This is a genomic window from Streptomyces aidingensis, assembly GCF_900112355.1.
Taxonomy (GTDB): domain Bacteria; phylum Actinomycetota; class Actinomycetes; order Streptomycetales; family Streptomycetaceae; genus Streptomyces; species Streptomyces aidingensis.
Genome location: NZ_FOLM01000001.1, coordinates 45,276 through 158,731 on the forward strand (window position 1 = coordinate 45,276; position 113,456 = coordinate 158,731).

The 113,456-nt window shown below is 72.2% G+C and carries 106 protein-coding genes, 4 tRNA genes and 1 pseudogene (1 of these 111 only partly in view); 70 read left to right on the forward strand and 41 right to left on the reverse strand.

The genetic code is table 11. The features are described 5' to 3' along the window. Nucleotides 1-141: 141 nt before the first annotated feature. Together BM242_RS00160 and BM242_RS00165 are read left to right on the forward strand one after the other, a co-directional pair. Nucleotides 142-690: a GNAT family N-acetyltransferase gene (locus tag BM242_RS00160; RefSeq protein WP_245833708.1), complete on the forward strand. Its 549-nt coding sequence runs from the start codon at nt 142-144 to the stop codon at nt 688-690. A 101-nt stretch (nt 691-791) separates the two neighbouring features. Beyond that, a complete protein-coding gene (locus BM242_RS00165; RefSeq protein WP_093836527.1) occupies nt 792-1,568 on the forward strand; it encodes a tetratricopeptide repeat protein in 777 nt (258 codons plus the stop codon). A gap of 19 nt (nt 1,569-1,587) precedes the next feature. Here the strand turns inward: BM242_RS00165 and BM242_RS00170 are convergent, their stop codons facing one another. The 5 genes from BM242_RS00170 to BM242_RS00190 all read right to left on the reverse strand — a co-directional run bounded on the left by BM242_RS00170 (nt 1,588) and on the right by BM242_RS00190 (nt 8,812). Next, a complete protein-coding gene (locus tag BM242_RS00170) occupies nt 1,588-3,045 on the reverse strand; it encodes a hypothetical protein (RefSeq protein WP_093836528.1) in 1,458 nt (485 codons plus the stop codon). Nucleotides 3,046-3,100: 55 nt separating this feature from the next. Further along, nucleotides 3,101-4,603 carry an ATP-binding protein gene (locus BM242_RS00175; protein ID WP_093837237.1) on the reverse strand — a complete coding sequence of 501 codons (1,503 nt, stop codon included), beginning with the start codon at nt 4,601-4,603 and terminating at the stop codon, nt 3,101-3,103. Between the two features lie 10 nt (nt 4,604-4,613). Continuing rightward, nucleotides 4,614-6,167, reverse strand: coding sequence for an SCO6880 family protein (locus tag BM242_RS00180; RefSeq protein WP_245833709.1), 1,554 nt, complete (start codon nt 6,165-6,167; stop codon nt 4,614-4,616). Between the two features lie 424 nt (nt 6,168-6,591). After that, nucleotides 6,592-7,989: an energy-coupling factor transporter transmembrane component T family protein gene (locus tag BM242_RS00185; RefSeq protein ID WP_245833710.1), complete on the reverse strand. Its 1,398-nt coding sequence runs from the start codon at nt 7,987-7,989 to the stop codon at nt 6,592-6,594. Beyond that, a complete protein-coding gene (locus BM242_RS00190) occupies nt 7,979-8,812 on the reverse strand; it encodes a hypothetical protein (RefSeq protein ID WP_093836530.1) in 834 nt (277 codons plus the stop codon). Before BM242_RS00190 ends, BM242_RS00185 begins: the two co-directional genes overlap by 11 nt. A gap of 235 nt (nt 8,813-9,047) precedes the next feature. Here BM242_RS00190 and BM242_RS00195 point away from each other — a divergent pair, with 235 nt between their 5' ends. Both BM242_RS00195 and BM242_RS28755 read left to right on the forward strand, forming a co-directional pair. Beyond that, nucleotides 9,048-9,929 (forward strand): M15 family metallopeptidase, encoded by an 882-nt coding sequence (locus tag BM242_RS00195; RefSeq protein WP_093836531.1) that lies wholly within the window; start codon nt 9,048-9,050, stop codon nt 9,927-9,929. A 115-nt stretch (nt 9,930-10,044) separates the two neighbouring features. After that, entirely contained in the window at nt 10,045-10,320 is a 276-nt protein-coding gene (locus BM242_RS28755) for a hypothetical protein (protein ID WP_139238228.1), read from the forward strand. A 339-nt stretch (nt 10,321-10,659) separates the two neighbouring features. Here the strand turns inward: BM242_RS28755 and BM242_RS00200 are convergent, their stop codons facing one another. After that, a complete protein-coding gene (locus tag BM242_RS00200; RefSeq protein ID WP_093836532.1) occupies nt 10,660-11,100 on the reverse strand; it encodes an ATP-binding protein in 441 nt (146 codons plus the stop codon). 233 nt (nt 11,101-11,333) lie between these two features. Between BM242_RS00200 and BM242_RS00205 the strand changes: the two genes are divergently transcribed. The 3 genes from BM242_RS00205 (at nt 11,334) to BM242_RS00215 (ending at nt 13,495) form a co-directional block, all read left to right on the forward strand. After that, entirely contained in the window at nt 11,334-12,230 is an 897-nt protein-coding gene (locus BM242_RS00205) for a helix-turn-helix domain-containing protein (protein WP_093836533.1), read from the forward strand. Further along, nucleotides 12,223-12,408, forward strand: a complete 186-nt coding sequence (locus tag BM242_RS00210) for a DUF397 domain-containing protein (protein ID WP_093836534.1) — start codon at nt 12,223-12,225, stop codon at nt 12,406-12,408. The genes BM242_RS00205 and BM242_RS00210 overlap by 8 nt, the downstream gene beginning before the upstream one ends. 91 nt (nt 12,409-12,499) lie before the next feature. Beyond that, complete coding sequence (locus tag BM242_RS00215) at nt 12,500-13,495, forward strand: alpha/beta fold hydrolase (RefSeq protein ID WP_175541190.1); 996 nt, start codon at nt 12,500-12,502, stop codon at nt 13,493-13,495. A gap of 64 nt (nt 13,496-13,559) precedes the next feature. Here BM242_RS00215 and BM242_RS00220 read toward each other — a convergent pair whose 3' ends face one another. From BM242_RS00220 to BM242_RS00230, 3 genes are all read right to left on the reverse strand, one after another. After that, entirely contained in the window at nt 13,560-14,576 is a 1,017-nt protein-coding gene (locus BM242_RS00220; RefSeq protein ID WP_093836535.1) for an NADPH:quinone oxidoreductase family protein, read from the reverse strand. Between the two features lie 66 nt (nt 14,577-14,642). Continuing rightward, nucleotides 14,643-15,008, reverse strand: coding sequence for a MerR family transcriptional regulator (locus BM242_RS00225; RefSeq protein ID WP_093836536.1), 366 nt, complete (start codon nt 15,006-15,008; stop codon nt 14,643-14,645). A 106-nt stretch (nt 15,009-15,114) separates the two neighbouring features. Further along, nucleotides 15,115-15,810 (reverse strand): DUF4397 domain-containing protein, encoded by a 696-nt coding sequence (locus BM242_RS00230; protein ID WP_093836537.1) that lies wholly within the window; start codon nt 15,808-15,810, stop codon nt 15,115-15,117. 253 nt (nt 15,811-16,063) lie between these two features. On the opposite strand from BM242_RS00230, the gene BM242_RS00235 reads away from it, so the two are divergent. After that, a complete protein-coding gene (locus BM242_RS00235) occupies nt 16,064-16,240 on the forward strand; it encodes a DUF397 domain-containing protein (RefSeq protein WP_245833712.1) in 177 nt (58 codons plus the stop codon). On the opposite strand, the gene BM242_RS00240 is transcribed toward BM242_RS00235, so the two are convergent. Further along, nucleotides 16,191-16,955 carry a DUF72 domain-containing protein gene (locus BM242_RS00240; protein ID WP_093836539.1) on the reverse strand — a complete coding sequence of 255 codons (765 nt, stop codon included), beginning with the start codon at nt 16,953-16,955 and terminating at the stop codon, nt 16,191-16,193. The genes BM242_RS00235 and BM242_RS00240 overlap by 50 nt on opposite strands. Nucleotides 16,956-17,069: 114 nt before the next feature. Further along, nucleotides 17,070-17,792 carry a pyridoxine/pyridoxamine 5'-phosphate oxidase gene (locus BM242_RS00245; RefSeq protein ID WP_175541191.1) on the reverse strand — a complete coding sequence of 241 codons (723 nt, stop codon included), beginning with the start codon at nt 17,790-17,792 and terminating at the stop codon, nt 17,070-17,072. Between the two features lie 200 nt (nt 17,793-17,992). Here BM242_RS00245 and leuE point away from each other — a divergent pair, with 200 nt between their 5' ends. Both leuE and BM242_RS00255 read left to right on the forward strand, forming a co-directional pair. Next, nucleotides 17,993-18,709: a leucine efflux protein LeuE gene (leuE, locus tag BM242_RS00250; RefSeq protein ID WP_093836540.1), complete on the forward strand. Its 717-nt coding sequence runs from the start codon at nt 17,993-17,995 to the stop codon at nt 18,707-18,709. Nucleotides 18,710-18,741: 32 nt separating this feature from the next. Continuing rightward, a complete protein-coding gene (locus BM242_RS00255) occupies nt 18,742-19,257 on the forward strand; it encodes a hypothetical protein (protein ID WP_342746931.1) in 516 nt (171 codons plus the stop codon). 14 nt (nt 19,258-19,271) lie between these two features. Here BM242_RS00255 and BM242_RS00260 read toward each other — a convergent pair whose 3' ends face one another. From BM242_RS00260 to BM242_RS00270, 3 genes are all read right to left on the reverse strand, one after another. Beyond that, nucleotides 19,272-19,925, reverse strand: a complete 654-nt coding sequence (locus tag BM242_RS00260; RefSeq protein ID WP_093836541.1) for an O-methyltransferase — start codon at nt 19,923-19,925, stop codon at nt 19,272-19,274. Nucleotides 19,926-19,966: 41 nt separating this feature from the next. Beyond that, nucleotides 19,967-20,563 (reverse strand): rhomboid family intramembrane serine protease, encoded by a 597-nt coding sequence (locus BM242_RS00265; protein WP_093836542.1) that lies wholly within the window; start codon nt 20,561-20,563, stop codon nt 19,967-19,969. Nucleotides 20,564-20,760: 197 nt separating this feature from the next. Continuing rightward, nucleotides 20,761-21,894 carry a hypothetical protein gene (locus BM242_RS00270; RefSeq protein WP_093836543.1) on the reverse strand — a complete coding sequence of 378 codons (1,134 nt, stop codon included), beginning with the start codon at nt 21,892-21,894 and terminating at the stop codon, nt 20,761-20,763. Nucleotides 21,895-22,348: 454 nt separating this feature from the next. On the opposite strand from BM242_RS00270, the gene BM242_RS00275 reads away from it, so the two are divergent. From BM242_RS00275 to BM242_RS00295, 5 genes are all read left to right on the forward strand, one after another. Further along, nucleotides 22,349-23,086 (forward strand): UbiX family flavin prenyltransferase, encoded by a 738-nt coding sequence (locus tag BM242_RS00275; protein WP_093836544.1) that lies wholly within the window; start codon nt 22,349-22,351, stop codon nt 23,084-23,086. Nucleotides 23,087-23,231: 145 nt separating this feature from the next. Then, on the forward strand, nt 23,232-23,693 hold the full coding sequence (locus BM242_RS00280) for an Lrp/AsnC family transcriptional regulator (protein WP_093836545.1): 462 nt from the start codon (nt 23,232-23,234) through the stop codon (nt 23,691-23,693). A 57-nt stretch (nt 23,694-23,750) separates the two neighbouring features. After that, nucleotides 23,751-24,914, forward strand: coding sequence for an aminofutalosine synthase MqnE (mqnE, locus tag BM242_RS00285; protein WP_093837241.1), 1,164 nt, complete (start codon nt 23,751-23,753; stop codon nt 24,912-24,914). 86 nt (nt 24,915-25,000) lie between these two features. After that, on the forward strand, nt 25,001-25,525 hold the full coding sequence (locus BM242_RS00290) for a GNAT family N-acetyltransferase (protein WP_093837242.1): 525 nt from the start codon (nt 25,001-25,003) through the stop codon (nt 25,523-25,525). A 91-nt stretch (nt 25,526-25,616) separates the two neighbouring features. Next, on the forward strand, nt 25,617-25,931 hold the full coding sequence (locus BM242_RS00295) for a DUF4229 domain-containing protein (protein WP_425443783.1): 315 nt from the start codon (nt 25,617-25,619) through the stop codon (nt 25,929-25,931). 84 nt (nt 25,932-26,015) lie between these two features. Here the strand turns inward: BM242_RS00295 and BM242_RS00300 are convergent, their stop codons facing one another. After that, nucleotides 26,016-28,553, reverse strand: coding sequence for an endonuclease/exonuclease/phosphatase family protein (locus BM242_RS00300; protein ID WP_425443784.1), 2,538 nt, complete (start codon nt 28,551-28,553; stop codon nt 26,016-26,018). 395 nt (nt 28,554-28,948) lie between these two features. After that, complete coding sequence (locus tag BM242_RS00305; RefSeq protein WP_093836547.1) at nt 28,949-29,152, reverse strand: cold-shock protein; 204 nt, start codon at nt 29,150-29,152, stop codon at nt 28,949-28,951. Between the two features lie 241 nt (nt 29,153-29,393). On the opposite strand from BM242_RS00305, the gene BM242_RS00310 reads away from it, so the two are divergent. From BM242_RS00310 to mqnC, 3 genes are all read left to right on the forward strand, one after another. Further along, nucleotides 29,394-30,245, forward strand: coding sequence for a menaquinone biosynthetic enzyme MqnA/MqnD family protein (locus tag BM242_RS00310; RefSeq protein ID WP_245833713.1), 852 nt, complete (start codon nt 29,394-29,396; stop codon nt 30,243-30,245). 171 nt (nt 30,246-30,416) lie between these two features. Further along, nucleotides 30,417-32,231 (forward strand): serine/threonine-protein kinase, encoded by a 1,815-nt coding sequence (locus BM242_RS00315; RefSeq protein WP_093836549.1) that lies wholly within the window; start codon nt 30,417-30,419, stop codon nt 32,229-32,231. 99 nt (nt 32,232-32,330) lie between these two features. After that, nucleotides 32,331-33,527 (forward strand): cyclic dehypoxanthinyl futalosine synthase, encoded by a 1,197-nt coding sequence (mqnC, locus tag BM242_RS00320; protein WP_093836550.1) that lies wholly within the window; start codon nt 32,331-32,333, stop codon nt 33,525-33,527. A gap of 24 nt (nt 33,528-33,551) precedes the next feature. Here the strand turns inward: mqnC and BM242_RS00325 are convergent, their stop codons facing one another. The 3 genes from BM242_RS00325 to BM242_RS00335 form a co-directional block, all read right to left on the reverse strand. Further along, a complete protein-coding gene (locus tag BM242_RS00325; protein WP_175541250.1) occupies nt 33,552-34,451 on the reverse strand; it encodes an RNA polymerase sigma-70 factor in 900 nt (299 codons plus the stop codon). Nucleotides 34,452-34,647: 196 nt separating this feature from the next. Next, complete coding sequence (locus BM242_RS00330) at nt 34,648-35,634, reverse strand: aldo/keto reductase (RefSeq protein ID WP_093836552.1); 987 nt, start codon at nt 35,632-35,634, stop codon at nt 34,648-34,650. Between the two features lie 82 nt (nt 35,635-35,716). Further along, entirely contained in the window at nt 35,717-36,532 is an 816-nt protein-coding gene (locus BM242_RS00335) for a DUF3152 domain-containing protein (protein WP_093836553.1), read from the reverse strand. A gap of 129 nt (nt 36,533-36,661) precedes the next feature. Between BM242_RS00335 and BM242_RS00340 the strand changes: the two genes are divergently transcribed. Beyond that, nucleotides 36,662-37,363 carry a demethylmenaquinone methyltransferase gene (locus BM242_RS00340; protein WP_093836554.1) on the forward strand — a complete coding sequence of 234 codons (702 nt, stop codon included), beginning with the start codon at nt 36,662-36,664 and terminating at the stop codon, nt 37,361-37,363. A 152-nt stretch (nt 37,364-37,515) separates the two neighbouring features. Further along, a pseudogene (locus BM242_RS00345) lies at nt 37,516-38,883 on the forward strand (geranylgeranyl reductase family protein); the annotation flags it as partial. A 70-nt stretch (nt 38,884-38,953) separates the two neighbouring features. Here BM242_RS00345 and BM242_RS00350 read toward each other — a convergent pair. The 4 genes from BM242_RS00350 to BM242_RS00365 form a co-directional block, all read right to left on the reverse strand. Further along, complete coding sequence (locus tag BM242_RS00350; RefSeq protein ID WP_093836556.1) at nt 38,954-39,799, reverse strand: C40 family peptidase; 846 nt, start codon at nt 39,797-39,799, stop codon at nt 38,954-38,956. A 267-nt stretch (nt 39,800-40,066) separates the two neighbouring features. Beyond that, the gene (gene htpX / locus BM242_RS00355) at nt 40,067-40,972 is read right to left on the reverse strand and encodes a zinc metalloprotease HtpX (protein WP_093836557.1); all 906 of its coding nucleotides are present in this window, start codon (nt 40,970-40,972) and stop codon (nt 40,067-40,069) included. Nucleotides 40,973-41,041: 69 nt separating this feature from the next. Further along, a complete protein-coding gene (pspAB, locus tag BM242_RS00360) occupies nt 41,042-41,608 on the reverse strand; it encodes a PspA-associated protein PspAB (protein ID WP_093836558.1) in 567 nt (188 codons plus the stop codon). Between the two features lie 25 nt (nt 41,609-41,633). Next, complete coding sequence (locus BM242_RS00365; protein WP_093836559.1) at nt 41,634-42,413, reverse strand: sulfite exporter TauE/SafE family protein; 780 nt, start codon at nt 42,411-42,413, stop codon at nt 41,634-41,636. Nucleotides 42,414-42,782: 369 nt separating this feature from the next. Here BM242_RS00365 and BM242_RS00370 point away from each other — a divergent pair, with 369 nt between their 5' ends. The 14 genes from BM242_RS00370 (at nt 42,783) to nuoN (ending at nt 59,197) form a co-directional block, all read left to right on the forward strand. Next, nucleotides 42,783-43,142, forward strand: coding sequence for an NADH-quinone oxidoreductase subunit A (locus tag BM242_RS00370; RefSeq protein ID WP_093836560.1), 360 nt, complete (start codon nt 42,783-42,785; stop codon nt 43,140-43,142). Nucleotides 43,143-43,213: 71 nt separating this feature from the next. Next, a complete protein-coding gene (locus tag BM242_RS00375; RefSeq protein ID WP_093836561.1) occupies nt 43,214-43,768 on the forward strand; it encodes a NuoB/complex I 20 kDa subunit family protein in 555 nt (184 codons plus the stop codon). 8 nt (nt 43,769-43,776) lie between these two features. Beyond that, nucleotides 43,777-44,517, forward strand: a complete 741-nt coding sequence (locus BM242_RS00380) for an NADH-quinone oxidoreductase subunit C (protein ID WP_093837244.1) — start codon at nt 43,777-43,779, stop codon at nt 44,515-44,517. Then, complete coding sequence (locus tag BM242_RS00385; RefSeq protein WP_093836562.1) at nt 44,517-45,863, forward strand: NADH-quinone oxidoreductase subunit D; 1,347 nt, start codon at nt 44,517-44,519, stop codon at nt 45,861-45,863. Before BM242_RS00380 ends, BM242_RS00385 begins: the two co-directional genes overlap by 1 nt. A gap of 86 nt (nt 45,864-45,949) precedes the next feature. Further along, the gene (gene nuoE, locus BM242_RS00390; protein ID WP_093837245.1) at nt 45,950-46,780 is read left to right on the forward strand and encodes an NADH-quinone oxidoreductase subunit NuoE; all 831 of its coding nucleotides are present in this window, start codon (nt 45,950-45,952) and stop codon (nt 46,778-46,780) included. Nucleotides 46,781-46,782: 2 nt separating this feature from the next. Then, complete coding sequence (gene nuoF / locus BM242_RS00395; protein WP_093836563.1) at nt 46,783-48,168, forward strand: NADH-quinone oxidoreductase subunit NuoF; 1,386 nt, start codon at nt 46,783-46,785, stop codon at nt 48,166-48,168. Continuing rightward, nucleotides 48,165-50,759: an NADH-quinone oxidoreductase subunit G gene (locus tag BM242_RS00400; protein WP_093836564.1), complete on the forward strand. Its 2,595-nt coding sequence runs from the start codon at nt 48,165-48,167 to the stop codon at nt 50,757-50,759. The genes nuoF and BM242_RS00400 overlap by 4 nt, the downstream gene beginning before the upstream one ends. Then, nucleotides 50,756-52,165: an NADH-quinone oxidoreductase subunit NuoH gene (nuoH, locus tag BM242_RS00405; RefSeq protein ID WP_093836565.1), complete on the forward strand. Its 1,410-nt coding sequence runs from the start codon at nt 50,756-50,758 to the stop codon at nt 52,163-52,165. Before BM242_RS00400 ends, nuoH begins: the two co-directional genes overlap by 4 nt. Continuing rightward, nucleotides 52,158-52,802, forward strand: coding sequence for an NADH-quinone oxidoreductase subunit NuoI (gene nuoI / locus BM242_RS00410; RefSeq protein ID WP_093836566.1), 645 nt, complete (start codon nt 52,158-52,160; stop codon nt 52,800-52,802). Before nuoH ends, nuoI begins: the two co-directional genes overlap by 8 nt. A gap of 14 nt (nt 52,803-52,816) precedes the next feature. Beyond that, nucleotides 52,817-53,713 carry an NADH-quinone oxidoreductase subunit J gene (locus BM242_RS00415; protein ID WP_093837246.1) on the forward strand — a complete coding sequence of 299 codons (897 nt, stop codon included), beginning with the start codon at nt 52,817-52,819 and terminating at the stop codon, nt 53,711-53,713. After that, nucleotides 53,710-54,009 (forward strand): NADH-quinone oxidoreductase subunit NuoK, encoded by a 300-nt coding sequence (nuoK, locus tag BM242_RS00420; protein WP_093836567.1) that lies wholly within the window; start codon nt 53,710-53,712, stop codon nt 54,007-54,009. The genes BM242_RS00415 and nuoK (BM242_RS00420) overlap by 4 nt, the downstream gene beginning before the upstream one ends. A 13-nt stretch (nt 54,010-54,022) precedes the next feature. Continuing rightward, nucleotides 54,023-55,924: an NADH-quinone oxidoreductase subunit L gene (nuoL, locus tag BM242_RS00425; protein ID WP_093836568.1), complete on the forward strand. Its 1,902-nt coding sequence runs from the start codon at nt 54,023-54,025 to the stop codon at nt 55,922-55,924. A 16-nt stretch (nt 55,925-55,940) separates the two neighbouring features. Next, a complete protein-coding gene (locus BM242_RS00430; RefSeq protein ID WP_093836569.1) occupies nt 55,941-57,542 on the forward strand; it encodes an NADH-quinone oxidoreductase subunit M in 1,602 nt (533 codons plus the stop codon). A gap of 8 nt (nt 57,543-57,550) precedes the next feature. Then, nucleotides 57,551-59,197: an NADH-quinone oxidoreductase subunit NuoN gene (gene nuoN, locus BM242_RS00435; RefSeq protein ID WP_245833714.1), complete on the forward strand. Its 1,647-nt coding sequence runs from the start codon at nt 57,551-57,553 to the stop codon at nt 59,195-59,197. Nucleotides 59,198-59,303: 106 nt separating this feature from the next. Here nuoN and BM242_RS00440 read toward each other — a convergent pair whose 3' ends face one another. The 3 genes from BM242_RS00440 to fahA all read right to left on the reverse strand — a co-directional run bounded on the left by BM242_RS00440 (nt 59,304) and on the right by fahA (nt 61,835). Further along, nucleotides 59,304-59,846, reverse strand: coding sequence for a hypothetical protein (locus BM242_RS00440; RefSeq protein WP_139238229.1), 543 nt, complete (start codon nt 59,844-59,846; stop codon nt 59,304-59,306). Between the two features lie 82 nt (nt 59,847-59,928). After that, nucleotides 59,929-60,516 (reverse strand): hypothetical protein, encoded by a 588-nt coding sequence (locus tag BM242_RS00445; protein ID WP_093836572.1) that lies wholly within the window; start codon nt 60,514-60,516, stop codon nt 59,929-59,931. A 47-nt stretch (nt 60,517-60,563) separates the two neighbouring features. Then, entirely contained in the window at nt 60,564-61,835 is a 1,272-nt protein-coding gene (gene fahA / locus BM242_RS00450; RefSeq protein WP_093836573.1) for a fumarylacetoacetase, read from the reverse strand. A gap of 122 nt (nt 61,836-61,957) precedes the next feature. On the opposite strand from fahA, the gene BM242_RS00455 reads away from it, so the two are divergent. Both BM242_RS00455 and BM242_RS00460 read left to right on the forward strand, forming a co-directional pair. Continuing rightward, nucleotides 61,958-62,974, forward strand: a complete 1,017-nt coding sequence (locus BM242_RS00455; protein ID WP_093836574.1) for a polyprenyl synthetase family protein — start codon at nt 61,958-61,960, stop codon at nt 62,972-62,974. 280 nt (nt 62,975-63,254) lie between these two features. Then, nucleotides 63,255-64,124 carry a LolA family protein gene (locus BM242_RS00460; protein WP_139238230.1) on the forward strand — a complete coding sequence of 290 codons (870 nt, stop codon included), beginning with the start codon at nt 63,255-63,257 and terminating at the stop codon, nt 64,122-64,124. A 114-nt stretch (nt 64,125-64,238) separates the two neighbouring features. Here BM242_RS00460 and rarD read toward each other — a convergent pair whose 3' ends face one another. The 5 genes from rarD to BM242_RS00485 all read right to left on the reverse strand — a co-directional run bounded on the left by rarD (nt 64,239) and on the right by BM242_RS00485 (nt 71,046). After that, entirely contained in the window at nt 64,239-65,174 is a 936-nt protein-coding gene (gene rarD / locus BM242_RS00465) for an EamA family transporter RarD (protein WP_245833795.1), read from the reverse strand. Nucleotides 65,175-65,569: 395 nt separating this feature from the next. Further along, entirely contained in the window at nt 65,570-66,655 is a 1,086-nt protein-coding gene (locus BM242_RS00470; protein WP_093836577.1) for a 2-oxoacid:ferredoxin oxidoreductase subunit beta, read from the reverse strand. Continuing rightward, the gene (locus BM242_RS00475) at nt 66,645-68,603 is read right to left on the reverse strand and encodes a 2-oxoacid:acceptor oxidoreductase subunit alpha (protein ID WP_093836578.1); all 1,959 of its coding nucleotides are present in this window, start codon (nt 68,601-68,603) and stop codon (nt 66,645-66,647) included. The genes BM242_RS00470 and BM242_RS00475 overlap by 11 nt, the downstream gene beginning before the upstream one ends. Nucleotides 68,604-68,883: 280 nt before the next feature. Next, entirely contained in the window at nt 68,884-69,546 is a 663-nt protein-coding gene (locus BM242_RS00480; RefSeq protein ID WP_093836579.1) for a response regulator transcription factor, read from the reverse strand. A 114-nt stretch (nt 69,547-69,660) separates the two neighbouring features. Continuing rightward, a complete protein-coding gene (locus tag BM242_RS00485; protein ID WP_093836580.1) occupies nt 69,661-71,046 on the reverse strand; it encodes a sensor histidine kinase in 1,386 nt (461 codons plus the stop codon). A gap of 412 nt (nt 71,047-71,458) precedes the next feature. Here BM242_RS00485 and BM242_RS00490 point away from each other — a divergent pair, with 412 nt between their 5' ends. The 13 genes from BM242_RS00490 to BM242_RS00550 all read left to right on the forward strand — a co-directional run bounded on the left by BM242_RS00490 (nt 71,459) and on the right by BM242_RS00550 (nt 83,668). Next, entirely contained in the window at nt 71,459-72,328 is an 870-nt protein-coding gene (locus BM242_RS00490; protein ID WP_245833715.1) for a methyltransferase domain-containing protein, read from the forward strand. A 221-nt stretch (nt 72,329-72,549) separates the two neighbouring features. Next, entirely contained in the window at nt 72,550-72,921 is a 372-nt protein-coding gene (locus BM242_RS00495) for an NADH-quinone oxidoreductase subunit A (protein WP_093836581.1), read from the forward strand. Beyond that, complete coding sequence (locus BM242_RS00500) at nt 72,912-73,499, forward strand: NADH-quinone oxidoreductase subunit B (RefSeq protein ID WP_093836582.1); 588 nt, start codon at nt 72,912-72,914, stop codon at nt 73,497-73,499. The genes BM242_RS00495 and BM242_RS00500 overlap by 10 nt, the downstream gene beginning before the upstream one ends. Next, the gene (locus BM242_RS00505; protein WP_093836583.1) at nt 73,496-74,338 is read left to right on the forward strand and encodes an NADH-quinone oxidoreductase subunit C; all 843 of its coding nucleotides are present in this window, start codon (nt 73,496-73,498) and stop codon (nt 74,336-74,338) included. The genes BM242_RS00500 and BM242_RS00505 overlap by 4 nt, the downstream gene beginning before the upstream one ends. Next, complete coding sequence (locus BM242_RS00510; RefSeq protein WP_093836584.1) at nt 74,339-75,298, forward strand: complex I subunit 1/NuoH family protein; 960 nt, start codon at nt 74,339-74,341, stop codon at nt 75,296-75,298. Nucleotides 75,299-75,345: 47 nt separating this feature from the next. Further along, the gene (locus BM242_RS00515; protein WP_093837248.1) at nt 75,346-75,891 is read left to right on the forward strand and encodes a 4Fe-4S binding protein; all 546 of its coding nucleotides are present in this window, start codon (nt 75,346-75,348) and stop codon (nt 75,889-75,891) included. Nucleotides 75,892-75,896: 5 nt separating this feature from the next. Next, complete coding sequence (locus tag BM242_RS00520; protein WP_093837249.1) at nt 75,897-76,478, forward strand: NADH-quinone oxidoreductase subunit J family protein; 582 nt, start codon at nt 75,897-75,899, stop codon at nt 76,476-76,478. Next, on the forward strand, nt 76,479-76,922 hold the full coding sequence (gene nuoK, locus BM242_RS00525; protein ID WP_093836585.1) for an NADH-quinone oxidoreductase subunit NuoK: 444 nt from the start codon (nt 76,479-76,481) through the stop codon (nt 76,920-76,922). Next, entirely contained in the window at nt 76,923-78,839 is a 1,917-nt protein-coding gene (locus BM242_RS00530; RefSeq protein WP_093836586.1) for an NADH-quinone oxidoreductase subunit 5 family protein, read from the forward strand. Nucleotides 78,840-78,869: 30 nt separating this feature from the next. Further along, complete coding sequence (locus BM242_RS00535; RefSeq protein WP_093837250.1) at nt 78,870-80,570, forward strand: complex I subunit 4 family protein; 1,701 nt, start codon at nt 78,870-78,872, stop codon at nt 80,568-80,570. Next, nucleotides 80,567-82,159: an NADH-quinone oxidoreductase subunit N gene (locus BM242_RS00540; RefSeq protein WP_093836587.1), complete on the forward strand. Its 1,593-nt coding sequence runs from the start codon at nt 80,567-80,569 to the stop codon at nt 82,157-82,159. The genes BM242_RS00535 and BM242_RS00540 overlap by 4 nt, the downstream gene beginning before the upstream one ends. A 192-nt stretch (nt 82,160-82,351) precedes the next feature. Continuing rightward, complete coding sequence (htpX, locus tag BM242_RS00545) at nt 82,352-83,200, forward strand: zinc metalloprotease HtpX (RefSeq protein ID WP_093836588.1); 849 nt, start codon at nt 82,352-82,354, stop codon at nt 83,198-83,200. Nucleotides 83,201-83,269: 69 nt separating this feature from the next. After that, nucleotides 83,270-83,668, forward strand: coding sequence for a YccF domain-containing protein (locus BM242_RS00550; RefSeq protein WP_093836589.1), 399 nt, complete (start codon nt 83,270-83,272; stop codon nt 83,666-83,668). A 31-nt stretch (nt 83,669-83,699) separates the two neighbouring features. On the opposite strand, the gene BM242_RS00555 is transcribed toward BM242_RS00550, so the two are convergent. Both BM242_RS00555 and BM242_RS00560 read right to left on the reverse strand, forming a co-directional pair. Next, nucleotides 83,700-84,179: a hypothetical protein gene (locus tag BM242_RS00555; protein WP_093836590.1), complete on the reverse strand. Its 480-nt coding sequence runs from the start codon at nt 84,177-84,179 to the stop codon at nt 83,700-83,702. A 367-nt stretch (nt 84,180-84,546) separates the two neighbouring features. After that, a complete protein-coding gene (locus BM242_RS00560; protein WP_093836591.1) occupies nt 84,547-85,035 on the reverse strand; it encodes a YajQ family cyclic di-GMP-binding protein in 489 nt (162 codons plus the stop codon). Nucleotides 85,036-85,220: 185 nt separating this feature from the next. Here BM242_RS00560 and BM242_RS00565 point away from each other — a divergent pair. Both BM242_RS00565 and BM242_RS00570 read left to right on the forward strand, forming a co-directional pair. Further along, nucleotides 85,221-85,302: transfer RNA gene (locus tag BM242_RS00565), tRNA-Tyr, on the forward strand. 284 nt (nt 85,303-85,586) lie between these two features. Beyond that, a complete protein-coding gene (locus BM242_RS00570) occupies nt 85,587-86,507 on the forward strand; it encodes a S1 family peptidase (RefSeq protein ID WP_093836592.1) in 921 nt (306 codons plus the stop codon). A 21-nt stretch (nt 86,508-86,528) separates the two neighbouring features. On the opposite strand, the gene BM242_RS00575 is transcribed toward BM242_RS00570, so the two are convergent. Both BM242_RS00575 and BM242_RS00580 read right to left on the reverse strand, forming a co-directional pair. Continuing rightward, nucleotides 86,529-87,203 (reverse strand): NAD(P)H-binding protein, encoded by a 675-nt coding sequence (locus BM242_RS00575; RefSeq protein ID WP_093836593.1) that lies wholly within the window; start codon nt 87,201-87,203, stop codon nt 86,529-86,531. A gap of 28 nt (nt 87,204-87,231) precedes the next feature. Then, nucleotides 87,232-88,455 (reverse strand): amidohydrolase family protein, encoded by a 1,224-nt coding sequence (locus BM242_RS00580; protein WP_245833716.1) that lies wholly within the window; start codon nt 88,453-88,455, stop codon nt 87,232-87,234. Between the two features lie 294 nt (nt 88,456-88,749). On the opposite strand from BM242_RS00580, the gene BM242_RS00585 reads away from it, so the two are divergent. From BM242_RS00585 to BM242_RS00625, 9 genes are all read left to right on the forward strand, one after another. Further along, nucleotides 88,750-88,822 (forward strand) — tRNA-Thr (locus tag BM242_RS00585). A 43-nt stretch (nt 88,823-88,865) separates the two neighbouring features. Further along, a tRNA-Met gene (locus tag BM242_RS00590) sits at nt 88,866-88,938 on the forward strand. 89 nt (nt 88,939-89,027) lie between these two features. After that, nucleotides 89,028-89,192 carry a 50S ribosomal protein L33 gene (gene rpmG, locus BM242_RS00595; protein WP_165984453.1) on the forward strand — a complete coding sequence of 55 codons (165 nt, stop codon included), beginning with the start codon at nt 89,028-89,030 and terminating at the stop codon, nt 89,190-89,192. A gap of 190 nt (nt 89,193-89,382) precedes the next feature. Then, the gene (locus tag BM242_RS00600) at nt 89,383-89,835 is read left to right on the forward strand and encodes a MaoC family dehydratase N-terminal domain-containing protein (RefSeq protein ID WP_093836595.1); all 453 of its coding nucleotides are present in this window, start codon (nt 89,383-89,385) and stop codon (nt 89,833-89,835) included. 8 nt (nt 89,836-89,843) lie between these two features. Continuing rightward, nucleotides 89,844-90,278, forward strand: a complete 435-nt coding sequence (locus BM242_RS00605; RefSeq protein ID WP_093837251.1) for a MaoC family dehydratase — start codon at nt 89,844-89,846, stop codon at nt 90,276-90,278. Between the two features lie 140 nt (nt 90,279-90,418). Beyond that, nucleotides 90,419-90,994 carry a TetR/AcrR family transcriptional regulator gene (locus tag BM242_RS00610; protein WP_245833717.1) on the forward strand — a complete coding sequence of 192 codons (576 nt, stop codon included), beginning with the start codon at nt 90,419-90,421 and terminating at the stop codon, nt 90,992-90,994. A 97-nt stretch (nt 90,995-91,091) separates the two neighbouring features. Then, nucleotides 91,092-92,552 carry an MFS transporter gene (locus BM242_RS00615; protein WP_093836596.1) on the forward strand — a complete coding sequence of 487 codons (1,461 nt, stop codon included), beginning with the start codon at nt 91,092-91,094 and terminating at the stop codon, nt 92,550-92,552. Between the two features lie 119 nt (nt 92,553-92,671). Continuing rightward, entirely contained in the window at nt 92,672-93,727 is a 1,056-nt protein-coding gene (locus BM242_RS00620; protein ID WP_093836597.1) for a UDP-N-acetylmuramate dehydrogenase, read from the forward strand. A 130-nt stretch (nt 93,728-93,857) separates the two neighbouring features. Next, nucleotides 93,858-94,268, forward strand: coding sequence for a four-helix bundle copper-binding protein (locus BM242_RS00625; protein ID WP_093836598.1), 411 nt, complete (start codon nt 93,858-93,860; stop codon nt 94,266-94,268). A 64-nt stretch (nt 94,269-94,332) separates the two neighbouring features. Here BM242_RS00625 and BM242_RS00630 read toward each other — a convergent pair whose 3' ends face one another. After that, a complete protein-coding gene (locus tag BM242_RS00630) occupies nt 94,333-95,376 on the reverse strand; it encodes an adenosine deaminase (RefSeq protein WP_093836599.1) in 1,044 nt (347 codons plus the stop codon). Between the two features lie 138 nt (nt 95,377-95,514). Continuing rightward, nucleotides 95,515-96,762: a pyridoxal phosphate-dependent aminotransferase gene (locus tag BM242_RS00635; protein WP_093836600.1), complete on the reverse strand. Its 1,248-nt coding sequence runs from the start codon at nt 96,760-96,762 to the stop codon at nt 95,515-95,517. A 263-nt stretch (nt 96,763-97,025) separates the two neighbouring features. Here BM242_RS00635 and BM242_RS00640 point away from each other — a divergent pair. The 10 genes from BM242_RS00640 to BM242_RS00685 all read left to right on the forward strand — a co-directional run bounded on the left by BM242_RS00640 (nt 97,026) and on the right by BM242_RS00685 (nt 110,409). Then, nucleotides 97,026-97,098: transfer RNA gene (locus BM242_RS00640), tRNA-Trp, on the forward strand. 77 nt (nt 97,099-97,175) lie between these two features. Next, on the forward strand, nt 97,176-97,436 hold the full coding sequence (gene secE / locus BM242_RS00645; protein ID WP_245833796.1) for a preprotein translocase subunit SecE: 261 nt from the start codon (nt 97,176-97,178) through the stop codon (nt 97,434-97,436). 101 nt (nt 97,437-97,537) lie between these two features. Further along, entirely contained in the window at nt 97,538-98,347 is an 810-nt protein-coding gene (nusG, locus tag BM242_RS00650) for a transcription termination/antitermination protein NusG (RefSeq protein WP_093836602.1), read from the forward strand. Between the two features lie 206 nt (nt 98,348-98,553). Continuing rightward, nucleotides 98,554-98,988 carry a 50S ribosomal protein L11 gene (rplK, locus tag BM242_RS00655; RefSeq protein ID WP_093836603.1) on the forward strand — a complete coding sequence of 145 codons (435 nt, stop codon included), beginning with the start codon at nt 98,554-98,556 and terminating at the stop codon, nt 98,986-98,988. An 89-nt stretch (nt 98,989-99,077) separates the two neighbouring features. Beyond that, on the forward strand, nt 99,078-99,794 hold the full coding sequence (rplA, locus tag BM242_RS00660; RefSeq protein ID WP_093836604.1) for a 50S ribosomal protein L1: 717 nt from the start codon (nt 99,078-99,080) through the stop codon (nt 99,792-99,794). Nucleotides 99,795-99,937: 143 nt separating this feature from the next. Further along, nucleotides 99,938-100,951: an SCO4651 family lipoprotein gene (locus tag BM242_RS00665; RefSeq protein WP_093836605.1), complete on the forward strand. Its 1,014-nt coding sequence runs from the start codon at nt 99,938-99,940 to the stop codon at nt 100,949-100,951. A 293-nt stretch (nt 100,952-101,244) separates the two neighbouring features. Next, nucleotides 101,245-101,793 (forward strand): 50S ribosomal protein L10, encoded by a 549-nt coding sequence (gene rplJ / locus BM242_RS00670; protein ID WP_093836606.1) that lies wholly within the window; start codon nt 101,245-101,247, stop codon nt 101,791-101,793. Between the two features lie 105 nt (nt 101,794-101,898). Beyond that, a complete protein-coding gene (gene rplL / locus BM242_RS00675) occupies nt 101,899-102,285 on the forward strand; it encodes a 50S ribosomal protein L7/L12 (RefSeq protein WP_093836607.1) in 387 nt (128 codons plus the stop codon). Between the two features lie 621 nt (nt 102,286-102,906). After that, the gene (rpoB, locus tag BM242_RS00680) at nt 102,907-106,392 is read left to right on the forward strand and encodes a DNA-directed RNA polymerase subunit beta (RefSeq protein ID WP_093836608.1); all 3,486 of its coding nucleotides are present in this window, start codon (nt 102,907-102,909) and stop codon (nt 106,390-106,392) included. Nucleotides 106,393-106,506: 114 nt separating this feature from the next. Next, nucleotides 106,507-110,409 (forward strand): DNA-directed RNA polymerase subunit beta', encoded by a 3,903-nt coding sequence (locus tag BM242_RS00685; protein WP_093836609.1) that lies wholly within the window; start codon nt 106,507-106,509, stop codon nt 110,407-110,409. A gap of 81 nt (nt 110,410-110,490) precedes the next feature. Here BM242_RS00685 and BM242_RS29090 read toward each other — a convergent pair whose 3' ends face one another. The 4 genes from BM242_RS29090 to BM242_RS00705 all read right to left on the reverse strand — a co-directional run. Next, on the reverse strand, nt 110,491-111,051 hold the full coding sequence (locus BM242_RS29090; RefSeq protein WP_175541192.1) for a hypothetical protein: 561 nt from the start codon (nt 111,049-111,051) through the stop codon (nt 110,491-110,493). 63 nt (nt 111,052-111,114) lie between these two features. Then, entirely contained in the window at nt 111,115-112,278 is a 1,164-nt protein-coding gene (locus tag BM242_RS00695) for an ABC transporter substrate-binding protein (protein WP_245833719.1), read from the reverse strand. Between the two features lie 178 nt (nt 112,279-112,456). After that, complete coding sequence (locus tag BM242_RS00700; protein WP_245833720.1) at nt 112,457-112,840, reverse strand: hypothetical protein; 384 nt, start codon at nt 112,838-112,840, stop codon at nt 112,457-112,459. Between the two features lie 228 nt (nt 112,841-113,068). After that, nucleotides 113,069-113,456, reverse strand: partial view of an LCP family protein gene (locus BM242_RS00705; RefSeq protein WP_093836612.1) — the end only. The gene runs 818 nt beyond the window's last position; only the last 388 of its 1,206 coding nucleotides appear in the window; its start codon lies beyond the right edge, outside the window; the stop codon is at nt 113,069-113,071.

A 113,456-nucleotide genomic window follows, 5' to 3' on the forward strand; every position in this document is an offset into this window, starting at 1 on the left:
GGGGGACCGTGTGGGAGAGTAGGACGCCGCCGAACAATTCTTGATGAGAGGTCCTGTCCTGGGGTGATCCCGGGACAGGACCTCTTTCTTTTTGTCCCTTTCCGCTTGTGGTGCTCCATGTGCCGGTGACAGCATCTGCCCATGGTGACGTACACGGTGCGAGAGACTCGTGCCGAGGACTGGCGGGCCTATCGCGACCTGCGGCTGGACGCTCTGCGTGATCCGGTGGCCCCCATTGCGTTCTTCGAACCGCTGGCCGAGGCCATGGAACTGCCACGGGCGGACTGGGAGAACCGGTCCGGCTCGCACGGGCAGAAGGCGACCTTCATCGGTGAGCTGCCGGACGGCAGTTGGGCGGGGATGGTGGTGGTCTTCACGACCGAGGAGGGCTTCGCCCAGATCGTGGGGGTCTACCTGGCCCCCGGGCACCGGGGCACCGGGCTGGCGGAGCAACTGATGCGGGCCGCCGTCGAGTGGGCGGCCGGCCGGGAGGTGCGTCTGCACGTCCATGAGAACAACAAGCGGGCCGCCCGCTTCTATGAGCGGCTGGGGTTCCGGCCCACCGGGGCCAGCAGGCCCGATCCGCGGGAACCCACCCTGCGCGCCTTTGAACTGGCTCTGCGCGGGCCCGGGCCCGGGCCCGCGCAGCCGGGGCCGGGCGGCTCGGGGCGGCACCGGCCTGCACCTTGAGACCGGCGGCCCTTGATCCGCGCCGATCCGCGCCACGGACACCCCCCGGCGTTCATCCGGATGTCGTGGCCGGGCCATCGGGTGGGGGAAGGTTGGCCACCATGGACAACGCCGGTGAGGACCCCGAACTGCTGCTCGACCAAGCGGTGGAGCTGGTGCGGGCCGACGAGGTGGAAGCCGCGGAGCCGGTCCTGGTGGGCGCGGTGAACGCGGGCGCCGAACGCGCCGGCGCCCTGCTGGGATTTCTCTATCTGGAGACCGGGCAGCTCGAACTCGCGGAGCACCTCTGGCGCGGTGCGCTGGAGTGGGACAACGCCTGGGCGTGGTCTCCGCTGGGGACGCTGTTGCAGGTCACCGGGCGAGCGGCGGAGGCGGAGGAGATGCTGCGCCGGAGCGCGGAGACAACCGGCGACCGCAAAGCCCGGACCTCGCTGGGCATCCTGTGCCAGGTGACCGGCCGGGCCGAGGAGGGCGTCACCTGGCTGCGGGCGGCGACCGAACAGGTTCCGGACGATCCGTTCGGCGCGCTGGCCTTCGTCATGGAGCCGACCCCCGAGCAGGCTTCCGGGCTGGGCCACGACGGGCTGATGGCGGAGCTGAGCAAGGCGCTCTCGGTGATCGGGCACCATGCGTCCGCGGGCTACTGGGCGCGGATGGCGGCCCAGTCGGGGCGGGGCCCCACCATGCACGAGTTCGCCCGGACACTGCTCCGGCATGACCGCCCGCGGACGGCGGAGCTGTGGCTGCGCCGGGCGGCCGAGGCCGGGTACGCCGCCGCCATGCACGACTACGGGACTCTCCTGCGGCACACCGGCCGGCGCCGGGAGGCCCGCCCCTGGCTGCGGCGCAGCCGGGCGGCATTCCGCCGCGGCGGCTGACCGCAGGGCCGGCGCGAGGTCAGTGCGGGGCCGGGGTCGGGGTGAGGGCGGGGGAGACGGCGTCGAGCAGGGCCGCGCGGAACGGAGCGGTCACGGGATCGGCGCCGATGATGTACAGGGTGCCGTCCTCGCCGGCGATGTTGTCCAGGGCCAGAGTGTCCACCCGGCCGGGGGCGCAGGACTGCCGGATGTGGAGCTGGTCCAGGCCGGACAGGGCCTTCTCCAGCAGGGCCAGCGCGGCATCGCGGCGGCCGGGGTGCGAGGTGAGGGCGGACTCCAGCTCCATCGAACTGCCCGGTGCCGCCCGGGGATGGCTGCGCAGCACCTTGCCCGCCTCGCCGCCGTTGCGGCCCTGCACCCAGCGCTGGATGTGGTGGAACGGCTGGCTGGACAGCGCCGCCGCATGCAGATAGCAGCGCAGCAGCGTCTCGGCGGTGTCGGCGTCGAGCTGGAAGACCGGCTCGGCCGGGCGGACCGGGGAGAGGAAGGCGATGGCCCGCCAGCGGGCGGTGGAGAGGTCCTCGCAGCCGCGGTGCGGGGACCAGCGCAGCCGCACCGGCACATCGTCCGAGGCGTGGCCCGGGTCGTAGACGTGCACCGGGCCGGTCCTGCCGCGCTGCCGGGCGGTCTTGCGGTGCAGGGTGCCGTCCGGGTCGGGGACCACGATCCCGCCCGGGGCCCTGAGCACCGCCGACACCGGATCCGTACCGCGCGGCGCGGTGGGCGCGGTGGGCCGGGGAACGTCCGGATAGCCCGCGTCGTCCACGGGACCGGACGGTTCGCCGCCCCGGTCCGGGGCCGCAGCCATCCCGTGAGCCTCGTGGCTCCCGTGGCTCCCGTGGCTCTCGTCGTGCCCGTAGTCCTCGTAACGCTCGTATTCCTCGTGGTCCTCCGGGCGGAGCCGCTTGCGCGGGCGCGGCGGTTCGGGCTCCTCGTACTCCGCGGGGACGGCGGTGGCCCTGGCGCGGACCGCCCGGCGGGCCCGCCAGCGGGCGATCCGCACCGCCGACCAGAGGAAGGCCGAGAACAGCACCGTCAACTGGGCCAGGAACACCGTCCACAGCAGCGCCCCGCCGGGCAGGGTCTGCGGATCGGCGTCCGGCCAGGCGCCCGCCACATCCGAGGGCGCGGTGAGAAACGAACGGACCGCGCTCGCGGTATTCATCAGCGAGACGTGCTCCGGCCAGGTGCCGTGCCGCAGCCAGCCCGCGATCCCGGTCGCCGACCAGACCAGCAGGGTGACGGAGACGGCCACCGCGAGCGAGCCGATCAGCAGCGCGTCCGGCACCCCGCCGCCGCGCCGGGCGGGGGCCGGCGGAGCCGGGTGCGGCGTCGCCGGATAGGGGCGGGCCGCGGCGGACTCCGGGTGCTGCGGGGACCGCGGGCGCGGCGGCTGCGGGCGGTGGCGCGGGCCGGGCTGCCGGGGAGCGCGCGGCGGGCGGCGGTCCTCCGGATGCTGTCCTGGCGGGTGGGTCATGACGCTGCCGTCACTCTCACTGCACCTCCGGCTCGAATCCTCGTGGACGGGGCGGCTAGCCGGCCGTCCGTCTCTCGAAGGCGGCGGCCCGGGCCTCGGCCTCGGCCTCCAGCTCCCGGGCGAGTTCCCGCAGGCCCTCCGGTGGCTCCAGCCCGCCGGCACCGGTCAGCGCCCCGGCGGTGCCCGCCGTGCCCGCTGTGCCAGGGGCGGCCGGGCCGTCCGCGGTGTCCCGCGGTGCGGAGGACTCCGTCATCGCCCGGTCGGTGAAGACCAGTGGCCGCTCCGCCTCCGTGACCAGGTGCTTGACCACCTGCACATTGCCGTTGACGTCCCACACCGCCATGCCCGGGGTGAGGGTCGGGATGATCTCCACCGCCCAGCGCGGCAGCCCCAGCACATGGCCGGTGGCCCGCGCCTCGTCCGATTTCTGGGCGTAGATGGTGCGGGTGGAGGCCATCTTCAGGATGGCCGCGGCCTCCTTGGCCGCCGCGCCGTCGATCACATCGGACAGATGGTGCACCACGGCCACGAAGGACAGGCCCAGCCGCCGGCCGAACTTCAGCAGCCGCTGGAACAACTGGGCGACAAAGGGCGAGTTGATGATGTGCCACGCCTCCTCGACCAGGAAGATGCGCTTCTTCCGGTCCGGGCGTATCCAGGTGTGCTCCAGCCACACCCCGACGATCGCCATCAGGATCGGCATGGCGATCGAATTGCGGTCGATGTGGGAGAGGTCGAAGACGATCAGCGGGGCGTCCAGATCGATGCCGATGGTGGTCGGCCCGTCGAACATGCCGCGCAGATCGCCGTCCACCAGCCGGTCCAGCACCAGCGCCACATCCAGGCCCCAGGCCCGCACATCCTCCAGTGCCACATTCATGGCGTCGGCCGACTCCGGGGTGGGGTGGCGCAGCCGCTCCACGATGTCGGAGAGGATCGGGTGCCGGCCGGCCGTGCGCTCGGCCACCGTCTGGTGCACGGCGGCGTGCGCCACCTTGAGGGCGAAACCGGACCGCTCGTCCAGGCCGCGGCCCATGGCGACCTCGATGATGGTGCGCAGCAGGGCCAGCTGCCCGGTGGTGGTGATCGACGGGTCCAGCGGATTGAGCCGGATGGAGTGGTGCATGGCGGCCATCGGGTCCAGCCGGATCGGCGTGATGCCGAGCTGCTCGGCGATCAGATTCCACTCGCCGACGCCGTCCTCGCCCTGCGCGTCGAGGACCACGACCTGGCGGTCGCGGAACCGGAGCTGGCGCAGCACATAGGTCTTCTCCAGGGCCGACTTGCCGTTGCCGGACTCGCCCAGCACCAGCCAGTGCGGGGCGGGCAACTGCTGGCCGTACAACTGGAACGGGTCGTAGATGTAGCCCTTGCCGCTGTAGACCTCGCGGCCGATGATCACGCCGGAGTCGCCCAGGCCCGGGGCGGCCGTGGGCAGATACACGGCCTGCGCCTGGCCGGTGGAGGTGCGCACCGGGAGCCTGGTGGTCTCGGCCTTGCCGAAGAGGAGGCTGGTGAAGGCCTCGGTGAGGGCGCTGAGCGGATCACGTGGAAGCATCACGGCCACCTCATCGGCGAATCCCGGTCGCGAAGGGCAGGGTGTTGACAAACGCCCGGTGGTGCTCGCGATCACACCATTCGAGCTTCAGATAGCTCTTCCCCGCGGAGGCGCGGATGGTGCGCTTGTCGCGGTTCAGGGCCTCGGGACTGGGCGAGGAGACGGTGAGATAGCCGACCAGGTTGACCCCGGCCGCGCCGCTGGCCAGATCGTCGCCGCGCTGGTCGATGCGCTGGTGGGCGGCCACGTCCCGGGGGTCGACGGTGCGGTTCATCCGGGCGGCGCGGGACGCCTCGGCCTCGTCGTTGGTCTTCTCCGACAGCATCCGCTCGATGGCCACCTCGGTGGGTTCGAGATCCATGCAGACCGCCACGGTGCGGATCACGTCCGGGGTGTGGACCAGCAGCGGGGCCAGGAAGTTGACCCCGACCGGGGTCAGCGGCCACTCCTTGACCCAGGCGGTGGCATGGCACCACGGCTCGCGGGTGGCCGACTCCCGGGTCTTGGCCTGGAGGTAGGTGGGCTCCCGGGCGTCCAGCTCGGCCGGCCAGGCGTGCCGCTGGGACATGGCCTGGATGTGGTCGATGGGGTGGTCCGGGTCGTACATGGAGTGGATGAGCGAGGCCAGGCGCGCCTCGCCGAGCGGCTGCCGGACGCGGATGTCCGCCTCGGCCAGCCGGGCGCAGATGTCGGTGAGCTCGCGGGCCATGACGATGGCCAGCGCCTCGTCCGCGGAGAGCCGGCGGCCGTCGGTGACCCTGGCGGCGCGGGCGATGGCGGATGCCTCGTGCGCCAGCTCGCGGGAGTGGAACATGCAGGCGACCAGGTAGTTGCGGTGCTGCTCGCTGGAGGTGGACACCATGGACTGGAGATGGTCGTAGGAGTCCTGGAGCCAGCGGGGCGCGTCGCGGCTGCCGCGCTCGGCGACATCGTTGGCGTGCGCGTCCGGGTCGGCGGGCAGGGTGCGGGCCAGCATCTGGAGGCGCGTCACATAGCCGTCTCCGTTGGCGACATGCTTGAGCAGCGTGCCGAAACGGTCCACCAGGGCTTCCTGGTCCTCGCTGTCGCGCAGGCCGACGCCCGGACCCTCGATCTCGATGGCGGCGGTGATGGTGCGGCGGTCGGCGTGCAGCAGCACGGCGATCTCGTCGGGGCCGAACGGGGCGGCCATCCAGGAGATCCGGCCCACGCCGGGCGGGGCACCGATCGCGACCTGACGGCCGTCGAGCGAGATGCCGGCCTCGGGGGCGCCGGAACGGTAGCGGGCGTTGCCGCGGCGGAGCAGGCGGCGATAGGAACGGTTGATCTCGAACCACTTGTAGAAGGTGCGGCCACGGTACGGCATGTAGACCGCGGCGAAGGCGAGCAGGGGAAAACCGGCCAGCGCGGCGATCCGCACCGGCAGGCTGGGGATCAGCAGGCCGCTCATCATGCCGAGGAAGGCACCCAGGATGATGACGGCGATCTCGCCGGTCTCCCGGTTGCGGCCGACGATCGCCTGCGGGCGGGCGCGGCCGATGAGATAGGTACGGCGCCGGGCAGGCGCCTCCGGCGGAGCGGTCACCACGGCCGCCTCCCGCATCCGCGCGGTGCGCCTACCGCGCCGCTCACCCGCGGCGCGGCGGGCCCGGTCGCCGAGGGCCGGGCCGGGGCGGGGCCGAGGGCCGCGCCGGCCGCCGCCGGCGGCAGCGGCACGGCCATGGCGGCGCTGCCGCCGGCATGCGACGGCGCGGTGGAGGCCGCGGGCGCCGTTCCCCGGGCTCCCGCGGCGTCAGCAGTCCTCACTCGCCTCACTCGTGCTCCCGCCCCCGCTGCCGTAACCGCCTCCGTACGCGGTGCCGTTCCGGGCGGCCCGGTTGTCCGACGTGCGGGACGACCGGGTGGTTCCGGGGAACGGCCACCCTCCGAACGTACCTCCGCGGACCGGCGGTGCGGGAGCGTCTTTGGTCCCTGATCGGCCGTCAGGGACGGAAAGCGGGGTGTGCGGTTCACCGGCCGCCTCCGCCGCTGCCCCCGCCGGCCCCGCCGCCGCCGGCCGGTCCGCCGCCGGGCCCGCCCGGACCGGACCCCGGCCGTCCGCCGCCCGTGCCGCGGGTGCCGTGCGCGGCCACGCCGCCGGCCAGCGGGTTGCCCGGGCGCGCCCCGCCGCCCGCGCCGGCTCCGCCCCCGCCGCCGGCCGCCGCCCCGCCACCGGCGGCTGCCGTACCCCCCCGGGCGCCATGCGTGCCGATGCCCTGCCGCAGCACGGTGGCGGGCGTGGCGATGGCCGCCCCGGCGGCCCGGTTGGCGGTGTCCCGGCGCATGGCCCGGTGGCTGATGATCTCGTCGCCGAAGCCGGGCACAAAGCGGTAGATCATCGCGGAGGCGAAGATGGCCAGCAGGATGATGGACAGCCCGGAGAGGATCGCGGAGAACGCGGACGGCCCGTCCGTGGTCGTCAGCGCCGAGGCCAGGCCCAGCACGATCACGATCACCGGCTTGACCAGGATCACCGCGATCATGATCCCGGCCCAGCGGCGCACATGCTGCCAGAGGTTCTTGTCCACCAGCCCGGCGTAGACGGCGGTGCCCAGCAGCGCGCCGACGTAGAGCAGCGCCGCCCGGATCACCAGCTCCAGCCACAGCACACCGGCGGCCAGGATCGACACCAGGGCCACCACGATCAGCATGATCGGACCGCCGCCGATGTCCTCCTCGCTCTCCAGCGCGGCCGAGAACTGCCCGAAGAAGGCGTCGGAGTTGTTGCCGGTGCCCGCCGCGATGGCCTCCGTCACGCCGTCGGTGGCGGCGACCACCATGTAGAGGACCAGCGGGGTGAAGGCGGAGGCCATCACCGTCAGCCAGAGGAAGCCGACCGCCTCGGTGATGGCGGTGGTCAGCGGCACGCCGCGGATGGCGCGCTTGACCACGGCCAGCAGCCACAGCGTCAGCGTCAGCACGGTGGCCCCGGCGAACACCACGGCGTACTGGCGCAGGAACGCCTGGTTGGTGAAGTCCACATCGGTGGTGGTGGTGACGGCGTCGGAGAGCTGGTTCACGATCCAGGCGGCGGCGTCCGCGAAGCCGCGGGCCAGTGACTGGAGGGGGTCGAGGGAGGAGTCCAGCCCGGGGGTGTCGATGCCGCCGCCGCCCTCCTCGCCCGAGCACAGGTCGTGGGCGGGCCCGTGCAGGCCCTCGCACTCCGGATTCTCCTCGCCGCCGCCATCGCCGCCATCGCTGCCGCCGCTGCCGCCGTCGTCGTCGGCGGCCGGGTCCTCCGGATCCTCGTGCTCGTCGGCGAGGGCGCGGAGCGGGAACACCAGGCCGGCGGCGAAGAAGGCGGCCAGCAGGGCCCCGAGCCGCAGCAGCGGCCGGGTGAGCGGGCGCGACCGGGGACTAGCGCGCATAGGTGAACCCTCCGAACTCCTCCACGGCTTCCGCGATCTCCTCGGCGGTGGACGCACGGTTGTCGCCCGGGACGGGAGCGGGGCCGTCCGCCTGGCTGTCTTCCACGATCTTCCAGTCACCGTCCGACCAGACCAGTTCGAAGGTCCAGGTCTTCCAGGTGGTGCGCACCGGGTTCCGCGCGCTCTCACCGGCCATGCCGATGAGCCCGGTGTACCAGACGTCGACGGTGGCGCTGGTGCCGGTGTAGGCGACGAGCGAAGTGCCCACGGGCAGGGTCCGGGACACAAAGGTCATGCCGGCCGGCGGATTGCCCTCGGCGTCCAGGCCCAGCAGGGCCAGGGCTTCTTCCGAGTATGCCCGGTCGAGTTCGTCGACGAGGGCGGGGACGACGGCGGCGTCGTAGACGGTGCCCACGATGGCGTGGCGGGAGTCGGTGGTGAACATGCCGTCGCCGCCGAGGGCGACGGCGTAGTTGGCGGCGGCGCTCTGGGCGCCCTGCTCGGACTGCGGATGGCCGGTGGGGATGCCGTTGACCGCGGTGTCGACCGGCGCCTCGCCGGTGGGCGCGGTGGGCTGCGTCGCCGGGCCGCCGGCGGAATCCCGGGCGGTGCCCTCGTCCGGACCGCCGTCCCCGTCGCTGAGGTTGGCGAAGACAATGGCACCGATGAGGACGACGAAGACCCCGATGATGGTGAACAGGCTGCGGCCGGGGGAGGCGGGAGCGCGCCGGGAGGACGGGCCCGGCTCGTCCGGCAGGCGGGTACGGGTCTGGGAGGGGACGGTGCGGGCGCCCGTGTCTCCGAAGTCGTCGCCGTAGCTCATGATCAGCGCCCCCTCAACCGCACTGAGTCTATTACCTCCTCACACGACGTTATAGCCATCGGCTGCGGACGTAGCCTGTCGTGTCCTGATTGTCCGAACACCGGAGCGACGTGCGCCGGGCGCATCCACGCAGGCGCCGGGCGGTGCGCTCTCCGCATGTGCCCTGCCCGTGACCCAGCATGAGACATCGATCACCCGCCGTGGCCGCATCGTATGGGGGGAGAGAATCCATCGCATGCGCAAGTCCAGACACCTCCCGTCCGTCCTCGTTCCCGCCGTCCCCGCCGCTTCTCTCCTTGCCCTGGTCCTCCTTTCCCTGCTGACCGCAGCGGCCTGCTCCGGCTCCGGCTCCGGCGCGGACTCCGGGGAACCGTCCGCGCCTTCCGGGACGGCCCCCTCGTCCGGGCCGCCCGCCGCGGGTGCCCCCGCCACGCCCTCGGCCCCCGCCGAGCCCACCGGCGAAGCGACCGACGGCACCGCCACGCCCTCCACCGAACCCGCCGAACCGGCCGGCGCCGACCCGGTGATCACTGAACTGTCCGACGAACAGTGGGACGAGATGGTCGCCGACGGCGTCTGGCGGGCGGAGGACTGTCCACTGACCCGGGCCGACCTGCGCCGGGTGGAGGTCAACCACATCGACTTCAACGGCGAGGTGGCGCGCGGCGTCCTGGTCGTGAACGCCGATGTCGCCGAGAGCGTCGCCCGGATCTTCACCCGCCTCTACGAGGAACGGTTCCCGATCCGCCGCATGCAGCCGGTGGAGGCCTACGACGGCGACACCAACGCCAGCCTGGCGGATGACAACACCTCCGCCTACAACTGCCGCCGCCCGGACCAGATCAACGCCCCGGCCATGGAGTCGCCGCACGCCAACGGCCGGGCGATCGACATCAACCCGCTGGAGAACCCGTGGATGGATCTCCGCTGCGACTGCTGGTTCCCGAGCGCCGAGCACCACGAACGAACCGAGGGCAAGGGCAAGATCCTGGACGGCGGCCCGGTCTGGCAGGCGTTCACCGACGAGGGCTGGATCTGGCAGAACATCGACGTCCCGGACTACATGCACTTCGACACCGGCTACCCCTCCCGCCCCTTCACCTCCCGGCAGAACTGACCGCTGTGCCGAAGGCACCCGTGCCGGCACAGCGGCGCTGTCAGCCAAGGGCCAGCTTGAGGTCCCAGGTGCTGTTCATGATGGTGGTGGGGGCGCCTGTCCCGGTGCGCGTGGCGTGGTAGCGGAGCAGGTCTCCACCGGTGGCCTCGACGGCGTAGAGGTCCGGGACGCCGTCGCCGTTGAGGTCGGGTGCCGAGCAGGACGCCGCGAGCAGGCGATGCGGCGCATCGTGGACAGCCTGGGTGACGTAAGCGACCTTCCGGCAGCTGGACGATTTGAAGTGAGTCGAGTCATAGATGGTGAGAACGTGACTATTCGAGGAGTCGTCGTCAACGGCATTCCGAGAATCGGCACGGCGTTCAACCCGGTAAGTTCCCTGGAGGAAATTTAATGCGGGTTCCGGTTGGAGTCCGAGGTTGCAGTTTTCCGAGGCTTTCCGGGCCTGGCCGCACGGCCTTGATCCAGGAAACCAGCTCTCTGTTCATGCCAGTGTAAGCAATGTCCGAGCGAAGGGTAGCGAAACTGCGAGCGGGGCAACGCGTGCAATTTGCGCTTGGCGTCAAGTACGGCGCAGGTGACTGTGGCGTCCTGCTGGATTTCCCTGTGGCATGGGTGACTGTGAGATCAGGCGAATCGCTGACATGGGATATCCTCCGGAAGGAGACCTGATAGCGTCAGCAAAGCTGAAGCCCCACTATGCGGGAGTTGGGGCAGCTCGGCCGGGCATGGGTCAAAGGCAGAACCAGACGGCTTTTCCGTGGCCGAGGGTGTGGGTGCAGATGCCCCAGGCGGTGGCGAAGAGGTCGATCATCAGCAGGTCGCGGCCGTGTTCGGCGTCGGGGGAGGGGAAGCCGGCGGGCGGGACGGGCAGGCCGCGGGCGCCGTCGCGGACCAGGATCTGGATGCCGCCGTCCCGCGCCCACAGGGCCTGGACCAGGACCGGGTCCGGGCAGCGGGAGTTGAGCGAGGCGGTCACGGCGTTGCTGACGGCCTCGGAGGTGAGCAGCGTCGCGGTCTCGGTGAGTTCCGGCTTGCAGGCGGCCGAGCCGAGCAGGGCCGTGCGGACGGCATGGCGGGCCGTGCGTACCCACTCGGGTTGCGGCGGGAAGCTGAGCGTGAAGCCGTCCGGCGGGGAGGGCGGATGACAGAGGGCGGTGGGGAGGGGGCACATACCGGCGTCTCCTCTCGGTCGTTGTCCCGGGTGGCGAAGCCAGGCGTGGCTCGCCCACCGCCAACGGCATGGGCGGCGGGTGCACTTCGCCTGGGCGGCGAGCCCGGGGTGTGCCGAAGATGACGGTAGGGTCTGGCTCGCTAACAGTGCAACTGTGAGTGGAGATGTCGTCCCAATGAGTGAACACCGAGGGTTCGAGGGGCGTCGCTTGGAGCCTGTAGTGGAGTGGGAGCATGGGACTGCGCACGCGAATCAGTCAGAGGCAGCGCCGGGTGGGGCAGGAGCTGCAGAGACTCCGTGAAGTGGCGGGCCTGTCCGGAGCCGAGGCGGGGGCGCACATTGGTCTGGGCCGCCCGCATATGAGCCACGTCGAGGCGGGGCGTACGCATATTTCGGAGGCGAACCTCCGTACCCTATGTCAGGTCTACGGTTGCACTGATAGTGATCTTGTTGATGTGCTGGTGGCCATGAGCCAGTCGGATGGCAAAGGCTGGTGGACGCGGCACCGGTGGGCCAGGGGGACCCGGGCGTGGGATCTCGCCGAACTCGAATCGCTCGCGACCCACTTCCGGATCTTCGAGTGGCTGTACGTGCCGGGTCTCCTGCAGACGTCCGACTACATGCGGTCTCTGTTCACGCTTGGCAATCAGGGGTTGCCCAAGGACCGGATCGACGAGTACACGGAGTTCCGTCTGCGGCGGCAGCAGGTGCTGACCGACGAACCGCTGCGCCGGTTTCACGCCATCATCCATGAAAGCGCCTTCCACATGGAGTTCGCCGACCCGCAGGTCATGCGGCGCCAGCTTGAGCATCTGGTGGAGGCCAGCCAGCTTCCCAACGTGGTGATCCAGGTGCTTCCGTTCAGCGCCAGCCGCACCTCATTGACCCCCGGCGCCCCGTTCAACGTCTACGACCTCTGCACACCGTCACTTCGGACCGTCTATGTCGAGCATCCGACCAGTGCCGTCTTCCTGGCTGATCACAGCCATCTTGATCAGTTTGCGCGTGAGTTCGATCGGCTCAGCAGTGTGGCATTGGCACCCTTGAAGGCGACCGATCACCTGGGCGAGGGTTCCCTGGGGTTCGTCCAGCACAAGCGGTATCTCTTGAAGGGCGACAACAGTGCGTGACGACGTGTGGCAGAAGTCGAGCTTCAGCAGTGGTGAACCGACCAGCACGTGTGTCGAGATAGCTGTCGACACCCGGGGGCGCGATCTGCTGTTCCGGGAGAGTGAGCAGTCCTCGGGGCCGGTGCTGGTGACCAGCCGGGGGCGGCTGGCGGCGTTGCTGGTGGCGTTGCGGCGGTGACGGGTTTGCCGGAGTGGCAACGGGGCTTGGTGTGCGGGGCCGGCGGCGCTGCATGATCGTGACTGTCGGGGCGCGAGAGCCGGGAGGAAACATGCCGCAGGCAGGCGAGCAGGACCGGATGACGCACCGCTTGGTGGACTCACCGGCCGGGCGGACGCATGTGGTGGAGCAGGGCAGCGGGCCGCTGGTGCTGCTGGTGCACGGGTTTCCGGAGTCCTGGTATTCCTGGCGGCACCAGATGCCGGCACTGGCCGCCGCCGGTTACCGGGCGGCGGCGATCGATGTCCGGGGCTATGGGCGTTCCTCCAGGCCGCATGCGGTGGAGGCGTACCGGATGCGGGAGCTGGTGGCGGACAACGCCGCCGTCGTGGAGGGGCTGGGGGAGCGGTCGGCGGTGATTGCCGGCCATGACTGGGGTGCGCCGATCGCCGCGACGTCCGCGCTGCTGCGGCCGGATGTCTTCCGCGCGGTGGCCATGCTGAGCGTGCCGTACACCCCGCCCGGCGGGCCGCGGCCCAGTGAGGTCTTCGCCGGGATGGGCGGGGAGGAGGAGTTCTACGTCTCCTACTTCCAGCGGCCGGGCCGGGCGGAGGCCGAGATCGAGCCGGATGTGCGGGGCTGGCTGGCCGGGATCTATGCCGCGCTGTCCGCCGGCACCATGCCCGGGCCCGACGCCCCCGACCCGCACTTCGTCAGCCCCGGCGGCACGATGCGTGAGCGGTTCCCGGCCGGGGGAGAGCTGCCCGCGTGGCTGAGCGAGGCGGATCTGGACTTCTATGCCGGGGAGTTCGAGCGCACCGGGCTGACCGGCGCGCTGAACCGCTACCGCAACATGGACCGGGACTGGGAGGACCTCGCGGAGTTCCGCGGCGCTCCGGTCACCCAGCCCTCGCTGTTCGTGGGCGGGGCCATGGACGCCTCCACCACCTGGATGTCCGGGGCGGTCAAGGAGTTCCCGACCACGCTCCCCGGTCTGTCCGGCGCGCACATCCTGGACGGCTGCGGCCACTGGGTGCAGCAGGAGCGCCCCGGGGAGACCAACCGGCTGCTGACCGGCTGGCTGGCCTCGCTCCCGCAGCAGCGCTGACGCTGCACGAGCCGCAGCCGCCTGTGGGAGGACGGCGGAGCGTGGCGATGAGGCAGGGATGTGCCTAGCGCCAGGGATCGAGCGCGAGTTTGCCCCGGGTCCGGCCCGCTTCGAGTTGCCGCAGCACCATCGCCCCCTCGGCCAGGGGGTGAACCCGGGGGGTGCCGGGCACGTACACGCCGCGTTCGACAAGGTCCTCGATCTCGATGAGCAACGACCGGTAGAGCGACGGGGCCGTGGCCGCCAGTGCACCGATGTGCAGACCTTTGACCTGGACCTGGTGGGTGAAGACCAGGTCGTGTGTGGTCAGGGTGGCGTCACCGGACGCGGCGCCGAAGACGACGATGCGTCCGGTGAAGGGTCTGGTGACCGACAGGCTGGTGGTGAACGTGGCTTGTCCCACGGATTCCAGGACCAGGTCGACACCGCCGGTCAGCCGGGTGATCTCCTCGGCCAGACCGGGACGCCGGCGGTCCAGCACCTCGTCGGCGCCGAGCTCCTTGACGGTCTTGTGCTTCCCCGGTGACGCCGTGGCGATCACGCGCGCACCGTAGTGGCGGGCGAGGCGGACGGCGGCCTGCCCCACGCCTCCGGCGGCGGCATGGACGAGCACCGCCTCACCCGCCTTGACCTCGCCCAGCGGTTTCAGCGCCGCCAGGGCGGTGGCCCAGTTCAGCACCATGCCGAGGGCTGCGGCGTCGCTCCAGCCGGCCGGCACCGCAAGGACCGCCGTGGCCGGCATCGTCATGTACTGCGCGAAGGCCCCCGGGCCGGTTCCGACAACGTGGGTGCCGAGCGGCAGCGGACGCGCCACGTCCGGTCCGTGGGCCACGATCTCCCCGGCGGCCTCGAAGCCCGCCACATAGGGGGCCTGCGGGCCTCCCCCGTATGTCCCACGGGCCTGCATGACGTCGGCGAAGTTGACCCCGGCGGCGCCCACCCGGATCAGGTACTCGCCGGGACCCGGGACGGGGCGGCGCTGATCAGTTACCAGGGTCAGGTCCTGCGGTCCCCGGCGCGACCGCTGGATGAGTGCCCGTATCGTCTGCTCAGTGGTGTTCCGCTGGACGTTGGTCTCCATGCGGCGAACGTAGAAGTCTGTCACTTGTGTCAAGGTCAAGCGGCTGCCGGTGGCCGTCGGTGGCTGTCACAGCTCAGTACGGCGGGCCTCGCGCAGGTAGCTGTCGAGCGCCGCCCGCTGATCGCTGAGAACGGCGATGCGAGCGGCGAGCCGGTCGCGGAAGCTCTGCACCTCCCGCAGGAACTCCGCGCCCACCGCGTCGGTGCCGGGCCCGGAGCCGTCGGTGAGGCGGGGCAGGAGTTCCCTGATCAAGCGCACGGGCAGCCCGGATTCCAGCAGTGCGCGGATGACGAGCACCCGGTCGATCGTGGACTGGCAGTAGTCACGGAACCCATTGCCGAAGCGGCCGGGGACGATCAGGCCCTCATCCTCGTAGTGCCGCAACGATCTCGCACTCACACCGCTGACCCTGGAAGCCTCACCGATCCTCATGCCAGGAGGCAACGCGCACGGGCACCGGGATCTTCCGGCGGCACCGGGCCGGCCGGTGCCGGCCGGTGAGCCGGTGAGCACCGGTCACCGGTCGGCGGGGCAGCGGTCAGTTGGAGCTCTTGCCGGTCTGCACGGTCTGCAGCGCCAGGGCCAGGTTGTTCTGGTCGGCGCTGCCCCAGGCGTAGACGATGGTGTTGGTCCCTTCCGCCAGCTCCAGGTCGGCCGGGCCGATGGCCGCGTCGTCGGTGCCTTCCAGCACCACATCGGCGGTGATGGTTCCGGCGGGCAGTACCGCGGTGGCCTGCTCGGGGTTCACCAGGCCCGCCACGACCGGGTCGCCGTCCACCCGGACGTCCACGGCCGGGGCCGCCGCCACATGCCTGACGGTCAGCCGGGCGTCGCCTCCGGACAGCTCGCCGGTGTCGTTGGTGAAGGTGGTCAGCTCCGGATCTCCCTCTTCGGTCAGGTGCGCGGCCACGGTGGCGTTGTCCCCGGCCTTGACTTCGACGGTCTGCTCCAGTTCGGGCTGGGCGTCGGCCGGATCGGCCCCGGCCTCGAAGATCTGGATGTCGTAGGAGCCCGGGTCCAGGGTGACCGGGTCGGCCACGGTGCCCGGCTCGAAGCCGGAGAGCAGTTGGCTGTCGCCCGCGTAGACGTCGACCGTGAGGCCGGGGATGCCGTGGAAGACGGACACCTCGGCCTGGTCGTCGGTGGCGGCGCCGGCCGGCAGCGCCAGGGCGAGCCCCAGCGCGCAGGAGCCGGCGGCGGCCGTGGCGATGCGTGCTGTGCGGGAGAGCGTCATAGGTCTGTCCTTTCTCCGGAGCCGCACGCCGCTTGGTGCCGTGGTGGACGGGGGCGTTCGGTGCGGGCTCCGGCCACTTTCCGCGAGCGCGAGTACCCCCGGAACGTGGAGCGATGACACACATATCTCGGCCGGAATGTGTCTGTTCTCCGCCGCCTTGGTGGCGTGTTGTTGTTGCGCGTGTGCTGGGAGTGTCCAGCGGGAGTGTCAGTGCTGTGTGGGACGACGAGAGGCGGCAGCGGCGGTGTCCGAGATGACCTGGCAGAAGTCGAGCTTCAGCAGCGGCGACGTTCCGCAGTCCTGCATCGAGGTGGCTGCCAAGGGCGCCGGCGACGGGCGTCTCTACCTGCGGGAGAGCGAACTGCCGCGGCCGGTGCTGGTCACGGACCGGGTGCGGCTGGCCGCGCTGCTGGCAGCGGTGCGCCGCTGAGGCGGGCGAAGGCCAGCGCGTTGCGCACGGCCGCGCCGCCGGGGTCGTTGTTGAAGTAGACGTAGACGTCGTCCCGCGGGCCCGGCCAGGTGGCCCGGACGCGGGTGGCCCAGGTGGCGAGCGACTGACGGCCGTAGTGCGGCCACGGCCGGGCGCGGCCCTCGTGGAACCGGACATAGCCCCAGCCCGCGGTGCGCCACAGCGGGGTGGCGGGACGGGCCCGGACGTCCGCCCAGCACAGTGCGGCGCCCCGGTGCGTCAGCACGGCCCGCACGGCCGGGCTCCACCAGGAGGGGTGGCGCGGCTCCACGGCGACGCGCATCCCCGGCGGGAAGCAGGCCAGGCAGCGGTCCAGGGCCGCCGGGTCCGCGCGGAGCGTGGGCGGGAGCTGGAGCAGCACCGGGCCGAGACGCGGGCCGAGGCCGGCGGCGTGGCTCAGCAGCCGCTGCACGGGCTCCTCCGGGTCGCGCAGCCGCTTCATATGCGTCAGGAAACGGCTGGCCTTGACCGCCATCACGAAACCCTCGGGGGTGACGGTGCGCCAGGCGGCGAAGGTGTCGTGGCCGGGCAGGCGGTAGAAGGCGTTGTTGCACTCGACGGTGGGGAAGCGGGCCGCGTACGTCTCCAGCCAGAGCCGCTGCGGCCGGTCCGGCGGATACAGCACGCCGCGCCAGTCGGGGTACTGCCATCCGGAGGTGCCGACGAGCACAGTCATCGCCCTTCCAGGGTAGGTCCGCATCCGGGTCCCGCGCGTGCTCACCGGCGGGCGCTGCGGGGAATTGCCCTTTCCGGGACCGGCCCGGGACACGGCCCGAAGAACGGCCCGGGCTCAGGGCCACAGCAGAGTGCGGGTCCAGGCGCTGTCGGCGGGGTCGGGTGCGGGGCGGCGGTAGAGCAGGCGGATGTGGCGCCGGCTCTGGTGGCCCTGCCAGAACTCCACCTCCCGCGCCCAGAGGGTGTAGACGGTGTGGCCGGGGGCCACCAGGCCGGGGTCGGCGTGCAGCCGCCGGGCGGCCTCGGTCACGGCGGCGTCGTACTCGTCCATCGAGCCCATCGGCCGGCTCTCGCCGCCGACCAGACCGGCGATCCGGCCGCCCAGGGAGCGGGCGCGGAACTCGGCGGCCGAGACCTCGGCCGGGGCCTGTTCGACGGCTCCCCGCACCCGCACCTGCCGGCCCAGCAGCGGCCAGTAGACGCTGAGCGCGGCGGCCGGTACCGCCGCGAGCTGGCGGCCCTTCGGGGTCTGGGCGTCGGCGGCGAACACCCAGCCGCCGCGCTCCTCGTCCACGCCGCGCAGGATCAGCACCCGGGCGTCCGGCCGCCCGTCCGCCTCCACCGTGGAGAGCGTCATCGCGTGCGGATCCAGCACTCCGCTGCCCACCGCGATGGCCAGCCATTCGGCGAACAGCGGGCCGGGGCGGTGCGGCACATGGTCCGGATCGAAGCCGGGCAGGTCCCGGATCATCGGGGGATGGGCGCGCAGCAGTTCGGCCACCAGGCCCGGAGCGGGGACGCCGTCGGCGGACGGCGGTTCGTTCGCGGAAGAAGCCATGGGGAACGGCCTTTCGACGGTCCGGGGACGCGGCCGGGAAGAGGAGCTCGCGGGCGCCCGGCCGGCGCCCTCCGTTCACGGTAGCGGGCGGACGGCACCGGCCGCGGCAACCGGCGCGCGCCGCCCGAGCGGGCCCGCCCGCTGCCCAGGGGCCAAAACGCCCTACGCTGCTTACGGCCGCCTGTGGCAGGCTTCCGGCCATGCTGGGGATTACCGATCTCTCGACCTATCTGATCGGGCTCGCGCTGATCATTCTGCTGCCGGGGCCGAACTCCCTCTATGTGCTGTCCGTGGGCGCCCGGCTCGGCGTGCGGGCGGGCTACCGGGCCGCCTTCGGGGTCTTCTGCGGCGATGCCGTGCTGATGGCGCTCTCGGCGGGCGGGGTGGCCTCGCTGCTGCGGGCCAGCCCGCTGGCGTTCTCGGTGCTCAAGCTGCTGGGGGCCGGCTATCTGACCTGGCTGGCGATCGGCATGCTGCGCGGCGCCTGGTCGCTGTGGCGGCGGCACCGGCGGGCGGTGCGCGGCACGGAGACGGGCGTGGCGGCGGAGCCGGCGGCCACCCCGGCGCCGGCGGGCGCCGGCGGACGCGGGGGCGGACGCGGGGGCGGGCGCACGGAGCGGCCGTTCCGGCGGGCCCTGGGGGCCAGCCTGCTCAATCCCAAGGCGATCCTGTTCTTCGTCTCCTTCTTCGTGCAGTTCGTCGATCCGGCGTACCCGTATCCGGTGCTGTCCTTTGTGGCGCTGGCGCTGTGGGTGCAGCTTTTCAGCCTCACCTATCTCTCACTGCTGATCTTCACGGGGGCGCGGCTGGCCGACGCCTTCCGCAGGCGGCGCCGGCTCCAGGCGGGGGCCTCGGCCGCGGCGGGCGGTGCCTTTCTGGGCTTCGCGGTCAAGCTCTCGCTGTCCAGTGCGGCGTAGGCTCGTGAGGGAGGTGAGGGTGAGCCGCCGGGGTGAGGGAGGTGGCCGTGGTGGCGATGGCGGTGTGGGTCTGGTTCGGTGTCCTGGCCGTGGTGGTGCTGTTCGGCGGCGGCGGTGCGTGGCTGGCCGAGGCCGTGCGGGCCGGGCGGCTGCAGCGGCATGAGCAGCGGATGGAGCTGCTGCGGGCCGAGGAGCGGCGGCTGGACCGGCTGGAGGCCGCCGCCGCGCAGCCGGAGCCGGTCTGCGGCTGCGGCCACCATCTGGCCAAGCACGACCGGCAGGGCCACTGCCACGAGATCGTGCGGATCCCGACCGGCTGGGACGCGCAGCGCCGCCCGCTGGGCTTCGAACGCGGCGCCTGCAACTGCCAGCAGTACATCGGCCCGCAGCCGCTCTCCCAGGTCTGGGCGGAAGGGCTCACCGACCGGGAACCCGGGCCGCTGCCGCCCGGCGGGGACCGGGGCCCGGACGAGGGGGAGGGAGAGGACGGGACGGACGGCGGGGAGGGCAAGGACGGCGAGGGCGGGAAGGACGGCGACGGGCGGTAGCGGCCGGGCGGCGGCTAGAGCTTGCGGACCAGGGTGACGCCGTCCCGCACCGAGAGCATCACCGACTCCACCCGCCGGTCACCGGCGATGGCGTCGTTGACCTGCCGCATCACCACCGTGCCCGGGTCCTGGGCGGCCGGCTCCACCACCCGGCCGGAGCGCAGCACATTGTCCAGGGCCAGCACCCCGCCCGGCCGCAGCCGGGTGACCAGCTCCTCGTAGTACTCCGGGTAGCCGGTCTTGTCGGCGTCGATGAAGGCGAAGTCGACGAACTCCTCGCGCGGCAGCGCGCGCAGCGTCTCGGCGGCCGGGGCGATCACCAGCTCGATCCGGTCCGCGACCCCGGCCCGCTCCCAGTAGCGGCGGGCCACCGAGGTCCATTCCTCGCTGACGTCACACGCGATGAGCCGCCCGTCCGCGGGCAGCGCGCGGGCGATGCACAGCGCGGAATAGCCGGTGAAGGTGCCCACCTCCACCGCCGTCCGGGCGCCGGCCAGCTTCACCAGCAGGCTCAGCAGCGCACCCTCGTCGTGCGTGATCTGCATGCCGGCCAGCCCCGGCGGCAGGCTGCGATGCGTCTCCTCGGCCAGTTCGCGCAGCACCTCGTCCGCCCCCGGGGACGCGTGCGCGATCAGATACTCGTGCAGCGCGGGATTCACGATCTCCATGCCGTGACTCTACGTCCCCGGACCGACAGCCGCCCGGTCCGTCAGTACGGGCGGTAGGGGGAGCGGCCGGCGGGCGCCGGCGCGCCCGCCGGCGGGGTGCGGCGGAACCAGAAGGCCGCCAGCACACCGCCGGCCAGGCCGAACAGATGCCCCTGCCAGGACACCCCGCTGTCCAGCGGCAGCACCCCCCACAGCAGCGAGCCGTAGAGCAGGAAGATGACGATGCCCACGGTGATGTCCAGGGCGTTGCGCTCCACGAAGCCGCGCACCAGCAGATAGCCGAAGAGGCCGAAGACCACCCCGGAGGCCCCGGCGGTGATGGAGTCCGGAGCCGCGGTCAGCCAGACCCCCAGCCCCGAGACGGTGATGATCAGCAGGCAGACGGCCAGGAAGCGGCCGATGCCGCGCAGCGCCGCCAGAAAGCCGAAGACCAGCAGCGGCAGCGTGTTGGCCACCAGATGGTCGTAGCCGAAGTGCAGGAAGGCCGCCGGGTAGATGTCCAGCAGTTCGCCGGTGTCCCGCGGCTCGATGCCGTACTCGCACACCAGCGGCTGGTCGGGGACCGGCCCGGCCAGGCAGACCGGGTCCGAGCCGTCGGCCAGGGTGAGCACCCACATCGCCACCAGCCAGGTGCCCATCAGCGCGGCGGCGGCCGTCGCGCGCCGGGTTCCCGGCCCGCGCCGCCGTCCGCCCGGTGCCCCGGGTCCCGCCCCTGTCCCTGCCCCTGAGCCGTACATCCTCCAGCGCCCCCAACGTGTGCGTGTGTGCGTCCGGGTGTGTTCTGCCGTGGTGCCTTCTGACAGTGTCCCCGTTCCGGGCGGAAACCGACCGCCCGTCAGGGCTGCACCGGCCCGGGCAGGTTGCCGCGGTTCGGGTCCTGCTCCCGCTGCTCCTCGCGCAGCGCCAGATAGAGCAGCGCCACCGTCAGATCCTCCGGGTCGAGGGTCTGCCCGGTGTCCCGGGGCGGGTTGAGCGAGATGGCCGCGCCGCTGGTGAGCGCGATCTCCAGCGGCAGCGGCGGGAATCCGGGCCCGCCGAACTGCGCGAGGTCGAACTCGATCTCCGACAGCACACCGTTGCGCAGCGTCAGTACCGCGGTGACCGGGGTGTCCGGGTCGGCCGGGTCGTGCACCAGCGGGGGCAGGCCGAACCGCGCGCTCTGCCCGCGCAGCAGATCCAGCAGCGGGCCCAGCGCCTGCTGTGCCCGGCCGGCCGGCACGGTCAGCTCCATCCGCTCGGTGCCGTCCTCCTTGCCCAGCGAGTGCAGCCGGGTGCCGGTGGTGCGCACCGAGTTCTCCAGCCGGGCCACCATGTCCCACTGCGCTTCCGGGGAGAGCAGCGGATCGGCTCCGGTGAGCGCCTCGGCCACGTCCTCGGCCCGGCCGACGCCGCCGGTCTGCTCGGCCGCCCGCTCGGCGTCCCGGCCGGCCCCGGTGATGCCCGCCTCGATGGCCGCGGCGTACTCGGGGTAGCGGAAGGGGTCGACCAGCACCCAGGAGCCGGCCAGTGCCCGGGCGGCGGTGTCGAGCGAGCCGGGCAGGCCCGCGGCATGCTCCATGAACCGCACCGTCCGGCTGACGTCCTCCGGCTTGCCGCGCAGGACGTCCTGGACGACGGTCTCGGCGCCGATCCGGACAAAGGTCTGCTCGTCGACCCGCTTCAGGCCGATGGCGTCCTTGCCGCCGAAGCCGAGCGACAGCGCTATGTCCAGCGGCTCGCCCTCCTCCAGGTCGCGCATCCGGCGGTCCTCGCCCGGGTCGCCGACCACGGCGGTGAACTCCAGGGAGGCCAGCACCCCGGCGGCGTGCCGGGTGGGGGCCGGGCCGCCGCTCGCCTCGGCGGAGTGCCGGAGGTAGGCGTACATCTCGTCGGCGGTGGCGCCGAGGGCGAGATCCACCGTGACGGCTTCCCGGGACATCAGCCGGTCGAGGGCGTCGTCGGCCTGCGCGCCCGCCGCGGCCGTCTCCACGACCTGGCAGCCGGCGGTGGCCGCCAGCAGCGCGGTGACGAGTGCGGCGCCGCCGGCCAGGGCGGTCGTGCGCCTGCGGAAGGTACTGATCGTCTCACTCCCGGTCCGGGGACACGACCGAGGGGCCGGGCCGGTGGCGCCCGCGGTGCCGCCCGCGGTCCGGGGCCGGCCCCCGGCGGCGGGCGGCGGCCAGGGCCGCCCGCTGGTTCGTGTCCGTCCGTCTGCTGTCGTCTGGGTCCGTCCGTGCCGTCCGTGCCGTCCGGGCCGTCCGCGCCGTCCGGGCGGCCGCCGGCCGGCCGTGATGCTCCCGGTCCGTCGGATGCGCGGCCGGGGGTACCCGGTTCCAGTCTTCTCCCACCCTCGTAAGCATGACGTATGACGCGCATCACGCCGGGCCGGGGCGTCACCGAGCGGTGAGCCATCCGTTAGCGGGCCGTGTTCTAGGCTCGTCGGTGTGAGTGAACAAGGGCGGCGGCCCTGGCTGGTCGGGGTGTCGGGTGCGTCGGGCACCCCGTACGCGGCGGCCGTGCTGCGCGGGCTGCTGGACGCCGGGGAGGCGGTCGATCTGGTGGTCAGCCGGGCCTCCCGGCTGACCCTGCTGGATGAGACCGGCATCCCCTTCCGGGACGGCCACTGGCGGGACGACCTGCGGGAATGGCTGGCGCGCGGTGCGGACGGCAAACCGGACGCCTTCGCCCCGGACCTCGCCGGGGTGCGCCACTGGCCGGCCGGTGATCTGGCGGCGGGTCCCTCGTCCGGGTCGTATCCGGCCAAGGGGATGCTGATCGTGCCGGCCTCCACCGCCTGCGTCGCCGGAGTGGCCCTGGGCCTGTCCAAGGATCTGCTGCAGCGGGCTGCCGGCGTGACCCTCAAGGAGCGCCGCCCGCTGGTGGTGGCGGTCCGGGAGACGCCGCTGAACGGGCAGACGCTGCGTCACATGGTGGCCCTGGACGAGGCCGGCGCCACCGTGCTGCCCGCCTCGCCGGCCTTCTACGCCGGGGCCACCCACATCCAGGACCTGGTGGATTTCGTGGCCGGCCGGGTGCTGGACGCGGCCGGTGTGCCGCACGGGCTGTACCGGCGCTGGGCGGGCCAACTGGGCGGCGGCAGGGGCGGTGGCGCGGGTGGCGGCGCGGGGGGTGCCCGGCCCGGCTCCACCGGCGGAACGGGTGGCTCGTCCAGCCAGTCGTAAGCCGAGGGGCCGCCATGCCTTAGATTCTTCTGGTACGGCAGCGCGCGGCCCCCCGTTTGCAGGCATGGCCTGGCACCGGGGCGCCGCACGGCGGGACGGCCCCGCATCGCGGGGCCCCGAGGGAACGGTGGAAGGCTTGGCGACCATGGACGCGGTGGACAGGCAGCTCATCCAGGCGCTCCGGGAGAACGGACGGGCCTCCTATGCGGAACTGGGCCGGCTGGTGGGACTCTCCGGGCCGAGCGTCACCGACCGCATCAACCGGCTGGAGGCGGCCGGGGTGATCACCGGCTACCGGGCGACCGTGGACGCCGCCGCGCTGGGCCTGGGGGTCACCGCGCTGATCGGCCTCCAGCTCTCCGACGCCACCGACCACCAGGAGCTGGCCGAGCGGCTCAAGGAGCTGCACGAGATCGAGGACTGCTGGTTCATCGCCGGTGACGACTCCTACATGCTCAAGGTGCGGGCGGCCGATGTGGACGGCCTGGAGAAGACCATCCGCCGGCTCTCCGGAACCAAGGGCGTCTCCCGCACCCGGACCACCATCGTGCTCTCCACCAAGTGGGAGAACCGTGTCGGGGACCTGCCCGATCTGCCGGGACGGTGAGCAACGTAAGGTCGGCGGGAGCAGCGAACGAAGGAGGCGCGACGCATGGACACCGGGCTGGACACCGGGCTCAGGCGCGAGCTGGAGGAGAAGGTCCGTGCCGGTGAGCGGCTGACCCGCGAGGACGGGATCGCGCTGTACGAGTGCGACGACCTGGCCTGGCTGGGCGGGCTGGCCCACGAGGTGCGCACCCGCAAGAACGGCGACGTGGTCTATTTCAACGTCAACCGCCACCTCAACATGACCAATGTGTGCACGGCCTCGTGCGCGTACTGCTCCTTCCAGCGCAAGCCGGGCGAGAAGGACGCGTACACCATGCGCATCGAGGAGGCGGTGCGGCTGGCCAGGTCCATGGAGGGGGACAACCTGACCGAGCTGCACATCGTCAACGGGCTGCATCCCACCCTGCCGTGGCGCTACTACCCGCGCTCGCTGCGGGCGCTGAAGGAGGCGCTGCCGCACGTCCAGCTCAAGGCGTTCACGGCGACGGAGATCCACCACTTCGAGACCATCTCCGGGCTGCCCGCCGAGGAGATCCTGGACGAGCTGATCGACGCCGGGCTGGAGTCGCTGACCGGCGGTGGCGCGGAGATCTTCGACTGGGAGGTGCGGCAGCACATCGTGGACCACCGCACCCACTGGGAGGACTGGTCGCGCATCCACCGGCTGGCGCACGGCAAGGGCCTGAAGACGCCGTGCACCATGCTCTACGGGCACATCGAGGAGCCCCGCCACCGGGTGGACCATGTGCTGCGGCTGCGCGAGCTCCAGGACGAGACCGGCGGCTTCCAGGTCTTCATCCCGCTGCGCTACCAGCACGACTTCGTGGACATGAAGGACGGCAAGGTCCGCAACCGGCTCCAGGCCCGGACGACGATGGCCACCGGCGCGGAGGCGCTGAAGACCTTCGCGGTCTCCCGGCTGCTGTTCGACAATGTGCCGCATGTGAAGGTCTTCTGGGTGATGCACGGGGTGCAGACCGCGCAGCTCGCGCTGCAGCACGGTGCGGACGACATGGACGGCTCGGTGGTCGAGTACAAGATCACCCATGACGCCGACAACTTCGGCACCCCGGACAAGCTGACCCGGGACGATCTGCTGGAGCTGATCCGGGACGCCGGCTTCCGCCCGGTGGAGCGCAATACCCGCTACGAGGTGGTGCGCGAGTACGAGGGGCCGGACCCGGCCCGGCGCGAGACGCCGCAGCCGATGCAGCTCTGATCCGGAGCACCGTTTCCCGGTCCGTCCCCGTCCGGTGGGCGGAACGCGGTGGCGGCCCCGCATTGAGTAAAAGTACAGTGCTCCGCATGACTATGCGGTATGTGCTGGGCCCGGAGATCACCCCGGCGCTCCGGGAGGCGCTGCTGCGCCTGTGGACGGACGTCACCAACGCGGGCGGTGCCGTGGGCCTGGTGCCGCCCGTGACCACCGAGGACGTGACCGGGCTGCTGGACGGGCACCTGCGCGGCATCGCCGAGGGCAACACCCTCGCGCTGACCGGCTTCGACGAGCGCGACCGCCCGGCCGCGCTGGCCTTTCTGGTGCGCAACGACCACCGGCTGATGCGCCACTGGGTGTGGCTCTACCGCGTGATGGTGCACCCGGGCCACCAGGGGCGCGGCACCGGCCGCGAACTGATGCGGCAGGCCGAGGCCGCGGCCCGCTCCCTCGACGGCGTGCGCGGCATCCGGCTGACCGCCCGCGGCGGCATGGGCCTGGAGCGCTTCTACGAGTCCTGCGGCTACAAGGAGGTCGGCCGGGTCCCGGACGCCATCCGGGTCGCCGAGGACGATCTGCGCGACGACGTCATCATGTGGCGCCCGCTGACCTGACCGGGGGCGCCCGAAACGCCGGAATGGCGGCATGCTTCACTGGAAAACCGGAGCCGGAAGCCGCCGAGCGGGACGACAGGGAGCCGCCGCCGTGATCACCATCAAGAACCCGACGCTGCGCTACACACTGATGCGGCTGGGTATCTTCCTCGGCTGCCTGGCCGGTGTCTATCTGCTCGCCGTGCTCGGCGCGGTGCCCTCCGGGGTGGGCAGCTCCAACGCGCTGTGGATCCCGCTGCTGGCCCTGGTGATCTCCGCGCCGCTCAGCTTCATCCTGCTGCGCGGCCAGCGCGACGCCATGTCCGAGCAGCTCACGGACGGCTACCAGCGCGCCCGGCAGACCCTGCGCGCCAACCAGTCCATGGAGGACGAGGCCGACGAAACCGCCCGCCGCGCGGCCGGCTGACCGCGGCCGGCACCGGTACCGGCGAGGCCCCGGCCGCCGCCGTCGGTGGGACGGCGGGGGCCGGGGCCCGGTGGTGGTTCCGGGTCAGCGGCGGAGCAGGGAGAGCAGGTGGTGCAGCCAGCCCATCAGGTCGGGCAGGGAGTGCCGCGGCCAGGGCTTGCCCGGCTTGCCCGGCTTGCCGGGCTTGCCGTCGCCCTTGGCCTTGGTGTCGATCCGGACGATCTGCGGGTCGTGGTCACTTGCCTGCCGGGCGAACTCGGCGTTGATGTGCACCACGTCGTACTCCGCACCGCGGACGGCGGGGCTGACCAGGATGTGGTCCAGGGTCTGCGAGTTGCCGTCGTAGACGTAGGTGTAGCGCTCTTCGGCGGGCAGGGTGAACGCCAGGTTCTCCAGCACCCCGTCCGCGGTGAGCAGCTCCATGGTCCGCGAGAACTCGAAGTCGTTGAAGTCGCCCAGCGCGATCACCCGGGCCTTGGGGTCGGCGGCCAGCAGCTTGGCGACAAAGGACTGGATCTCGGCGGCCTGCTGGTGGCGCTGGGTCTCGGAGGAGCGGGTGGGCGGCTGGTTGCGGCCGTGCAGCGGCTCGTCGCCGCCCTTGGACGCGAAGTGGTTGGCGATCACGAAGTAGGTCCTGCCGCGGAAGACGAACTCGCCCGCCAGCGGCTTGCGGCTGTCCTCCCAGGCGGCACTGGCCGGGTTGATCCGGCCCGGGGAGACGGAGAGCCGCACCCCGTGCCGGGTCTGGACCGCCTCGGTGGCGGTGGTGGCGTCGCCGCCGGGGCGGTCGGTGAAGGAGACCCGCTCCGGGTTGAAGAGGAAGGCCACCCGGATGTTGCCGCCGGGCTGGCCGCCGTCCGCGCCGTCCACCGGGTCGATGGCGCGCCACTCGTAGGCGGGGCCGCCGGCCGCCTCGATGGCGGCGGTGAACCGGTCCAGGGTCTGGTCCGCGGCCACCGTGCCGTCGGAGGCGGGGCCGTTGTTGTCCTGGATCTCCTCCAGGGCCACGATGTCCGGCGAGGCGAGATGGTGCACGATGCCGGCGGCCAGCTCGGCGAACTTCTCCTCGCTGTCGGCGGCCGAGAGGTTCTCCACGTTGTAGGTGGCGACCGCCAGTTCCTTCTTGGTCTGGGCGCGGGTGGTCTCCTTGGCCAGGCCGCCCGCGGCCTGCTCGCCGAGCGCGGTGGCCTGCACGGTGTAGCCGCCGTACCGGCCGTAGTCCATGGCGCCGGTGGTGGTGCCGGTGAGGGTGTCGCCGACATCGGCCACCGGCAGCTCGCCGGCCAGGGACATCACCTTCAGCCGCCCGGTGTTCGGGGCGTCGTAGGAGCCGTAGAGCGTGCCGCCGCGGGCCGAGGGGTTCTCCTCCGGCTTGACGGTGATCCACAGCTCGTCGTACTGGGTGGTGCGGCTGATGGTGCGCACATCGCTGAAGGAGACCAGCATGCCCTCCAGCGATTCGTAGCGGTCCAGGGCGTAGCTGCCCGGCTCCAGCGGGAGATCGTCGGTCGGCCCGCCCGCGGCGTCCGGTGCGTACCGGTCCGGCACGGTGGCGGCGTCCAGCGCAAAGGGCTCCGGCAGGGCGTTGCCGGAGGAGAGCACGGTGACCTCGGGGCGGGTGATCTCGGTCAGCGACTGGGTGCCGGAGGCCGGGAAGTACTCGGTGACCCGGCCGCCGACCAGCACCTCGTCGCCGATGGCGACGGTGGGCGCGGTGGAGCCGGTGTAGACGAACACGCCCTCGCTGGTGGCCGGGTCGGTGTCCGGCTCCGGGTCCTGGATCCAGAAGCCGCGGGAGCCGGAGCCGGAGACCGCGGTGACGATGCCGGGGACGGCGGCCACGGTGTCACCGGTCAGCGGGGAGATCCGGGTGGTGCCCTGGATGTCGCGGATCCGGGTGTCGCCGGGCTCGGTGGGCTCCCCGTCGCCGCCACCGTCGCCGCCGCCCCCGTCACCGGGGGTCTGGCCGGCGGCGTTGACGGGGGTGGGGGCGCCGGAGGTGAAGTCGGCGGCGTTGTCGTCGGTGTCGGTGAGCGCGGGCCGGGCCACGGAGGAGGTGTTGCTCGCCCCGGCGGCCGGGCCGCTGCCCTCCCGGACCACCGCACTGCCATAGCCGGCCAGATCCACGATCCGGTCGTCGGCGGCGCAGTCGGCGGCGGTCTTGCAGGTCAGCGCCTCGGTGGAGTTGACCAGGGCGACCGTGCCGCTGGTGGCGGACATGGAGATGGAGCCGGTGGCGTCCGGGGCGGGGAGCTCGACGGTGCCGCCGCTGCCCGCGTTCTCGGATATCAGATAGCGGCCCTGGGCGGCTATGGCGCCGGAGAGCGCGGTGACCTGCCATCGCGAGCCGGAGCTGGGCGAGCCGGGCAGATACTGCACACTCCAGCCGTCCAGTGCGACGGGCGCCTGGCCGGCGTTGGCCAGCTCGATGAAGTCACGGGTCAGGGTGGCACCGGAGTTGCCGCCCCCGCCGTAGACCTCGCCGAGCATCACATCGGGCGACGGGGCGGCGAATGCCGCCGGGAGCGGGGTGAGGACCAGCGAGGCGGCCACCCCGCAGGTGACGAGGCCCAGCCGGAGTCTTCTGGAACTTGGGGGCCCGGAAGGGGAGTTGGTCGGCACGGTGTGCTTCTCCTTAGGGATGCCACGGGAGCGCGTCGGTTGAAGCTACGCGCGTAGAGGAGAAGTTGGCAAGAACGCGGGCGTGAAAACTGGGCGTCGGGCGGCCGAATGTTTCCGACTCCGGGGCGGCCGTGCCGCCGGGCACCGGCGTCGCGGCACGGGCCCGGTGGCACGGGCCGGGCGGAAAAGCGGAAAGCCCTCGCCTGGCGGGCGAGGGCCTGTCTGTCCATCCGGCCGCTTCCGCGCGGGTGTCCGGCCCGGCACGGTCACGGAGAAGGACGGCAGACGAAGAAGAGAAGCGGAAGAGGAAAAGGAACGAGGAAGAGAAATCCGGCAGTTCCGCCGAACTGTGTGAGCGCGGCCCGGTGGAACGGTCCCCCGGGCCCCGTCACGTCTCAGTTGACGGAGACGTTCTCCGCCTGCGGCCCCTTCGGACCCTGGGTGATGTCGAAGGACACCTCCTGGTCCTGCTCCAGCGAGCGGAAGCCATTGGCGTTGATCGCACTGTAGTGAACGAAAACGTCCGGGCCGCCGCCGTGCTGGGCGATGAACCCGTAGCCCTTCTCGGCGTTGAACCACTTGACGGTTCCGGTGGCCATAAGCCCTCCCTGGGCCTACTGATGGGTCGCCCTGCTCCAGAACCTTGGAAAAGCCTGAAAACGACGAAAGCCCGCGGTTCGCTGATCCGCAGGCTCGTACTGCAAGGGAAACCGGTCTGCAACTTGCTGTGACCTTACCACGGCCTGCGGGCGCGGAGCGGCAGCATCGGCGTTCCGGGGTGTCGCGGGTGTCGCCGGGGTGCCGGGGCGGGGGTGGAAACCGGGGCGTACGCTCACAAGCGTGCGATCGGAAACACCCTCACGGCCCCGGGTCGGGCACATCCAGTTCCTGAACTGCCTGCCCCTGTACTGGGGCCTGGCCCGCACCGGCAGCCTGCTGGACCTGGAGCTGACCAAGGACACCCCGGAACGGCTCAGCGACCAGTTGGTGCGGGGCGAGCTGGACATCGGGCCGGTCACCCTGGTCGAGTTCCTGCGGCACTCCGGCAGCCTGGTGGCGCTGCCGGACATCGCGGTGGGCTGCGACGGCCCGGTGATGTCCTGCGTGATCGTCTCCCAGGTGCCGCTCGCGGAACTCCAGGGGGCGCGGGTGGCCCTCGGGTCCACCTCCCGCACCTCCGTGCGCCTGGCGCGACTGCTGCTCGCCGAGCGCTACCGGGTCTCCCCGCGCTACCACAGTTCCCCGCCGGATCTGGGCGAGATGATGCGCGAGGCCGAGGCCGCCGTGCTGATCGGCGACCCGGCGCTGCGCGCCACGCTGCACGACGCGCCCCGGCTGGGCCTTCAGGTGCATGATCTGGGGCAGATGTGGCGGGAGTGGACCGGGCTGCCGTTCGTCTTCGCCCTCTGGGCGGTGCGGCGGGACTATCTGGCCCGGTACCCCGGCACCGTGCGCGAGGTGCACCGGGCGTTTCTGGAGTCCCGGGATCTCTCGCTGGCCGAGGTGGCCAAGGTGGCGGAACAGGCGGCCCGCTGGGAAGCGTTCGAGGCCGGGGTGCTGGAACGTTATTTCACCACCCTGGACTTCCGCCTCGGCGAACGGCAGCTCGCCGGCATCGCGGAGTTCGCCCGCCGCACCGGGCCCGCCGGCGGCACCGTGCCGCGCGTCGAACTGCTGCCGCCGGCGGACTGAGCGCCAAGGGCGCCCGCGCGGCCGTCCGCCGGGCCGACCGGACGGCGGCACCCCGGGCCCCTGCCCGTAGGGTGACGGGGAAGCCGGGAAAGCACGGGAAAGACGGGACCGACGGGGAAGAGGGCACCCGCAGCCGCCCGCAGCACCCACCGGGGGAAGGACGCCGTACACATGGAGCCGCTCGCCGCGGACGACCCGAGACAGATCGGCCCCTGCCGGCTGCTGCGCCGGCTGGGCAGCGGCGGCATGGGCCGCGTGTACCTCGGCCGGAACGCGGGCGGCCGTACCGTCGCGGTCAAGGTGGTGCATCCGCACTTCGCCGTGGACCGGCAGTTCCGGGCCCGCTTCGCGCGCGAGGTGGCCGCCGCCCGCCGGGTGGGCGGCGAGTGGACCGCCCCGGTGCTGGACGCCGACCCGGACGCCGAACTCCCCTGGGTGGCCACCGGCTATGTGGCCGGCCCCGACCTCCAGCGCACGGTGGCCGGGCAGGGCCCGCTGCCGCAGCGCTCGCTGCGCGTGCTGGGCGCCGGCCTGGCCGAGGCGCTGGCCGCCGTGCACGCCCTGGGCCTGGTGCACCGCGACATCAAGCCGTCCAATGTGCTGCTCACCCTGGACGGGCCGCGGCTGATCGACTTCGGCATCGCCCGGGCCATGGACACCGAGGCCACCGCCGAGCTGACCGCCACCGGGATGTCGGTGGGCTCGCCCGGCTACATGTCGCCGGAACAGGTGGTCGGGCGTCAGGTGGGCGCGCCCTCCGATGTGTTCCAGCTCGGCGCGGTGCTCGCCTACGCCGCCACCGGCCGCCGGGCCTTCCCCGGCGACAACACCGCCCAGCTGGTCTACCGGGTGGTGCACGGCGAACCCGATCTGGCGGGCGTGCCGCAGGAGCTGCGGGAGCTGATCGGCCGCTGTCTGGCCAAGGACGAGGCCGCCCGGCCGGTCCCGGCGGAGATCGCCGCCGCGCTGGCCGGGCCGCAGGGGGCGGCCGGGCTGGTGGCGGCGGGCTGGCTGCCGTCCGCCGTGGTGGAGGGGCTCAGCCGGCTGGCCGTGGAACTGCTCGACCTGGAGGTCGCCGCGGACCCCTCCGCTCCGCCGCCGGCGGAGCCGGGCGGGCCCGGTGGGCCGCGGACCCAGGCCCCGCCGCCCACCAGCGGCGGCACCGGGCCGGGCCCGGTGCCGCCGCTGCCCGCCGCCCAGGACGGGCCCGAGCGGACCACCACCGGCGTGCCGGGCACCGGAGCCGGGACCGCCCCGCCGCGCGGCGTCTTCGGCCCCCCGACCTCCGGATACGGCTATCCCGGCACCGTGTCCGCCGCCATGCCCACGCCGTCCCCGTCCCCGGCCCCGTCCCCGTACGGCACCCCGCCCGGGGGCGCCGGCCCGGCCACGCCCCCGCCGGACGGCCGGGACGGCAAGGGCGGCGGACGCCGCCGGGCGACGGCCGCGGCTGCCGCCGCGCTGATCCCCGCGATCGTGCTGGGCTGCTACCTGCTGGGCATCCCCGTCGACTGGCGGGACACCGCCGGCGGCGACCGGCCCACCCCCACCCCCACCTCGGCCGGCACCGAGGATTCGGCCTCCACCGGCACCACCGGCTCCACCGGACCGCGGGAGCAGGACGCGCTGCCCGAGAGCTATGTCGGCACCTGGACCGGCGAGGTGGAGATCATGGGCGGCCTGCCGGGCGGCAGCGTGGTGATCACCCTGGAGCCCGGCGTGGTCGGCGAGGTTCTCGGCACCGCCGAGCACACCGACATGCTGGCCATCTCCACCTGCACCGACCGGATGACCCTGGAGACCGTCGCCGAGGACCGGATCACCTTCGCCGCCGAGGGCGACCCGGACGCCTCCGACGCCCTGGAGGGCGTGTGCGCCCCCGGCGAGTTCCAGATGGTCCTCACCCCGCGGGACGACGGCACGGTCCGCTTCGAGTCCCTGCACCCCGACGCCACCCACCAGGGCCTGCTGACCCGCCAGGACTAGCGGCGCGTAGGCTGGAGCGGTCCGCCCCGGCCGCAGCGACCGCACCGACCGGGCCGGCGCGACCAGCTCAGCCGCCCGACCCGCCGAAGGGACGCACCCATGGCCCTCAGCGCCGCGCTCCAGTCCGCGCTCGACCGTGCCGCCGACGGCGGGCGGATCAGCCACCAGGAGGCTCTCGGGCTCTACCGGGAGGCGCCGCTGCACGCCCTGGGCCGGGCCGCCGACGCCGCGCGCCGCCGCCGCTACGCGGGCAGCGAGCACATCGCCACGTACATCATCGAGCGCAACATCAACTACACCAACGCCTGCGTCACGGCCTGCAAGTTCTGCGCCTTCTACGCCCCGCCCAGGAGCGAGGACGTGTGGATCCGCGATCTGGACGACATCCTGCGCCGCTGCGCCGAGACGGTGGAACTGGGCGGCACCCAGATCATGTTCCAGGGCGGCCACCACCCGGACTTCGGTGTGGAGTACTACGAGCGGCACTTCCGGGCCATCAAGGAGAAGTTCCCGCAGCTTGTGATCCACTCCCTCGGCGCCTCCGAGGTGGAGCACATGGCCCGGATCTCCGGTGTGGACGCCGCGGAGGCGATCGTCCGGCTGAAGGAGGCCGGGCTGGACTCCTTCGCCGGGGCCGGCGCCGAACTGCTGCCGGAGCGTCCGCGCAAGGCCATCGCGCCGCTGAAGGAATCCGGCGAGCGCTGGCTGGAGATCATGGAGACCGCGCACGGTCTGGGCCTGGAATCCACCTCCACCATGCTGATGGGGACGGGCGAGACCAACGCCGAGCGGATCGAGCATCTGCGGATGATCCGCGAGGTGCAGGACCGCACCGGCGGCTTCCGGGCCTTCATCCCGTACACCTACCAGCCGCAGAACAACAAGCTGCGCGGCCGGACCCAGGCGACGATCTTCGAGTATCTGCGCATGATCGCCATCGCCCGTCTGTATCTGCACAATGTCGCCCATGTCCAGGGCTCCTGGCTGACCACCGGCAAGGAGGTCGGCCAGCTCTCGCTGCATTACGGCGCGGACGACCTCGGCTCGGTGATGCTGGAGGAGAACGTGGTCTCCTCCGCCGGGGCGAAGCACCGCTCCAACCGGCTGGAGCTGCTGCATCTGATCCGTGCGGCCGGCCGGGTCCCGGCGCAGCGCTCCACCACCTATGAGCATCTGGTGGTGCACGAGAACCCGGCCGACGACCCGGCCGACGACCGGGTCGTCTCCCATCTGTCCTCCACGGCCATCGACGGCGGCACCGCCCACCCGGAACTCAGGCTGCTGGACGCCCGCTGATCCCGGGCCGGACGCGCCGCACCGTCACCCGCCCCCGCCGGGGGAGCGGGCGAGGCGCGCCTCGGAGGCCAGCCCGGTCATCTTGCCGGGGTTGCGCATCAGATAGATGCGGGTGATCCGGCCGTCCTCCACCGCCAGGCTGACCGCGGCGACCGGCTCGCCGGCCACATCGATCCGGGCGGCGGGCGCGCCATTGAGCCATATCGGGCGGACCGTCAGCCCGGCCCCGGCGCGCTTCAGCCCGGCGCGGAACAGATGGGCGACCTTCTTCGCCCCCGCGACGGGCCGGCGCACGGCCTGTGCCACCCCGCCGCCGTCGGCGACCACCACCACATCGGGCGCCAGCACCTCCAGCAGCGCCTGGAGGTCACCGGTCGCGACCGCGGCGAGGAACCGTTCGACGGCCCGGTCCCGCTGGGCCCGGTCGACCCGCGTCCGGGGGCGGCGTCCGGCGACCCGGTCGCGGGCCCGGCGGGCGATCTGGCGGACCGCGGCCGGGCTCTTGCCGAGCGCGTCCGCGATCTCCTCGTACGGCGTCTCGAACACCTCGCGCAGCACGAACACCGCCCGCTCCGCCGGGGTGAGCGTCTCCAGCACGGTCAGCATGGCGATCGAGACGCTCTCCGCGAGCTCGATGTCCTCGGCCACGTCGGGGCTGGTGAGCAGCGGCTCGGGCAGCCAGGAGCCGACGTATTCCTCGCGGCGGCGGGCCACCGTGCGCAGCCGGTTGAGCGCCAGCCGGGTGACGATCCGTACCAGGTAGGCGCGCGGGTCGCGCACCCGGTCCCGGGTGGCACCGTCCACGGCCGCCCAGCGCAGCCAGGTCTCCTGCACCACGTCCTCGGCGTCGGCGGCGGAGCCGAGCATCTCGTAGGCGACGGTGAACAGCAGGCTGCGGTGGGCGACGAAGGGGTCCTCGGTCACGGTCATGCGCAGCAGGATTCCGTGTCCGCCGGCGGGGCGGCGAGCGGGTGCGGGCCGCCGGCCCGTGGCGCGCCGTCCCGGGGGCTGCCGGCCATGTCTCCTCCAGGGGTGTGCTCGGCTTCTCGCCATGGAGACACCGGCCGGCCGCCGCGTGTGACATCCGTGCCGCCCGGGCCGCCGCCGCCCGGGCACCGGGTCAGCCGTCGCCGGGGACGGTGCCCGCGGTGTCGAGGCGGGCGCGCTGCTCCTCGCCGAGGGTGAGGTCCATGGCCTCGATCGCCTCGTCGAGCTGTGCGACGGAGCTGACGCCGACGATCGGCAGCACGGCCGGGGTGCGGCCGGTGAGCCAGGCCAGCACCACCTGGTTGACGGTCGCGCCCAGCTCGCCGGCCACCGCGCGCAGCGCGGCCAGCCGGGCCGGGGTGCCCGGGTGGTCGTAGGCGGCGGGAATCTCCTTGTCGGCCCGGGTGTAGGCCCCGGACAGCAGCGTGTTGTACGCCAGCAGGGTCAGGTCCGGCTCGGCGGCGACATAGTCCAGCAGCTCCCCGGTGGCATGGGTGTGGCCGGCCTGGGGGAGGGGGACGTCGAAGCGCGGCTGGAGGTAGGAGTAGCGCTGCTGGACGCAGGTGTACGGGGTGCCGCCGGCGGCCCGGGCCGCGGCGCGGGCCTGCTCGATGCGCCAGGTGGCGTGGTTGCTGACCCCCAGCAGCCGGGTGCGGCCGGCCCGGACCAGCTCGTCCAGCGCGCCGGTGGTCTCCTCGACGGGGACGGAGCGGTCCTCGATATGGGTGTAGTAGAGGTCCACATGGTCGGTGCCCAGTCGGCGCAGGCTGCCCTCCATGGCCTTGCGGATCGCCGGGGCGGACAGTCCCTCGGCGTCCTCCAGGGTGCCGCCGGGCCGCAGCGGGCGGGCGCCGGCCTTGGTGGCGATCCGCACCCGGTCCCGGGCGCCCCGGGAGGCCAGCCAGCGGCCGATCAGATTCTCGTTCTCGTCACCGGTGCAGCCCGGCTCCCAGAAGCAGTAGTTGTTGGACGTGTCGATGAGGCTGCCCCCCGCCTCGACAAAGCGGTCCAGAACGGCGAAGGAGGTCTTCTCGTCGGTGTAGGTGCCGAGCTGGAGCGCGCCCAGGCAGAGCGCGCTGACCTCGATGCCGTCCGGTCCGCCGATACGACGACGCTGCATGGTGATGATTCCTCCGGTGGTGTGAGTTGCCCCGCACCGCCGACCCTGGCAGTTGGAGTGCTCTCCAGGTCAAGCCGGACGGTCAGGGCACCCAGGGGCCGTCGATGTAGGCGCCGGTGGAGTCATAGGGCCAGGCATTGGCCCGGCAGCCGTCCAGGCCCTTGATCTGCTGCATCATCACCGGGGCGAGCGCGCCCTCGGCCGGGCAGCCGGCGTGGCCGTGGCCGAGCCGGTGACCCACCTCGTGGTTGATGATCAGTGCCCGGTACTCCGTTATCGGCCCCGGGAACTGGGGCGAGCCCTCCACCCAGCGGCGCAGATTGACCACCACCAGGTCGCCCACCCGGCAGTTGACCTCGCCGCCGGTGTCCAGTCCCCACTCGCCGCAGATGCCGTCCACCGTGGCCGGGGTGGCTATCTGCACGGTGAAGTCGGCGGCGGCGGCCCGGTCGGTGAGCTGGAAGCCGCTGCGGCCGTCGTTGGTCCAGCCGCGCGGATGGGCCAGGATGGCCTGGATCTCCTGGGCGGCCTGTTCCGGGTCGAGGTCGATGCCGTCCTCGATCTGGACCCGGTAGCGGTAGACCGTGCCCCGGCCGGCCGGTTCGCTGCCGCCGGCGGCGGTGCGGAAGGTGCCGGGGCCGCTCTCCGGCACCTCGGTCCGCTCCGGCTCGGGCCGGGGGCGGGAGGTGGCCGAGAGCCGGTCCTCGGGCAGGGCGGGCTCGTCGCCGCCCCGGTCCCGGTCCCCGGCCGGGGAGGAGGAGGGCGGGGCGGTGTCCTGCTCGTCGGCCGCCGACCGGATCGCCAGCGCGCCGCCGCCGAACAGGGCGGCCGCGGCCACTACCAGCACGGTGCCGCCGACAGTGGCGCGGCCGGTGCGCGCCGAGGTGATCGTCCCCACGTGGCGTCACGGTACCCCACGGCACAGCAGCCGTGTGCCGTACGGCCGTTGGCGGTACGCCGCAGCCATCGGCGGCCCGGCGCGGACCCCGGCGCGGGCGGGGCCGGCGGGGCCGGGGAGAATGGCCGGGTGACCCGAGCCAGGATGGACAAGCAGCCCAGTGAGGTCGCCGCGATGTTCGACGCGGTGGCGGCCAAGTACGACCTGACCAACGATGTGCTGTCGCTCGGGCAGGACCGGCGCTGGCGCAAGGCGGTGGCCGCCGCGGTGGCGGCCGGGCCCGGCCGGCGGGTGCTGGACCTGGCCGCGGGCACCGGCACCTCCTCGCTGCCGTTCGCCGAGGCCGGCGCCTACACCGTGCCCTGCGACTTCAGCCAGGGCATGCTGCGCGAGGGCAAGCGCCGGCTGCCGTGGCTGCCGTTCACCGCCGGGGACGCCACCCGGCTGCCCTTCCGGGACGGGGTCTTCGACGCGGTCACCATCTCCTTCGGGCTGCGCAATGTGCACCGGCCGCAGGACGCGCTGCGGGAGATGCTGCGGGTCACCCGCCCGGGCGGACGGGTGGTGGTGTGCGAGTTCAGCCATCCGGCCCGGGCGCCGCTGCGCACCGTCTACAGCGAGTATCTGATGCGGGCGCTGCCGCCGGTGGCGCGCGCGGTGTCCAGCAACCCGGAGGCGTATGTCTATCTCGCCGAGTCCATCCGGGCCTGGCCGGACCAGCCGGGGCTGGCGCGCCGGATGCAGGACGCGGGCTGGTCGCGGGTGGCCTGGCGGAATCTCTCCGGCGGAATCGTGGCGCTGCACCGGGGTTTCAAGCCGGACCCGGACTGACGCCCCGTCCGGCGCCCTCGCCGGAGCCGTTGTCGCGGCCCGGGGGCGGGCCTGCCGGGCGGGGACACCGCGGGTTTCCGCCACGGCGCGGTGACCCGGCACCGGCGTCGTGGCCTGTCGGTGCGGCGGCCTAGACTCGTGCCACCGGCGCGCCGTCGCCGCCGCCGCGCCCGCGGGCATCGCCCGGGAACGATGGGAGAACATCCGTGACAGCCCCGACGGAGAACGCCGCCGCGGCCGAGCAGCCGCGCACCGAGGAGACCGCCGATGTGATCGTGGTGGGCGCCGGCCCGGGCGGCTCCACCACCGCGTACCACCTGGCCCGGGCCGGGCTGGATGTGCTGCTGCTGGAGAAGACGGCCTTCCCCCGGGAGAAGGTCTGCGGGGACGGCCTGACGCCGCGCGCCGTCAAGCAGCTGGTGGCCATGGGGATCGACATCTCCGAGGAGGCCGGCTGGCTGCGCAACAAGGGCCTGCGGATCATCGGCGGCGGGCACCGCCTCCAGCTCGACTGGCCGCAGCTCGCCAGCTATCCGGACTACGGCCTGGTCCGCAAGCGGGACGACTTCGACGAGCAGCTGGCCCGGCAGGCCGAGAAGGCCGGCGCCCGGCTCTACGAGCAGTGCAGTGTCACCGGCCCGGTGCTGGACGACCGCACCGGCCGGGTGACGGGGGTGACGGCGAAGCTGGGCACCGAGAAGCGGCCGGTGAGCTTCCGTGCCCCGCTGGTGGTGGCCGCGGACGGCAACTCCTCCCGGCTCTCCCTCGCCCTCGGCCTGCACCGGGACGACAAGCGCCCGATGGGTGTGGCGGTGCGCACCTACTTCACCACCCCCCGCCATGACGACGACTATCTGGAGTCCTGGCTGGAGCTGTGGGACCGGCGCGGCCCGCAGGCCCGGCTGCTGCCCGGCTACGGCTGGATCTTCGGCATGGGGGACGGCACCTCCAACGTCGGCCTCGGCATCCTGAACAGCTCCAGCGCCTTCCGCGAGCTGGACTGGCGGGAGGTGCTCAAGGCCTGGTGCGCGTCGATGCCGGCCGAGTGGGGCTTCACCCCGGAGAACATGACCGGCCCGATCCGCGGCGCGGCGCTGCCCATGGCCTTCAACCGCAAGCCGCACTACACCCGGGGCCTGCTGCTGGTGGGCGACGCGGGCGGCCTGGTGAACCCGTTCAACGGCGAGGGCATCGCCTATGCCATGGAGTCGGGCGCGCTGGCCGCCGAGGTGATCGCCCAGGCGCAGGCCCGCGGCAGCGGCGCCCAGCGGGAGCTGGCCCTGCGCAACTACCCGAAGACGCTGGCCGACACCTACGGCGGCTACTACACGCTGGGCCGCGCGTTTGTGAAGCTGATCGGCTCCCCGGCGGTGATGAAGCTGATCGCCCAGCGCGGGCTGTCCCACCCGGTGCTGATGCGCTTCACCTTCAAGCTGCTGGCCAATCTGACGGACCCCACCGGCGGCGACGCCATGGACCGCATCATCAACGGCCTGAGCAAGGTCACCCCCCGGGCATAGTTGCCCGGGGGCGGGCCGGCGGGGTGCGCTCACCGGGAGCGCACCCCGGTGCCTCGGGCGGGGGTGCCGGTCAGAGGCGGAGGGCGCCGGTGGGGGTGTCCCAGTCGAGGGAGCGGGTGACCACGCCGGTGCCCGAGTTCTGGGCGCCCACGAACTGGCCGCCGCCGATGTACAGGGCCACGTGATGGGCGCTGCCGCGCCCGCCCCAGTGGAGGATGTCGCCGGGCTGGAGCGCGTCCAGGGAGACCGGCGTGCCGAGTGCGGACTGGGCCTGCGAGGTGCGCGGCAGGGAGACCCCGGCGCTCGCGTAGGCGGCCTGCACCAGGCTGGAGCAGTCCCAGGCGTCGGGGCCGGTGGCGCCGAGTACATAGGCGTCGCCGACCTGGGCGAGCGCGAAGCCGACGACGCCCGAGCCGTTGCCCGAGGGGGCCGGGGCGGGCTCGTCGGCCACGGAGGCGGGAGAGGGGAGAGCGGTGCGGCCGGCGGTGCGGGAGACGGCCTCGGCCGCGGCGCGGCGGCGCTCCTCCTCGGCGGCCTCGCGCTCGGCGGCGCGTTCGGCGGCGCGCTCGGCCTCGGCCTCGGCCGCCGCCTCGGCGGCCAGCCTGGCGGCGGTGCGGCGGGCGGCCTCCTCGGCCTGTGCCCGGGCGGCGCGGTGCTCGATCCGCTCGGCGTATTCCAGGGTGGCCTCGGCGGCCAGCACGGCGCCGGGGGTGTAGCCGCCCGGGAGCGTGTCCGGCACCGCGGGCAGCTCCAGGGAGGTCTCGGCCGGGCTCTCGGCCGCCTGGGCGGCGGAGGCCGAGACCGCGACCGTGCCTACAAAACCGGACAGGAACCCGCCGCGTATCAGCCGCGCGGAGCGCGACTCGCGGGGCTTGCGATGTCGCCCGGTGGGTCGGATCAGGGACGGAGACGTCATGGTCACCAGCCGTATCAAGAACGCATAACGGCACTCAACCAAGGTGGAATGCGCCACAACGCCCGGTCCGTGCCGGAGATTTGTCCTGAATGCCGGATGTACGGTGTACGCAGTACGGGTCGGTGTCGCGGCCGGATGCCCCTGTGCGCTGGCTCTTGTCCGGAATGCCCGATGTCGGCTGCGGCTTAGCACGGAGTGACGTACAGATCAACGCGAGATGCCGGGCGGGTGCCGGCGGCGTGGCGCACCTCACGCCGCCCCGGGGGCTCAGGGCCGGCCCAGCTCCCGGGAGATCGAGGCGAGCTGCGCCAGGCGCCGCTCCAGCGACGGGTGCGAGGAGAACAGCCCGCTGAGCGACTTCCCGGACAGCGCGGGCGCGAAGAAAAAGGCGTTGTAGGGCTCGGCGCGGCGCAGATCCCGGGTCGGGATCCGGGACATCTGCCCGCTGATCTTGGTCAGCGCGGAGCCCAGCGCCGACGGCTTGCCGGTCAGCAGCGCCCCGCCCCGGTCCGCGGACAGCTCCCGGTACCGGGAGAGCAGCCGGGTGAGCAGGAAGCTCAGCGCATAGACCACCAGGCTGATCAGCGGGATCAGCACCACCAGCAGCGCGGCCGGCCCCTGGCCGCCCCGCCCGCCGCGCAGAAAGCCGCTCCACAGCGCCACCCGGGTGATGGTGCCGGCCAGCACGCCCAGAAAGGCGGCGAAGGTCATCACCGCCACATCGCGGTGCGCCACATGGGACAGCTCGTGCGCGAGCACCCCCTCCAGTTCCTCCGGCTCCAGCCGGCGCAGCAGCCCGGTGGTCACGCAGACCAGCGACTTCTCCTGGCTGCGCCCGGTGGCGAAGGCGTTGGGCACATCGGTGTCCGCGATCGCCACCCGCGGTTTGGGCAGGTCGGCCAGTGCGCACAGCCGGTCCACCGCCGCGTGCAGCTCCGGCGCCTGCCGCGGGGACACCTCCCGGGCGCCCATGCTGTAGGCGGCGATCCGGTCGCTGAACCAGAACTGGGCGACGAACAGGCCGCCGGTCAGCAGCAGGACCAGCGGCCAGGCGTCCCGGAAGGCGACCAGCAGCACGCTCATGAACAGGACGTAGAGCAGCCCGATCAGAAACATGGTGGTGACCATCCGGCCGGTCAGGCCGCGGTCCGGTGCGTAACGGGTGTGTGCCATGATGCGGGCCTCCTCCCGTTTGCGACTGTACGCCCTCTTCCGCCCGGTATGCGGCGGAGCGGGCCGCGGTCAGGACAGGCCGGGGGCGTTCCACAGCGGGAACCAGCGGCTCAGCTCCGGCTCCAGCGGCAGATCGTCCACCAGCAGCCCGCGCACCTGGAGCTCCAGCGCGTTGTCCCGCCGCTCCCGGGCCCCGCCGCCGCCCGGCTCCGGGGCGAAGGGATAGAAGGTGCCGCGCTTGTAGAGGTACACCAGGGCCAGCGGGCGCCCCCGGCCGTCCCGGAAACCGGCCAGCGAGCACAGCAGCTGCGGACCGAAGCCGGCCTCCTGGAGATAGGTGTTCACTGCATGCAGGTCATTGACGAGCGCGGGCAGTTCCGGGTGCCGGGACAGTACCCAGCCGTAGCCGTAGTCGTCCCGGCTCAGCGCCGCCTCGGGCAGCAGCGCCCCGATCTCCTGCCGCAGCCGGCCGAAGGCCCCGCCCTCGGCCGCGGCGAAGCAGACCGAGCCCGCCCCCGTGGGGGTGAACTGCGCGCCCGCCTCAAGCGTCACCGCCGCCGAGGGCAGCGCGAAAAGCCGGTCCAGATCCGGCGGGACCGGCTTTCTCCGGCCGAGAATCGCGTCCAGAAAGCCCATCCCCGCCACCTTAGGCAGGGCAGGCTCAGGACCACCACTGGTCCCAGGCCAGCCGGGCCACCAGCACGGTCACCACCACCAGCAGCACCAGCCGGATGAACCGGCTGCCGCGCCTGATCGCCATATGGGCGCCGGCCCAGCCGCCCGCCATGTTGCACAGCGCCATCAGCGGCGCCACCGACCACAGCACGGTGCCGGCCGCCGCGAACACCGCCAGCGCCCCGAGGTTTGTGCCGACGTTCACGACCTTGGCGGTGGCCGACGCGGTGAGCATCGTCATGTGCAACAGACTCACCAGGGCGATCACCAGAAAAGTGCCGGTGCCGGGCCCCAGCAGACCGTCGTAGAAACCGATTCCGGCCCCGGCCGTCAGCAGGGCCACGGCCCGCCGCCGGCGCCCCGCGACCCGGTCGCCGCCCGTGGTGCCGAACTCCGGCCGCGCCACCACGAAAATCGCGACCGCCAGCAGCAGCACCATGATCAGCGGTTGCAGGATCTCCTTGCTCACCGCGGAGGCGAACGCCGCGCCCAGCGCGGCCGAGCCGCAGGCCAGCACCCCGAAGCGGAGCGCCAGCCGGACATCCACCGGGGAACGGCGGGCATAGGTGACGGCCGAGACCGTGGTCCCGGCCACCGCCACCGCCTTGTTGGTGCCCAGCGCATGCGCGGGCGACAGCTCCGGCAACCCGATGAGCAGGGCGGGAAGCAGCAGCAGACCACCGCCGCCGACCACCGCGTCCACCCACCCGGCCATGGCAGCCGCCAGGCAGAGCATCACGACTATGCCTACTGTTAGCTCGGCCACAGTTTTCTCCCCCGCCCGCCGAACGGCCCTTGCGCTCCGTCCCTACCACGCACTCATGGCGGGTGCGAATTTGCGCCGGAGGATCTCGGCTTGATAACAGAACGGCCCCGGAAGGGCTCGTTCTCCACCCGGAACAGGTGCCGATATCACCACACGTGAACGTCCGGGATCTTCGTGTTGATGATCGTCGGAACATGCTCTTGGGAGTGGCTTCCGGCCCTTTCGCCCGGTGGGGGAGATCACAGAAGTTGAAGGGGGACCCCGTGCCCCAGCTCACAGGAGGGCGGGCATAGGATGCCCCACGGGCTTGTGAACTGACTCACATAGCGTCCATGACTAGTCGCCGTCGACTGGAAGGAGCGAAGTGCGGTGAACGCATACGTTCCCATCCTTGTGCTGGGTGCCCTCGGTGCGGCCTTCGCCGTTTTCTCGGTGGTGGCGTCCTCGCTCATCGGGGCCAAGCGCTACAACCGCGCCAAGCTCGCCGCCTATGAGTGCGGCATCGAGCCCACCCCGCAGCCCGCGGGCGGCGGCCGGTTCCCGGTGAAGTACTACCTGACGGCGATGCTTTTCATCGTCTTCGACATCGAGATCGTCTTCCTCTACCCGTGGGCGGTGCACTTCGACGCCCTGGGGACCTTCGGTCTGGTGCAAATGCTGATCTTCGTCGGTCTGATCGGCGTCGCATACGCCTACGACTGGCGCCGAGGGGGCCTCGAATGGGACTGACCTGACCCCCGCACCCCAGGACTCACCCCCGACCGGCAACCCCCGGCACGTACCGAGAGAGGTCGTCCCCCATGGGTCTTGAAGAGAAACTGCCCAGCGGCTTCCTGCTGACCACCGTCGAGAAGGCCGCCGGGCTGGCCCGCAAATCGTCCGTCTTCCCGGCCACCTTCGGGCTGGCCTGCTGCGCCATCGAGATGATGACCACCGGCGCCGGCCGCTACGACCTGGCCCGCTTCGGCATGGAGGTGTTCCGCGGCTCGCCCCGCCAGGCCGACCTGATGATCGTGGCCGGCCGGGTCAGCCAGAAGATGGCCCCGGTGGTCCGCCAGGTCTACGACCAGATGGCCAACCCCAAGTGGGTCATCTCCATGGGCGTCTGCGCCTCCTCCGGAGGCATGTTCAACAACTACGCCATCGTGCAGGGCGTCGACCACATCCTCCCGGTCGACATCTACCTGCCCGGCTGCCCGCCCCGGCCCGAGATGCTGCTGGACGCGATCCTCAAGCTGCACGAGAAGATCAAGGACGAGAAGCTCGGCGTCAACCGCGAACGCGCGGCCCGCGAGGCGGAGGAGGCGGCCCGCAAGGCCCTGCCCACCATCGAGATGAAGGGCCTGCTGCGGTGAGCGAGAACGTGAACGAGAACACGAGCACAAACACCAACACCGGCCAGGACCCCAGCGGCGACGCCGCCCCCGCCCAGCGGGAGAAGGCCGGCGATGTGATCGCCCAGCGGCACGGCATGTTCGGCGCCGACAACGGCGGCGACACCTCCGGCTACGGCGGGCTGCGCCGCACCGTCCGGCTGCCCGGCTCCTCCCACCGCCCCTACGGCGGCTACTTCGACGAGGTGGCCGACGAACTGGAGGGCGCCCTGGAGGAGCAGGGCATCGACCCGGAGACCGCCATCGAGAAGACGGTGATCGACCGGGGCGAGATGACCCTGCACATCGCCCGGGAGCACCTGCCCGCCGTGGCCCGCACGCTGCGTGACGACCCGGCCCTGCGGTTCGAGCTGTGCACCGGCGTCAGCGGCGTGCACCTGCCCGCCGACACCGGGCGCGAGCTGCACGCCGTCTACCATCTGCGCTCGCTCACCCACGGCCGGATCATCCGGCTGGAGGTCAGCGCACCGGACGCCGACCCGCGCATCCCGTCCGTGGTCTCCGTCTACCCGACCAACGACTGGCACGAGCGGGAGACCTACGACTTCTTCGGCATCGTCTTCGACGGCCACCCGGCCCTGACCCGGATCATGATGCCGGACGACTGGCAGGGTTTCCCGCAGCGCAAGGACTACCCGCTCGGCGGCATCCCCGTCGAGTACAAGGGCGCCCAGATCCCGGCTCCCGACCAGCGGAGGTCGTACTCCTGATGTCCACCACCCACTCCACCGACGCCCCCACCGCCACCGCCGTCGCCCGGGAGACCACCGAGGGCACCGTCTACACCGTCACCGGCGGCGACTGGGACGAGATCGCCAAGGCCGCGGCCGCCACCGACGACGAGAAGATCGTCGTCAACATGGGCCCGCAGCACCCGTCCACACACGGCGTGCTGCGGCTGATCCTGGAGATCGACGGCGAGACGGTCACCGAGGTCCGCTGCGGCATCGGCTATCTGCACACCGGCATCGAGAAGAACCTCGAATACCGGAACTGGACGCAGGGCACCACCTTCGTCACGCGCATGGACTACCTCACCCCGTTCTTCAACGAGGTGGGCTACTGCCTGGGCGTGGAGAAGTTGCTCGGCATCACCGACCAGGTGCCGGACCGGGCCACGGTGCTCCGGGTGCTGCTGATGGAGCTCAACCGGATCTCCTCCCACCTGGTGGCCCTGGCCACCGGCGGCATGGAGCTCGGCGCCACCACGATCATGATCTACGGCTTCCGGGACCGCGAGCTCTGCCTGGACGTCTTCGAGCTGATCACCGGCCTGCGGATGAACCACGCCTTCGTCCGCCCCGGCGGCCTGGCCCAGGACCTGCCGCCCGGCGCCATGGACGCGCTGCGCGACTTCGTCCGCAAGATGGACCGGAACCTCACCGAGTACGACAAGCTGGCCACCCACAACCCGGTCTTCAAGGCCCGGCTGATGGACGTCGGCTATCTGGACCTGGCCGGCTGCATGGCGCTCGGCGCCACCGGCCCCATCCTGCGCGCCACCGGCCTGCCGCACGACCTGCGCAAGACCGACCCGTACTGCGGCTACGAGACCTACGACTTCGAGGTCGCCACCGCCGACACCTGTGACTCCTACGGCCGCTATCTGATCCGGATCGCCGAGATGCGCGAATCGCTGCGCATCATCGAGCAGTGCCTGGACCGGCTGGAGCCCGGCCCGGTGATGGTCGCCGACAAGAAGATCGCCTGGCCCGCCCAGCTCGCCCTCGGCCCGGACGGCCTGGGCAACTCGCTGGACCACATCCGGAACATCATGGGCACCTCCATGGAGGCCCTGATCCACCACTTCAAGCTGGTCACCGAGGGCTTCCGGGTGCCGCCCGGCCAGGTCTACACCGCGGTGGAATCCCCCAAGGGCGAGCTCGGGGTGCACATGGTCAGCGACGGCGGCACCCGCCCCTACCGGGTCCACTTCCGGGACCCCTCCTTCACCAATCTCCAGACCGCCGCGGCGATGTGCGAGGGCGGCATGGTCGCCGACGTGATCGTCGCCGTGGCCTCGATCGACCCCGTGATGGGAGGTGTCGACCGGTGAGCCAGCCGGAGAACATCCTCGCCGATGCCGCCGCCGCGACGTCCGGCTCCACCTCGGCCGCGGTGACCGAACGGGTCGCCCTGGGCATGCCGGAGCTGCCGGCCCCGCCGTTCCCGGCCGAGACCCTGACCCGGCTGGAGCGGGACGCCGCCGAGATCATCGGCCGCTACCCGCACAGCCGCTCCGCCCTGCTGCCGCTGCTGCACCTGGTGCAGTCCGAGGAGGGCTTCGTCTCCCGCACCGGCATGCAGTTCTGCGCCGACCGGCTCGGCCTCACCCTGGCCGAGGTGACCGCGGTCGCCACCTTCTACTCCATGTACCGGCGCCGGCCGGGCGGCGAGTACCACGTCGGGGTCTGCACCAACACCCTGTGCGCGGTGATGGGCGGCGACGCCATCTTCGAGGCCCTCCAGCAGCACCTGGGCATCGGCAACGGCGAGACCACCGCCGACGGCAAGGTCACCCTGGAGCACATCGAGTGCAACGCGGCCTGCGACTACGCCCCGGTCATCATGGTCAACTGGGAGTTCTTCGACGACCAGACCATCGAGTCCGCCCGGCAGCTCGTGGACGACCTGATCGCCGGCCGCGGCGCCACCCCCACCCGGGGCGCCCCGCTGTGCGGCTTCAAGGCCACCTCGCGCATCCTGGCGGGCTTCCCCGACCGCCGCGAGGGCGCCCTGGAGGCCGGCGGCAGCGGCGGCCACGCCTCGCTGATCGGCCTGCGCCTGGCCAAGGGCGAGACCGGCCCCGAGCGGATCACCGCCCGCCCGGCCGAGCCGGCCCCCCGGGACGTCCCGGTCTACCCGCCCGACCAGGCGCCCGCCGGACACCCCAGCTCGCACGACGCCCCCCAGCCCAGCGCGGGCTCCGACCCGGACCACCCCGCGGGCCCGGTCTCCGAGGAGCGTGAGTGACCATGACCCCCACGTCCCCCGCCGGTTCCACGGGTTCCGCCGGCTCCACCGCGAGCCCGGACAAGCTGCTGGCACCGGTGCTCTCCGCCACCTGGGACCAGCCCGAGTCCTGGTCCCTGCGCACCTACCGCGACCACGGCGGCTACGCCGGTCTGCGCACCGCCCTGGCCATGGCCCCCGACGACGTCATCGCCTACGTCAAGGAGTCCGGCCTGCGCGGGCGCGGCGGGGCCGGCTTCCCCACCGGCATGAAGTGGCAGTTCATCCCCCAGGGCGACAGCAAGCCGCACTACCTGGTGGTCAACGCGGACGAGTCCGAGCCCGGGACCTGCAAGGACATCCCGCTGCTCTACGCCAATCCGCACGCCCTGATCGAGGGCATCGTCATCGCCTGCCACGCCATCCGCTCCGGCCACGCCTTCATCTATCTGCGCGGCGAGGTGGTGCCGGTGCTGCGCCGGCTGCACGCCGCCGTGGCCGAGGCGTATGAGGCGGGCTACCTCGGCAAGGACGCCCTCGGCCCCGGCAAGGACCTTCAGCTGACCGTGCACGCCGGCGCCGGCGCCTACATCTGCGGCGAGGAGACGGCCCTGCTGGACTCCCTGGAGGGCCGCCGCGGACAGCCCCGGCTGCGGCCCCCGTTCCCCGCGGTGGCCGGCCTCTACGCCTGCCCCACCGTGGTCAACAACGTCGAGTCCATCGCCTCGGTGCCCGCCGTCCTGGCCCGCGGCAAGGAGTGGTTCCGCTCCATGGGCAGCGAGAAGTCCCCCGGCTTCACCCTCTACTCGCTCTCCGGCCATGTGGCCCGCCCCGGCCAGTACGAGGGCCCGCTGGGCATCACCCTGCGCGAGCTGCTCGACCTCTCCGGCGGCATCCGCCCCGGCCACCGGCTGAAGTTCTGGACCCCCGGCGGCTCCTCCACCCCGCTGCTCACCGACGAGCATCTGGATGTGCCGCTGGACTACGAGGGCATGATGGGCGCCGGCTCCATGCTCGGCACCAAGGCCCTGCAGATCTTCGACGAGACCACCTGCGTGGTGCGGGCCGTCACCCGCTGGACCGAGTTCTACGCCCACGAGTCCTGCGGCAAGTGCACCCCCTGCCGGGAGGGCACCTACTGGCTGGTCCAGCTGATGCGGGACATCGAGGCGGGCAAGGGCCTGATGGCCGACCTGGACAAGCTGGCGGACATCGCCGACAACATCAACGGCAAGTCCTTCTGTGCCCTGGGCGACGGCGCGGCCAGCCCGATCTTCTCCTCGCTCAAGTATTTCCGGGACGAGTACGAGCAGCACATCACCGGACGCGGCTGCCCCTTCGACCCCGCCAAGTCGACCGTCTGGGCCGACCGCCCGGCCGGCAAGTCCACCGCGGAGGTGAACGCATGACCGTCACCACGGACGCCAGGAACCCCAAGGGGAACGACGGCGACGCCGGGGCGGACCGGAAGCAGCAGGCCCCGCCGCCCGACCTGGTGAGCCTCACCATCGACGGCATCGAGATCTCCGTGCCCAAGGGCACCCTGGTCATCCGGGCCGCCGAACAGCTCGGCATCGAGGTGCCCAGGTTCTGCGACCACCCGCTGCTGGACCCGGTCGGCGCCTGCCGCCAGTGCATGGTGGAGGTGGAGGGCCAGCGCAAGCCCATGGCCTCCTGCACCATCACCTGCACCGACGGCATGGTGGTGCGCACCCAGCTCACCTCGCCCGGCGCCGCCAAGGCCCAGCACGGGGTGATGGAGCTGCTGCTCATCAACCACCCGCTGGACTGCCCGGTCTGCGACAAGGGCGGCGAGTGCCCGCTGCAGAACCAGGCCCTGAGCCATGGCAACGCCGAATCCCGGTTCGACGGCGTCAAGCGCACCTTCGACAAGCCGGTCCCCGTCTCGCCGAACGTACTGCTGGACCGGGAGCGCTGCGTGCTGTGCGCCCGCTGCACCCGGTTCTCCAACCAGATCGCCGGCGACCCGATGATCGAACTCCTGGAGCGCGGCGCGCTCCAGCAGGTCGGCATCGGCAACGGGCAGCCGCTGGAGTCCTACTTCTCCGGCAACACCATCCAGATCTGCCCGGTCGGCGCGCTCACCTCCGCCTCCTACCGGTTCCGCGCCCGCCCCTTCGACCTGGTCTCCTCGCCGAGCGTGTGCGAGCACTGCGCGGGCGGCTGCGCCACCCGCACCGACCACCGCCGGGGCAAGGTGATGCGCCGCCTGGCCGGCAACGACCCGGAGGTCAACGAGGAGTGGATGTGCGACAAGGGCCGGTTCGCCTTCCGCTACGCACAGCTCCCGGACCGGCTCACCACCCCGCTGGTGCGCAGCGCCGAGACCGGTGAACTGGAGCCGGCGAGCTGGCCGGAGGCGCTGCACGCCGCCGCCCGGGGCCTGCGGGCCGCCCGGGAGAGCGGCGCCGGCGCGGCCGTGCTGCCCGGCGGCCGGCTCACCGTCGAGGACGCCTACGCCTACGCCAAGTTCGCCCGCGTCGCGCTCGGCACCAACGACATCGACTTCCGGGCCCGTCCGCACAGCGCCGAGGAGGCCGACTTCCTGGCCGCCCATGTGGCCGGCACCGGCCTGCACGGTCTGAACGGCACCGCGGGCACCGGCGTCACCCACCGGGCGCTGGAGACCGCGCCGGCCGTGCTGCTGGCCGGCTTCGAGTCCGAGGAGGAGGCCCCCGGCGTCTTCCTGCGGCTGCGCAAGGGCAGCCGCCGGCACGGCACCCGGGTGTTCTCCCTGGCCACCCACACCACCCGCGGCCTGGCCAGGACCCATGGCGTCCTGCTGCCCGCCGCGCCCGGCACCGAGCCGGAGTGGCTGGACGCCCTGGCCGCCGGCGAGGGCGGCCCGCTGGGCGAGGACGGCCGGAGCGCCGCCGAGGCGCTGCGCCAGGAAGGCGCGGTGATCATCGTCGGCGAGCGGCTGGCCACCGTGCCCGGCGCGCTGACCGCCGCGGTCGGCCTGGCCGGCGCCACCGGCGCCGCGCTGGCCTGGATTCCGCGCCGGGCCGGCGAGCGCGGTGCGGTGGAGGCCGGGGCCCTGCCCGGGCTGCTGCCCGGCGGCCGGCCGGACCACGCCATCCGGGCCCGCGAGGAGGTCGCCGAGGTCTGGGGCGTCAGCGAGCCCGAGCTGCCCGACCGGCCCGGCCGCTCCACCGCCCAGATCATCGAGGCGGCGGCGGCCGGACGGATCGGCGCGCTGGTGGTCGGCGGCGTGCAGACCGCCGATCTGCCCGACCCGCGCCGGGCACTGGCGGCCCTGGACCGGGTCCGGGACGAGGGCTTCCTGGTCAGCCTGGAGCTGCGGCCCAGCGAGGTGACCGAGCGCGCCCATGTGGTGCTGCCGGTCGCGGCGGTGGCCGAGAAGAGCGGCACCTTCCTCAACTGGGAGGGCCGCTACCGCCCGTTCGAGGCGGCCATCAAGCCCGACCAGATGACCCGCCGCCATGTGCAGACCGACACCCGCGCCCTGCACATGCTGGCCGACCACATGGATGTGGCACTGGGCCTGCCGGACGTCGGCGCGGCCCGGCGCGAGCTGGCCGAGCTCGGCGAGTGGAGCGGCGACCTGCCGCTCGGGCCCACCGGCACCGCCGACCCCCCGGTCCTGCCGGAGCCCGGCACCGCGGTGCTGGCCGGCCACCGGATGCTGCTCGACCAGGGCCGGCTCCAGGACGGCGACGAGGCGCTGGCCGCCACCCGGCACGCCGCCCCGGCCCGGCTGTCCGCCGCCACCGCCGCCGCGGCGGGGCTGGCCGCGGACGCCGCCGCGGTCACCGTCACCGGCCCGGCCGGGTCGATGACACTGCCGCTGGAGATCACCGGGGAGATGCCGGACGGCGTGGTCTGGGTGCCGCTCAACTCCACCGGCGGCGGTGTCTACCACGACCTCGGCGCCATCCCCGGCCGGCAGGTCTCGCTCGGCGCGGCGGCCGGCGAGGCCGTCGCCGGGGCGAACGAGAAGGGAGCCGATCCCCGATGAGCGCCTTGTCCCCCACCGCGGCGGGGGTGTCCCTCGCCGAGCAGGCCGATCTGTCGATGTTCGGCACCGATCCGTTCTGGCTGATCCTGATCAAGGCCGTGGCGGTCTTCGCCTTCATCATGATCACCGTGCTGATCTCCATCGTGATGGAGCGCAAGGTGATCGCCTGGATGCAGCTGCGCATCGGCCCCAACCGGCACGGCCCCTGGGGCATGCTCCAGTCGCTGGCCGACGGCGTGAAGCTGATGCTGAAGGAAGACGTCATCGTCAAGGCCGCCGACAAGCCGGTCTACCTGCTGGCCCCGGTGCTCGCCGCCGTCCCGGCCTTCATGGCCTTCGCGGTGATCCCCTTCGGCCCGGCCGACGACCCGGTCTCCATCCTCGGCACCCGCACCGTGCTCCAGCTCACCGATCTCCCGGTGGCGCTGCTGTATGTGCTGGCCACCTCCGCCATCGCCGGCTACGGCGTGGTGCTGGCCGGCTGGTCCTCCGGCTCGACCTACCCGCTGCTCGGCGGCGTGCGGGCCACCGCCCAGATCATCTCCTACGAGGTGGCCATGGGCCTGTCCTTCGCCGCCGTCTTCCTGCACTCCGGCTCGATGTCCACCTCGGCCATCGTGGCGGGCCAGCAGGACCGCTGGTACGTGGTGCTGCTGCCGGTCTCCTTCCTCATCTACATGGTGGCCATGGTCGGCGAGGCGCACCGCGCCCCGTTCGACATGCCGGAGTCCGAGGGCGACCTGGTCGGCGGCTTCAACACCGAGTACTCGTCCATCAAGTTCGCGATGTTCATGCTGAGCGAGTACATCCACATGGTCACCGTCTCCGCCCTGATGGTGACGGTGTTCCTGGGCGGCTGGCGGGCCCCGGCACCGCTGTCCTTCTGGGAGGGCGCCAACACCGGCTGGTGGCCGCTGCTCTGGTTCGTGGCCAAGCTGCTGACGGTGATGTTCTTCTTCGTGTGGATCCGGGCCGCGCTGCCCCGGGTCCGCTACGACCAGTTCATGAGCCTGGGCTGGAAGGTGCTGATCCCGGTCGCCCTGGTCTGGCTGATGCTGGTGGCCGCCGTCCGGGTGATGCAGAACGAGGGCCGGGACTTCCAGGACATCCTCATGTGGGTGGCCGGCGGAGTCTTCGTCCTGCTGGTCCTCTCCTTCGTCTTCGATTTCTTCCGCGACCGCTCGGAACGGGCGAAGGCCGAGGCACAGGCCCATGCCGCGGCCCGCGGCGGGGAGCCCGGCTTCGACGCGACGGCCGGCGGCTATCCGGTGCCGCCGCTGCCGGGGCAGCAGCCGCCCCCGGTGCCGCGCCGCCCGTCGCGGCACCCCGCCGCCGGCGCAACCGCAACCGTCACGGCCGAGAAGACCGAGGCCGGCGAGGAAGGGAAGGAGGGCGACGATGCCTGAGTTTCACAACCCGGTGGCCGGCTTTGGCGTGACCTTCAAGGCCATGTTCAGAAAGCGGCTCACCGAGCAGTACCCGGAGGAGAAGAAGCCGACCGCGCCACGCTTCCACGGCCGCCACCAGCTCAACCGGCACCCGGACGGGCTGGAGAAGTGCATCGGCTGCGAGCTGTGCGCCTGGGCCTGCCCGGCCGACGCCATCTATGTGGAGGGCGCGGACAACACCGAGGAGGAGCGCTACTCCCCGGGCGAGCGCTACGGCCGCGTCTACCAGATCAACTACCTGCGCTGCATCCTCTGCGGGCTGTGCGTGGAGGCGTGCCCCACCCGCGCGCTGACCATGACCAACGAGTACGAGCTGGCCGACCGCACCCGCGCCTCCCTGATCTACACCAAGGAGGAGCTGCTGGCCGGGCTGACCGACGGCATGGTCGAGGCGCCGCACGCCATGTACCCCGGCACGGACGAGCAGTCCTACTACCGGGGCGAGGTGACCCGCGCCGCCCCCGGCACCGTCCGCCAGACCGCCCGCTCCCGGGGCGAGACCGGGGACGCGGCCGGAGATGCGGCCGGAGAGGACACCGGCAGCGAGGCCGCCGAGGCCGGCGAGGCCGCGAGCAACAGCGAGGTCCGCTCATGAGCACCCTGGCCGCGATGTCCGCCCTGGCCGCGGAGACCTCCACCTCCACCGGGGAGGCCGCCCAGTTCTGGATCCTGGCCCCGCTGGCGGTGGCCGGCGGGCTGGGCACCGTGCTGATGCGGCGGGCGGTGCACTCCGCGCTCTGCCTGGCCGGGACGATGGTGCTGCTGGCCCTGTTCTACCTGGCCAACGGCGCCTACTTCCTGGGCGTGGTGCAGATCGTGGTCTACACCGGCGCCGTGATGATGCTCTTCCTGTTCGTGCTGATGCTGGTCGGCGTCAGCCAGGTGGATTCCCTCAAGGAAACCCTCAAGGGGCAGCGGCTGCTGGCCGCGCTCTGCGGGCTGGGCCTGGGCATCCTGCTGATCGCCGGACTGGGCCAGGCGTCGGTGGCCACCTTCACCGGGCTGGCCGCCGCCAACGAGGGCGGCAACGTCCAGGCCCTGGCCACGTTGCTGTTCACCGACTATGTGGTCGCCTTCGAGGTGACCGGGGTGCTGCTGACGGTGGCCGCCATGGGCGCCACCCTGCTCACCCACCGCGAGCGCATCGAGCGCCACAAGACGCAGCGCGAGCAGGCCGAGGAGCGGGTGCGCAAGGAATGGGTCACCCCGCTGCCCGCGCCCGGGGTCTACGCCCGGCACAACGCCGTGGACATCCCGGCGCTGCTGCCGGACGGCACCCCGTCCGAGGTCAGTGTCAGCCCCACCCTGCGCAATCGCGGCCAGGTCCGCGAGGTGCACGAGCAGGCGCTGGCCGATCTGGCCGCGCTGGAGCAGCGCACCGCCGACTACCAGGGCCGTCCCCGTTCCCTGCCGGCCCGCGCCGGGCTCGGCGAGCGCACCGGGGACGACGGCCGCCCGCCCGCGGGCGGCCCCGCCGGCATCGCTGAGAGGGAGGACGGACGGTGAGTCCCGAGAACTATCTGTACCTTTCCGCCCTGCTCTTCACCATCGGCGCCTGCGGGGTGCTGATCCGGCGGAACGCCATCGTGGTGTTCATGTGCATCGAGCTGATGCTCAATGCCGCGAACCTCGCCCTGGTGGCCTTCTCCCGGATGCACGGCAACCTCGACGGCCAGATCGCCGCCTTCTTCGTGATGGTGGTCGCCGCGGCGGAAGTGGTGGTCGGACTGGCGATCATCGTCATGCTCTACCGCTCCCGTCACTCGGCCTCGGTCGACGACGCCAGTCTGATGAAGCTGTAAGGGGTCAACTCCAGTGGAATCTCTGATCGGAGGACTGGTCGCGGCCCCGCTGCTGGGCGCGGCCGTGCTGCTGACCGGCGGGCGCCGGCTGGACCGGAGCGGGCACTGGCTCGGCACCGCGCTGGCCGGGCTGTCGTTCGTGTTCGCGGCCGTCCTCTTCTTCGACATGCTCGGCAAGGACGCCGAGGAACGGACCCTCACCTCGCATCTGTTCTCCTGGGTGCCGGTGGAGGGCTTCCAGGCCGATGTGGCCTTCCAGCTGGACCAGCTCTCCATGACCTTTGTCCTGCTGGTCACCAGCGTCGGCTCGCTGATCCATCTCTACTCGGTCGGCTACATGGCGCACGACGAGCGCCGCCGCCGCTTTTTCGGTTATCTCAATCTGTTCATGGGCGCCATGCTGCTGCTGGTGCTCGCCGACAACTACCTGCTGCTGTACGTCGGCTGGGAGGGCGTGGGTCTCGCCTCCTTCCTGCTGATCGGCTTCTGGCAGCACAAGCCCAGCGCGGCCACCGCCGCCAAGAAGGCGTTCATCGTGAACCGGGTCGGCGATGTCGGCCTGGCGATCGCGATCTTCCTGATGTTCACCACGTTCGGTTCCTTCGCCTTCTCCGCGGTGCTCGACGAGCAGGTGGCGGCCGGCGCCGGCCAGGCCACGCTCACCGGCATCGGGCTGATGCTGCTGCTGGCCGCCTGCGGCAAGTCCGCCCAGGTGCCGCTGCAGTCCTGGCTCGGGGACGCCATGGAGGGCCCGACCCCGGTCTCGGCCCTGATCCACGCGGCCACCATGGTGACCGCCGGTGTCTATCTGGTGGTCCGCTCGGCGGACATCTTCAACCTCACCCCGGACGCCCAGCTCGTGGTCACCATCGTGGGTGCCGCCTCGCTGCTGTTCGGTGCCTTTGTCGCCTGCGCCAAGGACGACATCAAGAAGTCGCTGGCCGGATCGACGATGTCGCAGATCGGCTACATGATGCTGGCCGCCGGGCTGGGCCCGATCGGCTATGTGTTCGCCATCATGCACCTGGTCACCCACGGCTTCTTCAAGGCCGGGCTGTTCCTGGGCGCCGGCTCGGTGATGCACGCCATGAACGACGAGGTGGACATGCGCCGCTACGGCGCCCTGCGCAGGCACATGCCGGTCACCTTCGTCACCTTCGGGCTGGCCTATCTGGCCATCATCGGCTTCCCCGGCCTGTCCGGCTTCTTCTCCAAGGACGAGATCATCTACGCGGCCTTCGCCAAGGGCGGCACCCAGGGCTGGATTCTGGGCGGGGTCACCCTGCTGGGCGCGGCGCTCACCGCGTACTACATGACCCGGATGATGCTGCTCACCTTCTTCGGCGAGAAGCGCTGGCAGCCGGACGCCGCCGGCCGGGAGCCGCACCCGCACGAGGCGCCGCGGGTGATGACGATCCCGATGATCGTGCTGGCCGTCGGCTCGGTGGGCGCGGGCGCCTACTTCTCCCTGGGCGAGCGGTTCGCGCACTGGCTGGAGCCGGTGACCGGGCTCGGCCACGAGGAGGCGCCCCTGTCGCACGGCATGGTGTCCCTGGCCGCCACCGCCGTGATGCTGATCGGTGTGGCCGGCGCCTGGGCGCAGTACGGCCGGCGCCCGGTGCCGCTGGTGGCCCCGGCGGGCCGCTGGGTCACCCGGGCCGCCCGGCGCGATCTGCTCCAGGACGACTTCAATCACGCGGTGCTGGTCCGGCCCGGCAACTACCTCACCCGCGGCCTGGTCTATGTCGACCACAAGCTGGTGGACGGGGTCGTCAACGGCACCGCCGCGGCGTTCGGCGGCCTGTCCGGCCGGCTGCGGCGGGTACAGAACGGCTTCGCCCGCAGCTACGCGGTCTCCATGTTCGGCGGAGCGGCGGTCCTGGTCGCCGCGACGCTGCTGATGCGGGCGGTCTGAAGGGCGGTATGCGCAGATGTCATTTCCCTTGCTGACGGCCACGGCCGTGGCCCCCGCGCTGGGCGCGGTGGTCACCGCCGCCGTGCCCAGCGCCCGGCGGACCGCCGCCAAATGGACGGCGCTGGCCTTCTCCCTGATCACCGTGGGCCTGGCGGCGGCCGTCCTGATCCGGTTCGAACCGGGCGGCGACCGCTACCAGCTCACCGAGTCCCACTCCTGGATCGCCGACTTCGGGGTCCGCTACGAACTGGGCGTGGACGGCATCGCGGTGGCCATGGTGGCGCTGACCGCGGTCATCGTCCCGTTCCTCATCGGGGCCGGCTGGAACGACGCCGACCACGCACAGGACGCCCCGGCCGCCCGGCGATGGCGGCCCACCCAGGGCTTCTTCGCGCTGATCCTGATGGTCGAGGCCATGGTCGTCATGTCCTTCATGGCGACCGATGTGTTCCTCTTCTACATCTTCTTCGAAGCCATGCTGATCCCGCTGTACTTCCTGATCGGCGGCTTCGGGGACCGGGCCGGGGAGCACCCGGAGAGCGAGCAGGCCAAGCAGCGGTCCTACGCCGCGGTCAAGTTCCTGCTCTACAACCTGGCCGGCGGCCTGGTGATGCTGGCCGCGGTGATCGGCCTGTATGTGGTCGCGGCCGACGATCTGGCCGGCGGCGGCACTTTCTCGCTGCAGACCCTGGTGGAGGCGCGCGCCTCCGGCGAGCTGACCTTCGCCGAGTCCACCGAGCGCTGGCTGTTCCTGGGCTTCTTCTTCGCCTTCGCCATCAAGGCGCCGCTGTGGCCGGTGCACACCTGGCTGCCCAACGCCATGGGCGAGTCCACCGCGCCGGTGGCGGTGCTGATCACCGCGGTGGTCGACAAGGTCGGCACCTTCGCCATGCTGCGGTTCTGCCTGGGGCTGTTCCCCGAGGCCAGCGTGTGGGCCACCCCGGTGGTGCTGGTGCTGGCGCTGGTGTCGATCGTCTACGGCGCGCTGCTGGCGCTCGGCCAGCGGGACATGAAGCGGCTGATCGCCTATGCGTCCATCAGCCACTTCGGCTTCATCATCCTGGGCATCTTCGCCATGACCAGCCAGGGCCAGTCCGGCGCCACCCTCTACATGATCAACCACGGGGTGGCCACCGCGGCCCTGATGCTGGTGGCCGGTTTCCTGATCTCGCGCCGCGGCTCCCGGCTGATCGGGGACTACGGCGGGGTGCAGAAGACCGCCCCGCTGCTGGCCGGCACCTTCCTGGTGGCGGGCCTGGCGACGCTCTCGCTGCCCGGCACCGGGCCGTTCGTCAGCGAGTTCCTGGTGCTGGTCGGCACCTTCAGCCGCTATCCGGTGGCCGGGATCGTGGCCTGTACCGGCATAGTGCTGGCGGCGCTGTATGTGCTGATTCTCTACCAGCGCACCATGACCGGGCCGGTGACCGAGGCGGCCGGGAAGATGCGCGATCTGCGGCCCCGGGAACTGGCCGTGGTGACGCCGCTGATCGCGCTGCTGATCTTCCTGGGCGTCTTCCCCAAGCCGCTGACCGACATCGTCAACCCGGCGGTGAACCACACGATGTCGGACGTCGGCAAGACCGACCCCGCCCCCGCTGAACTGGAGGCACGCAAGTGAGCAGCGATGTGAGCAGTCTTGTCACACTGGCCCAGACGGAGCCGGTCTTCCCGGAGATCCAGTGGGCCGCGCTGTCGCCGACGCTGATCGTGCTGGGGGCGGCCACGCTGGGCATCCTGGTCGAGGCCTTTGTGCCCCGGCGGGCCCGGTACGCCACCCAGCTGGTGCTGTCGGTGCTGGCCCTGGCCGCCGCGTTCTCCGCGGTGATCGTGCTGGCGGTCGGCGACTACGGCACCAGCGAGGCGCTGATCGCGGGCGCCGGGGCGATCGCGGTGGACGGCCCGGCGCTGTTCCTCCAGGGCGTGCTGGCCCTGGTGGCGCTGGTGTCGGTGTTCCTGTTCGCCGAACGGCGGCTGGACCCGGCCGAACACGGCCGGCCGGTGGACTCCTTCGCCGCCCAGCCGGCCGCGCTGCCCGGCGGCCCGGCCGAACAGCAGGCGGTCAGGGCCGGGTGGATGACCACGGATGTCTTCCCGCTGCTGCTGTTCGCCACCGGCGGGATGATGATCTTCCCGGCGGCCAATGATCTGCTGGTGCTGTTCATCGCGCTGGAGGTCCTCTCGCTGCCGCTGTACATGCTGTGCGCGCTGGCCCGCCGCCGGCGGCTGCTCAGCCAGGAGGCGGCGGTCAAGTACTTCCTGCTGGGCGCCTTCGCCTCGGCGTTCCTGCTGTTCGGCATCGCGCTGCTGTACGGCTACGCGGGCTCGCTCGGCTATGCCCGGATCGCCGCGGTGATCGGCGGCACCCCGCCCGAGCTGGACCCGGCACTCGCCGCCACCATGGGCAATGACGCGCTGCTGCTGATCGGCGGGGCGATGGTGCTGATGGGCCTGCTGTTCAAGGTGGGCGCGGTGCCGTTCCACATGTGGACCCCGGACGTCTACCAGGGCGCGCCGACCCCGGTGACCGGCTTCATGGCGGCGGCCACCAAGGTGGCGGCGTTCGGCGCGCTGCTGCGGCTGCTGTATGTGGTGCTGCCCGGTCTGCGCTGGGACTGGGAGCCGGTGCTGTGGGGCGTGGCCATCCTGTCCATGGTGGCGGGCGCGGTCATCGCCATCACCCAGACCGATGTGAAGCGGCTGCTGGCCTACTCCTCGATCGCCCACTCCGGCTTCATCCTGGCCGGTGTGATCGCGGTCTCGCCGGACGGCGTCTCCTCGGCGCTGTTCTATCTGGCCGCCTACTCCTTCGTCACCCTCGGCGCCTTCGCCGTGGTCACCCTGGTGCGGGACCCGCAGGGCGAGGCCACCCATCTGTCCAAGTGGGCCGGGCTGGGGCGGCGTTCCCCGCTGCTGGCCGGGGTGTTCGCGCTGTTTCTGCTGGCCTTTGCCGGTATCCCGCTGACCTCCGGCTTCGCCGGGAAGTTCGCGGTGTTCCGGGCCGCGGCCGACGCCGGGGCGATGGGCCTGGTGGTGGTCGGTGTGGCGGCCTCGGCGATCGCCGCGTTCTTCTACGTCCGGGTGATCGTGCTGATGTTCTTCAGCGATCCGCAGCCCGGCGGGCCCTCGGTGGTGATCCCCAGCCCGCTGACCGTGTCCGTGGTCGGGCTGGCCGCGGTGGTGACGCTGGTGCTGGGCATCGCGCCGCAGTACTTCCTGGATCTGGCCGGCCAGGCCGGGGTCTTCGTCCAGCAGGCGGCGGCCACCGCCCGCTGACGGCGCACCCGTCCGGCGGTCACCGCCGGGCGGGCACGGGACGACGGCGGCCCGGAACCCGCACAGGGTTCCGGGCCGCCGCTCGTTCCGCCCTCGGGGCCGGCCGTCAGTTGCCTCCCAGGTCCATGCCCTCGATGCCGCCGATGTCCTCCATGCCCTCCATGCCCTGGAGCAGGTTCTCCAGTTCCGCGAGGTCCTGGCCGAGGTTGGTGAAGGTCTCGGAGCCGCCGTCCTCCCAGGTGACGGTCAGCTCCCCGCCGTCGAGCCGTGGCACACCGGCCTTCGGCGTGCTGTCCAGGCAGAGCAGCTCGATGTGGTTCTCGGCCGCGGGGCCGCTGCACACCATCTGCCCCTCCTCGGCCAGGTAGGTGGCCTGGCCGTCCCCGATGATGATCTGGTTGGGGTTCTCGGCGGACGCGTCCGTGGTCCACCAGCCGTCCAGGGACCCGCCGCCGGTGCCCCCGGTGTCGCCGCCCGAGTCGCCCCCGGTCGCGCCGCCCGAGTCGCCGGCGGTGGAGCCTTCGCTGCTGCTTCCGCCGGAGTCACCGGCGTTGTTGCCGTCGTCGCCGTCGCCGCCGCATGCTCCCAGCAGCAGCACACCCGCCGCGGCCAGCGCAACGGGACCGGCGAGCCGTACTGACCTACGCATAGTTCCCCTCAAGTCCGGTTATCCGGGCACACGCTACCGCCCCGGTGTGCCGTGCCGCGGGCCGGTCACCCCTCCGCGGCGGTCAGCCGCCGGGCTGCCCGGGGTCCAGGCCCTCCAACTGCTGAAGCTGCTCCAGCAGCTCCGCGTCCAGGCTGTCCGGGTCCAGTCCCTCCAGGCCCTCCAGCCCTTCCAGGTTCAGTTCCTCCAGCGGGATGTCGCCGAGGCCGGCGGTGGCGTCGGCCACCCGGGTGTACCGCTGCTCGCCGGCCGCCTCCCAGTGCACGGTCAGGGCATCGCCCGCCACCGTGGCCTGACCGGTGTCCGGGGCGCCGGCCTCGGCGCACCGCACGGTGAGCGCGGTCCGGCCGCCCGCCGCCGCGGCTGCCCCCAGGCACAGTTCGCTGCCGTCGAAGCGGCTGACCGTGCCGCCGGAGATCTGGAGCAGCACCCCGCCGCCGGTGGTCTCGGCGGCCCAGAGGCCGTCCAGCGCCGCGGTGTCCGCCGGTTCCCCGCCGGCGCCGTCACCGCCGGCGGTCTCCTCGGCGGACGGCTTCCCACCGCCGGCCTCCTTGCCGTCGCCGTCCCCGTCCCCGTCGCCGGAGCAGGCGGCCAGCGGCAGCACCACGGCCGCGGCTGCCGCGGCCCAGGTCACGGCCCTGATCCCGCGCATCGTCTTCCCTTCGTCGTCACGCGTCGGCTGCACGCGTCCCCCGGGGGTCAGGACGACCGGGGAGTGCGTGCCGGTTCCACCCGTCCGGTGACCTCGCCCAGGCCGATGCGGCGGCCGGCCCCGGCGGGTGCCCAGGCGGTCAGGGTGACCTCGTCGCCGTCCTCCAGAAAGACCCGCTCGGTGCCGTCCGGCAGCCGCACCGGATCCCGGCCGCCCCAGGTCATCTCCAGCAGGCAGCCGCGCTCATGCGGGCCGGGACCGCTGACCGTGCCGGAGGCGAAGAGGTCGCCGGTGCGCAGCGAGGCGCCGTTGACGGTCAGATGGGCGAGCTGCTGGGCGGCCGTCCAGTACATCGCGGCGAACGGCGGCCCGGACAGCCGCTGTCCGTTCAGCAGCACCTCCAGCCGCAGATCCAGCCCCCACTCCTCGCCCCCGGTGTCGTCGAGATACGGCAGCAGCGGGTGGCTGCGCGGCGGCGGGGCCGTGCGGGCGCCGTCCAGCGCGTCCAGCGGGGTCACCCAGGCCGAGACGGAGGTGGCGAAGGACTTGCCCAGGAACGGCCCCAGCGGGCGGTACTCCCAGGCCTGGAGATCCCGCGCCGACCAGTCGTTGAGCAGACAGACGCCGAAGAGGTGGTCGCGGGCGGCGGCCATCCCCACCGGTTCCCCCAGCGGGCTGGGCGTGCCCACCACAAAGCCCACCTCGGCCTCGATGTCCAGCCGCCGGGACGGGCCGAAGCCCGGCGCGGCGGCGTCCGGCGCCCGGTGCTGGCCGTGCGGGCGGATCACCGGGGTGCCGGAGACCACCACCGTGCCGGCCCGGCCGTGGTATCCGATCGGCAGGTGCTTCCAGTTGGGGGTGAGCGGCTCGGCCTCGGGCCGGAAGATCCGGCCCACGGTGGCGGCATGGTGCTCGCTGGCGTAGAAGTCGACGTAGTCCGCCACCTCGAAGGGCAGATGCAGGGTGAGCGGGCGGCCGGGGTCGTCCAGCCGGGGCAGCAGGCCGCGGCCGGCCAGCAGCCGCAGGGTGCCGGGATCGGTGAGCCAGGAGCGCACGGCGGCCCGGACCTCGGTCCACACCGGGCGTCCGGCGGCCATCAGCGGGTTCAGCACGGGCGCGGCGAGCAGCGCGGCGTGCCGGCGGTGCGGGCCGTCCAGGACGGCCGCGGCGCCGCCCAGGTCCAGCACATGGTTTCCGTAGCGGACGCCGATCCGGCGGGGTCCGCCGTCGGCGGAGAAGACACCGTAGGGAAGGTTGTCCGGCCCGAAGAGATCGTCCTCGGTCACCGTCGGCACCTCGATCATGCTGGTCTCAGACATGCCCGCCACCCTAGACGGCGTCCCCGGGGGCGGCCCCCGCCACGCGCTATCCGCCGATGGTGATCCACTTTCGACGGGATACCCTTCGATGGTCAGTACACCTCGGAGAAGGAGAAGCGGTCGTGACCGTCGTGGGGCCCTTCGGGGTGACCGTGCGGGACCAGGCCCTGGAGACGGATATCAGGGCCGGCCTGGCGGCTGTCGAGGCGGGGCTCGTCGAGGCCACCAAGAGCGATGTCCCGTTTCTCACCGAGGCGGCCCAGCATCTGGTGCGGGCCGGGGGCAAGCGGTTCCGGCCGCTGCTGGTGATGCTGGCGGCGCAGTTCGGCGACCCGCACGCGCCGGGTGTGGTGCCGGCCGCGGTCACCGTGGAACTGACCCATCTCGCGACCCTCTACCACGACGATGTGATGGACGAGGCCCAGGTGCGGCGCGGAGTGTCCAGCGCCAATTCCCGCTGGGACAACTCGGTGGCCGTGCTGACCGGCGACTTCCTGTTCGCCCGGGCCTCCTCCATCGTGGCGGAGCTGGGGCCGGAGGCGGTGCGCATCCAGGCGGAGGCGTTCGAGCGGCTGGTCACCGGCCAGATCCTGGAGACCGCGGGACCGCGTCCCGGGGACGATCCGGTGGCGCACTATCTGGATGTGGTGGCGGGCAAGACCGGCTCGCTGATCGCCGTCGCCGGACGGTTCGGCGCGCTGCTCTCCGGCGCGGAGGAGCGGACCGTCCATCTGCTGACCCGGTTCGGCGAGCGGATCGGGGTCGCCTTCCAGCTCGCCGACGATGTGCTGGACATCGCCAGCGAGGGCGATGTCTCGGGCAAGACCCCGGGCACCGATCTGCGCGAGGGCATCGCCACCCTGCCGGTGCTGCGGCTGCGGGAGCGGATCGCCCGGCCGGGCGGCGGCACCGCGGACGACCGGGCCCTGCTGGAGCTGCTGGACGGCGATCTGACGGACGAGGGCCGGCGCACCGAGGCACTGGCCGGGCTGCGGGCCCATCCGGTCCTCCAGGAGGCCAGGGCGGACGCGCTGGAGTACGCGGCCCGGGCCCGGGAGCTGCTCACCCCGCTGCCGGAGTGCCCGGCCCGGGCGGCGCTGGCCGGGCTGTGCGACAGCGTGGCCGACCGCGCCCGCTGAGGCCGCTCCCTTCCCCGTCCCGTCCCGTTCTCCTGCTTCGTCCGCCGCCTCCTCCGCCCCGGCGGTTTGCCCCTCCTGTGGCGGGCCACCCGGCGCCCCACCGGGATTCCCCTAAGGGACCGGGTCCCCGCCCGGGCCCGTGGTTCATCCCCCCGGAGGACGCGGACGAGCCCTTCGGCTGATGCCGCCGGCCCCCCTCGTCCGGTGAAATCGACAGTGTCCGGGGGACGAGCCGGAACAGCTCGACAAGGCTCACTGAGCAGAGCGGATGGGGATGGACATGGCAGCGAACGCAAAGCTCCGCCGAGTGCTGGTGCCGGCCGCGGTGGTCACCGGTGTGGCCGCGGCCGGCGCGGGGCTGTACCCGGCGCTGGCCAGCGACGGCAGCCCGGACCTGCCGGAGGTCACCGCCGAGGAACTGATCGTCCGGATCGCGGAGTCCGATACCGAGGAGCTGACCGGCACGGTGCGGGTCCGCTCCGGGTTCGAGATCCCGGGGCTGGCGGAGCTCGCCGAGTCCTTCGGCGGCAGCGAGGCCGGCCGGCTGGCGTCGCTGGCCAGCGGCACCAGCACACTGAAGGTGGCGGTGGACGGGCCCGAGCGGCAGCGCCTGGAGCTGGGCAGCGGCTCGGAGGAGTTCACCATGATCCACAACCAGGAGGACGTCTGGCTCTACGACGGGGCCGAGAACACCGCCTACCACTCCACCGTGCCGGAGCACCCGGATGTGGCCGAGGCCCCCGAGGACTGGGGGCCGTACGGGGAGCTCACCCCGCAGGAGCTGGCCGAGCGGGTGCTGGAGGAGACCGAGGGCACCGCCGAGCTCACCGTCCAGGGGACCGGCCGGGTGGCCGGCCAGGACGTCTACCAGCTCCTGGTGGAGCCCGTCGGCGACCACGGGAAAACCGGCTTCCTGACCGTCGAGTCGGTCCGCATCTCGGTGGACGCCGAGACCGGGCTGCCGCTCGCGGTGACCGTGAACAGCCCGGACCGGCAGCTCATGGATGTGGCCTTCTCGCAGATCAGCTATGACAGGCCGGCCGGCGGCAGCTTCGAGTTCACCCCGCCCGAGGGCGCCGAGGTGGTCGAGATCAACCCCGAGGCACCCTTGGAGGGCGTCTTCGGCGGCGAGGGCCTGTTCGAGCACTGAGCCCCGGCCCCGGACCCGGCGTCCGTCCCCGACGAACGGGACCCGCTCCCCGGCCCTTTCCCCTCGCCGGGCGCCGGGTCCCGTTCCCGTCGGGTTCCGGCGTGCGCCCCGCGCTCACCGGCCGACGGCGGCTGAGGTGCCGGCCGCGGGCGCCCGGGCGTCCCGGGCGCCATGGGCGCCATGGGCGGCGGCGCGGGTGCGGGCGGCCCGCAGGGCGGCCCGGGACAGCCGCGCCTGGCGCAGGGCGTCCCAGGTCAGCAGGGTCAGCGCGGTCCACACCAGGAGGAAGCCGGCCCAGCGCTCGGGCGGCATCTCCTCGTGGAAGGCCAGCACCCCGAGCAGGAACATGGTGGACGGCGCCAGGTACTGCATCAGCCCGACGGTGGACAGCGGCACCCGGACCGCCGCCGCGCCGAAGAAGATCAGCGGCAGCGCGGTCACCATCCCGGTGCCCACCAGCAGCACGGTGTGGCCGGTGCCCGCAGCGGTGAAGGTGGAATCGCCGCGCGCGCCGAGCAGCAGCAGATAGCCCAGCGCGGGCAGGAACTGGAGCGCCGCGTCCGCGCTGAACCCCTCCAGGCCGTCCAGCCCGGTCTGCTTCTTGACCAGGCCGTAGAGGGCGAAGGAGACGGAGAGGAACAGGGCCAGCCAGGGCACCTGGCCGTAGGCCACGGACATCACCAGCACCGCCGCCGCGCCGATGCCGACGGCGGTCCACTGCGCCGGGCGCAGCCGTTCGCGCAGCAGCACCACGCCGATGGCGATGGTGATCAGCGGGTTGATGAAGTAGCCCAGGGAGGCCTCGATCACCCGGTCGTTGGCCACCGTCCAGATGAAGCCGTACCAGTTGAGGGAGATCAGGGCGGCGGAGAGGAACACCAGGGCCAGCCGCTTCGGGCGGCGGACCAGCTCCCGTATCCACGCCCAGCGGCGGACCAGCAGCAGAAGCAGCAGCGCGCTGGGCAGCGACCACACCATGCGGTGGGCCAGCAGCTCGGCGGGCGGGGTGGCGTCCAGCGCGTGCCAGTAGACGGGCAGCAGCCCCCACATCCCGAACGCCGCCAGCCCGAAGGCCAGTCCGGTCCGCCGCTCGCTCCGCCGGCCGGCTTGCTGCGCGGCGCCCGCGTCCGTGCCCGCGCCCGTGCCCGCGCCCGCGCCCGCGTCCGTGCCCGTGCCTATGTCTGTGTCTGCACCCGTCTGCATCGCCGATCGTCTCCTTCGCCACGCGGGGCCGGCGGCGGCCGGTGCACCCAGCATGAAGGTAGTCGCGCGGGCGTCCCCCTGTCATTTCCGTTATCCGATTACGGTCCTGGCGTCGGAGTGAGGTGCGACACCCCCGTGGCGGCTCGCGGGACCGCCGCCCGCACTCGGGACGGGAAAGGGGCCGGACCGGCGCCGGGTGGGGGGCCGGTCCGGCCCCTTGGGCCGGGTCGCGCGGGGACAGGTCAGCCGCGCACGGTCCAGGTGTCGTTGCCCGCCAGCAGGGCGGCGAGATCGCCCTTGCCCTGGCTCTCGACCGCGCGTTCGAGCTGGTCGGCCATCAGGTCGTCGTACACCGGGCGGCGGATGTCGCGGAAGACGCCGATGGGGGTGCGGTGCAGGGTGTCGGGGTCGGCGAGGCGGGAGAGGGCGAAGGCGTTGGTGGGCGAGGCGGCGTGCGCGTCGTGGACGAGAACGCCCTCGGCGCCGCCCGCCTCGGCCAGGTCGATGACCTTGAGGTCGCCGGTGGCCGGGTCGCGGACCACGCCCTGGGAGCCGAGGCCGTCGCCGCCGTCCTCCTCGGCCCAGGGCAGGCCGAACCGGATGGGCCGGCCGTGTTCCAGGCGGATGACGGCTTCCTGGGCCTGCCGGCGGTCCTTGAGCGCCTCGAAGGCGCCGTCGTTGAAGATGTTGCAGTTCTGGTAGATCTCCACCAGTGCGGTGCCGGGGTGGGCGGCGGCGGCGCGCAGGACCTCGGTGAGGTGTTTGCGGTCCGAGTCGATGGTGCGGGCGACGAAGGAGGCCTCGGCGCCCAGCGCCAGGGAGACGGGGTTGAAGGGGGAGTCCAGGGAGCCCATCGGGGTGGACTTGGTGATCTTCCCGGCTTCGGAGGTGGGGCTGTACTGGCCCTTGGTCAGGCCGTAGATCCGGTTGTTGAACAGCAGAATCTTCAGGTTCACATTGCGGCGCAGGGCGTGGATCAGGTGGTTGCCGCCGATGGACAGCGCGTCGCCGTCGCCGGTGACCACCCAGACCGACAGGTCCCGGCGGGAGGCGGCCAGGCCGGTGGCGATGGCCGGGGCGCGGCCGTGGATGGAGTGCATCCCGTAGGTGTTCATGTAGTACGGGAAGCGGGAGGAGCAGCCGATGCCGGAGAGGAAGACGATGTTCTCCCGGGCCAGCCCGAGCTCGGGCATGAAGCCCTGCACGGCGGCCAGCACGGCGTAGTCGCCGCAGCCGGGGCACCAGCGCACTTCCTGGTCGGACTTGAAGTCCTTGGCGCTTTGCCTGCTCTCCGCCCTGGGGACCAGGGTCAGGGCCTCAGTGGGCATCGCTCGCCTCCTTGATGGCGCTCGCAAGCTGTTCGGCCTTGAAGGGCAGGCCGGTGACCTGGGTGAGGGAGTGGATGTCGACCAGATACCTGGCGCGCAGCAGGGCGGCGAGCTGGCCGAGGTTCATCTCCGGCACGATGACCCGGTCATAGGCCTTCAGCACCTGCCCGAGGTTGGCCGGGAAGGGGTTGAGGTGGCGCAGGTGGGCCTGGGCGATGTGGCCTCCGGCGCGCCGGATGCGGCGCACCGCGGCGGTGATGGGGCCATAGGTGGAGCCCCAGCCAAGCACGAGGGTGCGGGCGGCGGCGCCGGGGTCGTCCACGGCCACATCGGGCACGGCGATCCGGTCGATCTTGGCCTGGCGGGTGCGGACCATGTGGTCGTGGTTGGCCGGGTCGTAGGAGATGTTGCCGCTGCCGTCCTGCTTCTCGATGCCGCCGATGCGGTGTTCCAGGCCCGGGGTGCCGGGCACCGCCCAGGGCCGGGCCAGGGTCCGCTCGTCGCGCTTGTACGGCCAGAAGACCTCGGTGCCGTCGTCCAGGGTGTGGTTGGGGGCGGTGGCGAACTGCACCCGCAGATCAGGCAGGTCCGCCACCTCCGGGATGCGCCAGGGCTCGGAGCCGTTGGCCAGATAGCCGTCGGAGAGCAGGAACACCGGGGTGCGGTGGACCAGCGCGATCCGCACCGCCTCCAGCGCCGCGTCGAAGCAGCCGGCCGGGGTGGCCGCGGCCACCACCGGCACCGGGGCCTCCCCGTTGCGGCCGAACATCGCCTGCAGCAGGTCCGCCTGCTCGGTCTTGGTGGGCAGCCCCGTGGACGGACCGCCGCGCTGGATGTCCACCACCAGCAGCGGCAGCTCCAGCGTCACCGCCAGCCCGATGGTCTCCGACTTCAGCGCCACGCCCGGGCCGGAGGTGGTGGTCACCCCCAGACTTCCCCCGAAGGCCGCGCCGAGCGCCGCACCGATCGCGGCGATCTCGTCCTCCGCCTGGAAGGTGCGCACACCGAAGTTCTTGTGCCTGGACAGCTCGTGCAGGATGTCCGAGGCCGGGGTGATGGGGTAGGAGCCCAGGAACAGCGGCAGGTCCGCCTGCTGGGACGCGGTGATCAGTCCGTAGGACAGGGCCAGGTTCCCGGAGATGTTGCGGTAGGTCCCCGGCGGGAATGCCGAGGCCGCCGGCGCCACCTGGTAGGAGGTGGCGAAATCCTCCGTGGTCTCACCGAAGTTCCAGCCCGCCCGGAAGGCGGCGATATTGGCCTGCGCGATCTGTGGGCGCTTGGCGAACTTGGTGCGCAGAAAGTCCTCGGTGCCCTGCGTGGGGCGGCTGTACATCCACGACAGCAGCCCGAGGGCGAACATGTTCTTCGACCGTCCCGCGTCCTTGCGGGACAGCCCGAACTCCTTCAGCGCCTCCACCGTCAGGGTGGTCAGCGGCACCGGATGCACCCGGAAGGACTCCAGCGAGCCGTCCTCCAGCGGGGAGGCGTCATAGCCGACCTTGGCCATCGCCCGCGAGGTGAACTCGTCGGTGTTCACGATGATCTCCGCACCCGGCGGCAGATCCCCGACATTCGCCTTCAGCGCCGCCGGGTTCATCGCCACCAGCACATCCGGCCGGTCACCCGGGGTGAGGATGTCGTGGTCGGCGAAGTGCAACTGGAAGGACGACACCCCCGGCAGCGTCCCCGCCGGTGCCCGGATCTCCGCCGGGAAGTTCGGCAGCGTGGACAGATCGTTGCCGAACGAGGCCGTCTCGGAGGTGAAACGGTCACCCGTCAGCTGCATGCCGTCACCGGAGTCGCCCGCGAACCGGATGATCACCCGCTCCAGGCGCTGTACGGCCTTGTGTCCCGGCTGTTCCGGCGTTTCCGGCGGCTCGCCCGCTGCCTGGCCCGGCTGGTGGCCGGTGCCGGAGTCCGGGGCGGCCGGTTCGACCTGGCTGGTCACGTCAGTAGCACTCCCTTGAGGCGGCTCATCTGGGCCATCGTACGCGGGTAAGGGTTGCCTTCCTCGGGGCTGATCACATCGTGGACCCGGTTCTGAGACGTCCGTGTACTCCTCATGAACGTGCTCTGCCCCGGCTCCTGTTCCCTATCCCACTCCCGGGCCGAGTGTTCCGCGCCTTCCTCTAGAAACCCTCAACTCCCCGCGCAGTCCCGGTCGTATGAGACTCCGAGGAGCTTGTTGGACAGGCTGTAAATATGCTGGTGCTCAGCCTGCCGGGTGCTCAGGAATTGAGATAGGTCAGCACCGCCAGGACCCGGCGGTGATCCGTGTCACTCTGCGCCAGGCCCAGCTTGAGGAAGATGTTGCTGACGTGCTTCTCCACCGCGCCATGGCTGACCACCAGGGCGGCGGCGATGGCCGAATTCGTCCGGCCCTCGGCCATCAGCCCCAGCACCTCGCGCTCACGCGGAGTGAGCGAGGCCAGCACATCGTGGCGGCGGCTGCGGCCCAGCAACTGCGCCACCACCTCCGGGTCCAGCGCCGTGCCGCCGCCTGCCACCCGGGTCACCGCGTCCACGAACTCCCGGACCTCGGCCACCCGGTCCTTGAGCAGATAGCCCACCCCGCGCCCGGAGCCGGCGATCAGCTCGGTGGCGTACTGCTCCTCCACATACTGGGACAGCACCAGCACCCCCAGATCCGGGTACTCCCGGCGCAGCCGCACGGCGGCCCGCAGCCCCTCGTCGGTGTGGGTCGGCGGCATCCGTACATCCGCCACCACCACATCGGGCAGCCCGTCGGGGCCGTCCGCCAGCTCGTGCACCGCCTTCACCAGGGCCTCGCCGTCACCCACCCCGGCCACCACCCGCATGCCCCGGTCGGTGAGCAACCGGGTCAGCCCCTCCCGCAACAGCACCGAGTCCTCGGCGATGACCACCCGCATGCGCGTTACTCCGCTCCCCGTACCGGGCCGGCCCAGCACGGCCGGCGACGCGCACCAGCTTCTCACCCGGAGCGGGCGGCGGGGGACCGGACCGGCCGCCGGAAACCGGCACCCTCAGCCGCGGCCCGGGCGGTCGCGCCAGGGCAGCGCCGCGGTCACCGTGGTCGGCCCGCCGGCCGGGGAGGAGACGGCCAGCGCCCCGTCCACCGCCGCGATCCGCTCGGTCAGCCCGGCCAGCCCGGAACCCGCCCCGGTGTCCGCGCCGCCCCGGCCGTCGTCCGAGACCAGCACCATCAACTGGTCCCCGGTGCGCCAGATGTCCACCGAGGCGGACCGCGCGCGGCTGTGCTTGGACACGTTCTGCAGCAGCTCCGAGACCATGAAATAGGTGATGCCCTCGATCGCCTCGGCCGGCCGCTTCGGCAGGTCCACGTCCACCATCACCGGAACCGTGCACCGGGAGGCCAGCGCCGACAGCGCCGGGCCCAGCCCCCGGTCGGTGAGGATCGCCGGATGGATGCCGCGGGCCAGATCGCGCAGCTCCTGAAGCGCCAGCTTCACCTCGCCGTGCGCCTCGTCCACCATCCGGGCCGCCGCGTCCGGGTCCTCGGCCAGCTTCTCCTTGGCCAGACCCAGCCCCATGGCCAGCGCCACCAGCCGGGCCTGCGCGCCGTCGTGCAGATCCCGCTCGATGCGCCGCAGATCGGCCGCGGAGGTGTCCACCACCACCGAGCGGTTGGACTCCAGCTCCTGCACCCGGGCATCGGCCGCCGACGGGCCGAGCAGCCCGCCGACCATCAGCCGGTCCACCATGGCCAGGCCCCGGATCAGCCAGCCGGACAGATAGAGCAGCAGCAGGCCCACCAGGCTGACCAGCAGCGCCTCGGCCAGGGTGTCCCAGACCAGGCCGCCCCCGTGGCCGTCCAGATGGATCCCGGCGCGGTCGCTTCGGTCCATCAGCCAGAAGTACAGCGGGTAGAGCAGCGCCGACCAGGCCGCCGACCACAGCGACACCACCAGCGAGAAACTGACCACCGCCCACGGCAGGTGGAACAGCGCGTACCCCGTGCTGCGCCAGCACTCGCCGCTGCGCAGCACCGCCGACATCCACTCCATCAGGCCGCGCCGCCCCTTGGCCAGCAGCGGACGCGGGCCGGGCACCGGCAGCCCGAGCAGCCACTGGGCGCGGGTGCGCTCCACATAGCCGAAGGCGCGCAGCGAGACCAGCGTCAGACAGAGCAGGGGCAGGCCGACAAAGGTGATCAGCAGCCCGACGCTGGTGGACAGGGCGGTCACCGCGAAGCAGAAGGCGAACAGCGCCATCGGCAGGTTGAGCAGCGCGTACAGGCCCTCGCGCAGGGTGCGCGGGCCCACCATCACGGAGACCGCGGTGCTCCACAGCCTTCTGGCACCGCCGGTGCCGGTGCCGTCGCCGATCCCGCCGTCGCCGCTCCGCTCACCCGCGTGGTGCGGGTTGCGCGACACCGCAGTGCTGCTCATGGCGCCTGCCACTTCCCTTCCCTCCGTTCGCCGCGCCCGGACCGGCCGGCACGGCCGGTCCGCCCGGTGCGGTGAGCGGCACAGCGCACCGCTCGCTCACCCAAGACTGCCCGCTGCCCGCCCGTGCCCGCCATGGGGTGCGTCGGTCTCCCTTGGTAGGGCTAACCCCACCTTCCGTCCCACGCGTATCCTGGCGCCTGAGCCGTGCCGCCCGTGACCGGTGCCGCAGGCGCCGGACCGGCCGAATCGCCGCCCCGTACCGAAGCGGCCGGCTCCGGCGGCCTATCAGGTGCTCTCACTTTGTGTCATGATCTGATCACAGGAGTTGGGCATCGTGCGGAGCGTCGTGGACGTCGGCTGCCGGCCCGGCCGGAAACGGCCCGGGCCCACGCCGGGAAGGAGAGGGCCGGCCGTGTTCGGAGAGCGTCGACGGCGGCTGGCCGAAGCCATGGAATGGCGCGGTGACTGGCCTCTCGAAGCGCCGTGGATACGGCATGCCGTGGGCGCGCTGCCCCGCCACCGCTTCGCTCCCGACCGGGTCTACCACTGCGTGGGCCGCATCTATGTCCCGGTCGACCGCTGGACCCAGCCCGACCGCTGGGCGGATGTGATCTACGCCGGCCCGGACGACCCGACCGTCGTCCAGGTCGCCGACGGCCGGCCGGCACTCACCATCGCCTCCCCCGCCGCCGTGGTCGCCATGCTGGCCGCGCTCGCCCCGGAGCCCGGCGAACACCTGCTGGAGCTGGGCACCGGCACCGGCTGGAACGCGGCGCTGCTCTCCTGGCGCACCGGCCCCGGCAATGTGGTGAGCGTGGAACCCGATCCGCGCCTGGCCGACCAGGCCCGCCGCCGGCTCGACGGGATCAGCGCCGAGGTCGCGGTGGAGACCGGCGACCCGGCCGCGGGCCGGCCGGACGGCGCGCCCTACGACGGAGTGATCGCCACCTCGCCCGCCGAACGCATTCCCTGGACCTGGGTGGCGCAGACCCGGCCGGGCGGCCGGATCGTCGTCCCCTGGGGCCGGACCGGCCATCTTCTGCTGCGGGTGGCCGAGGACGGCCGCTCGGCCGGCGGGCAGGTGCGGTCCCGGCCGCAGAACTCCACCCCCTGTGACGACGAGCCGCGCCGGAGCCCGGCCGCCCCGGAACCGGACGGGCTCGACGGCACCGGCAGTCCCGAGGGGATCGGCGTCACCGTCACCGCCGACAAGCAGACCGTCTGGCTGCGCGACGAGGACAACGTCCTGGACGTCTCCACCAGCCAGGGCGAGCGGCCCTGAGCCCGGCCGGGGCCGGGGTGGGAATCGAGTGGTTCCCGGGACGCACCGGTCACAACGCGTCGCTCACCCCCTAGACTCCCGTCCGTACGGCGGACCGGCCGGTGCCGGCCGACGCCGGACGGCCGTCCGCGGGGGCCGCGCAGCGCCACCGCAGCGCCACCACAGCAGCACAGCAGCACCACAGCAGAAGATGACCCACCACCACCAAAGGGGCCACCCAGGTGCCGGACTACTTCCACGGCTATGCGGTCGTCGGACTGGTCGCGGTCGTCGGCGTGCTCTTCGTCGCCGTGGCCTTCACCGCCGGACGGCTGCTGCGCCCGGTGGCGCCGACCCCGGAGAAGCTGCTCGTCTACGAGTGCGGCATCGACCCCGTCGGGGAAGGCTGGGCGCACACCCAGATCCGCTACTACCTCTACTCCTTCCTCTATGTGATCTTCGCGGTGGACGCGATCTTCCTCTTCCCCTGGGCGGCGGTGTTCGCGGCCGACGGATTCGGCGGGGTCACCCTCGCCGAGATGTTCCTCTTCCTGGGCTTTCTGGCGGCCGGCCTGTTCTACGCCTGGCGAAAGGGCGTGCTCACATGGACCTGACCCCGGTGCACCCGCCGCCCCGGCTGGGCCCGCTGGCCCGGCTCGCCCCCGAGCCCATGAAGGTCGTCCTCAACTGGGGCCGCCGCTACAGCCTGTGGGTCTTCAACTTCGGACTGGCCTGCTGCGCCATCGAATTCATCGCCGCCTCCATGGCCCGGCACGACTTCATCCGGCTGGGCGTCATCCCGTTCGCGCCCGGCCCCCGCCAGGCGGATCTGATGGTGGTCTCCGGCACGGTCACCGACAAGATGGCGCCGGCGGTGAAACGGCTCTACGAGCAGATGCCCGAGCCCAAGTACGTCATCTCCTTCGGCGCCTGCTCCAACTGCGGCGGCCCGTACTGGGACTCCTACGCCGTCACCAAGGGCGTGGACCAGATCATCCCGGTCGATGTGTATGTGCCGGGCTGCCCGCCCCGTCCCGAGGCGCTGCTGCAGGGCATCCTCAAGCTCCAGGAGAAGATCGCCGAGGAGTCGACCGCCGAGCGCTACCGCTCCCGGCCGCCCTCGGCCGCCGCCCTGACCAGCCCGCTGACCCCGCCGCCGGCGGGACCGGCGCCCGCGGGAGGCGAGCAGTGAGCTGGCTGGACCGGGACGCCGATCAGATCTTCGGCGAGGGCGCCACCGCCCACGAGTCCTACTCCGTCCTCACCGTGGACGTCCCGGCGCAGCGCTGGCACCGGGCCGCGCTGACCGCACGGGACGAACTCGGCTGCACCTACTTCGACTGGCTCAGCGCGGTGGACGAACAGGACGCCGGTTTCCTGGTCTGCCTGCATGTGGCGGCGCTCGGCGGGACGGCGGGCACCGCCCCGCGCCGGCTGCTGCTGCGCACCGCGCTCCCGCGCGACGCCGCCGAACTGCCCACCCTGACCGATGTCTATCCCGGCGCCAACTGGCACGAGCGGGAGACCCACGAGATGTTCGGCCTGCGCTTCGCGGGCCATCCCAGCCCCGGGAAGCTGCTGCTGCCCGAGAGCTTCGAGGGCCATCCGCTGCGCAAGGACTTCGTGCTCGCCGCCCGGGTGGCCAAGGCGTGGCCGGGGGCCAAGGAACCGGGCGAGCCGGCGCACGGCGGCCCCCGGCGCCGCCAGATGCTGCCGCCGGGCGTGCCCGACCCCAACGAATGGGGACCGCTCAAGGGCAAGCTCCCCGCGGCCCCCGAACGCCCCGAACGTCCCGGCCGTCCCGGCCGCCCCGCCGCCTCCGGCGAGGCCCCGGCGCGCCGGCCGCGCCGCACCCGCTCCGCGTCCGAGGGCTCGGCGAGCCGGCGGCGCCCGCCGGCCCCGCCGGGCGAGGGCGAGCCGGCGGAGCGGGACTCCGCCCGGGGCGCGGTACGCAGCGGCGACGCGCCATGGCTGCGGCCCGCGGACGGCGAACGCCCGGAGGGCCGTGACCGCGAGGAGGGGGAGGACTGAATGGACGTGCTGGACGTCTCGCTGCGCATCGGCGGCGTGCTGCTCGCCTTCCTCCTGCTCCCGCTGCTCGTCGGCCAGGCCGAGCACAAGGTGATGGCCCATATGCAGGGCCGGCTCGGCCCCATGCACGCCGGCGGCTTCCACGGCTGGGCCCAGCTCGTCGCCGACGGCGTCAAGTTCGCGCAGAAGGAGGACGTGGTCCCGCAGGGCGCGGACCGCACGCTGTTCCGGCTGGCTCCGGCCGTGGCGCTGATCCCGTATCTGATCGTGCTGATCGCCATCCCCGTCGGCCCGGGCGGCATGGTCGGCGAGGTCATCGACGCCGGGATCTTCTTCGTCCTCGCCGTGCTCGGCGTCGGCGTCCTCGGCTCCCTCATGGGCGGCTGGGCCTCCGCCAACAAGTACTCGCTGCTCGGCGGCCTGCGCACCGCCGCCCAGCTCATGGCCTATGAACTGCCCCTGATCCTGGCCGCCGCCTCCGTGGTGATGGCCGCCGGCACCCTCTCCCTGCCCGGCATCCTGGACGCCTTCGCCTGGTGGTGGGTGCCCTGGCAGCTCATCGGCGGCTTCGTCTTCTTCACCGCCGGCATCGCCGAGCTGCACCGGCCGCCCTTTGACGCGCCGCTGGCGCCCGAGGAGATCATCTTCGGCGCCTTCACCGAATACTCCGGCCTGCGCTTCGCGCTGTTCCTGCTCGCCGAGTACGCCGGCATCGTGGTCGTCGCCGCGCTCACCGCCGTTCTCTTCCTCGGCGGCTGGCACGGGCCGCTGCCCGACCAGCTCGGCTGGCTGTGGACCACGCTCAAGACGGCCGTCCTCTGTTTCCTGGTCATCTGGGCACGGGTCGCCTGGCCACGGCTGCGGGTGGACCAGATCCAGCGCTTCGCCTGGACCGTCCTCGTCCCGCTCGCCCTGGCGCAGATCGCGCTCACCGGCGTGGTGAAGGTGGTGTTCCTGTGAGTCTCGGTTCCGGACTGGCCAAGGGCCTGGCCGTCACCTTCCGCGCCATGACCCGGCGGGCCGTCACCCAGCAGTACCCGGAGACGCTGCCCGAACTGCCGCCCCGCAGCCGGGGCGTGATCGGGCTGTTCGAGGAGAACTGCACGGTCTGCATGCTGTGCGCCCGGGAGTGCCCCGACTGGTGCATCTACATCGACTCGCACAAGGAGACCGTCCCGCCCGCCGCCCCCGGCGGACGCGAGCGCAGCCGCAACGTCCTGGACCGCTTCGCCATCGACTTCGCGCTCTGCATGTACTGCGGGATCTGCGTCGAGGTCTGCCCCTTCGACGCCCTGTTCTGGTCCCCGGAGTTCGAGTACGCCGAGACCGATATCCGCGATCTCACCCATGAACGCGACAAGCTGCGCGAATGGATGTGGACGGTGCCCGAGCCGCCTCCGCCGGACCCCTCGGCCGAGGAGGCCAAGGAGACCGCCGCCGCCCGCAGGACCGCGGACCGGCGGGCGGCCGAACGGAGCCGGCCGGCCGAACAGGCCGAACAGGCCGAACAGGCCGAAGGAGACCGGGAACCGGGGGAGGGGAGCGCCTCGTGAATCCGCTGCTCGCGCCCGCCGTGCTCACCGCCGCCCCCGGCGAGACCCGCGAGTTCCTGTCCCCGGCCGGCGTGGAGATCGTCTTCGTGCTGGTCGGGCTCGTCACCCTGGGCGCCGGCATCCTCTGCGTCACCAGCCGCCAACTGGTGCACGCCGCCCTCTACCTGGTGGTGGCGCTCGGCGGGCTCGCCGTCCACTATCTGCTGCTCACCGCCGAGTTCATCGCCTGGGTGCAGGTGCTGATCTATCTGGGCTCCGTGGTGGTGCTGCTGCTGTTCGGGCTGATGCTCACCCGGGCGCCCATCGGCCCGTCCCCGGACGCCGACTCCCGCAACCGGCCGGTGGCGCTGGCCGTCGCCGTCCTGGCCGCCGCCACCCTGGTCACCCTGGTGGCCGACGCCTTCCGCACCACCTGGATCGAGCTCGACACCCCGCACGGCCGCTCCGGCGACATCGGCGCCAGCCTGTTCCGGCACTGGGTGCTGCCGTTCGAGCTGCTGTCGGTGATCCTGCTGGCCGCCCTGGTCGGCGCCATCGTCATCTCCCGCAAACGGGGCCCGGCGCCCGCTGAGGAGGAGCAGCGCTAGATGCATCTGGTCTATCCCGCGGTGCTGTCCGCCCTGCTGTTCAGCACCGGCGTGTACGGCGTGCTGGCCCGGCGCAACGCCATCCTGGTGCTGATGTCGGTCGAGCTGATGCTGGCCGCCGTGGGCCTCAACTTCGTCGCCTTCGACGTCTGGCTGCGCGACACCCTGCACTCCGGGCAGGTCTTCACCCTCTTCCTGATCGCACTGGCCGCCGCCGAGATCGGCATCGGGCTGGCCATCGTGCTGCTGGTCTACCGCACCTACGGGGACAACGCCGTCGACCGCCTGCGGGCACTCGGCGACCGCCGCGCCGATGGCGGCGACGCCGGCCGCGGCACCGATCCGGGCCGGGACGCCGGGGACGCCGGGGACACCGGGGACACCGGGGAACCGGCGGCGGCGCCCGCCGGCGGTGCCGCCCACGAGCGAGAGGCAGCCGCCTGAGTGAACACCATCACCGCCGCCGCCCTCGTCCCGCTGCTGCCCTTCGCCGCCGCGGCCCTGATCCTGCTCACCGGACGCTCCGCGCCCGGCTTCGTCCGCCCCCTGGCGGTGCTGCCCACCCTCACCGCCGCCGGCCTGGCCGTCCTGGTCGCCGTCCGCCAGGGCGAGGACCACCGCACCCTGCTGGCCGCCACCGAACTCACCCCCACCGGCGACGCCGCCCTGCCCGTCTCCCTCGCCCTCCAGCTCGACGGCTACTCCGTGCCGGTCGCCGTGCTGGTCGCCGTCGTCGCCTCCGCCGTGCAGATCTACTCCACCGGCTACCTCCGCGACGACCCGCGCTACCCCTCCTACGCCGCCCTGGTCTCCCTCTTCACCGCGGCCATGCTGCTGGTCGTCTACACCGACGATCTGATGGTGCTGCTGGTCGGCTGGGAGGTCATGGGCATCTGCTCCTACTTCCTGGTCGGCCACTACTGGGAGACCCCCGCCGCCCGGGCCGCCTCCCTCAAGGCGTTCCTGGTCACCAAGCTCGGCGATGTGCCGTTCCTGATCGGCATCCTGGCCCTGGCCACCGACACCGGCACCTTCCGGATCAGCGCCATCACCGCGAGCCTCACCGGCGACGGGGCCACCCCGCCGGAGCACCCCACCCTGATCGCGCTGCTGCTGCTGGCGGGCGTGGCCGGCAAGTCCGCCCAGGTGCCGCTGCACACCTGGCTGCCCGACGCCATGGCCGGCCCCACCCCGGTCTCCGCGCTGATCCACGCCGCCACCATGGTCGCCGCCGGGGTCTGGCTGGTCGCCCGGCTGCTGCCCGTCTTCACCGCCTCCGCCGCCGCCCTGGTGGTGCTGGCGGTGCTGGCCGCGCTCACCATGACCGGCTCCGCCCTGGCCGCCCTCGCCCAGGACGATGTCAAACGGGTGCTGGCCTACTCCACCATCGGCCAGCTCGGCCTGATGACCGGCGCCCTGGCCGTGGCCGACCGGGACGCCGCGGTCTTCCACCTGCTCACCCACGGCGCCTTCAAGGCCCTGCTGTTCCTGGCCGCCGGGGTGCTCATCCACGCCGCCGGCACCGGCTCGCTCACCGCCCTGGCCCGCATGCGCGACCTGCGGTACAGCGCCCCCGACGCGTTCTGGGGCCTCACCATCGGCCTGCTGGCCCTGGCCGCGCTGCCCCCGTTCGCCGGCTTCTTCTCCAAGGAGGCCGTGGTGGTGGCCGCCGAGCACGCCGCCCGCGGCGCCGGCCACGGCTCCCCGGTGCCGGTGGCGGCCGGCTGGACGGTGCTGGTCGCCGCCGTGATCACCGCCCTGCTCACCGCCTGCTACGCCACCCGGCTGTGGCTGATGGCCTTCCACGACCCGGTCGGCGCCCGCCCCGAGCCGGCCCCCCGCGCCGCGCCCGTCTCCCCGGCCATGAGCCTGATGCTGTGGCTGCTCGCGCTCCCCGCCCTCGGGCTCGGCATCGCCTACCGGTGGCTGCCCGACTGGTTCCCGGACGGCACCCCCCTGGAGCCCGAGCTCACCACCTCCGCCACCGCCACCGGCGCCGCCCTGCTGGGCATCCTGCTCGGCTACGGCGCCTGGCGCCGCCGCTACGAGACCGACGACGCCGCCGACCCCGGTCCCGCCCTGCTCGGCCGCCTGTTCCGGCCCGCCGCCGCCGGTTTCCGGCTGGACGGCCTCTACGCGGCGCTGTTCGTCCGGCCCGTCGGCGGCGCCGCCCGGCTGGTCCGCTTCCTGGACCGGGAGGTGGTCGGCACCTATGTGCGCGGTGCGGCCGGCGCCCCCGGCCGGCTGGGCGCCCTCACCCGCCGCGCCCAGACCGGCAATGTGCAGACCTACCTCAGCGTGCTCGCCGCCGGCGCCCTGGTGCTGGCCGCCACCGCCGTCCTCACCACCGCCGGAGGATGAGCCGAAGTGATCACCCTGGACGACACCCTGATGCAGTGGCTGCTCGGCGCCGTGGTGGCGCTGCCGCTGCTCGGCGCGGTCGCCGCGCTGCTGCCGGCCCCGCCCGGACTGCGCGGCCGGGACCCGGAGCAGGCCGTGCTGCGGCACGGCGTCACCGTCACCGGGCTGGTGCTGGCCGCCGCCCTGCTGCTCACCGCCGGCTTCGACACCGGCCAGTCCGCCCGGATGCAGGCCGAGACCAATCTGGAGTGGATCCCCGCCCTCTCGGTCGATCTGCATCTCGGCGTCGACGGTATCTCCCTGCCGCTGGTGGTCCTGACCGCCCTGCTCACCTTCCTGTGCGCGCTCTACACCTACTTCCGGATGCCGGACGGGCCGAGCGCCCGGGGCTTTGTCGCGCTGATGCTGGTCCTGGAGAGCGGCACCCTGGCCACCTTCACGGTGCTGGACCTGATGCTGTTCTTCCTGGCCTTCGAAATGGTCCTGATCCCGATGTACTTCCTCATCGCCCGCTGGGGCGGTGCGGACCGGGCCCGGGCCGCCTGGTCCTTCATCCTCTACACCCTGCTCGGCTCCGTGGTGATGCTGCTCGGCCTGCTGCTCATCGGAGTGCACGCCGGCACCTTCGACATGACCGCCCTGGCCGGGCTGCACGGCCAGAACATGAGCCGCTCGGTGCAGATCCTGGCGGTGCTGGCGCTCGGCGTCGGCTTCGCCGTCAAGACCCCGATGTGGCCGCTGCACTCCTGGCTGCCGGACGCCCACACCGCCGCACCCACCGCCGGCTCGGTGCTGCTGGCCGGGGTGCTGCTGAAGATGGGCACCTACGGCCTGGTCCGCATCGTGCTGCCCATCGCACCGGAGGGCGCCGAGTTCTTCGCGCCCTACCTGGCCGCCTTCGCCGTCACCGGCATCATCTACGGCTCCCTCGCCTGCCTCCGGCTGGCCCGCGCGGGCACCGGCGGGGACCTCAAACGGCTCATCGCCTACTCCTCCGTCGGCCACATGGGCTTTGTGCTGCTCGGCATCGCCACCCTCACCCCGACCGGGGTCAACGGCGCCCTGTTCGCCAACATCGCCCACGGCCTCATCACCGGGCTGCTGTTCTTCCTGGCCGGCACGGTCAAGGACCGCACCGGCACCACGACGCTGGACGCCATGGCCGGCACCGGCGGCGCCCGGCTCTACGGCCGCGCCCCCCGGCTCGGCGGGGTGCTCGCCTTCGCCGCCGTCGCCTCCCTGGGCCTGCCCGGACCGGCCGGCTTCTGGGGCGAGATGCTCGCCCTGCTCGGCGCCTACCGGCCCGCCGAAGGACTCAGCCGACCCGTCTTCCTCACCGCCATGGCGGTGGCCGCCTTCGGCACCCTGCTCACCGCCGCCTATCTGCTGATCGTGGTGCGCCGCGTCTGCATGGGCGACGCCCCGCCGCTGCCGCTGGCCCCCGGCGGCGCCAGCCCGCTGCCCAGCACCGCGCCCGAGACCACGGCCACCGCCGGCGCCTCGGTGCCCGGCGGCGAGTCGCCGGGCGACGCCGCGGCCGGGGACGCGGGCGGCAGCGGCGCCGTCACCGTCGTCCCCCGGACCGAGGAGCTCACCGACCTCCGCCCCCACGAATACGCGGCCTTCGTCCCGCTGGTGCTGCTCACCCTGCTCGCCGGGCTGTGGCCCGCGGTCCTGCTCCACCTCACCGATCCCGCCGTGCAGAGTCTCCTGCCGGGAGTTGGCCGATGAATCTGATCCAGACCGTGGACTGGGCGGTGATCGCCCCGCCGGCGATCACCGCCGCCACCGCGCTCGCGCTGCTGCTGGCCGACGCCGCCCTCCCGAAGACCTGGCCGGGGGCGCGCCGGGCCGGACCGCTCGGTGCCCTCGCCCTGCTCGGCATCGTCCTGGCCGGGCTCTCCCTGTATCCGCTGCGGTCGGGGGACCGCGCCACCTTCTGCCTGACCGAGGGGGCCGGGCACTGCTCCTACCTCGCCGACTCCTTCGCGCTGATCGTGCAGACGCTGGTGCTGGCCGGAGCCCTGCTCACCGTCCTGATCAGCCTTCCCGAACTCGGCGGCCGTCCGGGCCGGCCGCCGCTGCCGCCCGGCGAGTTCTGGTTCCTGCTGCTCTCCTCGGTCACCGGTGCGGTGCTGCTGCCCGCCGCCCGCGACCTGGCCACCCTGCTGCTCGCCCTGGAGGCCACCACCCTCCCGGCCTACGCCCTGGTCGGGCTGCGGCGGGCCGGGCGGGCCCCGGAGGCGGCGCTGAAGTTCTTCCTGTCCTCGGTCACCGCCACCGCCATCGGGCTGCTCGGCATCAGCTTCGTCTACGCCGGTGCCGGCAGTCTCTTTCTCGCCGAGATCGCCACCGCGCTGCCCGAGGCGGACCCGGCGCTGGCCACCCTGGCCGAGGCCGGTGTGGTGCTGACCCTGGTCGCCTTCGCCTTCAAGGTCTCCGCGGTGCCGTTCCACTTCTGGGTGCCCGAGACCTACCTCGGGGCCCCGCTGCCGGTGGCCGGCTATCTCTCGGTGGTCAGCAAGACGGCCGGGCTGGCCGGCCTGATCCTGGTCACCGCCGGCGCCTTCCCCGGCTTCGGCGACCTGTGGGGACCGGCCGTCGCCGTGCTCGCCGGGCTGACCATGACGGCCGGCAACACCGCCGCGCTGCGCACCCGGCCGGACGCCCCGCACAGCGCGGTCCGGCTGCTGGCCTGGTCCTCCATCGCCCAGGCCGGCTATCTGCTGGTGCCGCTGGCCGCGGCGGCATACGCCGAGGACTCGGCCGCCGCGCTGAACGCCGTCGGCGCCACCGTCGCCTACGCCCTGATGTACGCGGTGGTCAATCTGGGCGCCTTCGCCGTGGTGGTGCGGGCCGCGGCCGGGCACCGCGTCGCCGACCACCGGGGGCTGGCCCGGCGCCGCCCGCTGACCGCGCTGGCCATGGGCTTCTTCCTGCTCTGCCTGGCCGGGCTGCCGCCCGGGGTGGTCGGGCTGTTCGCCAAGGTGGCCGTCCTCCGGGCCGCCGTGGACTCCGGCCTGGGCGTGCTGGCCGTGGTCGCCGCCGTGAATGTGGTCATCGGCCTGGTCTACTACCTGCGCTGGACGGCCGTCCTCTTCCGCGAGCCCGCCGCGCCCGGACCGGAGCCGGAACCCGTTTCCGCGGAGGAAGGCCCCCTGCACACCGCCACCGCCACCGTCACGGCCGCCGCCACCGCCGTCCGCACCCGCACCGGTGCTCCCGCCGCGCTGGCCGTGGCCCTGGCCGCCGTGGCCGCCCTGGTCCTCTCCGGATGGCCGCAGATCATTCTGCACTTCGCCTCCGGCGGCCTCTTCTAGCACCCGCCCTCCGGCGCCCCCGCCCACCAGGGCCGTTCGGGGGAACCGCCCGGGGACCCGTGGCGTTCTCTAGATCGGGAGTGTCCACTGTTAGTGGAGGGTTATTGGATAATCCGGAAAAACCGGGCTCCCCATGCCCGGCCCCCGCCGGGCATTCCGCGTCCCCACGCAGCAATCCCTGGAGGGCACACCGTGCACCGCCACCGCAACGGGCTGAAGACCGCCGCACTGCTCGGCGCGATGTCCGCGTTGATCCTCCTCATCGGCAGCTTCTTCGGCCGCGGCGGGCTGATTCTCGCGCTCGTCGTCGCCCTCGCCACCAATGGTTACGCCTACTGGAACAGCGACAAACTGGCACTCCGCTCCATGCGTGCCCGCCCGGTCAGCGAATTCGAGGCCCCCCGCCTCTACCGCATGGTCCGGGAACTGGCCGGCGCCGCCCGCCAGCCCATGCCCCGCCTCTACATCTCGCCCACCGAGGCCCCCAACGCCTTCGCCACCGGCCGCAATCCCCGCAACGCCGCGGTCTGCTGCACCGAGGGCATCCTGCAACTGCTCGACGAACGCGAACTGCGCGGTGTCATCGGCCACGAACTCAGCCATGTCTACAACCGCGACATCCTGATCTCCTCGGTGGCCGGCGCCATGGCCTCGGTGATCCTCTTCCTTGTCCAGTTCATGTGGCTGATGCGCTCCGAACGCGGCCCCGGCGTCTTCGGCATGCTGCTGATCGCCCTGCTGGGCCCGGTCGCCGCCTCCCTCATCCGGCTCGCGGTCAGCCGCTCCCGCGAATACGAGGCCGACGCCTCCGGCGCCCGGCTCACCGGCGACCCGGCCGCCCTGGCCAGCGCCCTGCGCAAACTGGAGACCGGCACCCAGGCCCTGCCCCTGCCGCCCGAGCCGCGCATCGAGGCGGCCAGCCACATGATGATCGCCAACCCCTTCCGGCGCGGCGAGGGCATGGCCGGCCTGTTCGCCACCCACCCCCCGATGGCCGACCGCATCGCCCGCCTGGAACGCATGGCCGGCCGCGGCCACTGACCCGTCGGCGCCGCACCGCCCCCGCGCCACGGCCTCGCGCCGAGCGCCACCGGAAGCAATCATGGAACGGTGCGTACGCTCCTCAACGTCCTCTGGCTGATCTTCTCCGGCATCTGGATGGCCCTCGGCTACGCCGTGGCGGGCCTGGTCTGCTTCCTCCTCGTGGTGACCATTCCCTGGGGCATCGCGTGCTTCCGCATCGCCGCCTATGCCCTGTGGCCCTTCGGCTACCGGGTCACCGAACGGGCCGGCGCCGGAGCCCCCTCGCTGATCGGCAACGTCGTCTGGCTGATCGTGGCCGGCGTCTGGATCGCCATCGGCCACCTCACCGCCGCCCTCGCCTTCTTCGTCACCATCCTGGGCATTCCGTTCGGCATCGCCCATCTCAAGATGATCCCCGTCTCCCTGATGCCCCTCGGCCGCCGGATCGTCCCCACCGACACCCCCTACGCCCCCGCCCGCTGGTAGCGGGGCGCCGGCACGGACCACCCGCTGTCCCTCACTCTCCCTCCCGCCATGCCCCCGCATCGACGAACCGCCGGACCCGCGTCGTCAGGGCAACGGTGTCGACCGGGGGACCGACGGGCTCCGCCGCGCGTCCCCACCGCACCTCGGCGGCGCCCGATCGGGAGAAGCCGTCCACAGCGTGAGCGAAATGTGCTGCCCGTTCCTCGCTGTGGAGCTCGGGGACATAGGTGAGACGCAGACCGTCGAACGGGCCCGGATGGTGATGGACTTCCGCACCGGCTACCAGTGGGTAGAGCCAGATGACCGGCTCGTCGCCGTACACCCTCACTGCGAAGTAGTCATCCACCTGTTCGAATTGCAGGTCGCCCAGGGATGCCCAACGAGGATCCCGGGGCGGGAAATTCGGGTTCTCGTAGCCGCAGATCAGGAAGAGGTCGCCGAAGCGGGGCCGTTGCGCCTTTGTGAACAGTACATCGACCAGGCATGCGTATTCGATATGCGCATCATTCATTGTTGATCTGCTTTCCGTCAGGGGTGCAACGGATCCGTGGGCACTCGGGCACCCGGTCGGCCCGGCCGGGACCGACCGCGCCAGTGCCGCGTCGTCGAGCACGCCCGGGCCAGGCCACGGGCCCGGGCGACGCGGCCGCGGCGGACCGCTGACGCGTCATGACGGGGGCGGGTCTGCGATCGAGTCCGCAAGTGCATCGTCCGGGCCCGTCTCCCGCGGCAGACCAACGACGTCCCCGGCGTGACCGGGAAAGACGTCCGCCAAGCGCGGCAGGCGCTCCTCATGGCCGGTGCGGGAACCGTCCGTTCCGCACGGCGTGTCGGGCCGAGCGGCCCGGCACACCTCCGCGCAACGTCGGAATACCGGCTCAGCGGTAGTTCACGAACTGCACGGCGAAGTCGTAGTCCTGCTCCTTGATCAGCCGCTGGACCTCCTGGAGGGCGTCCCGGCTCTTGGAGCTGACCCGCAGTTCCTCGCCCTGCACCTGCGCCTTGACGCCCTTGGGGCCCTCGTCCCGGATCAGCTTGGAGATCTTCTTGGCGTTCTCCTGGGAGATGCCCTCCTTCAGGGTGGAGAAGATCTTGTACTCCTTGCCGGACGCCTGGGGCTCCCCGGAGTCCACGGCCTTCAGCGAGATGCCCCGCTTGACCAGCTTGGACTGGAAGACGTCCAGCACCGCCTTTGCCCGCTCCTCCGCGTTGGCGCGGATCTCGATCCGTTCACCCGACCAGGCGATCGAGGCGTCGACGCCCTTGAAGTCGTAGCGCTGCGAGATCTCCCGGGCCGCCTGGTTCAGGGCGTTGTCCACCTCCTGGCGGTCGACCTTCGAGACGATGTCGAAACTGGAGTCGGCCATCGCGGGGCTCCTCGTGTGCAAGTCGGCCTGTCAACGGTATGGATTCAGGCTGCAAGACTAGTCCGCGACCGCCCGGGGTCCGCCCTTGCCCGGCACCCCGCGTCACCCGCGAACCGAGTGGCGGAGCACCCCCCGGCATCGGGTATGGTTTACCCCGTCGCCGGGCAGCGCCCGGCGCGGACCCAGGCGGTGTGCCCGAGTGGCCAAAGGGAGCAGACTGTAAATCTGCCGGCTCAGCCTTCCCAGGTTCGAATCCTGGCGCCGCCACAGCCAAGAAGAGGCCCCCGAACGTGCGATGCGCGGCCGGGGGCCTTGTCGTGTGCCGAAAGGCGTGCCACCGGGGGGCTGCGCCGGAGTGCTCTGCCGGCTGTCGGCGCGGTCCTGTGCGTCCGGCGTCCCGCTTCGGGTGGTTTCGCCGTTGTGGTGGTACTCCTCTTCCGGGAGTTGGGCAGGACCGGCTTGACGAACATGGTGTGATGGTCCGCACGCGCTCCGTATCGGACTGCCGGGCCGCACGCATCCGCCGACAGCCCTTCCGACAAGGAGCTCTCATGTGGTCCGCCCTTGCCGCCCGCAAAACCACTGCCCTGCTGGCCGCCGCCCTCGCCGCGGCGCTCATGGCCCTGGCCTGTCCCCGCGCGGACGCCGCTCAGCCCACGCCCGACGGTGAGCTGCACCCGGCCATCGTGGGCGGAACCCAGGTTCCGACGGACGCCTACCCGTTCATGGCCGCGCTTCTCGAACCGGGGGAGGGCAGCGCCTTCGGCCGGCAGTTCTGTGGCGGCAGTCTCATCCACCCGCAGTATGTCCTGACCGCCGCGCACTGCATCGACGATCCCGGCTCGACCAGTCTTGAGGTCGTCGTCGGCCGCACCACGCTCTCCCGTGCCGAGGAGGGGCAGATCCGCAAGGTCAAGAAGATCTATGTGCACCCGCGCTACCAGCCGCAGCCGGGCACCTACGACGCGGCGGTGCTGAAGCTCGAAAGCCCGGTCAGGGGCATCCTTCCGGTGAAACTCCCGACCCGGGGCACCGATTCACTGCTGCAGCCGGGCGCGGAGGCGACCGTTATTGGCTGGGGCAACACCGACACCAGCCTGTACCACCAGACCGACCGGCTGCGTGAGGTCGGGGTGCCGATCCTGTCCCATGCCGAGTGCCGGATCGCCAATGGTGATCAGTACGACCCGGAGACCGAGATCTGCGCCGGCCGGGAGGGCAAGGACTCCTGTCAGGGGGACAGCGGTGGTCCGCTGTTCCGGACGCTGCCGGGCAGTGAGGAGTTCTACCAGATCGGCGTGGTGTCCCGGGGCGGGGTCTGCGGGGAGCAGGGCGGCTCCGGCATCTACACCTCGACCAGCTCCGCCACGCTCTGGGACACCTGGGAGGGGCTGTTCGACGACGAACTGGCCGAGGTGCCGGCCGAGGTGCCGGCCGAGGCGCCCGGCGGGCGGTCGGCGCTCATCGGGTGAGGGCCGGCCCCGCCGGAGCCGCTACCGGGTCTGCCCGGTCAGGGCGGCCAGGGCGGTGGGGATGGGCGTGGGGCCGCCGGTGAGTTCCAGGGTGCGGCCGGCGGTGGCGGGGGCGTCGAGCAGGGCGAGCAGCACGGCGGCGACATCGTCCCGGGTGACGTCGCCGCGCGCCACGGAGGGGCCCAGGGTGACCCGGCCGGTGCCGGGTTCGTCGGTGAGCCGGCCCGGGCGCAGGATCGTCCAGTACAGGCCGGTCCGGCCGCGCAGATCCTCCTCCGCCGCGGCCTTGGCGCGCAGATAGGCGGCGAAGACCGGGTCCATGCCGGGCGGGGGGTCGGTGCCGAGCTCGGTGCGCAGGGCGGAGACGGAGAGAAAGCGGCGCACGCCGGCCCGTTCGGCGGCGTCGGTGAAGAGGACCTGGGCGGCGCGGTCCACGCTGTCCTTGCGCGGGGCGCCGCTGCCCGGGCCCGCGCCCGCGGCGAAGACGGCGGCGTCGGCCCCGGTGAGATGCCGGGCCACGGTGTCGACCGAGGCGGTCTCCAGATCGCAGACCAGCGGCTGGGCGCCCGCCGCCAGCAGGTCGGCGGACTGGGCGGGGTCGCGGATCAGGCCGGCGACCTCGTCGCCGCGGGAGCTCAGCAGCCGTTCCAGGCGCAGGGCGATCTTGCCATGGCCTCCGGCGATGACGATGCGCATGACTGCGACCGTACCGCGCGGCGCCGCCTCAGCGCGCGGACTGCCGCGGCAGCCCGGGGGTTTCCGGGGGCGGGGCGGCGCCGCAGAACTCGCGGACGGCGCTGGTGCGGGAGACCACCCGGCCGCGGTGGATCACCACCCGGCTGTAGGCCAGGGAAAGCGCGCCGGGCAGGTCGGTGCCGCGGACCGCGAGGAGTTCGGCGGGGAAGCCCGCCTCGACGCGCAGCGGCTCCAGCCGCAGCGCGGCGCGGGCGTGGGTGCTGACGGCGGCGTACGCCTCCTGCGGGGTCGCCTCGCCGGAGGCGGCGAGGAGGTAGGCGGCCTCCAGGGGGTCGCCGCGGCCGACCGGGTTGGCGGCGTCGCGCAGGGCGCCGCTGCCGGCCGCCACCCGCACCCCGGCGGCGCGGAGCAGCCGGACGGGCGTCGGGGTGCGCGGCGCGGCGGCGGGCAGCAGGGCGCAGGGGGACTGGGGGAGGGCGACGACGGTGACCCCGGCGGCGGCCAGCCGTTCGGCGGTGCGGGCGGCGGTGTCCTCGGGCAGCAGGCCCAGCCCGGTGCAGGGGCCGAGGACGACGCCCGCGGGCAGCCCGGCGGTGGCGGCGGCGAGCCGGGTCAGCCGGGCCGGGTCGTCGCCCTCGGTGTGCAGATCGAGGGCGCAGCCGTGCCGGTCGGCGGTGCGCAGCAGTTCGTCCAGGTAGCCGGCCGGGTCGGGGTCGAGCTCCGGGGTGCCGCCGAGGGTGGCGGCGCCCATCCTGGCGGCGTCGCGCAGCAGGGCGCGGCCGTCGGCGCCGGCCCGGCCGGTGAGCAGCCGGGGGACGGCGACCACGGTGAGGTCGGTGAGGCCGCGCAGGGCGCGGCGGGCGCGCAGCGCGGCCTGGAGTCCGGCCAGGCCGGCCGGGTCGCCGATCCGGATGTGGCTGCGCTGGGCGGTGGCGCCGTGGCCGAGCTGGAGGAGGGCGGCTTCGGTGATGCGCCGCTGGACGGCGGCCGGGTCGTCGGCGGGCGGGCCGGCCGCGGGGGCGGTGAGCGCGGTGTCGTGGTGGGCGTGCGGTTCGGCGGGGGCGGGGAGCAGCAGATAGCCGGAGAGGTCGACCGCGACGGCGGCCTGGGCGGTGCCGTCGGCCGGGGTGAGGCTGCCGGGGGTGCCGACGGCGGCGATGCGGCCGGCGGCGAGGCGGATGTCGACGGTACGGCCGTCGGGCAGCCGCGGACCGCGCAGTACCAGTACGGAGGCGGTGTCGGCGGCGGACATCGGGCTCCCGCGGGTCACGGTGTCAGGGCGGTGCTGTGAGCGTACGGGGAGGGGGTGGCCGGGCCGGGGAGGGGCGGCGGGCGGTGGTGACCGGAGGGGTGAAGAGTCGCACGAGTGGCCGTATGGACCGGTGTGGCGGCGGGCGGTCCGGCGCGTGCCCCGGTCCGCTGTGCGGGTGCCGCGGGGCGGCCCGGGCGGCTCCGCAGGCATCCGGCCGGGGGGCGTGCGCGGCGGGATCGCGGAGCGTTATCGATTTCGTCTTCCGGGCGGGAGCGTGTAATCTCTTCATCGCTCGCCCCAATAGCTCAGTCGGCAGAGCGTCTCCATGGTAAGGAGAAGGTCAACGGTTCGATTCCGTTTTGGGGCTCTGCGGTGTGAGGTATGCCACCTGGTGTGGATGCCCGCATCCTGGCGGCGTAGCTCAGTCGGTAGAGCAAACGGCTCATAATCGTTGTGTCACCGGTTCGAGTCCGGTCGCCGCTACATCGTCAGTAGCCGATTGCAGGGGTTCGCCTCGGATCGGCTACTGTTTCTGCCGTAACACCCCGTTTCGTCCGTCAAGGAGCACTCCTGTGGCTGCCACCGACGTCCGCCCGAAGATCACGCTGGCCTGCGTGGAGTGCAAGGAGCGGAACTACATCACCAGGAAGAACCGCCGGAACAACCCGGACCGCCTGGAGATGAAGAAGCACTGCCCGCGCTGCAACGCCCACACCGCGCACCGCGAGACCCGCTGACCGGGCGCGGCGCGGCCCTGGCGGCGCAGCCGGTGGCGGAGCGGGTACGGATTCACGCTCACGCTCACGTCCATGCTCGCACTTGCGCATACGCAGACTCAGAAGCATCACGAAAATCGTGTGACACAGGCCGTTTCCGCCCCTGGGGCGGGGGCGGCCTGGAGTCGTTTCCGGGAGGTGGGTGCCGGTCATGGCACTGGACCAGTCGTTTGTGGGGCGGAGCTATCCGCCCACCCGGCCCTATGAGGTGGGCCGGGAGAAGATCCGTGAGTTCGCCGAGGCGATCGGGGATGCCCATCCCGCGTACACCGATCCGGAAGCCGCCAAGCAGCTCGGCCATCCCGATGTGATCGCACCGCCGACCTTTGTGTTCGCGATCACCTACCGGGCGGCGTTCGAGGTGGTGAGCGATCCCGAGCTGGGCCTGGACTACAGCCGGGTGGTGCACGGGGACCAGCGGTTCGTGTACAGCCGTCCGGTGCGGGCCGGCGACCGGCTGTCGGTGACCTCGCACATCGACGCGGTGAAGTCGCTGGCCGGGAACGACATCGTGGATGTGCGCGGCGAGGTGCGGGACGAGTCGGGCGAGCATGTGGTGACCGCGTACACCAAGCTGGTGGCCCGCGCGGCCGGGGAGGAGTGAGCCGGATCATGGCGGCGAGGATCAGCTATGCACAGGTGGCGCCCGGCACCGAGCTGCCGGCCCGCGGCTTCCCGGTGACACGGGCCACGCTGGTGCGGTACGCGGGCGCGTCGGGTGACTTCAATCCGATCCACTGGAACGAGAGGTTCGCCCGGGAGGTCGGGCTGCCGGATGTGATCGCCCATGGCATGTTCACCATGGCGGAGGCGGTCCGGGTGGTGACCGACTGGGCGGGTGATCCGGGCGCGGTGCTGGAGTACGGGGTGCGGTTCACCAAGCCGGTGGTGGTGCCGGACGACGAGACGGGCGCGTTGATCGAGGTCTCCGGCAAGGTGGCGGCCAAGCTGGACGACGAGGCGCGCACGGTCCGGGTGGATCTGACCGCGGCCAGCGCGGGGCAGAAGGTGCTGGGGATGGCCCGCGCGGTGGTGCGGCTGGCCTGAGCGCCGCAGGGGCGGACGGCCGCGGGGCCGGTGCCGGGAAGCGGGGCCGCGGCGCCGTCTCCCGGCACCGGCCCCGCCCGGCTCACGGTCGGCGGTTGACATGGGTAGTGATTGGTCAATAACTTGATGGGGTGGTTGGTGTGAGTGCGCGGCTGAGCGCCGAGGAGCGCCGGGAGAGCGTGATCCGGGCCGCCATCGCCGAGTTCGCCCACGGCGGGTACGCGGGCACCTCGACGGCGGCGATCGCCCGGCGCGTCGGGGTCTCCCAGCCGTACCTCTTCCGGCTCTTCCCGGACAAGCGGGCCATCTTCCTGGCCGCGGCCCGGCGCTGCACGGAGCAGATCCGCCGCCGGTTCGCCGAGGCCGGTGACGGGCCGTCGCCGGAGCAGGCGAAGGAAGCCATGGCGGAGGCGTACAACGAGCTGATCACCAACCGCGACCAACTGCTGTTCCAGATGCAGATGTATGTGGCGGCGGCCGTGGCCGAGCAGGCCGGGGACGCCGACTTCGCCGCGCAGCTCCGCTCCTCCTGGGAGGAGCTGTGGGATCTGGTGCATCTGCGCCTCGGCGCCGTCCCGGCGGACACCAGCGACTTCATGGCGACCGGGATGCTGGTCAACGTCCTGCTGGCGATGGGCTTCCCCGCCGAGCACCGGGTGTGGACCGGGCTCGGGGAGAAAGGGGTCTGCCCGCCCGGCGGGGCGCCGCCGGGCTGACCTCCGGCCGTCCGTCCGGCCCGGCGTTCCGGTTTCTCCCCGGGCCGCCGTGCGCCCGGAAAAGTTATTGACTGCTCACTAATGATTGGGAGTCGTGATGACGACACCACCGACAGCCGCGCGTCCCCGTGCCGCGTGGACCCTGCTCATCACCAGCGCGGCCACCTTCATGGCCGCCCTGGACAACCTCGTGGTCACCACCGCGCTGCCGGTGATCCGTACCGACCTGGGCGGCAGCCTCAGCGACCTGGAATGGATCGTGAACGGCTATGTGCTGCCGTTCGCCTGCCTGCTGCTGCTCGCCGCGGCGCTCGGCGACCGCTTCGGCCGCCGCCGGGTCTTCGCCGGCGGGGTGGTGCTGTTCACCGCCGCCTCGGCAGCCGCGGCGCTCTCCGAGTCCACCGGCATGCTGATCGCCTCCCGCGCCGCGCAGGGCATCGGCGCCGCCGTCCTGATGCCGCTCAGCCTGACGCTGATCTCCGCGGCCGTGCCGGCCGAACGCCGCGGCACCGCCTTCGGCATCTGGGGCGCGGTCAACGGCCTGGCCGTGGCGGGCGGTCCGCTGGTCGGCGGCACCATCACCGAGCATCTCTCCTGGCACTGGATCTTCTGGCTGAACGTCCCCCTGGGGCTGGCGCTGCTGCCCCTGGTCCGGACCCGGCTGACCGAGAGCCGCGGGCCGAACAACCGGCTGGACGTCCTCGGCACAGTGCTGGTCAGCGGCGGGATGTTCGGCATCGTGCTGTCCATCGTGCGCGGTCATGAACACGGCTGGACCAGCCCGGCGGTGCTGACCGGCTTCGCGCTCGGCGGGCTGCTGCTGGCCGGGTTCATCCGCTGGGAACAGCGCAGCGCGACGCCCATGCTGCCGATGGGGTTCTTCCGCTCGCCGACCTTCACCGCGGTGAACTTCACCGGGCTGATCGCCTTCTTCGGCATCTTCGGCTCGATCTTCCTGCTGACCCAGTTCCTCCAGCTGATCCAGGGCTACAACCCGCAGCAGGCGGGGCTGCGGATGCTGCCGTGGACGGCGATGCCGATGCTGGTGGCGCCGCTCGCCGGGATACTCACCGACCGGATCGGCGGCAAGTACATCGTGATGGGCGGCATGGTCTTCCAGGCCGCCGGACTCGCCTGGTTCGCGCTGGTCAACGAGCCGGCGGTGTCCTACGGGACCCAGGTGCCGGGCTTTGTGCTGTGCGGGGTCGGCATGGGGATGTTCTTCGCGCCGACCGGAGCCATGGTGATGGGCTCGGTGCCGCAGGAGAAGGAGGGCATCGCGTCGGGGGTGAACAACGCCATGCGCGAGGTCGGCGGCGCGCTCGGGGTGGCCGTGCTGGCCTCGGTCTTCGCGGCGCGCGGCGGCTACGCGAGCCCGCAGGAGTTCACCGACGGCATTGTGCCCGCGCTGTGGGTGGGCGTGATCGCGCTGCTGGCCGCCGCGGCCGGCATGGCCGCGGTACCGGGCCGCCGCCGCCGCGCGGCGCCGCCGCCGCCCGACCGGGCACCGCTGCCCGGCACCCCGGCACCGCCGAAGGCGGCGGCCCCGGTCGCCTGAGGCCCGGCCGGGCACCGTTGCCGCTCCCGGGGTCCGCGGTGCCCGGCCGCCGTGGCCCCGGGGGCGGCGGCCGGGGTGTGCTGCGGGTGCGGAGCGGGCAGCGCTTAGCCTTGGTGGCTGTGCAGGAAGAACACGATGCCCCGCTGGCCCCGCTGACCACCTTCCGGCTCGGCGGGCCGGCCCGCCGGCTGCTCACCGCCACCACCGACGAGGAGGTGATCGCCGCCGTCCGGGAGGCCGACGCCGGCGGCACGCCGCTGCTGCTGATCGGCGGCGGCTCCAACCTCGTCATCTCCGACGACGGCTTCGACGGCACCGTGCTGCGCATCGCCACCCGCGGCTTCCGCCTGGACGGCACCCGCCTGGAACTCGCCGCCGGGGAGAACTGGTCCGACGCCGTGGCCCGGGTCACCGACGCCGGCCTGGCCGGCGTCGAGTGCCTGGCCGGCATCCCGGGCTCGGCCGGCGCCACCCCCATCCAGAACGTCGGCGCCTACGGCCAGGAGGTCTCCTCCGTCATCACCGAGGTCGTGGCCTGGGACCGCGCCCGGCGGGAGACGGTCACCCTGCCCGGTGCCGAATGCGGCTTCGGCTACCGGCACAGCCGCTTCAAGGCCGACCCGGGCCGCCATGTGGTGCTGCGCGTCCGCCTGTCCCTGACGGACGCCCGCGGCCTGTCCGCGCCCCTGCGGTACGCCGAGACCGCACGCGCCCTGGGCGTGGAGACCGGCGGCCGGGTACCGGTCGGCGAGGCCCGCGAGACCGTGCTCAAGCTGCGCACCGGCAAGGGCATGGTGCTCGATCCGGAGGACCACGACACCTGGTCGGCCGGCTCGTTCTTCACCAACCCGGTCCTCGGCCCGGCCCAGTGGGCCGCCTTCCTGGAGCGGACGGCGGACCGGCTCGGGCCGGGCACCGAGCCGCCGTCCTGGCCGGCCGGCGAGGGCCGCACCAAGACCTCCGCCGCCTGGCTGATCGAGCGGGCCGGCTTCCCCAAGGGCTACGGCGACGGCCCGGCCCGCATCTCCACCAAGCACACCCTGGCGCTGACCAACCGCGGCACCGCACGCACCGCCGACCTGCTGGCCCTCGCCCGGGAGGTGCGGGACGGGGTCCGGGCGGCCTTCGGCGTCACCCTGGTCAACGAACCGGTGACGGTCGGCGTCGGCCTCTGAGCCGCGCCTGGCCCGTTTGCCCGGCCCGCGCCCGTGTTACCCGGCCGGCGACGCGCCGCCGCCAGGCGCGACCCGGCGGCCGGTTGTCGGCCGCCCGCCTCGGCACGGCGCCGGAAGGAGGCGACGGTCGATGACCGCTCCCGTGAAGGACATGCTGGACACCTACCCCCTCGACCTCGGCCGGGTGGACCGGGAGGCCCTGGCCCGCTGCATCGCGGAATGCTTCGCCTGCTCCCAGGCGTGTACCGCCTGTGCGGACGCCTGCCTGTCGGAGCCGGCCGTGGCCGAGCTGACCAAGTGCATCCGCACCAACCTGGACTGCGCGGACATCTGCGACACCACCGGGCGGGTGCTCTCCCGGCACACCGGCTATGACGCGAACATCTCGCGGGCCCAGATCGAGGCGTGCGCCCAGGCGTGCGCGACCTGCGCCGACGAGTGCCGGACGCACGCCGACCAGCACGCCCACTGCCGGGTGTGCGCCCAGGCGTGCCGCCGCTGCGAGGAGGCGTGCCGCGAACTGCTGACGTCGCTCGGCTGAGCGGCCCCCGCGGAGCCGGCCCGGCGTGCCCGCCGGGCCGGCCCGTCGGCCGGGGGAGCGGCGGTCAGTTTTCCAGCCACTCGGTGATGCCGAGCAGCATCTTCTCCCTGACGTCCGGCGGAGCGGTGCTGGCCTGCACCGACTGGGCCGCCAGCCGGGCCAGTTCCCGGTCCGTGAACGCGTGGTGGCGGCGGGCGATCTCGTACTGCGCGGCCAGCCGGGAGCCGAACAGCAGCGGATCGTCCGCGCCCAGCGCGATCGGCACCCCGGCCTCGAACAACTGCCGCAGCGGCACCTGGGACAGCCGCTCGTACACCCCCAGCGCCACATTGGACGCCGGACAGATCTCGCAGGTCACCCCGGCCTCCGCCAGCCGCCGCAACAGCCTCGGGTCCTCGGCCGCGCGCACCCCGTGGCCGATCCGCCCGGCGCCCAGATCCTCCAGACAGTCCCAGACACTGGACGGCCCGGACAGCTCGCCGCCGTGCGGCGCGGCCAGCAGCCCGCCGTCCCGGGCGATCGCGAAGGCCCGGTCGAAGTCCCGGGCGAAGCCCCGCCGCTCGTCGTTGGAGAGCCCGAAGCCGACCACGCCCCGGTCGGCATAGCGCACCGCCAGCCGGGCCAGGGTGCGCGCGTCCAGCGGATGTCTGGTGCGGTTGGCCGCCACCAGCACCCGGATGCCCAGGCCGGTGGCGCGCATGGCATCCGCCACCGAGTCCAGGATGATCTCCAGCGCCGGGATCAGCCCGCCCAGCCGGGGCGCGTACGAGGTCGGATCGACCTGGATCTCCAGCCAGCGGGAGCCGTCGCGCAGATCCTCCTCGGCGGCCTCCTGGACCAGCCGGTGCACATCCTCGGGGCGGCGCAGGCAGGACCGGGCGATGTCGTACAGCCGCTGGAAACGGAACCAGCCGCGCTCGTCGGTGGCCCGCAGCCGGGGCGGGGTGCCGCTGCTCAGCGCCTCGGGCAGCCGCACCCCGTACCTGTCCGCCAGCTCCAGCAGGGTGCCGGTGCGCATGGACCCGGTGAAGTGCAGATGCAGATGCGCCTTCGGCAGCAGCCGGACATCACGCGCCGGCGCGCCCGATTCGGGGGAAACACTCGCCATTGCGAGATCCTGCCGCATTGCCCGGGGGAAACGGTAGTCGGGCCGCCCGGGCACCCCGGGGCGGCCGGTGGACCGAACGCCCGTGCCGCCGGCCCGCCCCCGCCACGGGGACGCACCGGCGGCACGGGCGAGGGGTGCTCAGCCGCGGGCCTCGGCGAGCAGCTTCTGGATCCGGGAGACCCCCTCCACCAGGTCCTCGTCACTGAGCGCATAGGAAAGCCGCAGGTAGCCCGGGGTGCCGAACGCCTCGCCCGGCACCACCGCCACCTCGGCCTCCTCCAGGACCAGCTCGGCCAGCGCCACACTGGTCTGCGGCCGGCGGCCCCGGATCTCCTTGCCCAGCAGGGCCTTGACCGAGGGGTAGGCGTAGAAGGCCCCCTCCGGCTCCGGGCACTGCACGCCCTCGATCTCGTTCAGCATCCGCACGATGGTGCGCCGCCGCCGGTCGAAGGCGGCGCGCATCTCCGCCACCGCCGCCAGATCGCCGGACACCGCGGCCAGTGCCGCCGCCTGTGCCACATTGCTGACGTTGGAGGTGGCGTGCGACTGGAGGTTGGTGGCGGCCTTGACCACGTCCTGCGGGCCGATCAGCCAGCCCACCCGCCAGCCGGTCATGGCGAAGGTCTTGGCCACGCCGTTGACCACCACGCACCGGTCGCGCAGCTCGGGCACCACCACCGGCAGGGAGTGGAACCCGGCGTCGCCGTAGACCAGGTGTTCGTAGATCTCGTCGGTCAGCACCCACAGGCCGTGCTCGGCGGCCCACCGGCCGATCGCCGCCACCTGCTCGCGGCTGTAGACCGCGCCGGTGGGATTGGAGGGCGAGACGAACAGCAGCACCTTGGTGCGCTCGGTGCGCGCCGCGTCGAGCTGCTCCACGGACACCCGGTAGCCGGTGGTCTCGTCCGCGACCACCTCCACCGGCACGCCGCCGGCCAGCCGGATCGACTCGGGGTAGGTGGTCCAGTACGGCGCCGGGACGATCACCTCGTCGCCCGGGTCGAGCAGCGCGGCGAACGCCTCGTAGATCGCCTGCTTGCCGCCGTTGGTGACCAGCACCTGGGACGCCTGGACCTCGTAGCCGGAGTCGCGCAGGGTCTTGGCGGCGATGGCGGCCTTGAGCTCGGGCAGCCCGCCGGCCGGGGTGTAGCGGTGGAACCTGGGATCGCGGCATGCCTCGGCCGCCGCGTCGACGATGTAGCCGGGGGTCGGGAAGTCGGGTTCGCCCGCGCCGAAGCCGATCACCGGGCGCCCGGCGGCCTTCAGGGCCTTGGCCTTGGCGTCCACGGCGAGGGTGGCGGATTCGGAGATCGCGCCGACCCGGGCGGAGACCCGGCGCGGTTCCGGCGCGGTCGCTGACTGTGCGGGAGGAGTTGCGGCACTCATGACGGCATCGTCGCAGACCGGGCCCGGGCGCCGCAGCGGGGTTGCCGCCGTGCCGCGGTGCCGTATCCCCGGGTCCGGCCGCCCGGGGCCGGGCCGGGGGCGGGCCGGCCAGGGTCACACCGGCACCTGCCGTCACAGGGGTTCCGGGCCGGGAGCGGGACGATCGGCCGTGCATACCGTTCGACGCGCGGCCGTCGAGCACGTACACTCATCGTTCGTTGGCCGGCCGCGCCGTTGGGTACGGTAGGTTGGGCAGCGCACAAAGGGTCGTAGCTCAATTGGTAGAGCACTGGTCTCCAAAACCAGCGGTTGGGGGTTCAAGTCCCTCCGGCCCTGCTACGGAATGAAAGCCGCCCGGCCGGGACCGGGCGGCTACGACCATGACCGGGATCAGGTGAGGACGAGTGGCTGGGATCACGGACTCCGTCGAGGCACCGGAGCCCCGGGGGGAAGGCACCGGCCGCCGCGGCCGGCGGGCCAAGCGCGGCCCGCTGGGCAAGCTTGCTCTTTTCTACCGTCAGGTGATCGCCGAACTGCGCAAGGTGGTCTGGCCCTCGCGCCACCAGCTCACCACCTACACCACCGCGGTGATCGTGTTCGTTCTCGTGATGATCGGCATCCTGACTGTGCTTGACTGGGGATTCGGCGAGGTCGTCGACTACGTCTTCGGATGACGGTCGCCGGCTGACGCCCCCGGGCGCGAGGACGCCGACTCCGGCCCGTCCGGCTGCCCGGGACCTCTCATCCACTGTGAAGCCAGGAAGAAGCAGCTAACGTGTCTGACGTGAACCCGAACGATGCCTCCGTCTCCTATGGGGGCGATGACACCGAGCGCGACATCGTTGAGGCTGCGGATCCCGTCGACCCCACCGAGGCTGCCGACGCCGCCGCCGACGCCGACACCGAGGCGCCCGCCGCCCAGCCGCCCGCCGGGGCCGGGCCGGAGCCCGGGCCGCAGCCCGAGCCCGAGCCGGTCGACCCGGTCGCCGCGCTGCGCGACGAACTGCGCCACCAGCCCGGCGAGTGGTATGTGGTGCACACCTACGCGGGCTATGAGAACCGGGTGCGCACCAACCTGGAGCAGCGCGCGGTGTCGCTGAACGTCGAGGAGTACATCCACCAGATCGAGGTGCCGCAGGAAGAGGTCGTCCAGATCAAGAACGGCGACCGGCGCACCGTCAAGCAGAACCGCCTGCCCAGCTATGTGCTGGTGCGGATGGACATGAACGACGAGACCTGGGGCGTGGTGCGGCACACCCCCGGCGTCACCGGTTTCATCGGCAACGCCTACAACCCGACCCCGCTGACCCTGGACGAGGTGGTCAGCATGCTCGCCCCCGAGGTGGAGCGGAAGGCCGCCGCCGAGGCCGGCGAGGCCGCCGCCGCGCCGGGCCGCAAGGTCGAGGTGCAGGTGCTGGACTTCGAGGTGGGCGACTCGGTCACCGTCACCGACGGCCCGTTCGCCACCCTCCAGGCGACGATCAACGAGATCAACGCCGACGCCAAGAAGGTCAAGGGCCTGGTCGAGATCTTCGGCCGGGAGACCCCGGTCGAGCTCAGCTTCGACCAGATCCAGAAGAACTGACCGCAGGGCGGAGGAGACCCGCCGGGCCGTGCCCCCGCACCGCCGTGCCGCCGCTGGGCGGTGGTGGTGAGGGGGCGCGGCCCGGATTTTGTCCGCCTCGCCGCACCCGTTAACGTGGTGCGGTATGGCTTCGTGCCGGTCCGGGGGCCAGCGGCCCCGGGCGCGGCGGGAGCCTCGCGAATCCACTGACCCGGAGAAGACGCATCATGCCTCCCAAGAAGAAGAAGGTCACGGGGCTGATCAAGCTCCAGATCCAGGCCGGCGCCGCCAACCCGGCCCCGCCGGTCGGCCCCGCGCTGGGCCAGCACGGCGTGAACATCATGGAGTTCTGCAAGGCCTACAACGCGGCGACCGAGTCGCAGCGCGGCTGGGTCATCCCGGTGGAGATCACGGTCTACGAGGACCGCAGCTTCACCTTCATCACCAAGACCCCGCCGGCCGCCAAGATGATCCTCAAGGCCGCGGGCCTGGAGAAGGGCTCCGGCGAGCCGCACAAGACCAAGGTCGGCAAGCTCACCCGGGAGCAGGTCCGGGAGATCGCCACCACCAAGATGCCCGACCTGAACGCCAACGACCTGGACGCGGCCGAGAAGATCATCGCCGGCACCGCCCGGTCCATGGGCGTCACCGTCGAGGGCTGAGCCCGCGACGGACCGTGGGAGGGCCAGGCGCTGGCCCGCACCACGACTCCGACCGTTTCTGAGCGACATCCGAACCAACAGGAGCAGCAGTGAAGCGCAGCAAGGGGCACCGCAACGCCTCGGCGAAGATCGACCGGGCGCGTCTGTACGCGCCGCTGGAGGCCGTCCGGCTCGCCAAGGAGACGTCCCCCGCCAAGTTCGACGCGACCGTGGAGGTCGCCATGCGGCTGGGTGTCGACCCCCGCAAGGCCGACCAGATGGTGCGCGGCACCGTGAACCTTCCGCACGGCACCGGTAAGACCGCCCGGGTCCTGGTCTTCGCGACCGGTGACCGTGCCGAGGCCGCGCGTGCCGCGGGCGCCGACATCGTCGGCGCCGACGAGCTGATCGAGGAGGTGGCCGGCGGCCGGCTGGACTTCGACTCGGTCGTCGCCACCCCGGACCTGATGGGCAAGGTCGGCCGGCTGGGCCGGGTGCTGGGCCCCCGCGGTCTGATGCCCAACCCCAAGACCGGCACCGTCACCATGGACGTGGCCAAGGCCGTCACCGAGATCAAGGGCGGCAAGATCGAGTTCCGGGTGGACAAGCACGCCAATCTCCACTTCATCATCGGCAAGACCTCCTTCGAGGAGGCCCGGCTGGTGGAGAACTACGCCGCCGCGCTGGAGGAGATCACCCGGCTGAAGCCGTCCGCGGCCAAGGGCCGTTACATCCGCAAGACCACCTTCTCCACCACCATGGGCCCGGGTGTGCCGGTCGACCCGAACCGCACCCGCAATCTGCTGGTGGAGGAGACGGCCGTCTGAGGCCGGCCGAGTCCGCGTCAGAAACGCCCGTTCCAGCCCCTTTCGGGCCGGAAACGGGCGTTCCTGCGTGTCAGCGGGGTGGGTTACGGTGGCAAAGAAAGGTTCCGTACCGAGTCCCACATTGCCACCCCCGGGGGGAAAGCATGCGTACCCTGCGCACCACCACGCGCACCACCGCGCTCGGCGTCGTCACCGCGGGCCTGCTGGTCGCCACCGCCGCCTGCAGTGACTCCTCCGGGGAAGCGCCCGGGGCGCGGGCCGAGGAGGGCTCCGCCCGGTCGCAGAGCACGGTGGTCGAGGCACTCCAGGCGACCGCGAAGAAGAGCCAGGAGGCCCGCACGGCCACCTTCGAGTCGGTCACCACCATGGACGTCATGGGCATGGACGGCATCGAGATGTCGGTGAGCGGCACCATCGGCTGGCAGCCGCTCGCCATGGACGCCTCCGCCGATATGAACGGCTTCATGCAGGCCCTGCTCGACATGTTCGGCGAGCTCGCCGCCGAGGACCCGGAGGCCTCCGGGGAGCTGGACCGGCTCGCCGCGGTCGACGCCACCATGAACATGCGCCTGGTCGACAACGTGATGTACATGAGCGGCCCGATGATGGAGCCGGCGCTGGGCGGCAAGACATGGGTCAAGGTCGATCTGGCGGAGGCCGCCGCCGCGGAGGGCGACCCCGCGCTCGGGCAGATGCTGGACCAGTTGAACAGCGCCTCCTACAGCCCGGCCACCCAGGTGGCGCTGATGCTGGAGTCGCCGGAGGTGGAGTGGAAGGGCGAGGAGAGCCTGGACGGCGTCACCGTCAACCGCTACGAGGGGACGCTGACGGCCGAGGAGCTGCTCGCCATGGACCCCTCCACGGAGTTCCTCTCCGAGGAGGAGCTGGACCTGATGCGCTCCGAACTCGCCACGTCCGGGAGTGAGGAGTACCTGCTGTCCGTCTGGGTGGACGAGAACGACTATCCGGTGCGGATCGACATGACCGTGGAGATGCCCGAGGGCTCGATGGTGCAGTCCACCCGCTACGGCGACTACGGCGAGGCGCCGGCCGTGGAGCACCCGCCGGCCGGGGAGGTCGTGGACTCCGCCGAGCTGGAGGACGGCATCGACCCGTTCGGCTTCGGAGGGCTGGAGCCCCAGGGCCCCGGCGCCTGACCGGGCCCGCCCCGTTCGCCCGCCCCGCGCGCCGTCCGGCCGCGGGGCGGGCGATTTGCCTGGCACACACGGCTTCGCCTAACCTGACCGGGAAGCCAGAGACCGCTGGTTGCCCCCGGGGCCGATCCCGGAGGCCGAAGGTTCCGCGAACGCGGACGACCCGCGCAGGTGACGAGGAGAGCCCGCCCCTTCCGGTGGAGCCGTTTCGCCCCGTGCCCTGCGCCGGGGCGTTTTTCGTGTTCCCCGTCCCCTTCCGAGCGGTCCGACATTTCCCGGAAGGAGGGCAGAGGTTCATGGCAGCACCTGACAAGATCGCGGCGGTCGCGGACATCAGGGAGAAGTTCGAGAACTCCAGTGCCGCGGTCGTCACCGCCTACGTCGGTCTCACCGTCGCGCAGATGAAGGATCTGCGCCGGGCCCTGGGCGAGCACGCCCAGTACCGTGTGGCGAAGAACACCCTGACGAAGATCGCGGCCAACGAGGCCGGGATCACCGAGCTGGATCCCTACTTCTCCGGCTCCACCGCGGTGGCGTTCGTCACCGGCGACCCGGTCGCCGCGGCGAAGAGCCTGCGGGACTTCGCCAAGGACCACGACGCGCTGGTCATCAAGGGCGGGGTGCTCGACGGCAAGGCCCTGACCGCCGAGGACATCCAGAAGCTCGCGGACCTGGAGTCCCGCGAAGTGCTGCTCGCCAAGCTGGCCGGCGGCATGAAGGCGTCCATGGCCAAGGCCGCCGCGACCTTCCAGGCCCCGCTGTCGAAGTTCGTCCGCACGGCGGACGCGCTGCGCAGCAAGAAAGAGGCGAATGCCGGAACCCCGGCGCCCGCCGAGGCCGAGTGATCAGGGCCACACCGGCCCCGCACCCGGCATGGCGGGCCAGACCCGCCGCACTCCCCATCCGGCAGACATTCCGGCATCAGCCGATCTAGTGGAAGGAACGCCACCATGGCGAAGCTCAGCCAGGACGAGCTGCTTGAGCAGTTCGAGGGCATGACCCTGCTCGAGCTCTCCGAGTTCGTGAAGAAGTTCGAGGAGAAGTTCGACGTCGAGGCCGCCGCCCCGGTCGCCGTCGCCGCCGCGGGTGTCCCCGGTGCCCCGGCCGCCGCCGAGGCCGAGGAGAAGGACGAGTTCGACGTCGTCCTCACCGGCGCCGGCGAGAAGAAGATCCAGGTCATCAAGGTCGTGCGGGAGCTGACCTCGCTGGGTCTGAAGGAGGCCAAGGAGCTGGTGGACAGCGCCCCCAAGGCGGTGCTGGAGAAGGCCAGCAAGGCCGACGCGGACAAGGCCAAGGAGTCCCTGGAGGGCGCCGGCGCCTCGGTCGAGCTGAAGTGACACGGCTCACCCGGACCGGCCCGGTCACTCGCTGATCAACCGGACCGCACGAAGGGCGATCACCCGATGGGGTGGTCGCCCTTCGTCGTGCTGGACACGGGGTTGCCCTGTCGGCGGTGCCGGGTATGGTGATCTTCGGTTCCGCGGCGTCCGGGGGTTCGCGGTGTTCCCCGAGGGGGCCCGTGGCCGCACGGTCCCCTTGACGAACCGCAGCCGTCGCGCGATTCTCAGGACGCACTTCGCGTTCCTGGCGTTGCGGCGCGTACGGAATGCGGGCGGGACGAAGAGGGATCCCGCGATTCGGGCCGCATTCGATGCATGGATAGGTGCGGAAGCGGGAAGTGATGCGGCAGACGGTGTCGTCCGGCTACGAGGAAGCCGCGGCGCCGCGCTCCGGCACCCGAGGCGGCCGGAGCGCACGGCAGGCGGTATGCGCGTCCCCGCGCGCACTACAGTGGCCTGCCGGACCGAGGGACGGTGACGATCCCCGGATCCGGCAGTGGACATCAGTGGGTCTTCTGGCTACACTGTCCCTTTGCGCTGCCTAATAGCCGCTCCCTGCCCGTCACCAGGGGGACAGGTATGCGCGCAGAGAGTCCGAGCCCTCGGAAGGACCCCCTCTTGGCCGCCTCGCGCAACGCCTCGACTGCACAGACTCAGAACGGAAGCGGCACAACTCCGCCGCGTGTCTCGTTCGCGAAGATCAAGGAACCGCTGCACGTTCCCGACCTCCTTGCGCTGCAAACCGAGAGTTTCGACTGGCTGCTCGGCAACGCGGCCTGGCAGAGCCGCGTCGAGGCCGCGCTGGAGCGTGGGCAGGATGTCCCCACCAAGTCCGGTCTGGAGGAGATCTTCGAGGAGATCTCCCCGATCGAGGACTTCTCCGGGTCGATGTCGCTGACCTTCCGCGACCACCGCTTCGAGCCGCCGAAGAACTCGATGGACGAGTGCAAGGAGCGCGACTTCACCTACGCCGCTCCGCTCTTCGTCACCGCCGAGTTCACCAACAACGAAACCGGTGAGATCAAGTCCCAGACGGTCTTCATGGGCGACTTCCCGCTCATGACCACCAAGGGCACCTTCATCATCAACGGCACCGAGCGAGTGGTGGTCTCCCAGCTCGTCCGCTCGCCCGGCGTCTACTTCGACTCCAGCATCGACAAGACCACCGACAAGGACATCTTCACCGCCAAGATCATCCCGTCCCGGGGTGCCTGGCTGGAGATGGAGGTCGACAAGCGCGACATGGTCGGCGTGCGCGTGGACCGCAAGCGCAAGCAGTCGGTCACCGTGCTGCTCAAGGCGCTGGGCTGGACCTCGGAGCAGATTCTGGAGGAGTTCGGCGAGTACGAGTCCATGCGGGCCACCCTGGAGAAGGACCACACCCAGGGCCAGGACGACGCGCTGCTGGACATCTACCGCAAGCTGCGCCCCGGCGAGCCGCCGACCAAGGAGGCCGCCCAGGCGCTGCTGGAGAACCTCTACTTCAACCCCAAGCGCTACGACCTGGCCAAGGTCGGCCGCTACAAGATCAACAAGAAGCTGGGCGGCAACGAGCCGCTGGACGCCGGCGTCCTCACCATCGAGGACATCGTCAACACCATCAAGTACCTGGTGAAGCTGCACGCCGGGGAGACCGAGACGGTTTCGCAGGGCGGCCAGACGATCGTGGTCGAGACGGACGACATCGACCACTTCGGCAACCGGCGGCTGCGGACCGTCGGCGAGCTGATCCAGAACCAGGTGCGCACCGGTCTGGCCCGCATGGAGCGGGTGGTCCGGGAGCGGATGACCACCCAGGACGTCGAGGCGATCACCCCGCAGACGCTGATCAACATCCGTCCGGTGGTGGCCTCCATCAAGGAGTTCTTCGGCACCAGCCAGCTCTCCCAGTTCATGGACCAGACCAACCCGCTCTCCGGGCTGACCCACAAGCGGCGGCTGTCCGCGCTGGGCCCCGGCGGTCTGAGCCGGGAGCGGGCCGGCCTGGAGGTCCGGGACGTGCACCCGTCGCACTACGGACGGATGTGCCCGATCGAGACCCCGGAAGGCCCGAACATCGGTCTGATCGGCTCGCTGGCCGCCTTCGGCCGGGTGAACGCCTTCGGCTTTGTGGAGACCCCCTACCGCCGGGTGACCGGCGGCGTGGTCACCGACGAGGTCGACTACCTCACCGCGGACGAGGAGGACCGCTTCGTCATCGCCCAGGCCAACGCGCCGCTGACCGAGGAGATGACCTTCGCGGAGAACCGCGTGCTGGTCCGCCGCCGCGGCGGCGAGGTGGACTACGTCCCCGGCTCGGACGTGGACTACATGGACGTCTCGCCGCGCCAGATGGTGTCGGTGGCCTCCTCCATGATCCCGTTCCTGGAGCACGACGACGCCAACCGGGCGCTGATGGGCTCCAACATGATGCGGCAGGCGGTGCCGCTGATCCAGGCCGACTCCCCGTTCGTGGGCACCGGCATGGAGTACCGCGCCGCCACCGACGCCGGCGATGTGATCACCGCGGAGCAGGACGGCGTGATCACCGAGGTCTCCGCCGACTACATCACCTGCCAGCACAACGACGGCACCCACGTCACCTACCGGCTGTCCAAGTTCCACCGCTCCAACCAGGGCACCTGCTACAACCAGAAGGTCCGGGTCGCCGAGGGCGACGAGGTGGTGGCCGGGCAGGTCATCGCCGACGGCCCCTCCACCCAGAAGGGCGAGCTGGCCCTGGGCAAGAACCTCCTGGTCGCCTTCATGTCCTGGGAGGGCTACAACTACGAGGACGCGATCATCCTCTCCCAGCGCCTGGTGCAGGACGACGTGCTGACCTCGATCCACATCGAGGAGCACGAGGTCGACGCCCGGGACACCAAGCTGGGCCCGGAGGAGATCACCCGCGACATCCCCAACGTCTCCGAGGAGGTCCTGGCGGACCTGGACGACCGGGGCATCGTGCGGATCGGCGCCGAGGTGGTGGCCGGCGACATCCTGGTCGGCAAGGTCACCCCCAAGGGCGAGACCGAGCTGACCCCGGAGGAGCGGCTGCTGCGCGCGATCTTCGGCGAGAAGGCCCGCGAGGTCCGGGACACCTCGCTGAAGGTCCCGCACGGCGAGTCCGGCACCGTCATCGGGGTGCGGATCTTCGACCGCGAGGAGGGCGACGAACTGCCCCCGGGCGTCAACCAGCTCGTCCGGGTCTATGTGGCCAAGAAGCGCAAGATCACCGACGGTGACAAGCTGGCCGGCCGGCACGGCAACAAGGGTGTCATCTCCAAGATCCTCCCGGTGGAGGACATGCCGTTCCTGGAGGACGGCACCCCGGTCGACATCATTCTCAACCCGCTGGGCGTGCCCTCCCGGATGAACCCCGGCCAGGTGCTGGAGATCCACCTGGGCTGGCTCGCCTCCCAGGGCTGGGACGTCACCGGCGTGGACGAGAACTGGGCGAAGCGCCTGGAGGCGGCCGGCTACGGCAGCGTGCCGCAGCGCTCCAAGGTGGCCTCCCCGGTCTTCGACGGCGCCCGCGAGGAGGAGCTGTTCGGCCTCTTCCAGCACGCCAACCCCAACCGCGACGGCGACCGCATGGTGCTGCCCAGCGGCAAGGCGAACCTGTTCGACGGCCGCTCCGGCGAGCCGTTCCCGCAGCCGGTCTCGGTCGGCTACATGTACATCCTCAAGCTGCACCATCTGGTGGACGACAAGCTGCACGCCCGCTCCACCGGCCCCTACTCCATGATCACCCAGCAGCCGCTGGGCGGTAAGGCCCAGTTCGGCGGCCAGCGCTTCGGCGAGATGGAGGTCTGGGCGCTGGAGGCCTACGGCGCGGCCTACGCCCTCCAGGAGCTGCTGACCATCAAGTCCGACGACGTCACCGGCCGGGTCAAGGTCTACGAGGCGATCGTCAAGGGCGAGAACATTCCGGAGCCCGGCATCCCGGAGTCCTTCAAGGTGCTGATCAAGGAAATGCAGTCGCTCTGCCTCAATGTCGAGGTGCTCTCCAGCGACGGCATGTCCATCGAGATGCGCGACACCGACGAGGACGTCTTCCGCGCCGCGGAAGAGCTCGGCATCGACCTGTCCCGGCGCGAGCCGAGCAGCGTCGAAGAGGTCTGACGGGCCGGGCCGGACACGCCGCCTCCTCCACCGGGAGGAAGCCGGCGTCCCGGCCCCACCCCGGACCCCGACAGACCAAGTGATGACACGAGACCCTGAGAGGGATTGACGAGAGTGCTCGACGTCAACTTCTTCGACGAACTGCGGATCGGCCTGGCCACCGCCGACGACATCCGGCAGTGGTCGCACGGCGAGGTCAAGAAGCCGGAGACGATCAACTACCGCACCCTGAAGCCCGAGAAGGACGGACTCTTCTGCGAGAAGATCTTCGGCCCCACCCGGGACTGGGAGTGCTACTGCGGCAAGTACAAGCGCGTCCGCTTCAAGGGCATCATCTGTGAGCGCTGCGGCGTCGAGGTGACCCGCGCCAAGGTGCGGCGCGAGCGGATGGGCCACATCGAGCTGGCCGCGCCGGTCACCCACATCTGGTACTTCAAGGGCGTGCCCTCGCGCCTGGGCTATCTGCTGGACCTGGCCCCGAAGGACCTGGAGAAGGTCATCTACTTCGCCGCGTACATGATCACGTACGTGGACGAGGAGCGGCGCACCCGCGATCTGCCCTCCCTGGAGGCGCATGTCTCCGTGGAGCGCCAGCAGATCGAGCAGCGCCGCGACGCCGACCTGGAGGCCCGGGCCAAGAAGCTCGAATCCGACCTGGCCGAGCTGGAGGCCGAGGGCGCCAAGGCCGACGCCCGCCGCAAGGTGCGCGAGGGCGCCGAGCGGGAGATGAAGCAGCTCCGCGACCGCGCCCAGCGCGAGATCGACCGGCTGGACGAGGTCTGGAACCGCTTCAAGTCGCTCAAGGTGCAGGACCTGGAGGGCGACGAGCTGCTCTACCGCGAGCTGCGCGACCGCTTCGGCACCTACTTCGACGGCTCGATGGGCGCCGCCGCGCTGCAGAAGCGGCTGGAGACCTTCGACCTGGACGCCGAGGCCGAGAAGCTGCGCGAGATCATCCGGACCGGCAAGGGCCAGAAGAAGACCCGGGCGCTGAAGCGCCTCAAGGTCGTCTCCGCCTTCCTCCAGACCTCCAACAGCCCCAAGGGCATGGTGCTGGACTGCGTCCCGGTGATCCCGCCGGACCTGCGCCCGATGGTGCAGCTCGACGGTGGCCGGTTCGCCACCTCCGACCTGAACGACCTCTACCGCCGGGTCATCAACCGCAACAACCGGCTGAAGCGTCTGCTGGATCTCGGCGCGCCCGAGATCATCGTCAACAACGAGAAGCGGATGCTCCAGGAGGCCGTGGACGCCCTGTTCGACAACGGCCGGCGCGGCCGTCCGGTCACCGGGCCGGGCAACCGTCCGCTGAAGTCGCTGTCCGACATGCTCAAGGGCAAGCAGGGCCGGTTCCGCCAGAACCTGCTGGGCAAGCGCGTCGACTACTCCGGCCGTTCGGTCATCGTGGTCGGCCCGCAGCTCAAGCTGCACCAGTGCGGTCTGCCCAAGGCCATGGCGCTGGAGCTGTTCAAGCCGTTCGTGATGAAGCGGCTGGTGGATCTCAACCACGCGCAGAACATCAAGTCGGCCAAGCGCATGGTGGAGCGCCAGCGCACGGTCGTGTTCGATGTGCTGGAAGAGGTCATCGCCGAGCACCCGGTGCTGCTGAACCGGGCGCCCACCCTGCACCGGCTGGGCATCCAGGCCTTCGAGCCGCAGCTGGTGGAGGGCAAGGCGATCCAGATCCACCCGCTGGTCTGCACCGCCTTCAACGCCGACTTCGACGGCGACCAGATGGCCGTGCACCTGCCGCTGTCCGCGGAGGCGCAGGCCGAGGCCCGCATCCTGATGCTGTCCTCGAACAACATCCTCAAGCCGGCCGACGGCCGGCCGGTGACCATGCCCACCCAGGACATGATCATCGGGCTGTTCTTCCTCTCCTCCGGCCCCGAGGGCCGCGAGCTCAAGGGCGAGGGCCGGGTGTTCGCCTCCACCGCCGAGGCGCTGATGGCCTTCGACGCGGGTGAGCTGGCCATCCAGTCCCCGATCGAGATGCGCTTCCCGGTGGGCACCGTGCCGCCGCGCGGCTGGACCCCGCCGGAGGGCGCGGAGGGCGGCGCAGAGGAGTGGCAGCCCGGGGACGGCTTCCGGCTCAAGACCACCCTGGGCCGGGCGCTGTTCAACGAGCTGCTGCCCGAGGACTTCCCCTACGTCAACTACGCGGTCGGGAAGAAGCAGATCTCGGAGATCGTCAACGAGCTGGCCGAGCGCTACCCGAAGATCGTGGTGGCCGCGGTGCTGGACAACCTCAAGGCGGCCGGTTACTACTGGTCGACCCGGTCCGGCGTGACCATCGCGGTCTCCGACATCGTGCTGCCGCCCACCAAGCCGGACATCCTGGCCCGCTACGAGGCCCAGGACGAGAAGGTGCAGAAGCAGTACGAGCGCGGTCTGATCACCAAGGACGAGCGGACCCAGGAGCTGATCGCGATCTGGACCAAGGCGTCCAACGAGGTCGCCGAGGCCATGCAGGCGAACTTCCCGAAGACCAACTCCATCTTCATGATGGTGGACTCGGGCGCCCGCGGAAACATGATGCAGATGCGGCAGATCGCCGGTATGCGCGGTCTGGTGTCCAACGCCAAGAACGAGACCATTCCGCGGCCGATCAAGGCGTCCTTCCGCGAGGGCCTGTCCGTGCTGGAGTACTTCATCTCCACCCACGGCGCCCGGAAGGGTCTGGCGGACACCGCCCTGCGGACCGCCGACTCCGGCTACCTCACCCGGCGGCTGGTGGACGTCTCGCAGGACGTCATCATCCGCGAGGAGGACTGCGGCACCGACCGCGGTCTGAAGCTGGCCATCGCCGAGCGCGGGGCGGACGGCGTGCTGCGCAAGGCGGAGAACGCCGAGTCGGCGGTCTACGCCCGCTGCCTGGCCGAGGACATCGTCCACGACGGCAAGGTGCTGGCCACGGCCGGCGCCGACCTGGGCGATGTGATGATCGATGAGCTGGTCGCGCACGGGGTGGAGGTCGTCAAGGTCCGCTCGGTGCTCACCTGCGAGTCGGCGGTCGGCGCCTGCGCCATGTGCTACGGCCGTTCGCTGGCCACCGGCAAGCTGGTGGACATCGGCGAGGCGGTGGGCATCATCGCCGCCCAGTCCATCGGTGAACCCGGTACCCAGCTCACCATGCGGACCTTCCACACCGGTGGTGTGGCCGGTGAGGACATCACCCAGGGTCTGCCGCGAGTGGTCGAGCTGTTCGAGGCCCGCCAGCCCAAGGGCGCGGCCCCGATCTCCGAGGCCACCGGCCGGGTGCGGATCGAGGAGACGGAGAAGACCAGGAAGATCGTCGTCACCCCCGACGACGGCTCGGACGAGGTCTCCTACAACGTCTCCAAGCGGGCCCGGCTGCTGGTGGAGGAGGGCGGCCACATCGAGGTGGGCCAGCCGCTCACCGTCGGCGCGGTCAACCCGCACGACGTGCTGCGGGTGCTGGGCCAGCGGGCCGTGCAGATCTACCTGGTCGGCGAGGTCCAGCGGGTCTACAACTCGCAGGGTGTGTCCATCCACGACAAGCACATCGAGATCATCGTCCGGCAGATGCTGCGCCGGGTGACGATCATCGAGTCCGGCGACGCCGAACTGCTGCCGGGCGAGCTGGTGGAGCGGTCGCGCTTCGAGTCGGAGAACCGCCGGGTGGTGGCCGAGGGCGGGCAGCCCGCCTCCGGCCGTCCGCAGCTGATGGGCATCACCAAGGCGTCGCTGGCCACCGAGTCGTGGCTGTCGGCGGCGTCCTTCCAGGAGACGACCCGGGTGCTCACCGACGCGGCGATCAACGCCAAGTCGGACTCGCTGATCGGCCTCAAGGAGAACGTGATCATCGGTAAGCTCATCCCGGCCGGCACGGGCCTGTCCCGCTACCGCAACATCCGGGTGGAGCCCACCGAGGAGGCCAAGGCCGCGATGTACTCGTCCGTCGGCTACGACGACATCGACTACTCGCCCTTCGGCCCGGGCTCCGGCCAGGCCGTTCCGCTGGACGACTACGACTACGGCCCCTACAGCCCGTGACCGCCGTGTCCGCTGTGACCGGCTGACGCCGGCAACACCGGTGGCCCCGCGCACCCGCGCGGGGCCACCGGCTTTTCATGGTCAGATGTCGACGGGCAGTCTGCGGCGTCGCAGCTCCCGCCCGGTCTCCCGGGCCAGCAGCTCGGCATCCCGCAGATAGGGCGAGAGATACAGCACCGGCCGTCCGTGCACCCGTACCGCGTACTCCGGCCCCGGGCGAAGCTCCCGCTGGAGCCGGCGTTCGCGGCGGCTCATGCCCAGCTGGTACACCCGTGCCCAGGGATAGGACCACCACAGCGCGCCCCGGCGGTGCAGCAGCCCGCCCTGGTGCCGGGAGACGGACTCGCCGCCGGATCTGGCCCGGGCCCAGCCCAGCGCGGGATCGAGTCCGGTCAGCACCGCGATCATCCCGAGCGGGGCCAGCACGCCGGGCACTGCTGCCGGGACCGGGGAACCCGCGCCGGTGACGCCGAGCAGCGCCGGCACCGCCGAGCCGAGCAGCGCCAGGCCACCCGAGCCCAGCCACCACGCCGCGTGCCGGCCGCGCCGCCGGTTGTCCACCGGATGCTCCCGCACCATCTCGCCCAGCCCGTGGTGCGCCTCCCCGCCGGCCCCCTGCACCGGTTCCCGTTCCTGTGCCACAGCCCCTCCCTCCCGCTGTGGGCCATCATCGCAGTCCGCCCCGGTGATCCGGACGGCCGGTGATTACCGGACCGGGGTGAGATCGCCGGTGAGGGGGAGGCCGGGGTGGCCGGTGTTGCTCACCAGGGCGAGGCGCGGACCGTCCGGGCCGGGGTGCCACTGGCCGCCGGTCAGCGGCAGGAGCGCGATGTTGGGGGCCGGGCCCCGGGACCAGTCCAGAGGGCCGGCGATGGTGTCCGCGGGGACCTCGGCGATGGCCCGGGCGACGCAGGCGCGGTCCGTGGGATCGGCCGCGGTGGCCAGGGCGTGGTGGGCGGTCTCCAGCAGGGCGTGCGCCAGGCCCAGCGGCTGGAGCCAGGGACTGCCGGTGGCCTGCCGGTAGGCGTGGGCGAGTTCCGCGCAGCCGGTGCCGTCGAGGCTGGAGCGGTAGGGGTGGTCGGGGCTCCAGTAGACGAGTGTGGCCACGCGGGCGTCGGCGAGTTCGCCGTGCACCTCGGGGGCGGCGGTGCTGGTGTGCGGGTAGGTCAGCCAGCGCGAGCAGGTGATCAGCCGGGGGCGCAGCCCCGCCTCGCGGGCCCGGCGGTGGAACAGGGCCAGGTCGGTGGCGGTGGCGGCGCTGGTGATGACATCGGCGCCGGTGACGCGCATCCGGTCCACCTGGGCGCGGAAATCCGCGGCCGGTTCCCGGTAGGGGCCGAGGTCCGCCAGGGTGTGCCCGCGCGCGGAGGCCACCGGCGGGAAGCCGTACCGTTCGTGGCGCAGCAGGACGCCTTGCAGATCGTCGTTCCACAGGCAGCCGACGGGGCCCCGGTGGTCGGTCCCCTCCCACAGGCCGGCGAAGACACGGGCGATGTCGTCCAGTCCCCAGGCGAAGTGGTACGTCCAGCGGAACCGGTGCCCGGGATCGGCGCCGCGCGCCCGGAAGTACGCCTGCCAGGGGAAGGTGGTCGAGACGCAGGGCACCCCGGCCTGCTCGCAGGCGTCGGTCACGGCCGGCAGCACCCGGGTCCCGGCCATGGTGAGTACGATGCGGGCCCCGTCCTGCCCGGCCAGTTCGCGCACCGCCTGCCGTGCCGCCCGCGGATCGGAGCGGGAGTCGCGCACGGTGACGGTCACGTTGTGGCGCCGGCCGCCGTTGCGCACCTGCGGCAGCCGCGGGGCCAGCGTGCGGACGATGTATGACAGCGGTGCCCCGAGGGGCGCCAGCCGCCCGGTCAGCGGGGCCACTACCCCGATGCACAGAGAAGTGGAAGACGACGACACGGAAGACATATCACACCAATTCGCTCGCCCTGCTCGGTTCTGTCCTGTGGTGTTGCGTGCCCGGTGCCCGCCGGATCTCCAGGAATCGGGTGGCGGGCGCCGGGCCGGTTCCCGCACCGGCGCTGCGGGGGGCGTGCACCGCTCAGTGGCCGGAGCGGTCCACCGTGACGCAGGTGGTGCGGGTGAGGATCGCCACGGTCTCGTTGCCGCAGTTGTTGCTGTGGCCGGTGGCGTTGCGGGCGAACAGGAGGTTGGACAGCAGGCCGCCGACGGGGCCGGCGTGGTCGCCGCCGCCGCCCTGGCCGGTGTCCTCGGTCACGCAGGTGAGCTCCTTGAGGAGTCCCAGCTTGCCCGTGCCGCAGAGATTGGCGTGGCCGGAGGAGTTCCTGCCGGAGAGGTTGGACAGCAGACCGCCCACCCCCGCGTCGCTGTCGCCGTCATGGGCGGTCGCCGTGCCGGCGGGGAGTACCAGCAGGATCGCCGCTGCCGAGGCCGCCACCGCCAGTCGCCGTGCTCCGTGCATCATCGTTGGTTTCCTTCCCCTGGATCGGTCCCGGCCCAGCGGCCGGGTTCACCAGGCGAAACGAAGATGCATGCGATCGGTACGGGCGATGAACGGATGATCACTGGACCGGATGATCAACGGGTAATCCGATGGGACGCCGGGGTGACGCCGTGGCCGTCCCGGACCTCGGGCCCGGTCGGCGAGCGGGTGCTCCCGCGCCACGCCGCCCGGCATGGACGCCCCGGTGGCTCAGCGAACCGCTTCGCCCAGCAGCGGCGGGGCGTCGCCGGAGGCGAGGAACTCGTCCATGGTGTCGTCGCGCATGGCGTCCCACAGCGGGGCCGCGGCCTCCCAGTCGAGCAGGACGACGGACTGGCCCTGGACGGTGTCGGTGCCGATCACCGGGGCGTTCATGAAGTTCACCTCCGAGCTGCGCAGCGAACGCAGTTCCCAGGCCAGTGTGCGCAGGTCGCCGTTGGAGAGCCGGTCGTCCACGCTGACCACCTCTCCGACGGTCTCCATCAGGCCGTTGAGTCTGCCCATGTCCGTCATGGTGCCGCCGGAGAGGGTCTGCGCCAGCAGCGAGCGGAGGAAGTGCTGCTGGCGGCGGGTGCGGTCGAAGTCCCCCTCGGGCAGG

Bases quoted from the DNA above. Each gene is read 5' to 3' on its own strand.
- nuoK (WP_093836585.1), top strand. From the start codon at position 76,479: ATGCATCTGGTCTATCCCGCGGTGCTGTCCGCCCTGCTGTTCAGCACC.
- mqnC (WP_093836550.1), top strand. From the start codon at position 32,331: ATGGCCCTCAGCGCCGCGCTCCAGTCCGCGCTCGACCGTGCCGCCGAC.
- BM242_RS00615 (WP_093836596.1), top strand. From the start codon at position 91,092: ATGACGACACCACCGACAGCCGCGCGTCCCCGTGCCGCGTGGACCCTG.
- BM242_RS00385 (WP_093836562.1), top strand. From the start codon at position 44,517: ATGTCCACCACCCACTCCACCGACGCCCCCACCGCCACCGCCGTCGCC.
- BM242_RS00570 (WP_093836592.1), top strand. From the start codon at position 85,587: ATGTGGTCCGCCCTTGCCGCCCGCAAAACCACTGCCCTGCTGGCCGCC.
- rarD (WP_245833795.1), bottom strand. From the start codon at position 65,174: ATGTGGGGGCTGCTGCCCGTCTACTGGCACGCGCTGGACGCCACCCCG.
- BM242_RS00330 (WP_093836552.1), bottom strand. From the start codon at position 35,634: ATGCAGCGTCGTCGTATCGGCGGACCGGACGGCATCGAGGTCAGCGCG.
- pspAB (WP_093836558.1), bottom strand. From the start codon at position 41,608: ATGGGCTTTCTGGACGCGATTCTCGGCCGGAGAAAGCCGGTCCCGCCG.
- BM242_RS00510 (WP_093836584.1), top strand. From the start codon at position 74,339: ATGGACGTGCTGGACGTCTCGCTGCGCATCGGCGGCGTGCTGCTCGCC.
- BM242_RS00200 (WP_093836532.1), bottom strand. From the start codon at position 11,100: ATGTGCCCCCTCCCCACCGCCCTCTGTCATCCGCCCTCCCCGCCGGAC.
- BM242_RS00600 (WP_093836595.1), top strand. From the start codon at position 89,383: ATGGCACTGGACCAGTCGTTTGTGGGGCGGAGCTATCCGCCCACCCGG.
- BM242_RS00460 (WP_139238230.1), top strand. From the start codon at position 63,255: ATGGCAGCGAACGCAAAGCTCCGCCGAGTGCTGGTGCCGGCCGCGGTG.
- BM242_RS00605 (WP_093837251.1), top strand. From the start codon at position 89,844: ATGGCGGCGAGGATCAGCTATGCACAGGTGGCGCCCGGCACCGAGCTG.
- BM242_RS00635 (WP_093836600.1), bottom strand. From the start codon at position 96,762: ATGAGTGCCGCAACTCCTCCCGCACAGTCAGCGACCGCGCCGGAACCG.
- BM242_RS00485 (WP_093836580.1), bottom strand. From the start codon at position 71,046: ATGAGCAGCACTGCGGTGTCGCGCAACCCGCACCACGCGGGTGAGCGG.
- BM242_RS00480 (WP_093836579.1), bottom strand. From the start codon at position 69,546: ATGCGGGTGGTCATCGCCGAGGACTCGGTGCTGTTGCGGGAGGGGCTG.
- BM242_RS00440 (WP_139238229.1), bottom strand. From the start codon at position 59,846: ATGCGTAGGTCAGTACGGCTCGCCGGTCCCGTTGCGCTGGCCGCGGCG.
- BM242_RS00625 (WP_093836598.1), top strand. From the start codon at position 93,858: ATGACCGCTCCCGTGAAGGACATGCTGGACACCTACCCCCTCGACCTC.
- BM242_RS00195 (WP_093836531.1), top strand. From the start codon at position 9,048: ATGCGCAAGTCCAGACACCTCCCGTCCGTCCTCGTTCCCGCCGTCCCC.
- BM242_RS00160 (WP_245833708.1), top strand. From the start codon at position 142: ATGGTGACGTACACGGTGCGAGAGACTCGTGCCGAGGACTGGCGGGCC.
- rplJ (WP_093836606.1), top strand. From the start codon at position 101,245: ATGGCAGCACCTGACAAGATCGCGGCGGTCGCGGACATCAGGGAGAAG.
- BM242_RS00230 (WP_093836537.1), bottom strand. From the start codon at position 15,810: ATGACGCTCTCCCGCACAGCACGCATCGCCACGGCCGCCGCCGGCTCC.
- rplL (WP_093836607.1), top strand. From the start codon at position 101,899: ATGGCGAAGCTCAGCCAGGACGAGCTGCTTGAGCAGTTCGAGGGCATG.
- BM242_RS00175 (WP_093837237.1), bottom strand. From the start codon at position 4,603: ATGCTTCCACGTGATCCGCTCAGCGCCCTCACCGAGGCCTTCACCAGC.
- BM242_RS00280 (WP_093836545.1), top strand. From the start codon at position 23,232: ATGGACGCGGTGGACAGGCAGCTCATCCAGGCGCTCCGGGAGAACGGA.
- BM242_RS00515 (WP_093837248.1), top strand. From the start codon at position 75,346: ATGACCCGGCGGGCCGTCACCCAGCAGTACCCGGAGACGCTGCCCGAA.
- BM242_RS00630 (WP_093836599.1), bottom strand. From the start codon at position 95,376: ATGGCGAGTGTTTCCCCCGAATCGGGCGCGCCGGCGCGTGATGTCCGG.
- BM242_RS00265 (WP_093836542.1), bottom strand. From the start codon at position 20,563: ATGGGCACCTGGCTGGTGGCGATGTGGGTGCTCACCCTGGCCGACGGC.
- BM242_RS00185 (WP_245833710.1), bottom strand. From the start codon at position 7,989: ATGCGCGCTAGTCCCCGGTCGCGCCCGCTCACCCGGCCGCTGCTGCGG.
- BM242_RS00445 (WP_093836572.1), bottom strand. From the start codon at position 60,516: ATGCGCGGGATCAGGGCCGTGACCTGGGCCGCGGCAGCCGCGGCCGTG.
- BM242_RS00415 (WP_093837246.1), top strand. From the start codon at position 52,817: ATGTCCGCCCTGGCCGCGGAGACCTCCACCTCCACCGGGGAGGCCGCC.
- htpX (WP_093836557.1), bottom strand. From the start codon at position 40,972: ATGGCACACACCCGTTACGCACCGGACCGCGGCCTGACCGGCCGGATG.
- BM242_RS00190 (WP_093836530.1), bottom strand. From the start codon at position 8,812: ATGAGCTACGGCGACGACTTCGGAGACACGGGCGCCCGCACCGTCCCC.
- BM242_RS00305 (WP_093836547.1), bottom strand. From the start codon at position 29,152: ATGGCCACCGGAACCGTCAAGTGGTTCAACGCCGAGAAGGGCTACGGG.
- BM242_RS00700 (WP_245833720.1), bottom strand. From the start codon at position 112,840: ATGATGCACGGAGCACGGCGACTGGCGGTGGCGGCCTCGGCAGCGGCG.
- BM242_RS00500 (WP_093836582.1), top strand. From the start codon at position 72,912: ATGGACCTGACCCCGGTGCACCCGCCGCCCCGGCTGGGCCCGCTGGCC.
- BM242_RS00220 (WP_093836535.1), bottom strand. From the start codon at position 14,576: ATGGAGACCAACGTCCAGCGGAACACCACTGAGCAGACGATACGGGCA.
- BM242_RS00165 (WP_093836527.1), top strand. From the start codon at position 792: ATGGACAACGCCGGTGAGGACCCCGAACTGCTGCTCGACCAAGCGGTG.
- BM242_RS00540 (WP_093836587.1), top strand. From the start codon at position 80,567: ATGAATCTGATCCAGACCGTGGACTGGGCGGTGATCGCCCCGCCGGCG.
- BM242_RS00535 (WP_093837250.1), top strand. From the start codon at position 78,870: ATGCAGTGGCTGCTCGGCGCCGTGGTGGCGCTGCCGCTGCTCGGCGCG.
- BM242_RS00555 (WP_093836590.1), bottom strand. From the start codon at position 84,179: ATGAATGATGCGCATATCGAATACGCATGCCTGGTCGATGTACTGTTC.
- BM242_RS00400 (WP_093836564.1), top strand. From the start codon at position 48,165: ATGACCGTCACCACGGACGCCAGGAACCCCAAGGGGAACGACGGCGAC.
- BM242_RS00580 (WP_245833716.1), bottom strand. From the start codon at position 88,455: ATGTCCGCCGCCGACACCGCCTCCGTACTGGTACTGCGCGGTCCGCGG.
- BM242_RS00240 (WP_093836539.1), bottom strand. From the start codon at position 16,955: ATGACTGTGCTCGTCGGCACCTCCGGATGGCAGTACCCCGACTGGCGC.
- BM242_RS00170 (WP_093836528.1), bottom strand. From the start codon at position 3,045: ATGACCCACCCGCCAGGACAGCATCCGGAGGACCGCCGCCCGCCGCGC.
- BM242_RS00245 (WP_175541191.1), bottom strand. From the start codon at position 17,792: ATGGCTTCTTCCGCGAACGAACCGCCGTCCGCCGACGGCGTCCCCGCT.
- BM242_RS00260 (WP_093836541.1), bottom strand. From the start codon at position 19,925: ATGGAGATCGTGAATCCCGCGCTGCACGAGTATCTGATCGCGCACGCG.
- nuoH (WP_093836565.1), top strand. From the start codon at position 50,756: ATGAGCGCCTTGTCCCCCACCGCGGCGGGGGTGTCCCTCGCCGAGCAG.
- BM242_RS00215 (WP_175541190.1), top strand. From the start codon at position 12,500: ATGCCGCAGGCAGGCGAGCAGGACCGGATGACGCACCGCTTGGTGGAC.
- BM242_RS00665 (WP_093836605.1), top strand. From the start codon at position 99,938: ATGCGTACCCTGCGCACCACCACGCGCACCACCGCGCTCGGCGTCGTC.
- BM242_RS00470 (WP_093836577.1), bottom strand. From the start codon at position 66,655: ATGCCCACTGAGGCCCTGACCCTGGTCCCCAGGGCGGAGAGCAGGCAA.
- BM242_RS00560 (WP_093836591.1), bottom strand. From the start codon at position 85,035: ATGGCCGACTCCAGTTTCGACATCGTCTCGAAGGTCGACCGCCAGGAG.
- BM242_RS00575 (WP_093836593.1), bottom strand. From the start codon at position 87,203: ATGCGCATCGTCATCGCCGGAGGCCATGGCAAGATCGCCCTGCGCCTG.
- BM242_RS00315 (WP_093836549.1), top strand. From the start codon at position 30,417: ATGGAGCCGCTCGCCGCGGACGACCCGAGACAGATCGGCCCCTGCCGG.
- BM242_RS00350 (WP_093836556.1), bottom strand. From the start codon at position 39,799: ATGACGTCTCCGTCCCTGATCCGACCCACCGGGCGACATCGCAAGCCC.
- BM242_RS00290 (WP_093837242.1), top strand. From the start codon at position 25,001: ATGACTATGCGGTATGTGCTGGGCCCGGAGATCACCCCGGCGCTCCGG.
- BM242_RS00375 (WP_093836561.1), top strand. From the start codon at position 43,214: ATGGGTCTTGAAGAGAAACTGCCCAGCGGCTTCCTGCTGACCACCGTC.
- nuoI (WP_093836566.1), top strand. From the start codon at position 52,158: ATGCCTGAGTTTCACAACCCGGTGGCCGGCTTTGGCGTGACCTTCAAG.
- BM242_RS00430 (WP_093836569.1), top strand. From the start codon at position 55,941: ATGTCATTTCCCTTGCTGACGGCCACGGCCGTGGCCCCCGCGCTGGGC.
- nuoF (WP_093836563.1), top strand. From the start codon at position 46,783: ATGACCCCCACGTCCCCCGCCGGTTCCACGGGTTCCGCCGGCTCCACC.
- fahA (WP_093836573.1), bottom strand. From the start codon at position 61,835: ATGTCTGAGACCAGCATGATCGAGGTGCCGACGGTGACCGAGGACGAT.
- BM242_RS00205 (WP_093836533.1), top strand. From the start codon at position 11,334: ATGGGACTGCGCACGCGAATCAGTCAGAGGCAGCGCCGGGTGGGGCAG.
- nuoE (WP_093837245.1), top strand. From the start codon at position 45,950: ATGCCGGAGCTGCCGGCCCCGCCGTTCCCGGCCGAGACCCTGACCCGG.
- BM242_RS00235 (WP_245833712.1), top strand. From the start codon at position 16,064: ATGACCTGGCAGAAGTCGAGCTTCAGCAGCGGCGACGTTCCGCAGTCC.
- BM242_RS00225 (WP_093836536.1), bottom strand. From the start codon at position 15,008: ATGAGGATCGGTGAGGCTTCCAGGGTCAGCGGTGTGAGTGCGAGATCG.
- leuE (WP_093836540.1), top strand. From the start codon at position 17,993: ATGCTGGGGATTACCGATCTCTCGACCTATCTGATCGGGCTCGCGCTG.
- rplK (WP_093836603.1), top strand. From the start codon at position 98,554: ATGCCTCCCAAGAAGAAGAAGGTCACGGGGCTGATCAAGCTCCAGATC.